The sequence below is a fragment of the Psychrobacter sp. SWN149 genome (genome assembly GCF_015864565.1).
In the GTDB taxonomy this organism is placed as follows: Bacteria; Pseudomonadota; Gammaproteobacteria; order Pseudomonadales; family Moraxellaceae; genus Psychrobacter.
Genome location: NZ_JADYWX010000008.1, coordinates 1 through 115343 on the forward strand (window position 1 = coordinate 1; position 115343 = coordinate 115343).

Annotated in this window: 88 protein-coding genes, 1 tRNA gene and 1 pseudogene (1 of these 90 running past the window's edge); 50 read left to right on the forward strand and 40 right to left on the reverse strand. The window is 43.7% G+C overall.

The window, feature by feature from the left end; genetic code table 11:
* The 5 genes from I6E86_RS12305 to I6E86_RS12325 all read left to right on the forward strand — a co-directional run.
* The coding region (locus tag I6E86_RS12305; RefSeq protein WP_197177703.1) for a VCBS domain-containing protein at positions 1-1655 on the forward strand (1655 nt) is incomplete at its 5' end.
* Between the two features lie 186 nt (positions 1656-1841).
* Positions 1842-6764, forward strand: coding sequence for a CapA family protein (locus I6E86_RS12310; RefSeq protein WP_197177704.1), 4923 nt, complete (start codon positions 1842-1844; stop codon positions 6762-6764).
* Positions 6765-7129: 365 nt separating this feature from the next.
* Entirely contained in the window at positions 7130-8674 is a 1545-nt protein-coding gene (locus tag I6E86_RS12315) for a TolC family protein (protein WP_197177705.1), read from the forward strand.
* A gap of 74 nt (positions 8675-8748) precedes the next feature.
* Complete coding sequence (locus tag I6E86_RS12320) at positions 8749-11076, forward strand: type I secretion system permease/ATPase (RefSeq protein WP_197177706.1); 2328 nt, start codon at positions 8749-8751, stop codon at positions 11074-11076.
* Positions 11077-11078: 2 nt separating this feature from the next.
* Positions 11079-12248, forward strand: coding sequence for an HlyD family efflux transporter periplasmic adaptor subunit (locus tag I6E86_RS12325; protein WP_197177707.1), 1170 nt, complete (start codon positions 11079-11081; stop codon positions 12246-12248).
* Between the two features lie 140 nt (positions 12249-12388).
* On the opposite strand, the gene I6E86_RS12330 is transcribed toward I6E86_RS12325, so the two are convergent.
* The 6 genes from I6E86_RS12330 to I6E86_RS12355 form a co-directional block, all read right to left on the reverse strand.
* The gene (locus I6E86_RS12330; protein ID WP_197177708.1) at positions 12389-13132 is read right to left on the reverse strand and encodes a hypothetical protein; all 744 of its coding nucleotides are present in this window, start codon (positions 13130-13132) and stop codon (positions 12389-12391) included.
* Positions 13133-13247: 115 nt separating this feature from the next.
* Entirely contained in the window at positions 13248-14222 is a 975-nt protein-coding gene (locus I6E86_RS12335) for an acyltransferase (protein WP_197177709.1), read from the reverse strand.
* 345 nt (positions 14223-14567) lie between these two features.
* The gene (locus I6E86_RS12340; RefSeq protein WP_194364191.1) at positions 14568-15110 is read right to left on the reverse strand and encodes a peroxiredoxin-like family protein; all 543 of its coding nucleotides are present in this window, start codon (positions 15108-15110) and stop codon (positions 14568-14570) included.
* Between the two features lie 178 nt (positions 15111-15288).
* Positions 15289-16164 (reverse strand): glutathione-dependent disulfide-bond oxidoreductase, encoded by an 876-nt coding sequence (gene yghU, locus I6E86_RS12345; protein WP_197177710.1) that lies wholly within the window; start codon positions 16162-16164, stop codon positions 15289-15291.
* An 85-nt stretch (positions 16165-16249) separates the two neighbouring features.
* Positions 16250-16903, reverse strand: a complete 654-nt coding sequence (locus tag I6E86_RS12350; RefSeq protein ID WP_197177711.1) for a DsbA family protein — start codon at positions 16901-16903, stop codon at positions 16250-16252.
* Between the two features lie 126 nt (positions 16904-17029).
* A complete protein-coding gene (locus I6E86_RS12355) occupies positions 17030-17584 on the reverse strand; it encodes a carboxymuconolactone decarboxylase family protein (protein WP_197177712.1) in 555 nt (184 codons plus the stop codon).
* A gap of 652 nt (positions 17585-18236) precedes the next feature.
* On the opposite strand from I6E86_RS12355, the gene I6E86_RS12360 reads away from it, so the two are divergent.
* Both I6E86_RS12360 and I6E86_RS12365 read left to right on the forward strand, forming a co-directional pair.
* Positions 18237-18917, forward strand: coding sequence for a glutathione S-transferase family protein (locus I6E86_RS12360; protein WP_197177713.1), 681 nt, complete (start codon positions 18237-18239; stop codon positions 18915-18917).
* A 134-nt stretch (positions 18918-19051) separates the two neighbouring features.
* Entirely contained in the window at positions 19052-19636 is a 585-nt protein-coding gene (locus tag I6E86_RS12365; protein WP_197177714.1) for a TetR/AcrR family transcriptional regulator, read from the forward strand.
* A gap of 168 nt (positions 19637-19804) precedes the next feature.
* On the opposite strand, the gene I6E86_RS12370 is transcribed toward I6E86_RS12365, so the two are convergent.
* From I6E86_RS12370 to I6E86_RS12380, 3 genes are all read right to left on the reverse strand, one after another.
* Positions 19805-20716, reverse strand: coding sequence for a haloalkane dehalogenase (locus I6E86_RS12370; RefSeq protein ID WP_197177715.1), 912 nt, complete (start codon positions 20714-20716; stop codon positions 19805-19807).
* A 402-nt stretch (positions 20717-21118) separates the two neighbouring features.
* Entirely contained in the window at positions 21119-21820 is a 702-nt protein-coding gene (locus I6E86_RS12375; protein WP_197177716.1) for a DUF1003 domain-containing protein, read from the reverse strand.
* 34 nt (positions 21821-21854) lie between these two features.
* Positions 21855-22550 carry a VIT family protein gene (locus tag I6E86_RS12380; protein WP_197177717.1) on the reverse strand — a complete coding sequence of 232 codons (696 nt, stop codon included), beginning with the start codon at positions 22548-22550 and terminating at the stop codon, positions 21855-21857.
* Between the two features lie 858 nt (positions 22551-23408).
* Here I6E86_RS12380 and I6E86_RS12385 point away from each other — a divergent pair.
* Positions 23409-25091 (forward strand): NAD-dependent malic enzyme, encoded by a 1683-nt coding sequence (locus tag I6E86_RS12385; RefSeq protein WP_010199744.1) that lies wholly within the window; start codon positions 23409-23411, stop codon positions 25089-25091.
* Between the two features lie 159 nt (positions 25092-25250).
* Here the strand turns inward: I6E86_RS12385 and I6E86_RS12390 are convergent.
* The 7 genes from I6E86_RS12390 to I6E86_RS12420 all read right to left on the reverse strand — a co-directional run bounded on the left by I6E86_RS12390 (position 25251) and on the right by I6E86_RS12420 (position 34594).
* A tRNA-Ile gene (locus I6E86_RS12390) sits at positions 25251-25327 on the reverse strand.
* A gap of 94 nt (positions 25328-25421) precedes the next feature.
* Positions 25422-26234, reverse strand: coding sequence for a pteridine reductase (locus I6E86_RS12395; protein WP_197177718.1), 813 nt, complete (start codon positions 26232-26234; stop codon positions 25422-25424).
* 31 nt (positions 26235-26265) lie between these two features.
* Positions 26266-27453: a tRNA nucleotidyltransferase gene (locus I6E86_RS12400; protein ID WP_197177719.1), complete on the reverse strand. Its 1188-nt coding sequence runs from the start codon at positions 27451-27453 to the stop codon at positions 26266-26268.
* A 315-nt stretch (positions 27454-27768) separates the two neighbouring features.
* Positions 27769-30090 (reverse strand): NADP-dependent malic enzyme, encoded by a 2322-nt coding sequence (locus tag I6E86_RS12405; protein WP_197177720.1) that lies wholly within the window; start codon positions 30088-30090, stop codon positions 27769-27771.
* Positions 30091-30423: 333 nt separating this feature from the next.
* The gene (locus I6E86_RS12410; protein ID WP_197177721.1) at positions 30424-31890 is read right to left on the reverse strand and encodes a protein adenylyltransferase SelO; all 1467 of its coding nucleotides are present in this window, start codon (positions 31888-31890) and stop codon (positions 30424-30426) included.
* 324 nt (positions 31891-32214) lie between these two features.
* A complete protein-coding gene (locus I6E86_RS12415; RefSeq protein WP_194364516.1) occupies positions 32215-33393 on the reverse strand; it encodes an acyl-CoA desaturase in 1179 nt (392 codons plus the stop codon).
* Positions 33394-33865: 472 nt separating this feature from the next.
* Positions 33866-34594: a glycerophosphodiester phosphodiesterase gene (locus I6E86_RS12420; RefSeq protein WP_197177722.1), complete on the reverse strand. Its 729-nt coding sequence runs from the start codon at positions 34592-34594 to the stop codon at positions 33866-33868.
* A 342-nt stretch (positions 34595-34936) separates the two neighbouring features.
* Here I6E86_RS12420 and I6E86_RS12425 point away from each other — a divergent pair, with 342 nt between their 5' ends.
* Complete coding sequence (locus tag I6E86_RS12425) at positions 34937-35887, forward strand: hypothetical protein (RefSeq protein WP_197177723.1); 951 nt, start codon at positions 34937-34939, stop codon at positions 35885-35887.
* A 140-nt stretch (positions 35888-36027) separates the two neighbouring features.
* Here I6E86_RS12425 and I6E86_RS12430 read toward each other — a convergent pair whose 3' ends face one another.
* Positions 36028-36624 (reverse strand): cob(I)yrinic acid a,c-diamide adenosyltransferase, encoded by a 597-nt coding sequence (locus I6E86_RS12430; protein WP_197177724.1) that lies wholly within the window; start codon positions 36622-36624, stop codon positions 36028-36030.
* Between the two features lie 207 nt (positions 36625-36831).
* Between I6E86_RS12430 and cysS the strand changes: the two genes are divergently transcribed.
* The 5 genes from cysS (at position 36832) to pdxH (ending at position 44667) form a co-directional block, all read left to right on the forward strand.
* A complete protein-coding gene (gene cysS / locus I6E86_RS12435) occupies positions 36832-38292 on the forward strand; it encodes a cysteine--tRNA ligase (RefSeq protein ID WP_197177725.1) in 1461 nt (486 codons plus the stop codon).
* Positions 38293-38557: 265 nt separating this feature from the next.
* Positions 38558-40549: a mechanosensitive ion channel family protein gene (locus I6E86_RS12440; protein ID WP_227680649.1), complete on the forward strand. Its 1992-nt coding sequence runs from the start codon at positions 38558-38560 to the stop codon at positions 40547-40549.
* A 335-nt stretch (positions 40550-40884) separates the two neighbouring features.
* Positions 40885-42357 carry an IMP dehydrogenase gene (gene guaB / locus I6E86_RS12445; protein ID WP_194364210.1) on the forward strand — a complete coding sequence of 491 codons (1473 nt, stop codon included), beginning with the start codon at positions 40885-40887 and terminating at the stop codon, positions 42355-42357.
* Between the two features lie 215 nt (positions 42358-42572).
* A complete protein-coding gene (glmM, locus tag I6E86_RS12450) occupies positions 42573-43943 on the forward strand; it encodes a phosphoglucosamine mutase (protein ID WP_197177726.1) in 1371 nt (456 codons plus the stop codon).
* A gap of 52 nt (positions 43944-43995) precedes the next feature.
* Entirely contained in the window at positions 43996-44667 is a 672-nt protein-coding gene (pdxH, locus tag I6E86_RS12455; RefSeq protein WP_197177790.1) for a pyridoxamine 5'-phosphate oxidase, read from the forward strand.
* A gap of 135 nt (positions 44668-44802) precedes the next feature.
* Here the strand turns inward: pdxH and I6E86_RS12460 are convergent, their stop codons facing one another.
* The 7 genes from I6E86_RS12460 to I6E86_RS12490 all read right to left on the reverse strand — a co-directional run bounded on the left by I6E86_RS12460 (position 44803) and on the right by I6E86_RS12490 (position 53464).
* Positions 44803-46071, reverse strand: a complete 1269-nt coding sequence (locus I6E86_RS12460; protein WP_197177727.1) for an HlyD family secretion protein — start codon at positions 46069-46071, stop codon at positions 44803-44805.
* 89 nt (positions 46072-46160) lie between these two features.
* The gene (locus I6E86_RS12465) at positions 46161-47849 is read right to left on the reverse strand and encodes an MFS transporter (protein WP_197177728.1); all 1689 of its coding nucleotides are present in this window, start codon (positions 47847-47849) and stop codon (positions 46161-46163) included.
* Positions 47850-48258: 409 nt separating this feature from the next.
* The gene (locus I6E86_RS12470) at positions 48259-48888 is read right to left on the reverse strand and encodes a glutathione S-transferase family protein (protein WP_194364214.1); all 630 of its coding nucleotides are present in this window, start codon (positions 48886-48888) and stop codon (positions 48259-48261) included.
* Between the two features lie 44 nt (positions 48889-48932).
* The gene (locus tag I6E86_RS12475; RefSeq protein WP_197177729.1) at positions 48933-49610 is read right to left on the reverse strand and encodes a type 1 glutamine amidotransferase domain-containing protein; all 678 of its coding nucleotides are present in this window, start codon (positions 49608-49610) and stop codon (positions 48933-48935) included.
* A gap of 246 nt (positions 49611-49856) precedes the next feature.
* Entirely contained in the window at positions 49857-50906 is a 1050-nt protein-coding gene (locus I6E86_RS12480; protein ID WP_197177730.1) for an NADP-dependent oxidoreductase, read from the reverse strand.
* A gap of 159 nt (positions 50907-51065) precedes the next feature.
* On the reverse strand, positions 51066-52277 hold the full coding sequence (locus I6E86_RS12485; protein WP_197177731.1) for an iron-containing alcohol dehydrogenase: 1212 nt from the start codon (positions 52275-52277) through the stop codon (positions 51066-51068).
* 587 nt (positions 52278-52864) lie between these two features.
* On the reverse strand, positions 52865-53464 hold the full coding sequence (locus tag I6E86_RS12490; RefSeq protein ID WP_197177732.1) for a TetR/AcrR family transcriptional regulator: 600 nt from the start codon (positions 53462-53464) through the stop codon (positions 52865-52867).
* A 352-nt stretch (positions 53465-53816) separates the two neighbouring features.
* Here I6E86_RS12490 and I6E86_RS12495 point away from each other — a divergent pair, with 352 nt between their 5' ends.
* Positions 53817-55301, forward strand: coding sequence for an aldehyde dehydrogenase family protein (locus I6E86_RS12495; protein ID WP_197177733.1), 1485 nt, complete (start codon positions 53817-53819; stop codon positions 55299-55301).
* A 109-nt stretch (positions 55302-55410) separates the two neighbouring features.
* Here I6E86_RS12495 and I6E86_RS12500 read toward each other — a convergent pair whose 3' ends face one another.
* Entirely contained in the window at positions 55411-55659 is a 249-nt protein-coding gene (locus tag I6E86_RS12500) for a hypothetical protein (protein ID WP_010201084.1), read from the reverse strand.
* Positions 55660-55876: 217 nt separating this feature from the next.
* On the opposite strand from I6E86_RS12500, the gene I6E86_RS12505 reads away from it, so the two are divergent.
* The 4 genes from I6E86_RS12505 to I6E86_RS12520 all read left to right on the forward strand — a co-directional run bounded on the left by I6E86_RS12505 (position 55877) and on the right by I6E86_RS12520 (position 59856).
* Positions 55877-57259 carry a DASH family cryptochrome gene (locus tag I6E86_RS12505; RefSeq protein WP_197177734.1) on the forward strand — a complete coding sequence of 461 codons (1383 nt, stop codon included), beginning with the start codon at positions 55877-55879 and terminating at the stop codon, positions 57257-57259.
* 69 nt (positions 57260-57328) lie between these two features.
* Entirely contained in the window at positions 57329-57766 is a 438-nt protein-coding gene (locus I6E86_RS12510) for a DUF3429 domain-containing protein (protein ID WP_197177735.1), read from the forward strand.
* Positions 57767-57987: 221 nt separating this feature from the next.
* Positions 57988-59241 (forward strand): NnrS family protein, encoded by a 1254-nt coding sequence (locus tag I6E86_RS12515; RefSeq protein ID WP_197177736.1) that lies wholly within the window; start codon positions 57988-57990, stop codon positions 59239-59241.
* Positions 59242-59340: 99 nt separating this feature from the next.
* The gene (locus I6E86_RS12520) at positions 59341-59856 is read left to right on the forward strand and encodes an Rrf2 family transcriptional regulator (protein WP_197177737.1); all 516 of its coding nucleotides are present in this window, start codon (positions 59341-59343) and stop codon (positions 59854-59856) included.
* Positions 59857-59969: 113 nt separating this feature from the next.
* Here I6E86_RS12520 and I6E86_RS12525 read toward each other — a convergent pair whose 3' ends face one another.
* Both I6E86_RS12525 and I6E86_RS12530 read right to left on the reverse strand, forming a co-directional pair.
* On the reverse strand, positions 59970-60716 hold the full coding sequence (locus I6E86_RS12525; RefSeq protein ID WP_197177738.1) for a hypothetical protein: 747 nt from the start codon (positions 60714-60716) through the stop codon (positions 59970-59972).
* A 106-nt stretch (positions 60717-60822) separates the two neighbouring features.
* A complete protein-coding gene (locus tag I6E86_RS12530; RefSeq protein WP_197177739.1) occupies positions 60823-61575 on the reverse strand; it encodes a hypothetical protein in 753 nt (250 codons plus the stop codon).
* 693 nt (positions 61576-62268) lie between these two features.
* Here I6E86_RS12530 and I6E86_RS12535 point away from each other — a divergent pair.
* From I6E86_RS12535 to mmsB, 8 genes are all read left to right on the forward strand, one after another.
* Positions 62269-63393 carry an MFS transporter gene (locus I6E86_RS12535; protein ID WP_197177740.1) on the forward strand — a complete coding sequence of 375 codons (1125 nt, stop codon included), beginning with the start codon at positions 62269-62271 and terminating at the stop codon, positions 63391-63393.
* 216 nt (positions 63394-63609) lie between these two features.
* Entirely contained in the window at positions 63610-65280 is a 1671-nt protein-coding gene (locus I6E86_RS12540) for a fatty acid--CoA ligase (protein WP_194364226.1), read from the forward strand.
* A 320-nt stretch (positions 65281-65600) separates the two neighbouring features.
* Positions 65601-67622 (forward strand): propionate--CoA ligase, encoded by a 2022-nt coding sequence (locus tag I6E86_RS12545; protein WP_197177741.1) that lies wholly within the window; start codon positions 65601-65603, stop codon positions 67620-67622.
* Between the two features lie 348 nt (positions 67623-67970).
* Positions 67971-69455: a CoA-acylating methylmalonate-semialdehyde dehydrogenase gene (locus tag I6E86_RS12550; RefSeq protein ID WP_197177742.1), complete on the forward strand. Its 1485-nt coding sequence runs from the start codon at positions 67971-67973 to the stop codon at positions 69453-69455.
* Between the two features lie 225 nt (positions 69456-69680).
* Complete coding sequence (locus I6E86_RS12555) at positions 69681-70841, forward strand: acyl-CoA dehydrogenase family protein (RefSeq protein WP_197177743.1); 1161 nt, start codon at positions 69681-69683, stop codon at positions 70839-70841.
* 32 nt (positions 70842-70873) lie between these two features.
* A complete protein-coding gene (locus I6E86_RS12560; RefSeq protein WP_197177744.1) occupies positions 70874-71656 on the forward strand; it encodes an enoyl-CoA hydratase in 783 nt (260 codons plus the stop codon).
* A gap of 55 nt (positions 71657-71711) precedes the next feature.
* Entirely contained in the window at positions 71712-72977 is a 1266-nt protein-coding gene (locus I6E86_RS12565) for an enoyl-CoA hydratase/isomerase family protein (protein ID WP_197177745.1), read from the forward strand.
* 107 nt (positions 72978-73084) lie between these two features.
* Positions 73085-74029 (forward strand): 3-hydroxyisobutyrate dehydrogenase, encoded by a 945-nt coding sequence (mmsB, locus tag I6E86_RS12570; protein WP_197177746.1) that lies wholly within the window; start codon positions 73085-73087, stop codon positions 74027-74029.
* A 156-nt stretch (positions 74030-74185) separates the two neighbouring features.
* Here the strand turns inward: mmsB and I6E86_RS12575 are convergent, their stop codons facing one another.
* Positions 74186-74944 (reverse strand): IclR family transcriptional regulator, encoded by a 759-nt coding sequence (locus I6E86_RS12575; protein ID WP_194364233.1) that lies wholly within the window; start codon positions 74942-74944, stop codon positions 74186-74188.
* Between the two features lie 595 nt (positions 74945-75539).
* On the opposite strand from I6E86_RS12575, the gene I6E86_RS12580 reads away from it, so the two are divergent.
* Entirely contained in the window at positions 75540-76454 is a 915-nt protein-coding gene (locus I6E86_RS12580) for a hypothetical protein (protein WP_194364234.1), read from the forward strand.
* 121 nt (positions 76455-76575) lie between these two features.
* Here the strand turns inward: I6E86_RS12580 and I6E86_RS12585 are convergent, their stop codons facing one another.
* The 3 genes from I6E86_RS12585 to I6E86_RS12595 all read right to left on the reverse strand — a co-directional run bounded on the left by I6E86_RS12585 (position 76576) and on the right by I6E86_RS12595 (position 78876).
* Positions 76576-77418: a 4'-phosphopantetheinyl transferase superfamily protein gene (locus I6E86_RS12585; protein ID WP_197177747.1), complete on the reverse strand. Its 843-nt coding sequence runs from the start codon at positions 77416-77418 to the stop codon at positions 76576-76578.
* A 185-nt stretch (positions 77419-77603) separates the two neighbouring features.
* Positions 77604-78122, reverse strand: a complete 519-nt coding sequence (gene pal / locus I6E86_RS12590; RefSeq protein WP_197177748.1) for a peptidoglycan-associated lipoprotein Pal — start codon at positions 78120-78122, stop codon at positions 77604-77606.
* Between the two features lie 151 nt (positions 78123-78273).
* On the reverse strand, positions 78274-78876 hold the full coding sequence (locus I6E86_RS12595) for a DUF6231 family protein (protein WP_197177749.1): 603 nt from the start codon (positions 78874-78876) through the stop codon (positions 78274-78276).
* 500 nt (positions 78877-79376) lie between these two features.
* Here I6E86_RS12595 and pepN point away from each other — a divergent pair, with 500 nt between their 5' ends.
* Positions 79377-81977, forward strand: a complete 2601-nt coding sequence (pepN, locus tag I6E86_RS12600) for an aminopeptidase N (protein ID WP_227680654.1) — start codon at positions 79377-79379, stop codon at positions 81975-81977.
* A 131-nt stretch (positions 81978-82108) separates the two neighbouring features.
* Here the strand turns inward: pepN and I6E86_RS12605 are convergent, their stop codons facing one another.
* A complete protein-coding gene (locus tag I6E86_RS12605) occupies positions 82109-83191 on the reverse strand; it encodes a 3-deoxy-7-phosphoheptulonate synthase (protein WP_194364239.1) in 1083 nt (360 codons plus the stop codon).
* Positions 83192-83676: 485 nt separating this feature from the next.
* Between I6E86_RS12605 and lpxB the strand changes: the two genes are divergently transcribed.
* The 3 genes from lpxB (at position 83677) to I6E86_RS12620 (ending at position 87370) form a co-directional block, all read left to right on the forward strand.
* Positions 83677-84924: a lipid-A-disaccharide synthase gene (lpxB, locus tag I6E86_RS12610; protein ID WP_227680655.1), complete on the forward strand. Its 1248-nt coding sequence runs from the start codon at positions 83677-83679 to the stop codon at positions 84922-84924.
* Between the two features lie 51 nt (positions 84925-84975).
* Positions 84976-85878: a ribonuclease HII gene (locus I6E86_RS12615; RefSeq protein WP_197177752.1), complete on the forward strand. Its 903-nt coding sequence runs from the start codon at positions 84976-84978 to the stop codon at positions 85876-85878.
* 247 nt (positions 85879-86125) lie between these two features.
* Positions 86126-87370 carry a CAP domain-containing protein gene (locus I6E86_RS12620; protein WP_197177753.1) on the forward strand — a complete coding sequence of 415 codons (1245 nt, stop codon included), beginning with the start codon at positions 86126-86128 and terminating at the stop codon, positions 87368-87370.
* Between the two features lie 118 nt (positions 87371-87488).
* On the opposite strand, the gene I6E86_RS12625 is transcribed toward I6E86_RS12620, so the two are convergent.
* A complete protein-coding gene (locus I6E86_RS12625) occupies positions 87489-88154 on the reverse strand; it encodes a DUF924 family protein (protein ID WP_197177754.1) in 666 nt (221 codons plus the stop codon).
* Between the two features lie 99 nt (positions 88155-88253).
* Here I6E86_RS12625 and I6E86_RS12630 point away from each other — a divergent pair, with 99 nt between their 5' ends.
* On the forward strand, positions 88254-89495 hold the full coding sequence (locus tag I6E86_RS12630; protein WP_197177755.1) for a carboxynorspermidine decarboxylase: 1242 nt from the start codon (positions 88254-88256) through the stop codon (positions 89493-89495).
* A 311-nt stretch (positions 89496-89806) separates the two neighbouring features.
* Positions 89807-91081 carry a saccharopine dehydrogenase family protein gene (locus I6E86_RS12635; protein ID WP_197177756.1) on the forward strand — a complete coding sequence of 425 codons (1275 nt, stop codon included), beginning with the start codon at positions 89807-89809 and terminating at the stop codon, positions 91079-91081.
* Positions 91082-91433: 352 nt separating this feature from the next.
* Here the strand turns inward: I6E86_RS12635 and htpX are convergent, their stop codons facing one another.
* Positions 91434-92348, reverse strand: a complete 915-nt coding sequence (htpX, locus tag I6E86_RS12640) for a protease HtpX (RefSeq protein ID WP_197177757.1) — start codon at positions 92346-92348, stop codon at positions 91434-91436.
* Between the two features lie 217 nt (positions 92349-92565).
* On the opposite strand from htpX, the gene I6E86_RS12645 reads away from it, so the two are divergent.
* Positions 92566-92898, forward strand: a complete 333-nt coding sequence (locus I6E86_RS12645; protein ID WP_197177758.1) for a YnfA family protein — start codon at positions 92566-92568, stop codon at positions 92896-92898.
* A 271-nt stretch (positions 92899-93169) separates the two neighbouring features.
* On the opposite strand, the gene I6E86_RS13810 is transcribed toward I6E86_RS12645, so the two are convergent.
* Positions 93170-93292 carry a hypothetical protein gene (locus I6E86_RS13810; RefSeq protein WP_265087577.1) on the reverse strand — a complete coding sequence of 41 codons (123 nt, stop codon included), beginning with the start codon at positions 93290-93292 and terminating at the stop codon, positions 93170-93172.
* Between the two features lie 427 nt (positions 93293-93719).
* Between I6E86_RS13810 and I6E86_RS12650 the strand changes: the two genes are divergently transcribed.
* From I6E86_RS12650 to radA, 11 genes are all read left to right on the forward strand, one after another.
* Complete coding sequence (locus I6E86_RS12650) at positions 93720-94340, forward strand: 6-pyruvoyl trahydropterin synthase family protein (RefSeq protein WP_197177759.1); 621 nt, start codon at positions 93720-93722, stop codon at positions 94338-94340.
* Complete coding sequence (gene tsaE, locus I6E86_RS12655; RefSeq protein WP_197177760.1) at positions 94340-94885, forward strand: tRNA (adenosine(37)-N6)-threonylcarbamoyltransferase complex ATPase subunit type 1 TsaE; 546 nt, start codon at positions 94340-94342, stop codon at positions 94883-94885. The genes I6E86_RS12650 and tsaE overlap by 1 nt, the downstream gene beginning before the upstream one ends.
* Before the next feature lie 50 nt (positions 94886-94935).
* A complete protein-coding gene (gene mutL / locus I6E86_RS12660) occupies positions 94936-96711 on the forward strand; it encodes a DNA mismatch repair endonuclease MutL (protein WP_197177761.1) in 1776 nt (591 codons plus the stop codon).
* A 158-nt stretch (positions 96712-96869) separates the two neighbouring features.
* A complete protein-coding gene (miaA, locus tag I6E86_RS12665) occupies positions 96870-98027 on the forward strand; it encodes a tRNA (adenosine(37)-N6)-dimethylallyltransferase MiaA (RefSeq protein WP_197177762.1) in 1158 nt (385 codons plus the stop codon).
* Positions 98028-98453: 426 nt separating this feature from the next.
* Positions 98454-98996, forward strand: coding sequence for an RNA chaperone Hfq (gene hfq / locus I6E86_RS12670; protein ID WP_194364254.1), 543 nt, complete (start codon positions 98454-98456; stop codon positions 98994-98996).
* Positions 98997-99242: 246 nt separating this feature from the next.
* Entirely contained in the window at positions 99243-100235 is a 993-nt protein-coding gene (locus I6E86_RS12675; RefSeq protein WP_194364255.1) for a KpsF/GutQ family sugar-phosphate isomerase, read from the forward strand.
* 120 nt (positions 100236-100355) lie between these two features.
* Positions 100356-100907 (forward strand): KdsC family phosphatase, encoded by a 552-nt coding sequence (locus tag I6E86_RS12680; RefSeq protein WP_194364256.1) that lies wholly within the window; start codon positions 100356-100358, stop codon positions 100905-100907.
* A gap of 11 nt (positions 100908-100918) precedes the next feature.
* Positions 100919-101503 (forward strand): LPS export ABC transporter periplasmic protein LptC, encoded by a 585-nt coding sequence (gene lptC / locus I6E86_RS12685; protein WP_197177763.1) that lies wholly within the window; start codon positions 100919-100921, stop codon positions 101501-101503.
* Between the two features lie 106 nt (positions 101504-101609).
* Positions 101610-102188 (forward strand): lipopolysaccharide transport periplasmic protein LptA, encoded by a 579-nt coding sequence (lptA, locus tag I6E86_RS12690; RefSeq protein WP_197177764.1) that lies wholly within the window; start codon positions 101610-101612, stop codon positions 102186-102188.
* Positions 102189-102262: 74 nt separating this feature from the next.
* Positions 102263-103042: an LPS export ABC transporter ATP-binding protein gene (lptB, locus tag I6E86_RS12695; protein WP_197177765.1), complete on the forward strand. Its 780-nt coding sequence runs from the start codon at positions 102263-102265 to the stop codon at positions 103040-103042.
* Between the two features lie 238 nt (positions 103043-103280).
* Positions 103281-104720: a DNA repair protein RadA gene (gene radA, locus I6E86_RS12700; RefSeq protein ID WP_197177766.1), complete on the forward strand. Its 1440-nt coding sequence runs from the start codon at positions 103281-103283 to the stop codon at positions 104718-104720.
* Between the two features lie 308 nt (positions 104721-105028).
* On the opposite strand, the pseudogene I6E86_RS13900 reads toward radA, so the two are convergent.
* Both I6E86_RS13900 and rodA read right to left on the reverse strand, forming a co-directional pair.
* A pseudogene (locus tag I6E86_RS13900) lies at positions 105029-105370 on the reverse strand (septal ring lytic transglycosylase RlpA family protein); the annotation flags it as partial.
* A 1128-nt stretch (positions 105371-106498) separates the two neighbouring features.
* A complete protein-coding gene (gene rodA, locus I6E86_RS12710; RefSeq protein ID WP_194364262.1) occupies positions 106499-107641 on the reverse strand; it encodes a rod shape-determining protein RodA in 1143 nt (380 codons plus the stop codon).
* A gap of 300 nt (positions 107642-107941) precedes the next feature.
* Here rodA and I6E86_RS12715 point away from each other — a divergent pair, with 300 nt between their 5' ends.
* Together I6E86_RS12715 and I6E86_RS12720 are read left to right on the forward strand one after the other, a co-directional pair.
* Positions 107942-108901 carry a D-Ala-D-Ala carboxypeptidase family metallohydrolase gene (locus tag I6E86_RS12715; RefSeq protein WP_197177768.1) on the forward strand — a complete coding sequence of 320 codons (960 nt, stop codon included), beginning with the start codon at positions 107942-107944 and terminating at the stop codon, positions 108899-108901.
* A 430-nt stretch (positions 108902-109331) separates the two neighbouring features.
* Positions 109332-109811: a hypothetical protein gene (locus I6E86_RS12720; protein WP_197177769.1), complete on the forward strand. Its 480-nt coding sequence runs from the start codon at positions 109332-109334 to the stop codon at positions 109809-109811.
* Positions 109812-109996: 185 nt separating this feature from the next.
* Here the strand turns inward: I6E86_RS12720 and I6E86_RS12725 are convergent, their stop codons facing one another.
* The 3 genes from I6E86_RS12725 to I6E86_RS12735 form a co-directional block, all read right to left on the reverse strand.
* On the reverse strand, positions 109997-111574 hold the full coding sequence (locus I6E86_RS12725; protein WP_197177770.1) for a M16 family metallopeptidase: 1578 nt from the start codon (positions 111572-111574) through the stop codon (positions 109997-109999).
* Between the two features lie 67 nt (positions 111575-111641).
* Positions 111642-113144: a M16 family metallopeptidase gene (locus I6E86_RS12730; protein ID WP_197177771.1), complete on the reverse strand. Its 1503-nt coding sequence runs from the start codon at positions 113142-113144 to the stop codon at positions 111642-111644.
* A 58-nt stretch (positions 113145-113202) separates the two neighbouring features.
* Positions 113203-113355 carry a hypothetical protein gene (locus I6E86_RS12735; RefSeq protein ID WP_197177772.1) on the reverse strand — a complete coding sequence of 51 codons (153 nt, stop codon included), beginning with the start codon at positions 113353-113355 and terminating at the stop codon, positions 113203-113205.
* Between the two features lie 912 nt (positions 113356-114267).
* Here I6E86_RS12735 and ftsY point away from each other — a divergent pair.
* Positions 114268-115179: a signal recognition particle-docking protein FtsY gene (ftsY, locus tag I6E86_RS12740; RefSeq protein ID WP_320159125.1), complete on the forward strand. Its 912-nt coding sequence runs from the start codon at positions 114268-114270 to the stop codon at positions 115177-115179.
* 54 nt (positions 115180-115233) lie between these two features.
* Positions 115234-115343, forward strand: the 5' end (the start) of a protein-coding gene (locus tag I6E86_RS12745; RefSeq protein WP_197177773.1) for a methylated-DNA--[protein]-cysteine S-methyltransferase. 457 nt of this gene lie beyond the right edge of the window; 110 of the gene's 567 nt are visible here — the first part of the coding sequence; its start codon is at positions 115234-115236; its stop codon lies off the right edge, out of view.

Sequence of the window (115343 nt, forward strand, 5' to 3'; positions counted from 1 at the left end):
CCGATGACGTTACCGCCATGGGTGAAGGGGATGAAACCTTAACAGCCACTGCCACGGATGCCGCTGGCAACTTACCAAGCGCCAGCAGCACGGTCGATATCGTGGTGGACACCATTGCACCTATCATTGCTCGAGATGATACTGATAATCTTGAGTTGGAATTGCGAGTAGAGACTACTGTACCAATAGATCAAGAGAACTTTACATTACTTGGAGCACTTGGTGGAAGTGATGGTACGGACAGCAATCTTGGCTTTAAAGTGGGTGAAAGCACCAACGGTACTGTGAATATTGAAGTTAAACAGACCGCTTTATTGCAAGTAGCTGATGCGATTAGTCTAGAGATCTACGATAACAATAATCAGCTTCTTTACATCGCTGCTAACGAGAATAATCCACTCTTAGGTAATGTTCTTGGCTTAGAGGTTTTAGGTTTGACAAATAATGCTGGCAGCTTGACAGCAACCATATCTGGTTTAGAGCCAGGTGACTATAAAATAGTAGTCCGTAAAGATGAAAGCCTATTAACAGAGCTAGTCAATGATCTTACGTTGGCAGAATTAGGACAAGAAGGTGTTCTATTAGGGCCTGACAATCAAGCAGCTGTTTTAAATGCAGTTGAAGATGCATTAGGGCCTTTAGGAGGGCTAACTTTTTCAGTTCTTAGACCTATCCTTACCCCATTGCTAGCTGCACCTGGAGGGTTAGGGATTGATGGTCTAATAACTACTCTGGGAGGTTTCCTGTCAGAGGCACAAATTGACGCAGTACTTGATGATTTAGTTGCTCCTTTGCTTAGTAATACCCTGACACTACTCAAAACGACCGATGTCACAGCCACATTGACTGAGTATAGTTTCGCTAACGATACTGTAGTGACAGGCAATGTTATTGACCCTGATCCTTCAGCAACTAATGAGTCAGGCGAAGATACTGTTAATCCAATTACCACACTTGATATGATAGCCAGCAGTAATAACTCAAACTCGGTACCAACTGCTACTGAACTAAACGGTGTTGACGCACTCTTTATCGATGGTGAATATGGTGTGCTCATTATTAATGAAAATGGTGATTATACCTATACAGCTAATGGTGATTATGAATCGTCAGGTCAGTCAGATACATTTACATATACTATTTCCGATGGTACCAATAGTGTTACGGCAGATTTAGTGATTGATCTCGGCTTCACAGTTGATATGGAAGGTGGTGATGATGTTGTTAATATTACAAATAATATTGTTCAATCATCTCTAGTTGAATTAGATGGGTTAGATGATAGTGCAAACACGATCAATCTCGACTCGGCTCTAAACGTCAGTATTATAGGTGGTGATGGAGTAGATACTATCAATCTAACTGGATCAGGCCAAACGCTAAGTCTATCTGATATCTTCCAAACGGAAGTGCTCGATATTAGCGGTACTGGCGCCAATACACTGTTAGTTCAAACAGCAGATATTGCCAATTCAGGGGTATCTAGTCCTATCTATGTCAAAGGTGATAGTGATGATACGGTCGATCTAGAAGGCGATAGTTGGTCTAATGTGGGACAGACTGCCTCAGAAGGTGAGACTTATAATGTGTGGCAAGCAGGTAGTGATATCTCTACACAGATCTATATTGATACTGATATCACCAATATTATCTAATGCCAACTAGTCTAATTTCAATTTTAAAACGCTTCCGAAATGGAGGCGTTTTTTACACGATATAACCAATTTTTTGAAATATAGTAAATGAGCTCCATAGCTGCCTAAGATAGTGGACAGATACAATTCGCTTAACTCTGCAACCAATAATTTTAAAAAATAGCAAATAATAAAGGATGATAAAAAATGGGCGAAAATATCAGTAAGGATGACTTGATTACTCACCTAAGAAATAATTTATCAGCTATTTATGAATATTGGGTACAAACACATATTACCCAAGTAAATAATGAAGATAGTGCTGGAGATTTCAAAGATACTGCCGTAGATACGCTGCCTTGCACTTTCATTTTGTCAGTCTCTGATGGCCATAAAAAAGCCAAAGTAGTAACCTTTGCTATTGATGAATTAATGAAATTAGAGGAAGCCGACAGCATTAGTAACTTCTCTAATTTTGAAAAGATATTACCTATAATAACGGCAAAGATTGATAAGTTATCAGAGAAGTTTGATGCTCCTATTTCTTGGTTAAGGCTTGAATGGCTTAATCAAGCATCACTAATCACTTGGTCGGATTTTCAGCAAAGTCTAAAGGGCTTTAAGCGTAATTATTATCGCTCAGGCATTGCATTTACAGGTGTACGTGAGCTGTGGTTATTACTAACTGAGATGGAGTTGAATGCCAATGCTTGCCTTTATATGGGTAATGCTGTTTCTCATGCAGGGGTCAATGCTAACAACTTGAACGTGTATCTGAAGGCGCGTCATGGCAGCAGCCAAATCCCCAACTTTCACGATGATCTACCTGTTGTTAGCTTTAATACCGCTGGTGTGTTTATAAATATAGAGACAGGTGAGTACCACACTCTCGAAACCAAATCTCGTCATAAGGGCCATCGTAAATTACGACCCTTGTCGGCAAGCAGGACCCAACCCATTATTGAGCAGGCCACGCATTACCTCGCAAAGCAGGTCACGCCATCAGGCAAATATGTATATGGCTATTTCCCTTGTTTTGACCGTACCATTGATACGTACAATAGCCTGCGCCATGCCAGTAGTACTTATGCATTGATAGAAGGCTATGAAGCCTGTCGTGGTTTTTATACCGCCCGTAACGATGATACGACAACTGCTTTGACTGATATGCGGAACAATATTGATAATGCGATGGGCTATTTGATTGATGAGCTTATTCAAATTTATGATGACAAAGCATATGTGATAGATACAGGCGGAGAGATTAAGCTAGGTGCCAATGCGGTTGCGATACTGGCACTGGTGAAGTATTTACAAGTATTTGAGGATACGCCTTTCGCAGGTAAATATCATGAGCTAGCAACCAAGTTAGCGTTAGGTATTATCGCGATGCAACAAGAGGACGGTAGCTTCGTCCATGTATTGCACAGTAAGGATTTATCACTCAAAGCCAAAAACCGCATCATCTATTATGATGGGGAGGCGGCATTTGCATTAATGCGTCTATATGGACTGACTAAAGATGAACGCTGGGTTAATTGCGTCACTCGCGCTTTTGATTATTTCATTGCTGCCAAGCATCGTCAAGCACATGACCATTGGTTGTCTTACTGTTCAAACGAGTTGATCATTTATAAGCCTGAAAAAAAGTATTTTCAGTTTGCAGTAGATAATATTAAAGGCTATACCGATTTTATCAAAAACCGTATCACTACTTTTCCGACCTTGCTTGAGCTGTCTATGGCGTTTCACAAAATGCTTTTGAAACTAGATGAGCATCCTGAATTTCAAGATGTATTAGCAGGTTTTGATGTTGAAGAGTTTTATAAAGCGCTACATGCGCGTGCCAATCATTTGATGAATGGTTTTTTCTTTCCAGAGATGGCGATGTTTTTTAAAGCGCCACAAACCATTTTGCATGGGTTTTTTATCCGTCATCACTCGTTCAGAGTACGAATTGATGATGTAGAGCATTATTTATCAGGGCTAGTGGCATATCAACAGCTGCTTGATAATAATACTTATCCCAATATTCTCTCGACCATAAATCGTGTCACTGAGCAACCACTTGTCCCAGTAATCGCAAAAGAGTCAAATAAATCTACGATAGCATGGGGTGGTGATGTAAATTTAGGGCGACGACAGCATTTTTTAACCAAGCGTTATGGTATAGACAGTGTATTGGATATAGCCGCCTTAAAAGAGTCAGATTTTACCATTGTGAACTTAGAGTGCGTGATTTCGGTACTGGGTAATCAAGGCAGAGCGAAAGGCAGGGGTGGTCATTACTATTATCGTGCGCGTCCCGAAATGGTCGAGATACTGCGTACTGCTGGCATAAATGCAGTGACTTGCGCAAACAATCATAGCGGTGACTACCGGGCAGTAGCACTGTTACAGCAGCAAGAGATATTAGCAGCAGCAGGCATTGACTCTATTGGTACTGGCAAAAATAAAGAAACCGCTTTCGCCCCTTTGTACCATCAGTTACCCAACGGCATTCGTGTGGCCCTCTTTTCGGTAGATGCCACCATTGCGTATTTTGCGGCGACTGAAGAGACTGCGGGTGCAGCGTATATTGATCCTAAAGATCATTCGCTATGGGCAGACACTTACACGCCTTTGTTTAAATTAGCCAAAGAGCAATCAGACTTGGTTTTGGTTGCGATCCATTGGGGTGCCAATCGAGTGGAACGACCTGATTTAGATGAAATAGAAATTGGGCATCGATTAATAGATGCAGGCGCCGATGCTGTATTAGGTGCATCCGCTCATCAGTTACAAGGAATAGAGGTTTATAAGTCTAAGCCGATTATACATGATGCGGGCGACCTACTGTTTGATGCTATGGTTTCTACACCTAAAGCTGGCGGTGTTTTTCAGCTAGAGATTGGCCTAAGCGGTATTGAGCGTATCAGGTTTTATCCGATACACGTGGGATACGGTCAAACGCAACCTGCAACGGGTGAACAAGCTGTGGCTATCAGTCGTGACTTTGCTTCTATGTGTGCGGCAATGGGTAGTCAGTCGTCATTGCATGAAGATGGTAGCTTGTCGCTGGTGATTGAGCCAAGCTTAAAAAAAGAAAGAAGCACCGCGTCTATCAACCCAAAAGCGAACATCCCTCCTTTGAAAAAGCCGCGTATCAATTATGCTCAGTGGTCAGCACAAGAGCGTAGCGCTTTAGTCTTTGATGACGTACCGGCAGATGCTCGCATTGAGCCGATTCATTTTGGTGCGTTGCAATTGGTAGGTGTAAGGGCCAGTCCAAGATTTTTTAACCGCCGCCGTATGTTATGGATAGAGAGTTTTTGGCGAACCAGTGAAGTATTATCAGAGGATATTCGAATACATTTTAGGGCAAAACCTACCTTTGCCACTGAAAAAATGCGTCCGTGGGGTGTTGGGTCTGATCACGATCCTTGTGATTGGCTCATCCCAACCTCACACTGGCGTACTGATAAGGTATATCGTGACTTTTATGGATTACGTCCACCTTTTATGGCCGCATGGGAGGATGGTGTTCTACAGTTAGAAGTGGGTATTGTAGACAATAAAAAGCAGCATGCCTTTGTGGCATTGCCATTTCATTTTGTATTGTCGGCTGATAAGGTCAAGTATTCTGATCAGCTGGCCAAGCACATGCATTACCGTCAAGCTTTTACTGATAAAGTCTATGACAATCATACCAACGGTACGTGGAATGCAGAACAACTGGCGTTAATTACGCATGGAAAATGGCTGGTTGCACCGCCTGCTGATTGGTATGTGGATTCTATCGTCGCTGGTTGGAGTCATGTAGGTCTGGCCTCCGGTAAAGTCATGTTTGTTGCTAACAATAATGACAACCGAGCCGCTCATGAAAACAGCATAAAAAAACCAAAACCATTTGATAGACATGATTTTCTGTTAAAGCTTCAAGACAGTTTGGCAGGTGCTATTGTTGATCATCCTGTAAAAAATTTGCATCCTGATTTTCCTATATTACAGATAGATGACCCAATAAAAGCTTGGATGGAAATAGGCATTGCTGCTCGTACTCGATTTGCCAAACCGATTGTAGCAGTCACAGGTACAGTGGGTAAGTCTAGTACTTGCCATATGATACGAACCATGATGGGTGACGACCAGCATGTGTTGACCTCATTAGCGAACTATAACTCTCGTGTGGGTGTGCTTGGCATGCTCGCAAGCTTATCACCAAATCATGATGCAGCTATCATAGAGGTGGCTCAAAGCGCCCTATGGATGAACCGAGGACCCGTCACGCGTTTCTTGCGTCCTAACGTGGCACTCATAACAGAAATTGGCATCTCACAAATTGAGATGGTCAAAACATTAGAGCGGGCAGTACGTTTTAAATGTATGGTGTTTGATGGTCTGGTGGGTGATGCTATTGCAGTCGTTGGGGCTCATTTACCGCACTTTGATCAGGTGCTAGGCTATGCCCGTAAGCACGCTAAAAGCGTCCTTATATATGGCGACCATGTAGATAGTGACATACGTATACAAAACATAGAAAGCACCTATTTTGGCAGTCAGGTGGCACTTGATACCAATCGCGGAAGCTATTCATTTTCTATACCAATGCCAACAGCAGGTATGGCAAAAAGTGCCATCGCAGCGTTTGCAGTGATGTATGCGCTAGGTGAAGACTTGGACAAGGCTTGTCAGAATATTGGTCAATACCAATCTATCGAAGGAAGGCTGTTAACACACGAGGTTGCAGTAACTGGCGGTAAGGTGAGTATTCTCGATGACAATTGGAATGCCCTGTACGAGTCTATGGTCAACGCGCTGTCATTGTTTGGTGCACAAAAAGATGCTAGTAAGCGCTTTATCTTTGTATTGGGACGCTTGGTTGATTTGGGTGAAAAAACCAAAGAGATGCACCAAAGCTTGTCAGTGCCTATACTAGAGAGTAAACCTGACCTTGTTATCACTCATGGTGAAGAAATGAAGTATCTACGCGAGGTACTACCTAAAGACATGCTAGGCGAACATTTTGACAACGTTGCTGATTTGGCTAATTATATAAAAAGTCTATGGCAACCGAATGACGTTATTTTGATCAAAGGCTCGCGCACCGGTAGTGATTTTGTGGGGTTATCTCCATTATTACAAGGCTGATATCAGAGAAGATTTTGTCAGATGCTATCGCTGGTACCTTTTATGTTAGCGCCTTGGATATTGATACCCTTGATATGGCGTATGATTTCATTATTACGATAATTCTAACAGTATCAGAGTCAATATTTTTTCTATCATTTATTGAGTATGGCTTTATCTTTTTTCGCAAAATTATTAAGTGAAAGAAGGTTTTAGTATATTTATATCAAAAATCCATCACGTTTATTTTATGATGAATAATATAGCGAACATCGTTTGATTGATTCTCTCGTTGCCTTATCAAGTCAAATTTAGTAAGGTTTGTTGCATAAACACTAAACATCTCGTTAAAAGCACCTTCACAAGGCCAACCACTGAAACTTCATATGAAAAAATTGTTAAATAAAAAGCAGCTATTTTGTAGCCTATCAGTGCGTCATCATATCGCGATTATGGTGGCTGGTATGTGCTTTACGATGACAGCGCAAGCGGCAGTACAAGATTTGCAGATCAACAGTCTGGTTGCTCAAGCGGTTCAAATGCACCCTTTAGTCGGATCGGCCAGAGCGAGCCAACAAGCGACCACCGAAGGAATCAATGCCGCCAAATTGAATCTTTTACCGACGCCAAGCGTGAGCTCAGGTTACGATAGAGACAATGACTTTGTCTCAGAGGTAACCATTCGTCAGCCATTATGGACAGGGGGGAAGCTCACCGCAGATGTCAATCAAGCCATATTTGATGACAAAGCTGCGGTAGAGTATGTTTATGAGCAACAAAACCTCGTGGCCAAAACGACGATTGAGGCTTGGCAAAGCTATATTCAAGCCGTCAACAAGCAACAAGTGCATATCGATAATTTAAAAGAGCTTGATGATTTTGAGGCCATGATGCAGCGCCGCGTGGGTCAAGGCGTATCGGCTCGTATCGAGTTGGATCTGGTGACCAATCGCATCTTACAAGAGCAAACGTCTTATCAGGCGGCAGTCGAGCAGCAACGAATTGCCGCTGCTAGGCTTGAGCAAATCATCGGTCAACCATTGTCCCAATTGAGCTCAACAAGTGTGCCAAACATCAAAGTATTGGTGAGTGAGGCCAAGAGACAGGCCGTTGATTTTGAGAAAATGGCGTTTGATCGGGTGGGGTTTTATAACCCTACTGTCGTAAAAGAGCACTTTCAAATCGAATCTGCTAAACAAGGTGTCGAATCGCAGCAAGCGTCTCGATACCCGACCGTCTATGCTCAGTATGAACATGCTTACTATCACGAAAATAAAGAAAACGATGGTCAGTTTTCATTGGGGCTAAGCTATGCACCAGGGGCAGGATTTTCTAATTTTGCGCTCGCCCGTGCCTCACAAGCAGAAGTCAATAGCTTGATACAATCTCAAGAAGCAGCTCGCCGTAATGTCATAGAGGAAATTCAAGTACAGTACCAGCAATTTGTGAGCGCCAAGGATCGAGAGACATCGCTGGTGGCTGCGGTTGCAGGGGCACAGATTGTGGTAAATTCCTATCGCAGACAGTTCATTGCAGGACGTAAGTCATGGCTTGAGGTACTCAATGCGGTGCGTGAGCATAATGATTATCAAGTGCAACTGGTACAGACTCGTGCGGAGATACTCGGTGCTTTTTATCGGTTACAAGTAGATTTTGGTCTGATGCCGTGGCAACAGTTCTCTCATAATCGTAAGCCTGTAACCTTATTTAGCCCGACAGCCTCTGTCAAAGAATGGTTGCAGAAGCAAGACAAGCGCGCGGCTGCGGCTAGTGAAAACTTTGGTTATGGTAAAAACACAGCAGAAGAGTATGTTGAGATTAACTTACCTGAGACGGCAGAGCAAAGTTTGAATAATGGCGAATACCTCATGTTAAATGATGACTATAGTATTACACCGATAACCGACCAAGGCGATATGGCAAACAACTAAATAAAAACGTCATATCAGATCGTCTACAGTATCTTGGATACGCAATTATCTCAAATATCAAATAAGTGATTCATATGAGTGCACCTTTACAAACGACATCCTCTCAATCTGTGAGTCATCATGACGCATTGCCACAGTCAAGTGAGCCGAATTTTACCGAGACGCTGACAGATGCTATTAAACATTTGCTTGGGCAGCAAGGTTATCCTGTCGATAACATACGGCTTCATGATGTTGTTAAGCGCCATAGTGAGCTATCGGATAGACAAGGACAAAGCATTCATGAGTTGGGCGGTGTCATTGCAGTACTCAAAGGTATTGGTATCACAGACACGCCTGAAATATTAGAGCAGCCTGATGCCGCGTTTCTGCCTTTATTGGCTTATCGCTCAGATATCGGTTGGGGCGTGATCGACAGCCAAACCCCGCAAAAAATCTGGAATTTTAGACAAGCAGATAAGCAAGTGCATACGCGTGTCGATGAGCTGTCATTGGTATTACGTATTCGTCTACAAGACGACCATGTTAAGCAGCGAAAAGCCTCATTCTCTGATTTGCTCAAGTCTGATTTAGGCAACTATAAAGGCATCCTTGTCGAAGCAGTTATTGCAACATTTTTGATCAATATGCTCGCGCTGGCTGTGTCGCTATTCTCGATGCAGGTTTATGACCGTGTGATACCGACACGTAGCGAATACACACTTATTATTTTGGCAAGTGGCGTGTTCTTGGTCATTATATTCGAAGCGTTCATGAAATTCTCACGCTCACGCATCATGGATAAAGTGGTCGTCGGGCTCGATCAGTATCTGTCTCGAGAAGTGTTTCAACGTCTACTTAAAGTCCGTATCGATCAGATGCCAGGGTCAGTGGGTTCAATGGCAGCGCAGCTCCGCGGTTATGAGCAAGTACGCAGCTTTTTTACGGCCAGTACATTGTTCGGATTGGTCGATTTGCCCATGACCATTATTTTTATCAGTTTGATCGCTTTTATCGGCTCTCCTTTAGTTGCAGTCGTACCGGTGATTGCTGCGGTCATCGCTATCACGATGGGATTGATCGCACGCAAACGTATTGATGCGATTGCAGCAGAAGGTGCCAAGGCTTCTTATTACAAAACAGGCTTGCTCGTCGAGGCTGTGGAAGGGGTTGAAACCATAAAAGCAGGCGCGGGTAGTTGGAAGTTTCTGTCGCGCTGGCTCAATGTGATGGATGTCACGATCAAAAATGATCTGGACATGAAGCATGCCAACGACAATCTGACGTATTTTACGCAGATGCTACAGCAAACCAGTTATGTCGGTATTGTGATCGTCGGGTCGTTTGTCGTGATGCAAGGCGATATGACCATGGGTGGATTGATTGCCTGCTCGATACTCGGTGGTAGGGTGCTCGCACCAGTGATGGCCATACCAGGTCTGTTGGTACAATATGCACATGCTAAGGCGGCCAAATCAAATATCGAGAGTTTATTTGCCTTAGAGCAAGACAATCAAGGCGTTGCCTACCCATTGTCGCCCACACATATTAAAGGTGCCTATCAGTGTGATGGCATGACATTCAACTACCAAGGCAATGATCGACCAGCCATCAATGTGCCAAAATTAGTGATCAAACCAGGGGAGCGTATAGCGATACTTGGGCCGATTGGCTCAGGCAAGTCTACCTTACTCAAAGTGCTGGCAGGTCTGTATGCGCCTACAGAAGGTCGAGTGTTATTGGATGGGTTGGATATTCATCAAATCAGCCGTGATACGCTGAGCGAACGTTTGGGATATTTGCAGCAAGACCATCGATTGTTTCAAGGAACCCTGCGTGAGAACCTATTGATTGGTATGGCTGCACCCGACGATGATATCCTACAAGATACGTTGAATAGAACGGGGCTGATTAACTTGGTGTCTAGCCACTCAAGCGGTCTTGATTTACCAATCAGTGAAGGTGGTAAAGGTCTATCAGGTGGACAAAAGCAATTGGTGGCATTCACCCGATTACTATTGACCAAACCTGATGTATTCTTGTTAGATGAGCCCACCGCTTCTATGGATAATCGCCAAGAGCAGCGCTGCCTACAAGTGCTGCGTCAGGAGTTGACGAAGGGACAGACATTCATCGTGTCTACCCACAAAACCGCATTACTAGATTTGGTTGACCGTCTTATTATCATGGACAATCAGCGTATTATCATCGATGGTCCAAAACAGGCGGTACTCGATGAACTCCGAAAAAATGATCAATTAAAAAATAAGACGACCATACAGCAAAAAGACAAAATCGTTGATAAGACCAAACAACCGTCAAAAGAGGGTGCTGATGACTCAACGCCTATTAGATCTAGAGTGCAAAGCATCAGTGTAAAACCCATCAGTGCTAAAAAACCAACAGACGATCAAGGGAAGTAGGCATGTCAGAGTATAAGTACACACCCACCAAGCCCAAAGTTGATCGTTCAAGATTGAGTATCTGGATCGCTTTGATTGGTATCATTGCTTTGATTGTTTGGGCATCGTTTGCCAAAATCGATCAAGTCACCCGCGCACAAGCAACCGTCATTGCCAGCGCTCGCACGCAAGAGATTCAAGCATCAGAGGGCGGCGTATTGACTAAGCTTGCGGTCTCAGAAGGCCAAGAGGTCAAAGCGGGGCAGCTACTGGTCGTCTTAGAAGAAGAACGTGCCAAAGCTGCTGTTGATAATTCAGCGTCTAAAACAGCGGCGTTGACCGCGAAATTGGCGAGATTAAATGCTGAAATTTTTGAAAAGCCATTGGTGTTTCCTAAAGGGGTACAGCAATATCCTGAATATGTACAAAACCAAAGAGCGCTCTACAATCGACGCCGTCAGGCCATCAATGAAGAGGTGTCTTCTCTTGAAAAAATGCTAGTGCTCGCTCGACAAGAGCTGAGCATGAATGAGCCATTACTCAAGTATGGCGATGTCAGTCAGGCTGATGTCATCAAGCTGAGCCGCCAAGTGGCTGATATCGAAGCGCAGATTAATAACAAGCGCAACAAGTACTTTGAAGAAGCACAGGCTGAGATGACCAAAGCTCAGGAGGAACTAGATACTGAGCTTGAACAATTACGAGACCGCGCGCAAGTGCTAGAAGAAAAGCGTTTGATGTCGCCCACAGATGGGAAAATTAAGAATATCAATGTCACTACTATCGGCGGTGTGGTCAAGCCAGGTGAGGTCATTATGCAGATTTTACCGACCAGTAGTGATTTGGTTATCGATGCCAAGGTCAGCCCTGCTGACATTGCTTATGTTAGAGAAGGGCAAGATGCGACGGTCAAGCTTGATGCCTACGACTATTCTATTTTTGGGGCGATGAGGGGCACGGTCAACTATATCAGTCCAGACACACTGATGGAGCAAACGCCAAAAGGAGAAGAGCCTTACTATCGCGTGCTGATCGTAATTAATGGTGCTGAGTTTAAAGGTCGCGGTGATGAAATCATCATCAAGCCTGGTATGACGGCATCAGTGGATATCAAAGCGATGGAACGGACTGTGTTGTCTTACCTGACTAAGCCGATTACTAAGACCTTATCAGAGGGTCTGGGTGAGCGATAGTACAAGGATAAGTGCTTAATTGCTGACTCTACAAAGGCTGATAGCATAACAAAACCCCAGTCAATGACTGGGGTTTTGTGTTATATAGGCTAGCATCGTATATAAACTGAATGATAGTCCTATATTTGAAACTGAGAATTTCATTCAGAACTTTCTATCGAGTTTTGACCACTTTGAATGATTGTCTCATCTCGTAATGCTTGCCTGTTATCAATTTTTTGCTGATTGCGCTTTTTGACTTCATTGATGGCTGAGCTTAATTGATTGTTGATTTCCTCTACTTCAGATTTTGCGGATAAATAGTCTTTATCTAGTTTGACATTACTTTGGCGTGTGGGAACATCGATATCCAACAGTCCTGCATTATTTCTGAACGTCTCTAAGGTTTCAGTAGAATTTGTCACTAACGATTGAGTGTTTTCGTTCAATTGGTTTTCTAGAAGCTTGTTATTTTGACGTGCATTTTTTTGAGTAGGGACATCATTTTCTTGAGCAGTTTTTTTAGCAGTAGACCCTAGTTTTTGAGCGTTATCTTCAATACTGCTTGGCGTGTTAGCAGACGTTTCTTTGCTACTGCTCGTCAGTTCGGTACGGCTGGATGTGTCAGTACCTGTACGATCAGCAGCATCAACATCACTATCACCACTGTCAGAGTCTGTACTGTCAGATGCTGTCGTACTTTCGAGCGTTGTGGTGTAGATTTTGTCTGTAACAGACGAGTCTTGACTGTTAATAGCCAAAGGTTCGTCTTTATTTATACTGCTGCTAGCAACGTCTAACGAGTCTGTCTTATTCATGTTCATATAAAAAATGAAAAAAACAGCTACATGTACCAATACAGCCAGACATAATGCCCAAAACCATTTTTCACGGAACTTTATCATTGTATGGCGTCACCTTGTTTAAGCTAGGGCTTGTCATTATTTAACCCACAGAGAGACAGACAAGCAGCATATTATAAGGTTATCAAACAATAAAGTAGATGGCCATCAGTATCTGCTAGGCGCTTTTGGCTGCATCCTTAGTCTCATCTGTGGTTTCAAATTCGGCAAGCATGTCCGTGATAAGTTGATCCTTTTGCTGCCATATCTGTTCGACCCATTCAAACATCTGCGCTTTTATGCTCTCGTCTGCTTCATAGCCACCTTCTTTTATAGCCGTAAATAGCGCTGGAGGTATCTCGATATGTCGCACATCGACGCCCAGACGTTTGATGTTGCCTTTCCACAGGTCACTATAAGTAGGCACGCCATCAGGATAGACAATCGTCATATCCAAAATACCATCAATTTCTTCGCCCAATGCACTGATAGCAAGTGACAATCCGCCCGCACGTGGCTTGAGTAAGTGGGTATAAGGTGAGTTCTGTTGTTTACTTTTAGAAGGAGTGAAGCGTGTGCCCTCTAAATAATTCAATAGCGTGAATGGTTTGTCTTTTAGCAATGCACAGGCACGTTTTGCCTCTTCGATATCCTTGCCTTTTAATGCAGGATTTTTGGCAACAGCTTCTTTAGAATGTCTGCGCATCATTGGAAAATCAAGAAAGTAAAAAGCTTGACCAATGACTGGAATATAGATGAGCTCAAACTTGGTAAAAAACCGCGTCAATGGCAAACGTTTTTCGCTGATATATTGCACGATGCTGGTATCGACCCATGACTGATGGTTACTCATCAGTAAATACTTACCATTTATATGCACGTCATCAGGCAAACTGATGCGCCAGTCTTTTTTTGGCAATACGTTATCGATCAGCGCATTATTGCTATTGATCCAATAATTGGTCACATCGATGACTGCTTTATCCGCAATGGCAGCACCAGTGATGGCTTTGGTTGTACCCATCACCCAGATAGGCAGTCCAGCCAGCATGCTGTTAAAGGTGATAACGCTGGTGGCAGTGGTAAGCGAGGCAGCTTTGCCCAACATAGGCGCACGTTCATGTAGTTTTTGAACGATCGATTTCAATCGCATATTAAATCCTTTTTGCTCATACTTCTGATGAGGTGTTGAGAATATCACGGTATGATTTTAGCAGAAATAAATCTCAGTGTACGACTGTTGACAACAAATAATACACAACAGATTATCTTAGATAATAGATATCTTATAGTCCATCTAGAATAAAATAGATAGGTTGTCCAATGATAAGCCCTAGATAAGAAAAGAATAGCGAAAAAACAGGCAAAAATAAGGGCGTACTGAGAATTCTCCTCAATACGCCCTTATCGTTTTTTACTTACTTATTTGTGCATTAGCCAAACAGTCAAAGATAACAAGGTGCTATGTCTGACCATTTAGCTATCAAGCTAATAGTACTTATTGATGCATACCGCGAATTGGGTAGTTGTTTTCTGGCTTTCTAACAAAAACCAAGCCGTTTGCCAATGCTTCAAGATCAGGTCTTGCAAAAGGCGCATTTGAGATATCAACGATTTGAATTTTACCATCACCATTGATAACAAAGACAGCAGGCTCTGCAAATGGATGATCTGTCTCTTTTTCTGAACGTGGATCAGAGACATATAGACCTAGCGTGTTCATTTGCTCGACAGTGAGACCATAAGCAATAGGGAAGCTGATGTCTAAATCATTCAAATGGCCTTCTAGTTGCTCTTTGCTGTCACCAGAGACGGCAATCACGTCAACACCGTTGTCATAAAATGAAGGCAGGACAGTCTCTAACGTATTCAGATATTTGGTGCAAATTGGGCAATGTTTGCCGCGATAGACCACGACCAGTTTCCAATCATGACCATTTTTAGGCTGACCTAACTGAGTCATTTCTCCGTTCAGCACTTGCACTTCCATTTCGGGGAAAGTAGCGCCAGCTTGAATTTTTTGTGCATAATCGTTTGACATAATATTATCCTTTTTAGTGGCGTTTTTATCATTTTTACATCCATACCTTAACAGTCATAAATGTAAAAGTATTGAATGTTTACAGTAGTCCAAAGTAGTCATGGAAAACGTTAACATTGGTTATAAAACCACCTAATAAATCTATTTAAACTAGGTGGCTATTGCTTGATATAAAATATTATTTATCTGTTTGAGTGTCTATCTTGTCTTGGGTTTTTAACTCAAAGTCTGACGCATCGTGACGTTCATGTAACTGCTCGGATGGTTCGCCCCACGTACGATTTACTTTGCGGCCGCGCTGTACAGCAGGACGTTCAAGAATCTCGGTTGCCCAGCGGCGCACGTTTTTATAGCTTTCAACTTGCAAGAATTCGGCTGCATTATATGCCTCACCTAGTATCAGATTGCCATACCAAGGCCAAGTGGCGATATCAGCAATCGTATACTCATCTCCGCCCAAATAGCGGTTCTCTGCCAACTCTCGATCCAATACGTCTAATTGGCGTTTGACTTCCATCGTGAATCGATTGATAGGGTACTCAAACTTTTCTGGCGCATAAAAGTAAAAGTGTCCGAAACCGCCACCTAGATAAGGCGCAGACCCTTGCAGCCAAAACAGCCAATTCATTACTTCGGTACGGGCGGCGGCATCTTTGGGCAGCATTTTTCCGAATTTTTCGGCCAAATAAAACAAGATGGCGCCACTCTCAAATACACGGCTACCGGTATCAGTATCGAACAAGGCAGGTATTTTTGAGTTTGGATTGACATCCACAAATCCTGATGAGAACTGATCTCCCTCACCAATTTGGATAAGGTGCGCATCATATTCAGCTTCTGTGACGCCTAACGCTAGCAACTCTTCCGCCATGATGGTCACTTTTTGACCATTAGGTGTCCCTATTGAATAGATCTGCAAAGGATGTTTGCCACGAGGCAAAGCTGCCTCATGCGTTGGGCCAGCGATAGGGCGATTGACACTGGCCCATTTACCGCCGCTTTCTGCATCCCACGTCCAAATGCTGGGCGGCTCGTAATGAGTAGAATTTGACATAGTTATGATACCTTTTTAAGTGATAGGTGCAGCGTGAGACAATTGCTAATAGGTGGTTTTAGCTTTGGCTTTTTGAATGCCAACGCTAGTCGGGCATGTCTGCCAATTGCTTTAGAATATTTTTATAATTTTCGACCCCTTGGGCACCGCTTACCAAATGACGACCATTAAAGATAACGGATGGTACGCTTTGAATGCCTTGCTGCTTGGAGTGTTGTACCGACTGACGTATGTCTTCAGCAAAGCGCTGATCTTCGATAACAGCGAGCGCTTCAGTACGATCGAGTCCAATACTGGCGGCAACATCGGCAAGCACAGTGCTGTCACCCACATTATGATTATCAACGAAATGTGCGATGAACAATGCTTGTTTTAGGTCATGCATGCGCCCTTGTTGATCTGCCCAATGTAGCAACTGATGGGTGTTGAATGTATTGTAGGTATGAAAGTCATCGGTAAATTGGAAGTTGAAACCGACTTCTGCACCTGCTGCTGTCATTCTATCTCGGTTCTCTTGAACGTCTTCAGCAGTGTTGCCGTACTTTTCCATGATGTGCTCACGATAGTTGCGTCCTTTAGCTGGCGTGTTAGGATTTAGCTCAAAAGGATGCCAGTGTATCTCAAAAGGCGTATTGGTTTGCTTTAATGCTTCATCCAATTGGCTATAACCGATCGCACACCAAGGGCATACAACGTCTGACACAATATCTATTTGTAATGGTTTTTCTGAATGCTGCATATGATCCCTCATTAGCGATAGGTTAAAACGAAAAAACTGCTGCCCGAAGATGTTTCGAACAACAGTATGAAAACATCAAATAAACTATATTACCGTAAATTGAGCTATCGTAAACGGCTAAATAGATTAGTCAGCTTTGTGCCATTCGAATTTTTGGAATGGTTTGTCGATTGGGGTATTGGCCAGATGGTTTGTGTAGTTACTCATGACTTTTTGAGCAGCCCCTAGGATAATTTCTAGAATCTGACGTTTGGTGTAGCCAGCATCCAAGAACGCTTGCACTGCGCTATCATCAACGTTACCACGACCACGAACCACAGAAAGTGTGAAATCGCGAAGGGCTTCTAGGCGTGCTGTTGGTAGTGGTGTCTCATCACGTAGTGCATCAGTGATAGCGTCATCTACTTTCATGCTTTTGGCAATACCAGTATGGGCAGGAACACAGTAATGGCAAGCATGTTCAACGTTGATGGTTTGCCATACGACAGTGGTTTCTTCATCGTCAAAGCTGCTGTTTAAAAACAATTCATGCAGACGTTGATAGCCTTCTAGCAAACCTGGCGCTTCAGCCATGACTGCATGTAGGTTTGGCACCATACCAAAAGCGTTGATAGATACGTCAAGTAGTGCTTTGCTTTCTTGTGGGGCGCTGTCTTTATCGTGAAGGGTAAAGTCGGTCATAATATTATTCCTAATAATAGGTGTAAGATTTGGTTTGTTTTAGAGTTTTCATGCCAGCTTTAAAGCAGTTGCCGATTTCAATTTAGTAATTGGCTTGAGTGATTACTCAAAATCAGCGACTTTTTTGCTTAGTAAGCGAGTCAATAGAGATTACTATAAAGTATATTGAGCAATCGCTCAATAATTATTTGAGTAATCATTTAATTAAATTGTAATGGTATGATTACATTTCCTTGGGTTATTGAATTTATCTATTTAATATCAGTATCTTAATCACGTAACACTGTGTAATTAGCGATGAGAATATTTAGTGGGCATGTGCAAGCATTGGTGTTTTTTACCTTTGATTGTTGGTGTAAGAGCTATATGGATTATAAGAACATCTCTATAAATACGGCATGAGTGACTGAAGCAGTATTGTATTTGTGCCACCAATACATAACAGTACTTGAACGAGTGTTCATTTATAGCTATAGTACTTATCAGACAATAAAGAAAGTATTTATCTAAAAGTCATGATCTATAAGTCGCTATCTATCAGCAGCTACTTAGAAGGACTGATCCTGAATTATTTATGATGTATATTTTCTTATGGTCTCTCTACAACCTTTACAGGCAACAGATTACTCTGTACACACAATAGGATAAAATCATGCTTAAGTTTTATTTTCACCAAACCCCAAACCCAATGAAAGTAGCACTGTTTCTTGAAGAGACTGGGCTGCCTTATGAGCTTGTGGCAGTAGACACGCTAAAAGGGGAGCAGCATACGCCTGAGTACCGTGCTATTAACCCAAACGCCAAAACACCAGCCCTAGAAGATGATGGCAAGCGTGTGTTTGACTCTACCGCTATCTTAATGTACTTGTCTGAAAAGACAGGATTGCTGGCAGGACAGCCAGAAGATCGTAGCGAGATGCTGTCATGGCTGCTGTTTGTCGCATCGGGTTTGGGTCCTTTTTCTGGTCAATCAGTTCACTTTCAACACAAAGCACCTGAGAAAATCCCTTATGCCATCAACCGCTATTTGCGTGAAGCACAGCGTCACTATGAAGTGCTAGACGCACATTTGGAAGGCCGTGAGTATATGGTCGGCGATAGCTATTCGATCGTTGATATCTCTACTTGGGGCTGGGTTGATAAGGCGGCGTTTGTGCTAGGTGAGGGCGGCTTGGATAATTACCCAAATCTAAAGCGCTGGTTTGCCAGCATTGATGCGCGTCCTGCTGTACAAAAAGCCCGTGATATCCCTAAAGGTATCGACTTCAAGACAGACTTCGATGACGTAGCAGCACGCGCGCTGTATCCGCAAAATTTTGACAAAAATAGCTAATCACAGCAAAAAGGCTAAATAAGTCTTACAATGTAAAAAGTGATTAAAACCAGTGATTAGGGCATGCCCTAAGGTTGATTCTACAAACTTTGCCTTAACATAGATGTTAAGGCAAAGATATTAAGGTGAAAATTATGAGTGCTCCGATAAAGTTCAATCGCGATGAAGTGATCGAAAAAGCAAAAAATCTCTACTGGGAAAAAGGCTATCACGCAACCTCAATGCGCAATTTGCAAGACGTGGTAAACATGCATCCAGGTAGTATTTATGCCGCTTTCGGTAGTAAAGACAAGTTATTTAAAGAATCGCTCAATCGTTACGCTGTTGAAGGTGCCAAGCGTTTGGCGGACTGTGTGGCGCAAAAAGACACGGTACTGGACGGCTTAAAGCATTTTATTCATACAGTGATTGTCTGTAATAGAGCCACTGCGCCAAGCGGTATGTGCATGATTGTAAAAACAGTCGCCGAGCTTACGCAAAATGACAGTCCAGAATTGTTGGCTCATGCCACAAGCATCCTAGAAGGTATTGAAGCATCATTTGCCACGCTGTTTGCACAAGCTGTCGACAGCGGTGAGATTGGCAAAGACAAAGACCCGATCGAGTTGGCACGTTATCTTCAGATTCAAATCATCGGTCTACGTACTTATGCCCAAGTAACGAGTGATCAGCAGGCAGTAGAAAGATATATTGACGGTATTTTTAAGAACATGTTGTAAGAAATTTACTAATATATCGACCACAAATTTGCTTTTCTCATCAATATAATTCTTTCTCTTACAAAAGTAGTTATATGCCTCATAAAAAACCGCACGCTAAACAGCGTGCGGTTTTTTGATGCTATGTTTAACCTATTAATATATCAAGACAGTGATGAATAAGATGTATTAAGCTGGATTATCTTCGATAAATTTCAGCAACAGCTCAGCCAACTTTTCGCCTTGGTCTTCTTGCAGAAAATGACCGCCGTTGACAATGGTCGTATGGTTTTGACCTTTGGTACCCGGAATGAGCTTTTGCATGATCCGATCACCGCCACCTGTCACTGGGTCAGAATCACTAAACAGTGTGATAAAAGGCTTTGTCCACTTGCTCAGCTCAACCCAAGCGGCACGGTTGTTTGCTGAAGCGGGATCATCTGGTGTAGTAGGCACAAGCAACGGAAACTGTCTGGCGCCTTCTTTATAAGACTCATCAGGGAATGGCGCATCGTAAGCATCCAGTACGGCTTGTGACAGCGTCGTTGTGGTACCACTTTTGATAGTCGCTCCTGCATTGAATTGAGGCGTGTCTTGCGAGAACTGCTGCCATTTACGAAACCCTTCGCCAGGATCATGATCACCAGTAGGGAGCATGGTATTACCAGCCGCTACCCGAGCAAACTTGTCAGGATGTGCTGCGACTAGGCGCAAACCAATTAAGCCGCCCCAATCCTGACAAAACAACGTGATGTTTTCTAAATTTAATTGATCGAGCACCGATTGCATCCAGTCGACATGGCGCTGATACGTATAGTCAGTACGAGAGGCGGGCTTGTCTGAGCGTCCAAAACCAGGAAGGTCTGGTACAATCACACGGTGTCCTGCTGCTGTTAATATCGGAATGACTTTGCGATACAGATAAGACCAAGAAGGCTCACCGTGTAATAGCAAGATAGGGTCAGCATCACGTGGACCTTCATCGAGGTAATGCACCCGCAGCTCACCGCCTTCAGTATCATCGACCATCAGATAGTTCGGTTCAAAATCGTAATCTTGCAAGTTAGCAAAACACGAATCAGGTGTCCTAAGTGCTTTCATATATCGTCCTTGAGTGGGATAAATAACGGTGCGTTCTCGCACGGATGTCAAAAATTGGTTGAAGAATGGATGCTGGTACGCTCATGTTTGTAGGTACACAGCACTGACAGAGTAGCGATTAGGATATAAAAAGCTATTTGTATAGTATGCCAGTCACTGCCTATCAGATACCATCAATGAAGACTATAGCGTATTAACCTTGGCCACTGCAAACCATTAGCATGTGGACGGCCTATTCTTTGGTTTTAGGGATGTACGTTTTGCTTCAGTTATTTTTAATCGTCTGGATATTGTGCGACGTCTTTAAGATTAGTGCTCTTGCCAAGTCATCGTTAAACATTGAAGCTTTTACTTACTTGACATGGATTCAGCGTTATCTCAAATAGTAGGGTGCGCATTATCCTAATCTTTTTTGCCCATCTCAGATAATAAATCGAGTTGTATTTCTTGTATTTCAGCCAGCCTTTCCCATTGATGAATCAAAAGGTGATCCAATTTTTCATGTAAATGCTGAATTTCGAGTTCGGCTTTGAGGTTAATTTGATAATCATTTTCTGAGCGCAATCTATCTTTTGATTCTTGTCTATTTTGGCTCATCATAATGACCGGCGCCTGAATAGCCGCAATACACGATAGTATTAGATTTAACAGAATAAAGGGATAAGGATCAGCTGGACGTGTCACCATAACCATCGTATTAAAAGTAATCCAAACCGTTATAAAAACAGCAAAGCAAATGAGAAAAGACCAACTACCACCAAACGTTGCAATTTTATCTGCCAATCGTTCACCCAAAGTCCAGTTTTGATCTAGCGTGCTGTCAGTATTTTTGGTGATTAAATCATGCTCTTGCATGCTTTTGATCAATTCGTACTCAAGATCAGTCACTTCTCCTTTCTCAGATTTTAATAACGAGTGGACATATTGCATGCGATATTTGCTTAAATCTGTCTGACAAATATAGTTGTTTGATGAGCATTCTGGAAAGTCATGTGAAATCTCTGCCATAACCACTTTTCGTACGGTGCCTATAGGTATAAGGCTGTCTATCGGATAGTTTAGTTTGCATATAATACATTGATGCAACTCATTGTTTTCGCTCATAGCTACACTCTTTATCATAATTATCAATATATGTTTATGCCACGCCAAATAAGTGTCCGATCAACGATGTGGCTAGCATGGCAAGCACACCCCAAACTACGACTCGAGTAGTAGCAGGAATAATAGGCGCGCCGCCCAAGCGTGCTGACACTATACCTAGTAATATCAATCCCAATAAAGTTATAGACGCTAACGACCAGACTAGTGATTGCGCTGGCAATATCAAAATACCAAGAATAGGTAGTATAGCGCCTGCGATGAATGACAAGCCTGACGCAATTGAGGCATGAATCGGCTTTGCTTGGCTAAGATCGGTCAAACCTATCTCATCACGAGCATGAGCCTCAAGCGCATCGTGCTCAGTTAAGGCGATGGCAACTTGATGTGCTAGGGCATGATCAAGTCCACGAGCCTCATAAATTTTCGTCAGCTCAAGCATCTCTCGTTCAGCATTATGAGTCAGCTCGTAAAGCTCTTTCTCTAAATCAGCCTTTTCAGTATCCGCTTGTGAGGACACTGAAATATACTCGCCAGCAGCCATCGATAGCGCACCTGCGGTTAGTGCTGCCATCCCTGTCAGTAATAACGTCTGACTGCTTGGGTTTGCCGCTGCAACACCAACCAATAAACTGGCAGTTGAGATCAGTCCATCATTTGCACCCAGTACCGCTGCGCGCAGCCAATGATTACGATTACTTAGGTGCACCTCATCATGAATAGAGTGATTCATAAATACCCTTAAATATTAATATATGGATTTCAGCATTATTCAAATTCTTTAACACACATTCTGCATACAGAGGTCTAAGAGAATACTGAACCGCCCCGACTTTATCGGAGGCTGATTAACGTGAGGCAAGCAGCAACGCCTGACAGGGTTAAATGATCATCATAGCGCTTTTCAAACTCAAAAGGTGACACATAAACAACCGTACTATGTAGACGAGTCTTATTGAAGCAGTCTACCCATTCAAGAACTGCAACATCGTTAACGCTATTGCAGTTCTCTTTTAAGTAATGAATTACTTCAGTCTAATAAAGGTCATTGACCATTTTAGTCAATGCATTGAAGCAATAATGCCAGAGTCAGTCATACTAGAAGGGTAGCGAATGGACAGATACTGACCATCTCTATCGCTATGGTAAATCACATCTTTGAGGTTGTTTCTGTCTGTTATCGCTTGATTTAATCGATGTGTGATTTACTTGATTGCTTCAAGAATTGTCATAACTCCAGTATAATAGGGTGCTGCGGTGACAAGCGTGCTTTGACAGGCTTTATTTTGCCAATGAGATGATGCTTCAGTCGCTACTTCTGGCTACCGAAGATTTGTACTTAAGTGCGCATTATTGGTTGCTGTCTTGTTGATTGATTCGACTTTGAATTTCGTATTAGCGCTCTGTACTTTCTTGCTCGTGATACACTTGCTGTCAAGTGGTGGGTTGATCAATCCATTGTACTGCCACGATTGTTTTAGCATCGCTCAATCAACTTGAATAATGACTGTGAGTTCGATGAAATAGTCAAACCATTCAAATCATTAAATTTTATTCATATACCTTCAATAATTAATAAGAAGATTTTATTATGCAAACCAAACGTCCGTTATATATCCCTTTTGCTGGACCAGCATTGTTAGAAACCCCTTTATTAAATAAGGGCAGTGCTTTTTCATCAGAAGAACGTGATAGCTTTAATTTAACGGGTTTATTGCCTCATAATATTGAGACGATTGAAGAGCAGTCATTACGTGCTTATCATCAACTTCGCTCATTCACTAATGATATGGATAAGCATATTTACTTGCGTAACATCCAAGATACCAATGAGACCTTATTTCATCATCTGATTGAACAGCATATCGAAGAGGTCATGCCGCTCATATACACACCAACGGTTGGGCAAGCGTGTGAAAAATTCTCTCAGATTTATCGCCGCAAACGTGGTTTGTTTGTCTCGTATCCTGAGCGTCACAAAATCGATGACATGCTGCAAAATGCCACCAAACAAAACGTGAAAGTAATCGTTGTCACCGATGGTGAACGTATATTAGGCCTAGGCGACCAAGGCATTGGCGGTATGGGTATTCCCATTGGTAAATTGTCGTTATATACGGCTTGTGGTGGTATCAGCCCCGCTTATTGCCTACCAATTTTGTTAGATGTCGGCACCAACAACCAACAGTTGCTTGACGATCCTATGTACATGGGTTGGAGAAATCCACGCATCTCGGGTGATGAATATAATGAGTTTGTAGATTTGTTTATTCAAGCCGTTAAGCGCCGCTGGCCTGAGGCATTATTACAATTTGAAGATTTTGCCCAAGAGAATGCGACACCATTATTGAATAAATATCGTGACCAATTATGCTGCTTTAATGATGATATTCAGGGCACTGCTGCTGTTTCAGTCGGTACCTTGATTGCCGCGTGCTTGAATAAAGGTCAAAAGCTTAGCCAACAGAATATCGCGTTTTTAGGCGCAGGATCTGCTGGTTGCGGTATTGCTGAGCATATTATTCGCCAAATGCAGCGTGAAGGGTTGACTGAAGAGCAAGCTCGCAGCCAAGTCTTTATGGTTGATCGTTATGGCTTGCTTACTGATGGCATGACAGAGCTACAAAAATTCCAAGAGCCGTTAGTGCAAAAAGAATCCGCTATTGCAAGCTGGGATAGAAGTAAGAAACTTGGTTTAGCGCAAGTGGTTAAACAAGCAAAAATAACCGTATTATTCGGCGTCAGTGGACAAAAAGGTCTATTCACCCAAGAAGTGATCGAAACGCTATGTGCTAATACGGAACATCCGATTGTATTACCGCTGTCAAACCCAACGTCTCGTGTGGAAGCAACGCCGCAAGAAGTGACTAATTGGAGCAAAGGTAAGGCAATTATTGCAACTGGTAGCCCCTTTCCTCATACCACTTATGAGGGTCAGACTTTTGAGGTGTCGCAGTGTAATAACAGCTATATTTTCCCCGGTATTGGTTTGGGTGTTTTAGCAGCACGTGCGACGGGCATTAGCGATAATATGTTGATGGCGGCAAGCCAAGCACTTGCAGATATATCTATGGAACACGAAAAAGCACCAGGTGCCATCTTACCGCCAATTAGAGTTATTAGAGAGATCAGTGAAAAAATAGCCTATGCAGTCGCACAACAAGCGATTGAAGATAAATTGGCACTACCTGTCACTGCAGAGAATTTAGAGCGTCAATTAAAAGCCAATTTTTGGTTACCGACATACCGTAATTATCGCCGTACCTCTTTCTAATTTTATAAAGTACACACAAAAAGCCAAATGTTACCGTTAGAGGTAGCATTTGGCTTTTTTATTATAGGGTGTCATGAATATATTATATCGTTCAAAACCCATAAAAAAAGGCTTGCCGCATCGCTGCGAACAAGCCTGATTTTTTTTGCACTATAAATTTGGTGGGCCCAGTAGGACTTGAACCTACGACCAAAGGATTATGAGTCCTCTGCTCTAACCAACTGAGCTATGGGCCCTAACGCTAGACGGACAATGATACCTTATTTTTTGAATTTTTCAAGCAAAAAATGGGCCATTATCAAGATATTTTTTATAAAATGCTATTTTTTATCAAACCTGACCACCAGCCAATGTCAGGCTGCGACCCCCATCAACAGTAATCATTTCACCAGTGACATAATTGGCTTGCACCAAATACAGCACAGAATGAGCAATATCATTAGGTGTACCGACGCGCTGCATAGGAATAGAGGCGATGATATTTTGCTGCTGCGCCTCAGCAATCGCTTGATCGCTATTAGCATCAGGAAGAATATTCACCCCTGGTGCGACGCCATTTACACGTACATCTGGTGCCATCTCTAATGCTAACGACTGTACCATCATACGGTGAGCCGCTTTTGCCATATTATAGACAGCATAATTGCTAAAGGGTCTGTCTTGCGCATGAATATCTAATAAGCTGACAATACAACCTCGTTGCTGTTTAAGATAGGGTAGTAGTGCTTGGCTCAACAGTAAAGGCGCTTTGGCATTGGTCAACATCAGCTCGTCCCACTGTGCATGGGTAATTTGACCAAGCGGGCTGGGATAAAATCGCGATGCATTGTGTATCAGTACATCGAGCTGGCCAAAGGCGTCCATAATATTTTGAACAAACAGATCCAAGGCGCTGTCGTCATTGACGATACTTAAGTCAGCAACAACGATTAAAGCACTATTAGCACGACATGCATTGAGTTGGTCAGCCAAGATAGTAGCGTCCTCTATGCTACGGTGACAATGGATAATGACGCGGTAACCTTTGCTATGAGCAGCTGTAATGATAGCGGCACCAATACGTTTGGCACTCCCTGTGACAAGCATGACGGGTGCACTAGCGTCAGTACGCTCTGATGAACACCCATTTAAATCTTGGCTCATGATGACATTCCTACCTACTTTTTAAGCTTTTTTAATATAAGTGCTGCGCTTGCAAATGCTCAATTCTAGATTGGCGCAGCGCTGCACCAATCGCTGGGCCGCGCAGATCTGGCTCAATATCAGCCATATTAACTGCATGAAAACTGTTTAGCGCTATCATCATTTGATGGTGTTGTAAGGCCAGTTGTAATACATGACTACACACGAGTAATTGAGACAATTTATCAGGCTCTTTATGAGCCCCGCAAGTTTGTATCAGGTCGATTTTTTCAGCAGCGCTCAGGCTATTTATCTTGCTGAGATTTTCGGCTTGTTTTACAAACAAATTGGCAAATTGGGTGTGTGCTTTTGGTACCTTGGTCATGTTGCCTATATCGTTGATGCCTTTTATATTGGCTGCTTTGTTCGCGTTTTTGTTTATAGGCTCTGAGGTAAATAGAGATGGATTAAGGCTACTCATTAGCAGTGCCCAACGCTGTGACAAGTTCAATTTCATTTGCCCTGCGAAATATAGCGCAGTATGTACGGTCTCTCGTATTGAAGTATCAGCCCAAGCCTGATGCAATGGTGCAAAATACTCTGTCAGTGCATCGATTTCGAACAGCTGCTGCCAGTAGACTTGGGGCGATAATTGCATAGTCGCACGGCTGGACTCTTGCCAAATGCGTTCGCTACTGAGATGTGTCAGCTCACCTGAATCGACCAGTTGGCGCATTAGCGTCAAGGTATCCTCTGCGATACTGAACCCTAAATCATAGTAACGACTATAGAAACGAGCTGTTCGGAGCACGCGTAATGGGTCTTCGCTAAATGCACTTGATACATGGCGCAAAGTTTTGCTTTCTAAATCAACCAGTCCACCATAATAGTCAATGACGTCACCATTGATAGGGGTGTCATCATTTAGGCTAGTGACTTCTATTGCCATGGCATTGATGGTCAAGTCACGGCGTTGTAAGTCGTCTTCTAAACTCACATCAGGGCTGGCATGTATGCTAAAGCCTTTGTAGCCTGAGCCTTGCTTGCGTTCTGTGCGAGCTAGGGCATATTCTTCGTGACTGGTCGGGTGCAAAAACACCGGAAAATCGGCACCGACTTGATGAAACCCTGCTTCAAGCATCTGTGCCACGGTAGCACCAACGACGACGAAATCTTTATCTTTGATCGGACGTCTCAGGAGTCGATCACGTACCGCACCACCCACAAGGTAAATCTGCATAAAAGCCTCTGTTTGTTTAGCCAAATATTGCTGTACTTATCACCGCTATGCTTATCAACGTATCATTAGCTGAATTTTTATATAGTCAAAGAAATCTAAAATTACTACAAGGCAGCCGACTGCAGATTGTATAAGTAGTACATCTAGAGAGGCTAACACCGTAGCAGTTTAGTAGTTTTCTAACTATACATCAAAAAAAACAGCCAATGCTTTATAGGTCGCATTGACTGTTTTTAGTATAGCAGACGGGCTTTGTGAATAGATAACAGCACCCGTCTTAATCACGCATTCTTATTGAATGCGAGGTTTCACTGACTACTGGGCTTCGCTTTCGAAATCTTGAGCTTCAGTCACAGTAAGTGCAGTCATGTTGACGATACCACGGGCAGTTGCTGATGGCGTCAAAATATGTACTGGCTTGCTAGTACCTAACAGGATAGGACCAATAGAGGCACTACCAGTGGCTGTCTTCAACAAGTTGAAAGCGATGTTTGATGAATCAAGCGTTGGCAAAATAAGCAAGTTCGCTGCGCCTTTTAATGGGCTTGATGGCATATCGTTTAAACGGATATGTTCATTCAAAGCGGCATCACCTTGCATCTCGCCGTCAAACTCAAAGTCTACATTCATATCAGTCAGTAGCTGATGTACTTTGCGCATTTTAATCGCACTGGTACGGTTTGAGGCGCCAAAGTTTGAATGAGAAACGAGCGCGACGCGTGGCGTGATACCGAAGCGGCGTAACTGATCCGCAGCCAATACAGTCATTTCAGCCAACTGCTCAGCGGTTGGGTCTTCGTGGATATAAGTATCCGCGATAAAGATATTGCGATCTTGCATCAACACGGCATTCATCGCATAAAAGTCATTAACGCCTGCTTTTTTGCCAATGACGCTTTGTACGTATTCTAAGTGCAATTGATAATGGCTGAACGTACCACATACCATGCCATCAGCATCGCCGTTATCGACCAGTAATGAACCGATCAACGTGGTCTTGCGACGAACATCACGGCGCGCAAGCTCAATGCTGACGCCGCGGCGCTTGTTCTTCTCGTAATAGCCCTGCCAGTAGTCTTTATAACGAGGATCGTCGTCTTGGTTAACGATCGTAATGTTCACACCGTCTTTTAAACGTAAGCCCAGTTTTTCGATATTGGCTTCAATCACAGCAGGACGACCAACCAAGATAGGTTTCGCTAGCTTCTCGTCAACGACCACTTGCACTGCTAGCAAGATGTTGTTGTCTTCACCTTCACAGTAGACGATGCGTTTTGGATCAGATTTGGCACGAGCAAAGATTGGCTTCATCACAAATGCTGAGTTGTAAACGAACTCAGACAGACGTTGACGATACGCCTGCATATCATCAATAGGCAAGGTTGCAACGCCTGAATCCATTGCTGCTTTAGCCACTGCTGAGGCAATCTCGATGATTAGGTTTGGCTCTAGAGGACCAGGAATCAAGTACTCGCGACCAAAGCTCTGCATTTTTTCAATGTTACGAACACTAGCAGTTGGTGTTGCTTCAACATGAGCCATGGCAGCGATTGCTTTTACGCAAGCCACTTTCATCTCTTCGTTGACAGTTGTTGCACCAACATCCAATGCACCGCGGAAGATGTACGGGAAGCACAAGGCGTTGTTTACTTGGTTTGGATAATCTGAGCGACCAGTTGCCATGATCACATCTGGACGTACAGCATGTGCCAATTCTGGCATGATTTCAGGCGTTGGATTGGCCAGTGCAAAGACGATAGGGTCTTTTGCCATCCGGCGAACCATGTCTTCAGACAATGTGCCAGGCATAGATAAGCCTAGGAACATATCGACGTCATCCATCACTTCGTTGATGGTCGTTGCTGTTGTCTCACGAGCATAGCGCTGTTTGGTTTCATCAAGGTTTTCACGGCTGGTACTGATGATACCGCGAGAGTCTGAAACAATGATGTTGTCCTTATTCACACCAAGGGCGCAAATAATATCTAAACAAGAAATAGCAGCGGCGCCAGCACCTGAACAGACCACTTTAATATCTTCGATTTTTTTGCCAGTAATCAATAGCGCGTTTAGCATCGCTGCAGCAACGATGATTGACGTACCATGTTGGTCATCATGGAACACAGGGATGTTCATACGTGCGCGAAGTTCACGCTCGATTTTGAAACATTCTGGTGCTTTGATGTCTTCTAAGTTGATACCACCGAAAGTTGGCTCAAGAGAGGCAACTGCTTCGATGAATTTATCAGGATCGTTTTGGGCGATTTCAATATCAAATACATCGATACCTGCAAACTTTTTGAATAGTACGCCTTTACCTTCCATGACAGGTTTTGATGCCAATGGGCCAATGTTACCCAAACCCAGTACCGCAGTACCGTTAGTGATGACGCCGACCAAGTTACTACGTGCCGTATATTTGGCTGCCAATGTTGGGTCTCTTTCAATTTCGAGACAAGGCACAGCAACACCTGGAGAGTAGGCGAGTGCTAGATCACGTTGGTTAGCAAGCTGTTTGGTCGGTGTGACTGAGATTTTACCTGGACGTGGGAACTCATGGTAATGCAGGGCAGCTTGTTCAAACTGCTCTTGTGCGGTACTAAGCTTATCCGTATTCGAATTGGTATCGTCATTCATAATAATTGCCATGGTTGGAATAAATTAAATGGTGATAAAAATAATGACTCGCCCTTAAACATTATTAAATGATAATAATCAAAGGGTAAGGTAACATTGGGTGTTAATGACCAAAAACATCACGATGGGTTAGGGATTGGGTCAAAAAACAGGCTAGAAAAGACAGTTATTCTAGCACTATTGGCAAATCACTGCCTAGTCAGCAGCAGTGATTTGTAAGAATAATATAATGAAATGATATTCATTATTTATCTGATTAATAATGCCAAAGAATAAGGGTAAATATCAACCTTAATTTGAATATATTTCAAAATGTTACAGAATATAGAGAAGTTAAGACGAGCAGCTAATAGGCATTTGCGCAACATCAGGTGCAGGCGCGGCACTATCAAGCTCAGTAGCAATATCTTGAACAGTATAAGGATGAGATAGCAAACGGAACACCCGATCCACTTCTTCAAACTGACCTTGTTCTGCAGCAGTGATAGCACGCTGCGCCATGCTATTACGCAAGACATAAACAGGATTGCTGGTTTGCATGGATAAGATAGCTTCCTCGCGGGGTTGCTGCTCAATCTGTGCCAAATAACGGGTTGACCACTCTTGCCAGACTAGGCTTGCCTCTGTATTTAATTCAGTGGTCAGGACAGACAGTAGTTTTTTCTCATAAGGATGGTCATCTGGCGCGACTAGGCCGAGTAGGGCGCGAAAGCTATTGGTATAGTCGAGCACGTTATCTTCTAACAAAGTCAACCATTCAAAAGCTAGACGCAAACTTTCAGATTCGTGCGGCAAGCCAAGTTTGCGGCACAGTCCTTGTTGATAGTGCTGCATAAAGGTCGCTTCATAAGGCGCCAAGCACTCAGCGAGGGTCTCACGAGTGACACCTGGTAGGCGCATGAAATGCGGTAGCCAAACGTTAAGGTTCCAGTGACCGATAGCAGGCTGGTTTTGGTAAGCATAGCGCCCAGTATGATCAGAGTGGTTATTGATCCAAGCAGGATTAAAGCGCTCCATAAAGCCAAAAGGCCCGAAGTCCAACGTACTACCTGTAATCGACAAGTTATCCGTATTCATAACCCCATGCGCGAAACCAATCAGTTGCCAGTCGGCAATCATCCGCGCAGTGTGCTCAACCACTGAGGTTAAAAATGCCAATACTGGCGTCTCACTATCACGGCACTCTGGATAATAAGTATCGATCATATAGTCGGTAAACTCACCCAATACGTCAGGCGCAAAGCTGGCAATCCACTCAACATGACCCAAGCGAATGTGACTGTCAGCCACGCGCATTAGCGCTGCACCTGCCTCAATACGCTCACGGCGTACCCTCGTATCAGAGACCACAAAGCCCAATGCGTTAGAGGAGGCGATGCCAAGCTGCGTCAATGCATGACCACATAAATACTCACGAATGGTACTACGCAATACTGCCCGTCCATCTCCCATCCGCGAGTAAGGCGTCAGGCCAGCACCCTTAAGATGCAAATCTTTTGGTTGATTGTCTTGATCGAGTACTTGTGCCATGAGCAAGCCGCGCCCATCACCCAATTGTCCTGCCCACTGTCCAAATTGATGACCTGCATACGCCATTGCCAGTGGTTTAAAGTCAGCTGGCACGTATTGACCAGCCAAAATCTCAACCCAGTTGGACATCAGATCGTCATCATCTGACCAGCCTAATTGCTGTGCAACGTATGTATTGAAATGACCAGCGCGTGGGTTGTCTAGTGACGTGGGTGGCTGCTCATGATAAAGGCGTGTGTCTAGGTTGACATAGGTATTTTTATAACGCATACAGGCCGTGTCCATTAATATATAAGAGAGAGTGTTCACTATAACATAGCTCTCATCATCCATCATTTCGCTCTGTCCATCTCTTGTAATATCCAGTCAAAAAATAGTCGCTATCAGGACGATATTAGGCCTATGTTAGTCTCAAAATAGAATAATAAAATGCATCCTGATGATACATTTATGACCATATATTTTTTATGAAAAAAGCGACTTACAACAGCATATGCTATAAATAACGCAAAAAAATCCCCTCTATCTCTAAAGATAAAGGGGAGGAGAAACGTTACGATTAAGACGATGATTCAATATGAATCAGGGAATGACTTAAGCAGCTTTTTGATTTGCGCCGATAGAACGGAACGCTGTCTTAAGATTACTATTATGCTCAAGGATTTTTTCTTCAATCTTTGCATAATCATGCTTTAGCTTGTCATCAACTTCATGCAAGCGATCTGCATACTCAGTCTTTTTCAGCTCGATAGTTTTCGCTTTAAGCGCTTGCCATTCTTCAACCGTTTGCATGAAGGCATCATATTCAAACTTGATACGATCTTGAAAGCTTTTCATCGCATGAGGCAAGTCAATGCCGCCAACTGTTGCTGTATCAATTTGCTGCTGTGCTGCTTTGAACTGCATTTGCACTTCAGCATGCTTGATGGTGGTGTCATCAACAGTACGCAGCTCACTGGTCAAACCAATTTTTGATAGACCTGCGATCAACCATTTGGTTGGATCATACTGCCACCATTTTACGCCATTACGATAATCGTATTGGAAGAAGTGATGGTAATTATGGTAACCCTCACCCCATGTAAATATGGCTAAGAAGAAGTTATCACGGGCTGTATTAGTGTCCGTATAAGGACGGCTACCAAACATGTGGCATAGCGAGTTGATAAAGAACGTAAAGTGATGCGTCAATACCAAACGTAGCAAACCAGCTATAACCAGTGTACCCCAGACATCACCCAGTAACCAACCAATAGCAGCGACCATACCAACGTTCAAGGCAACGACCCATAGACCGTAGTACTTATGCTGAATCTGTAATGTTCTGTCTTTGGTCAAGTCAGGAATATTTTTGTAGTCAAACTTGCCGCTAGGGTAGTTGCGTAGCATCCAACCAATATGGCTGAACCAAAAGCCGCGTTTTGCTGAATATGGATCATCTAAACGGTCATCCACATGACGATGATGAGTACGGTGACCTGATACCCAATCAAACGCTGAACCCTGTACCGCTAAAGTAGAACCCAGCAATAGAAAGTTTTTGACAATTGGATGCGCTTTATAAGCACGATGTGCCAATAGGCGATGGTAACCGGTTGTGATACTCATGCCAGTCCATACCATAAAGGCACCAAACACGCCCCACACAGGTGCACTCACGTCATGAGTGAACAGATACCATGGCGTAATAATCGCGGCAGCAATAGGCGTCGCAACCAAAATAGTCGCTGGAATCCAGTTAATCGGTGCTTTTGTAAACTCAAACTCACGCATATCAATGCTTTGCTCTTTTGTGAGAGCATCAGTTTGCTCAGGAGCGTTGGCATAGTTGCGTTTTGCTATAGGTTGCTCATCAAAAGCAGCTTGCGCCTTTTTTTCATCAAAACGGGTTTTGAAACGCGTTACTTGATTATTGGCAGTTTTTATCAACGCATCGCCAGATTTGATAGCGAAACGTACGCCTTTAAGCGGCAAGCCAAGTGCTTTTTTTGCAATCATATAATATCCTTAACGGTATTAATTTAAGTCCCCATAGTACCTGAAAAACTGTATAAAGTGAACACTTATACACTATAAAAATATTGCTAAATAACAATAACTTGTATGAATTATAGACTGTATTGGTCAAAATAATGGCTGACTTATCAGGCATGACGTGAATATGTAAGTAACATGATAGATATGTAGGGGACTTGAAGGACGCTCAGTCAAATTACTGAGCGACATTAAAACATCTATCAGTCGTTTAAGGCAACAATAAGGGCGTTGGAAAATCAGTGATAATAACATCTGTTTTCCATTTAATAAGCTGATCTATAGTAGCGATATCATTGACTGTCCAAGCGCTTACCGGTAAGTCATATCGATGACTGTGCTCAATCACTGATTGGCTCAACAGTGGATAATGAATGCCCAATTGAATACAGCCAAGTTGCAAAGCTGTATTTGTCGCTCTCGCTAAGGCTTCTGGCGTACGAATCAGCAAGCCTCGTGGTATGCGAGACAGTAGTTTGTGGCGTTGTAGTCGAATATGCAGCTCTGTATCAAAGCTGGTCAACACCACAGGCAAGCTGGCAATAGGTGTATTGATGACCTCGCGAGCCAGTGCCTCGATTAACACTGCATAGTTGGTGCGATCATGCGTTTTAATCTCGAGCTCAATTACCTTAAACCCTGCCAGCAAGGGCACGATACTCGCTAGAGTCATGATGGGTTGTCCAAACTGCAAACGGCATTGCACCTCATTTAGACACAGCTGATCGATACGTGACTGCTGACCGCACATCCGCTCTAAATTATCATCATGAAAAACGATCAGATGACCATCAGCATTCAGCTGTACGTCGAACTCAACGCCTGCCAAACCCTTCAATTTTAGGTTTTGAGAGTGCTCAAAGCCTGAAAAGGTGTTCTCTAAGGCTTCCCCGCGTGCACCGCGATGCCCCAATAACTGCGTGTCTCTAAAATTTATCATATCAAATGACTATCGATCGGTTTTGTACGTCATCATATAGGGTCATATTCTCAGCGTCTAATGAAATTTGTGACACTAATACTCAGATTTGAGTGTCATTTTCCAAAAAAATATTTTTCGATGTTTGTTATGTTTTTGCAACAAAACCACTGTTTTTCATAGAATGAGGGACGCTATTTGTACATCCATGAGCTACACTAATGACCATTTCATCCAAACACCGTATAATAGTATGGTTTTCAAATTCGTCGTGTAAAGCGCTTGTGATGCTAAGCGACAGTTGAATGTCAAACACTGTCAGTCAGTGACGGTACGAATCAGAACATCGGGAGTAGAGTAAGTATGAGCGTAGCAAATATAAGTTTAAGCAAGTGGCATAAAGTTGCTGGAATCGGGTTGGTATGTAGTTTGGTGCTTGCAGGCTGTAATCGCTCAGATAAAGAAGAGTCTACTGAGGCAGCAGAGCTGACAGAGCAGGACGCTGCAGAGTCTGAAACCGCTGTTGCTCCTGCCGTTAGCTGTGATGACCCAATGGTACAAGATCGCTTAAAGGCAGCACTACGAAACACCCTGAATCAACAAGCACAGTCATCGGCTGCCAACTATGCCAATGAGGCAGAGATCAGTCTAGACAGTGGCACTATTACCGAAAAAACCAATGGTATCGTCATTGATGTGCAGAATGCAGCTATCTTACAGCAAGCCAATGACAACGGCATGACCACTTGTCAAGCAAGTGTCAGTATGACGCTGCCAAGCGAAGATCTGTATCAAGCCAGCCAAGTACAAGCGGCTAATAATCAGCCAAGCTTACAGTCACGTTTGGCACAAGATAACATCCGTATCAATAACAATATGCTCGTTGATGATGCCTTTACTTATGTCGTTGGTACTCAGGGCGGTCAAGTACGTACACGTATTGCTGGACAGCCAGCTCTGATGACAGTTGTGGCAGATGTGGTGGCCGGTTCTGTACTCAAAGGTGCAATGGATGCACAGCGTGCACAACGCGCCGCTGAGCGTCCTGCGCCTACGCAAAATAATAGAACCCAACCAGCACCAGTTCGCCAGCCTAAGATAGTCACGCCAACTGAGCCGACGCCTCCTGCTCAGCCTGCAACGCCACCGACTATTAACAAACCGACCAGTAGTCAAAGCAGCTCAGCAGACAATAGCCAAGCGGCTACCAGTACTGAGCCTAAAAAACCAGCAACGCCTGCTGTCCCTAAGATGGTGCCAAAAGATGACAGCATCGATATGGTGATTATTGAAGATGACAGCGCTACTTATTAATTTTTATCCCCTTAGTAGCATTTAATTATTGGCTAGTAACCTTAATCACTATGCTAAATAACAAAAATCCCGCAACAAGCAATGTCGCGGGATTTTTTATGCGTTTAAGAGTATCAATAGCCGCTATCTAGTCTTTGTCATTAGCCGTTTTTAGCGAATGACTGCAATGCTTGACTGTCCCACAACACCTCAGAGACTTGTTCGGGATCAGTACAAAAGCGCGCGGCGACAAACAACCAATCAGATAAACGGTTGATAAAGCTTACCGCAGTCAGGCGAATGGCGTCTGGACGTTGCTGCTGCAATAGTACAGCTTGGCGCTCAGCACGGCGACAGACACTACGTGCGACATGCAGCTGACTCACCAATACTGACCCTGTTGGTAGAATAAAGTCTTTTAGCGGTGGCAGGGTGGTATTCATTGCATCAATTTGCTGCTCTACCCATTCAATATGAGTGGCATTCACGCCTTCGTATTCTGGCATCGCAAGTTCACCGCCTATATTGAACAATAAGTGCTGAATGATAACTAAGGCTTCAGAAAACTCCTTTTCGATAGATTGCCCTTTATTTCTTTTTAGTTGCGCCCGTACTAGACCAATGTGTGAGTTGAGCTCATCGATATCACCCATGACGTTGAATAGATTGTCCGCTTTGCTGACGCGGCTACCATCAGCCATACCAGTGCTGCCATCATCTCCAGTACGCGTATATATTTTGCTCAAGCGATTGCCCATGTCTATATCCTTAACGGTTTTTACCATTGAATGGTGTTAGTTGCGTGCTCATTGTAGTATTTTACAGCGCTTTTCGCTAAGATAATGGGTTACGTTTTATGATGATTATCACAGTTGTCCCTCTCGATGATTGATTGAGTGCTGCTCATATCATTACTTTCGTTTATCTATTTTTATTTTATCTATTGTTAAAAAGGCTTTTTTACTATGACCACACCACTTGCCGATGCGATGTCTCAGCTTGCCATTCATGACTCACTCACTGGTGGCAAACGTCAGTTTGTACCACTCAAAGCAGGACAAGTCAGTATGTATGTGTGCGGTATGACCGTTTATGATTATTGTCATATTGGGCATGCACGTGTGATGGTTGGGTTCGATATGGCAGTACGCTGGCTGACGCAGTTGGGCTATAACGTCAATTACGTTCGTAATATCACCGATATCGATGACAAGATTATTGCGCGTGCTTCTGAAAATGGCGAAGAGATTGGTACGTTGACGCAGCGTTTTATTGAAGCCATGCACGCAGACGCGACCGCCCTTGGCTGCGAGATGCCAAATGCTGAGCCGCGCGCGACCGATCATATCGATGATATGCAAGATATGATTGAGACGCTAGTCACCGGCGACTATGCCTATGCAGGCGACAATGGCGATGTCTATTATGCGGTCGACAGTTTTGCTGATTATGGCAAATTATCCAAGCGTAATCTTGATGAGATGCAGGCAGGCTCGCGCGTCGATGTCGAAAACGACAAACGTAATCCATTCGACTTTGTACTATGGAAAGCGGCAAAGCCTGATGAGCCGCAGTGGGCATCACCATGGGGACAAGGTCGTCCAGGCTGGCATATTGAATGCTCTGCCATGTCAACCAAGTGCCTAGGCAGTACGTTTGATATTCATGGCGGTGGTCATGACTTGCAGTTCCCGCATCATGAGAATGAGATTGCCCAGTCAGAGGCAGCAACGGGCTGTGAGTATGCCCGTAATTGGATGCATGTCGGCTTTATCAATGTCGATGGTGAGAAGATGTCTAAATCGCTAGGTAACTTTTTTACCATTCGCGACGTGATGGCAAAATACCTGCCAGAAACGGTACGTTTTTTCTTATTATCGAGTCACTATCGTAGCCAAGTCAATTTCTCTGATAGCGCATTGGATGAAGCACACAATGGCCTAAGCAGACTATATAACGTTCTAAAATTGGCTGAACAGCTAAAGGGTGAGACGCTAATAATCGACGAAGCGCTGACTACTGAAGCCTATAGTAGTGCAGCTGGGCAAGATTTTATCAAAGCAATGAATGATGACTTTAATAGCTCAACCGCGATCAGTGTCTTGTTTGGGCTGGCACGAGATATTACTAAAGCCATCAAAGCTGAAGAAATAGATACCGCATGGCAGTCGGCACAGCAACTAAAGGCATTGGCGCAAGTGCTCAATATCTTGCAGCAGCCTGTGAATCAGTTTTTGCAAGCCGTGATTGGGGAACAGGCAGAAGACGGTTTGAGTGATGCGGCCATTGATGGACTAATCACCCAGCGTGCAGAAGCTAAAGCTAACAAAAACTTTGCGCGTGCTGATGAGGTGCGTGAGCAGCTAAAAGAAGCTGGGATTGAGCTTGAAGACAGTCGTGCTGGTACGACATGGCGCCGCGCCTAAAACATGGCTGACTGAAAAAGGCAATCATTGACGGTGATTGATATCGTTTTGTCTAAAGTGCTATTTCTAACGTTTCTTCCTTAAATGCGCAAATGTGAGTGATAAAATATATATGCGCTTTACCTTTATCTTAATGAATCAAGTCAGCGTTGCGCTGGCTTTTTTTTGCGTAATAGTTGAATATGAAATAGACCTTAAATTAAGTTAAGCTTTATTCAGTGCAGCTTTGTCCCATCATTTCTCGCAAACCAGTGATTGATAAAATATGAAAACTTTTAAAAATAGCCCTATTGATTGTCATAGAACGACCACGAGTTCTGACCACAATCATGACCTAAATAAAGAGCCACGTCATATTTTCTACCATGCTTGGCAATTACTGCTCGGATATATGGTGGTTGCTATGATGGCGATTGGTATGCCCGTCAATGCTGCAAGCAATAACGATGAGATAAGTAGCAATGAACAAGCGACATCCTCATCCTCGGACAAACCTGACAGTTTAACGGAATATGCCGCCCAACAGGTGGACACGCTAAAAAACACAAATATCAGTCTCTCTGCTGTGGCGGAAGAGATTTTTGATCCTACTGAGCGCAGTGCAGTGGAGCAGGCAGGCACGCTACAGGGTGACTCTGCACTGACCGGAGAGTTTAATGAGGGCTACTATTTACTCGACACGCTCAATAGAGGGCTGCCACCACTGGTTGAGCCACCAAACCTAGAGACACCACTTGCCGCTTTAGAGTTTTTTCAATCAGCAGTTATGAAGCAGCAATACGATTTGGCTTCTTATGCACTGAACATGAATTTGATTGATGAGACTACCCAACGTAGCCGTGCGATTGATTTAACGAAACGGCTGGATTTTTTATTGTCTGAAAAAGAGCTGTATGTTTTCGATGATATGCCAGATCGTCCTGACGGCCTCATCGAGCCACCGCTTGGCAATAGCAGCAGTATCATGGGGATTGCGAGACGTTCTATTCAATTGGGTTATATCGATTACCGAGAGCGCCGCGTGCCTATTTATTTGCAGCGAGTACGAGTAGGGGACGGGGCACCTATTTGGGTATTTTCTGCGCAGACGGTAGGCAATATTGACAACCTGTATGAGCAATATCATCCAGCAGAATTCGAGCGTTATTTACCTACATGGCTTAAGCTCAAATTTTTTGGGATTGCGCTATGGGAGTTTGCCTCGTTATTGCTGTTTTTCTTATTGACCATGGGTGTGGGCTGGCTACTCAGTAAAGGCACGGAAAAGCTCATCAGCCGTTATATTGATGATGAAAAATACACCATGTACGTCGGCAGTACCAACGGCATAGCAGATTTGGTCAGTAAGCTGACGGTACCGCTGACATTTACCATCAGTTTTTCACTGGTTTTTACCTTGGTTTCGGGCGGATTTCCTTATTTGGATGCGGTTGCCTCGTCGACTCGTCCGCTTATCTGGATTGGCTTGGTGTTTAGCACCATGTGGTTTGGCATACGTGCGATCAACTTTTTTGCCAATCGCTATCAAGACATGCAGATTGAAAATCTAGGAGAGGAGCACTTTGATAAAGTGCGACAACGCCGTACTTATGTTTCGATATTTCGCCGAGTTTTCATCTTTGTCATGATATTGGGCAGTATCTGGATAGGTCTGAGTGAGTTTGCCAACATGGAAGGTCTTGGCAAAACGTTACTTACATCGGCTGGGATCGCGGGCGTGGTTATTGGTATCGCAGCTCAACCGATACTGGGTAATATCATTGCTGGAGTACAAGTGGCAGTGACGCAGCCTGTTAGGATTGGTGACAGTGTGATCATGGACGGTAACTTTAGTACGGTTGAAGACCTGCGTTATACCTATGCGGTCCTAAAAACATGGGATGAGCGCCGACTAATCGTACCGATGCGCCAATTGATTACTGATACGGTTGAGAACTGGTCACATACAGAAGTACACCAGACTTGTCCGGTGTTTTTGTATATCGATTATGGGGCAGATATTGATGCCATTCGTGAGCAGTTTGTATCGGTGACCAAGGATAACAAGCTCTGGGATGAGAAGACCGAGCCTGCGATTTTTGTGGTAGAAGTGACTGAAAGAACCATTCAACTGCGTGGTGCCGTGTCAGCGGTAGGCCCCATAGAGGCTTGGACATTGGCCTGTGAAGTACGTGAGCAGATGCTGGGCTACTTGCATCAGCAGCAGAATAAGTATTTACCGACAGAACGTTATATATTAAAGGACAATGATGAGTGATTCATCAGGATGCAATAAGGTACTGCTTTTGAGTAGAGGACTTTTTAATTGCCTTTATATTTAGGTTTGTAAAATAATCTGACAAATATAGCATGTGATTTGTGCGCTTATTTGTTACAATGTGGCGTTATTTTTAAGGGATAAATGAGTCATTAAGCGTGAAGCGATACTATATTTGTTTCGACATTATATTTTATCCACTAACGACCCATCAATCAATTGCGATATTAAAGCGTTTAGTGTCACCCGCTTTTGATCAATGATTTGTATCAGCAATGTTGATTGTCTTAATGCAAAAATCCCACCCATCAAAATAACCACCACTAGGGGTCTGTATGTTGCGAATTGTCGATGAAGCCTTAACCTTTGATGACGTTTTATTGTTGCCAGCCTATTCTGAAGTCTTGCCAAAAACTGCCGATCTGACGACCCGTTTGACCAAAAACATCACACTGAATCTACCGCTGATTTCTGCGGCTATGGATACAGTGACTGAGTCTGAAATGGCCATCACCATGGCACAGCTAGGCGGCATGGGTATCCTGCACAAGAGCATGGATATTGCTAAGCAAGCTACGCAAGTACGCCGTGTCAAAAAGTTTGAAGCGGGTACGGTAGTCGATCCAATCACAGTACATCCAGAGATGACGATTGGTGAGTTGTTGCGATTGACTCAAGACAATAACATCTCAGGCGTCCCTGTGGTAGAGAGAGGCACTGATAATGTGGTGGGTATTGTGACTCACCGAGATTGGCGTTTTGAGACCAATCTGTCACTACCAGTCAGCCAAATCATGACACCAAAAGATCAGCTAGTCACCGTACACGAAGGTGAGAGCAACGAAAATATCAAACGCTTGCTACACGAACACCGTATCGAAAAAGTCATTGTCATTGACGATCAATTTCGTTTGCGCGGTTTGATTACGGTTAATGATTTTGCTAAAGCTGAAAACAACCCAAATGCTTGTAAAGATGAGCAAGGTCGCCTACGTGTTGGCGCGGCAGTTGGTACTGGTGCAGATACGCAAGCGCGCGTTGAAGCGTTAATTGCAGCTGATGTCGATATCATCGTGGTGGATACTGCACATGGCCACTCAAAAGGTGTGATCGATAAAGTTGCTTGGATCAAAAAGCACTATCCAAATGTACAAGTAATCGGTGGCAACATTGCCACAGGTGATGCGGCACTGGCATTACGTGATGCAGGCGCCGATGCAGTAAAAGTGGGTATTGGCCCTGGTTCTATCTGTACCACGCGTATCATAGCCGGTATCGGTGTACCGCAAATTTCAGCAATTGATAACGTTGCTAGTGCATTAAAAGACAGTATTCCATTGATTGCTGATGGCGGTATCCGCTATTCAGGTGACATGGCAAAAGCCATTGCCGCTGGTGCATCATGCATCATGGTCGGGTCATTGATGGCAGGTACAGAAGAAGCGCCAGGTGAGGTTGAGCTGTTCCAAGGTCGTTACTACAAAGCTTATCGCGGTATGGGTAGCTTAGGTGCGATGTCAGGATCAAATGGTTCATCAGACCGTTACTTCCAAGATGCCAAAGATGGCGTCGAAAAACTGGTACCAGAAGGTATCGAAGGCCGCGTCCCTTATAAAGGTCCAGTCGCTGGTATTGTTAACCAGTTGGTTGGTGGCTTACGTTCATCAATGGGCTATACAGGTTCTGCCACTATCGAAGACATGCGTACCAATCCGCAATTTATCAAAGTAACGTCAGCGGGCATGAAAGAGTCGCATGTGCATGATGTACAAATCACCAAAGAAGCACCTAACTACCGAGTAGATTAGACTGTGTTTGATCGCTCTGTATTGCGTTAATGATAGCTGGTTTGTAGAGCTGCATTGACTTTAAGATAGAAACAGCCAACAATGCTTTGCTATTGTTGGCTGTTTTTTTGTAAAATATAGAAATAAATTATTATAATGACCGTATTGCCTGAGTATATATCGGGCCTTTTACTTTTTGATATATCACGAATTTTAAAACTTGGAGAGCAGACATAATGAGCTACTTTGGTACTGATGGTATTCGCGGAAAATTTGGTGAGCTACCCATTACCCCGGATTTTATTTTAAAATTGGGCTATGTTACTGGACAGGTGCTGGTAGAAAGAAATGATAATCCTGCACGTAGGCCAAGTGTGGTGATTGGGAAGGACACGCGCCTGTCCGGTTATGTGATTGAAGGCGCATTACAGGCAGGATTCAACGCAGCAGGCGTCGATGTGCATATGCTCGGCCCACTGCCAACCCCAGCCATCGCGCATCTGACGCGCAGTTTTAATGCCGATGCTGGCGTGGTTATCTCAGCGTCGCATAACCCTTACTATGACAACGGCATCAAGTTGTTTTCAGGTGATGGCAAAAAGCTGACTGATGAGATGCAAAATGCCATCAATGATAAGCTAAAAACCATCATGAATATTGATAGCAGTGACAGCAGTTTGATGATGCCAATTTTAGACCCAGCACAACTGGGGAAAAACAATCGAATCGATGATGCAAAAGGCCGCTACATTGAGTTTTGCAAAGGCAGCTTCCCTTATCAGTACGATCTCAGTCATCTAACCATTGTGGTCGACTGTGCCAATGGTGCAGGCTATAGTGTTGCACCCAGAGTCATGCGTGAATTGGGCGCTAAAGTGATTGCTATTCACAATACACCTGATGGTATCAACATCAATGCTGATTGCGGTTCTACTCATCCTGAGAGTCTACAAAAAGCAGTGGTTGAGCACGAAGCCGATGTCGGTATCGCATTGGATGGTGATGGCGATCGTATTGTGATGGTTGATGAGACCGGTAAGCTTGTTGATGGTGATGGTATTTTGTATGTACTCGCAACCAAGGGTCTAAACAGAGCTGCAGGTGTTGTTGGAACACTCATGAGTAACATGGGATTAGAGCTAGCGCTGAAAGAAGCAGACATTGAGTTCACCCGTGCAAAAGTAGGTGATCGCTACGTGATGCATGAGCTTGAAGCAAATGGTTGGATATTAGGCGGCGAGCCATCAGGACATATCTTGTGCTTAGATAAGAGCCGTACTGGGGATGCGATCATCGCAAGCTTGCAAGTGCTGGCAGTGATGCAAGCGCAAGGACGTGCCTTAAGTGAGCTTGTCGAAGGTTTTGAGGTATTGCCACAGAAGCTGGTCAATGTACGCTTGTCTAAGATGCAAGACCCATTTGAGCATGAAGAGCTGGTTGCAGCTTTTGATAAAGCTCAGGCAACCTTAGAAGGCCGTGGTCGTCTGCTGATACGTCAGTCAGGCACAGAGCCGATGATTCGAGTAATGGTCGAGTCAGATGACGAAATAGAATGCGATGTGATGGCAAATGATCTGGCTAATCATATAAAATCGGTACTAGGCTAAGATCAGTTCATATAATAAGGCAACAACGTTAAAATAAGGAATGATCATGAGTATGGACTTTACCGATCAACGCCTCTCCTATGAGAAAGGTGAGCTAGATCAGCAATCAATACCAACGTCACCATTTGAGCTTTTTAAAGCTTGGATGAACGAGGCGTTAGTACGAAAGGTGCAAGAGCCTTACGCCATGAGTCTAGCAACATGCGGTGCAGACAATAAACCCAGCGTCCGTATCGTCTTGCTACGCGAAATTACGGATACAGGTATTGTCTTTTATACCAACTATGAAAGTGCGAAAGGGCATGATATCGAAGAGAACCCCAATGCCGAAGCATTGTTCTTTTGGCATGAGCTTGAGCGTCAAGTTCGTATCAGCGGTAGTATTGCTAAGATCGCTGCCGATAAATCTGCAGCCTACTTCCAAAAGCGTCCACACGATAGCCAAGTAGGTGCTTGGGTCAGTCAGCCGCAAAGTGGTGAAGTGGCCAATCGTGCTGTCATGGAGCATACGTTTGAACAGCTTCAAGCAGCACATCCAGACAATAGCACTGTGCCAACGCCAGCATTTTGGGGTGGGTATGAGATTACCATTGAAAAGATTGAGTTTTGGCAAGGTCGGGCCAATCGCATGCATGACCGAATTGTGTATACGCAGAGTAGCGGCGACAACAGTGAAGGTAATGAAGACAGCGTCAGTTGGACAACCAAGCGTCTGTTACCATAGTATTTGTCTTATTTTGAAATCCTAGAGTATTTGAAAGTATAAAAAAGCCACTCTATATCCAGTTTTTCTGGTTTTAGAGTGGCTTTTTTTATGTCATTCATTTGCTTTATTTGACACTGTTTTCTATTTAACTTTTTACTTAATCTCGGTATCGACATCCACTGAGACTGACATACCAGGGCGTAAGCGTGCCAGTTCAGGCTGGTTTTGATCTAAATCGATGCGTACAGGGATGCGTTGAGCGATTTTTATGTAGTTACCTGTCGCAGGATTGGCTGCCCCTGCACTAAACTCACTGCCAGTCGCTGGTGAGATATTACTGACGCGACCAGTAAATTTAGCACCGCCCAGCGCATCTACATGAATGGTGGCGGGCTCGCCGACGGCCATACTGGCTATTTGGGTTTCTTTAAAGTTTGCAATAATCCAGATGCCTTTTGGTACGATATACATGAGCTGTGTGCCAGCACTAACATACTGACCTTCTTTGACGCTGACTTGGCTCAACTGCCCTGATTCAGGTGCTGTGATGATAGTATTGTCCAGATTGATTTGCGCCTGCTTAACCCCTGCCTCAGCGTTTTTAATATTTGCATCTAGGGATGAGCGACTGCCACTGGTTTTTTCACGGTTCTCTTGAGCAGCTTGTAGGTTGGCTTCTGCTTGTTGCACGCCTGCCTGTGCTTGAGCAAGTTGTGCCTTGATGTGAGCCACTTCTGCTTTTGATACAGCGCCGATAGCGTCTAAGCCTTGATAGCGGTTTACATCTTCACGAGCACTCTCTACATTGATTTTGGCACTATAGAGGTCAGCCTTGCGTGCTTCGATTTGTGCTTGACTAGATTGGGTGTCTTGATCATTGCTAGAGCGGTTGGTGACAGCCACTTCGGTATTGGCCTGTGCTTGTTCGAGCTGCTGTTGAAAGGTTCGATCGTCTATTTTTATCAATAGGTCACCGGCTCTGACATTGGCAAAATCTTGTACTGCTACCTCGGTGACATAGCCAGAAACTTGCGGGCTGATGATGGTCGTCTGGCCTTTGACAAAGGCGTTATTGGTTTGCTGTACCGTCGGGGTAAACGGTGGGAGCTTCCATGCATACAAAATCAATGCCACACCAATGACAATCATGACCACCAATAATCCTAAATTCAGATAGGATTTTTTCTTTGGCGACCAGCCAGTAGCCGCTGCGATAGGTTCTTTTGGTGGCATAGGCGTCTCATCACGTGAGCCTTTTTGTATGTCAGTAGCTGGATTTGCCTCAGAGGTATCCGTTTGCTCTATTGTAGGATTTTCGGCCTGATTGGTATCGGTATTTGACGCAATACGTGCGTCTGTTATGGGAGCATCAGTTGACGTCTGAGGTGTTTGATTCAGCTCACTAGGTTTCTCTTGGCTCATGACGCGCTCCTAAATGTTTAATTAGCAAATACTTAAATGGTATGGCGATAAATCAATAGAGTGAAAAATCACTCATGCAATAAAAGGCGTTATTTTGGTTCACGCATTTTTGCAATAACAGCAAGCTCTTTGGCCAGAGGATTGCGTTTGTGATAACGATAGTAAAAATAATTGAGTAATAACATAGCAGTAGCCACAGTTGATAAAATGGCCATGATAAAAAACAAATCACCATAAGCGGAGACCGTTGCTTGGCGCTGAATACCTTGTAATACTTGGCTCATTGCAGCTACATTCGCTTGCGCTGCGTCCGTCGTTTGGTTTGACAATACACTACGAGTACCGGCAATTTGAGCGCTGAACGTAGGATCCCCCAAATTCAGTGAGCTGACCATATCGGCATAATGCACTTGCGTACGAATGGTTGTAAATGCCTGAATTGCCGCCGCACCTGCCAAGCCGCCCACCGTTTGTGAAATACCAAAAATAACAGAAAAACTAATAATATAGGCAGGACCACTGGCAATCGCACGCAAAAATCCTTCAAAAACCAGCGGCCCCATAAAATATACCGCGGCAAATGCAATCAGAAACTGGCTGAGATAAAACATGTAGGGTGCAGAGTTAACAGACACGCCAACGTCCATCCAAGAACCCACGGCAATCAATGCCACAGCAAAAATAACAGGTCGACGTAAATCCATCGGATTGGTGCTAAAAATACTAATCACCAAAGCCAACACACTGGCAGCCAATATGACCGCATAAAAAGTAATGAGCTGATCATTACCATAGCCTAAGTTGGCAAGTAATCCTGCCGCACCGACATTTTGCTCAGATAGCAAAATTCGCATGACAGCGCCCGTAATCATAAAAGCGATGATATTGCGGCTACGCATCCAGCGAACTTGTAGCATTGGGTTTTTGCGATGCGTTTCAATCCATAAGGCGATGCTGATTCCAACAATGGCAATCATCAGTGGATAGACAAGCCAAGGCGTCGTCCACCATAAAATCCTACCTTGCACCAAAATGACCGCTAATGCAGCCAGACCGCTCGCAAAAAAACCAAAGCTGAGAAAATCGAGTTTCTCAAACACTTTTTCTGTATTACCTGGTGGTAGCTCTAAGATATTAATCAGTCCAAAGCAAATCAGCGCCAAACCAAATTGGAATAAAAACAAGTTTTCAAGCTGACCATCGATGGTGAGGTGGGGCGAGATGATGCGTGATAGTGGAATACCGAACTGTACCAAGCCAAAGCCCAATATGAGGCCACTAGTACGTTTGACGGTTGGCATACCTTGCAAGCAATAAAATAAGCCCAATATGGTCATGCCACTGGCCACCATACCGCTCAGTCCCCTTGCGACAATCTCTAGGTAATAGGGCTCGATGCCAATGTTGGGCGTATCTAATAAGTGACTACTGATCAGCCACTGTAGACTCGTGGCGGCTAACAGAAAAAATAGGGTGATTTTACTAAACAGTGACATGCCAAATTGTTGGCGAATTTTGTACAGTAGAACGGTGATACAGGCATTGGTCATATTGTAGCTGACAGATATCCAACCCCCTTCAGCGGGCGTTAATCCGAGTTGACCTTGAATTTGAGTGAGATTTGCGACAAGTAGACCATTTTGGAAGCTGGCTGTGAGACCAACGAAAATTCCAATCAGCAAATAAAACACTTTACGGCGTGCAGGATGGTCAGGGTTGGCTGGAGAGCCCACCATCATTGGTTGTTCGTGAGGCTTAAACTGGTATTCGTTACTCATGGGCGTACCACAATCTGTATAAGAAAATAAAGTGACATAGGACAGATTTCAGATAAGAGGTCAGGTCATTGCAATTGATATCTATAGTGTTAAAAATCTGTCGATCCACTGATGGAATGTGAGAGATAACCCAAGAAATACAGGAGCAATTTTATCATAACTTTTATGGTGCTATTGTCATCCACACGTAAATCATAGGCCACGTGCAGTAATTTTACTCACTCATTCATTGTTTACTTGTGCTAGATTTTTATTGTCTCATACGATCTGGTTGCTATTAGTGCAAGTGTAAAATAGAGCACGCATAAAAAACAGCTCTATAGAGAGCTGTTTCTGTCTATCAAACAATTGATGGGTCAGTTAATAGATAGCATTTCAATTAATACATAGTACTAGTTAATATTAAATCCTAAATTGATTCGTCATATTTTGCTTCTAACTGCATCGCACGCTGATAGCTTTCAAGGCTAGCTAACTTATCCGCATATTGCTTAATATGTGGATAAGCATCGAGCTTTTGACGCTTAGCAAGAATGATCAAGTCAAATGACAGCATAAAATCAGCACCACTGAGCGTATCACCTACGATAAAAGACTTACCCTCAACAGAGGTATCCAGATATTTAAATAATCTGGTTTTTTCTGTCTCGATATACCCGTTCAAAAATGCATTATCATTGATGCCTGCTTTGTTGGTAAATAGCTCTAGCATTAGTGGCAACATGAGCGAGCTTTCGGCAAAATCAATCCACTCTAGATAATGGCCGTAGTCTGAGCTACCCGTTGCAGGTCGCAGACGCTCAGGCGCAAATCGTTCAATCAATAACTCAGTAATGGCCCCTGACTCAGCATATATTTGTCCATCCATCTCGATAACCGGAGATTTACCGAGTGGATGTACCGCTTTTAGAGAGTCTGGTGCTAAATGAGTCTTGGCATCGCGCTGATGACTGACAACTTCATAAGGCACACCTAGCTCTTCTAAGAGCCATAAAGTGCGTAATGAGCGTGATTGATTGAGATGATGTAAGCGAACCATGGTATCGACCTTATTGCTTGGTGTGATTTGTTAACTGTTTAGTCTTAACCTTTGAGCTTTGCGATTAGACGCGTAGCCGCTTCTTCTGATGATGCTGGGTTTTGACCTGTAATCAATAACCCATCTTCAACCACAAAGGATTCCCAGTCAGCCGCTTTTTCATAGTTACCGCCATTGGCTTTAAGTGCATCTTCTACTAAAAATGGTACGACGTCTGTTAGGCCAACTGCATCTTCTTCTGAGTTGGTAAAACCAGTCACAGTTTTGCCTTTTACCAAATATTCGCCATCAATTTTGACGTTTTTAAGCGCCGCAGGAGAGTGACAAACAAAAGCAACAGGTTTGTCTTGCTTGACGAAAGTCTCGATCAATTCGATAGAGTTTTTATCTACTGCTAAATCCCATAATGGACCGTGGCCACCTGGATAAAATACTGAATCAAAATCTTCAGCTTTCATGTCAGCAAGCTTTTTGGTATTGGCCAAATGCTCTTGAGCGTCTTTGTCTTCTTTGAAGCGCGTGGTGTCTTTAGTTTGCGTGTCTTCAGTATCACTACTAGGATCTAGTGGTGGCTGGCCGCCAGCTGGAGAGGCTAGGGTTACATTAACGCCAGCATCAAGAAAAGCATAGTAAGGTGCAGCGAATTCTTCTAGCCAAAAGCCTGTTTTTTTACCAGTATCGCCTAATTTATCGTGTGAAGTTAGTACCATTAAAATATTCATAGTTATCCTTGTTTATTATTTATATAAGAGTGAAGCAAGTGATTAGCAGCCACATTTCTTTATCTGCATAAATATAGATGCTATTTAAGAGGCTAATCCATATTCATGCAACCGATGACTGCTAACATTATTCCTGCTTCGAACGTAATGTTCAATAGTGATCTTAGCAAGTTGTGTTGTTAAGTGGTTATTAACAACGGTCATTGTATAGCGTTAATTTCTTAACCTGAGCTACATAGCCATGAGCTATATAACGTCAGATACTTTAACCACGGTTTTACCAAAGTTATCACCGTTTAGCATACCTACAAAGGCATCTGGGGCATTGTCTAGACCGTCAGCGATGTATTCTTTGGTTTTGACGTCACCTGACTCTACCCATTTGCTCATGGTTGCTAAGAACTCTGGGAAATGGTCGCCATACTCTTCAAAGATGATAAAGCCTCTGACTGTTAGGCGTTGGCTTAAGATTAGGCCCATTAGCATACCGAGGCGATCTTTACCATCAGGCAAGTCAGTTGCGTTGTACTGCGATACTAAGCCACAGACTGGGATACGTGCATGGTCATTTAATAATGGCAAGACTGCGTCTAATACTTTACCACCAACGCTTTCGTAATAGATGTCGATACCATCTGGGCACGCGGCTTTTAATTGTTCGGCGAAGTCGTCAGCTCTATGATCGATACAGACATCAAAGCCAAGCTCATTGACGGCGAAATCGCATTTTTCTTTACCGCCTGCCACACCGATGGTGCGTAGACCATATTGATTACCTACCTGACCGACTGTTGCGCCAACAGGACCAGTGGCCGCTGCGACAACTAAGGTTTCGCCTTTTTGCGGTTTACCGATATCGGTCAAACCCATGTAACCAGTAAAGCCTGGCATACCTAACACGCCTAAACCATAAGACGGGTTTGACATATTTTTATCAAGCTTAAGGATACCTTCACCATCACTGACGCTGTAGTCCTGCCAGCCTGAGTTTGATACGACCAAATCACCGACAGCAAATCCATCGATATTGGACTCGACAACTTGAGCGACTGTGCCGCCCATGATGACGTCACCGATGGCTAATGGGTCAGCGTAACTTTTGGCATCGCTCATACGGCCACGCATATAGGGATCTAATGACAGATATACGGTACGCAGCAGCATCTCATTCGCATTTGGCGTTGGGATGTCGCTGGTTGCCATGTCAAAATTGTCAGCGGTTGGTTCACCGTTAGGGCGGCTGGCAAGTTTGATTTGACGGTTTACTTGTTGATTCTGTTGTTTGTCGAAGCTCATGGTAGGACTCCTTTATATTTATTCATTGTGATTATTATAGAAGTATTAGATGTAGTAGCTACTCGGCACTCAGCTGAGTAACTACTATAGATAGCATAACGATATGTAGTTATTGTTACTGTTTTGATTTTTCTTAAGGTTGTTTTTGCGCAGTTCTTATTAAGACGCTTTGCTGGTCACAGCACGCTGCAAGATACGACGTGATACTTCTAAGTCGTTTGCGCCGTGTTCACCAAGTTTGACCATGTTATGTACTTCAAGCTGTTTGATGATTGGATCAATGGCTGATTCAGTCAAATCGACGTCTTCTAGGCTAACTGGCAAGCCAAGCTCGCGGAAGAAGTTTTCAGTATGAACAATGGCCGTTTCGATAATGGCATCGTCGTCTTGATCAGTGTCGGTAAGGTTCCAGACGTTACGAGCATACTGAAGCAGTTTTTCTTTTTTACTTTCTTTTAGCTCACGCATTACTGATGGTAAAACGATGGTTAGCGTACGTGCATGGTCAATAGCATGTAGCGATGTGAGCTCATGACCAACCATATGCGTTGTCCAATCTTGTGGTACACCAGTACCGATCAGACCGTTCAATGCCATGGTCGCTGTCCACATAATGTTTTTACGTGTTTCTAGGTTTTCTGGATCTTGCTTAACAATTCGGCCTTCATCGATAAGGATTTTAAGCAAGCTTTCAGCAAAGGCGTCTTGAACTTTCGCATTTACTGGATAAGTCAAATACTGTTCCATCACATGGACGAATGCATCAGCAACACCATTCATGACCTGACGTTCAGGTAAGGTAAGTGTTTTGATTGGATCTAGAATAGAGAATTTAGGGAAGGCAAGTGGATTACCAAATGGTAGTTTTGCTTGGCGTTCGCTGTAGTTGATAACGCCGCCTGAATTCATCTCAGAACCCGTTGCTGGAATGGTCAATACAGCACCTAAGTCCACAGCAGAGTCGATGTTTTTGCAATAGCCAGTTAGGGCATCCCAAGCCTTATCACGTGAGACAGTGCCGTCTTCTTCAGTTAATGAAGAGACGAGTGCGACGAATTTACTGCCGTCAATCACAGAACCGCCGCCAACAGCTAGTAAGAAGTCGATGTTGTGCTCATTCACCATGTCAGCGGCTTTAAGTAGCGTGGTGAATTCTGGGTTGGCTTCGATACCACCAAATTCAAATACGGTACGATTACCGCTCGCCGCTAATGCTGTTTTTACTTCGTCTAACGTACCAGTGCGCTGTGCTGAACCACCACCATACGTGATAAGAACGCGAGCATCGGTAGGGACTAGGTCTGATAATTGCTCGATTTGACCTTCACCAAAAACGATGCGGACTGGGTTGTAATATTGAAAGTTATTCATAAAATTCCTAATGTTAATAAAAATGGTTCTATCAAATTTTTTGACGTTGAACAATGGATGATGAGCAATGTTTATTTTGCATTTGCTCTAAAGCTTGATGCGCATTGTACACCAATTAGACCAGTCGTCTAGTGATATTTACAAAACTATCGTACAAAACCTTTTTTGCGATTATTGATAAGACTGGTTTAAATGCGGATGTCGAATGGCAAGCTATGATATAGCGCGGCGGTTGAGAACTTAGCCACCGCGCTATTCATATTAGGGCGTGTTGAACATTCAAATGTGTTGCTGGCAGTCACTATTTTTTAGACAATATGCAGTGAAATTTTTGATGCCTAGTCATTCTAGGTTAAACAATTTCGCCATATATTGGCAAAAAAGAGTACTGCCCTGAAAGGCTGATGCTAAAATCACCCCAAACGTTGTTGCAAGCCTAGCTAAGGTCTCGACATTATCGTCGGCTTGCGCCTAGTTTGGTGCAATTTTAACAATCAGCAGCCCTAATATTTGAATGTTCAACACGCCCTAACGAAGATTCCCTTGCTTAGAAATAATTGGCTTGAGGCTAGCTTGCTTAAAAAGAGTTAACGTCCCATCTGGGTGGTCGTCATATGCCAAATTTCTGCTAAAGGCGTGTTGGTTTGACTGATCTTAGCCATTAGACTGGCACCGAGCCAGGCAAAGTACCAGCGCTTGGCCATACTCTCAGCTGAAATATTGTCGAGACGGGGTACCGACCCGTCTGCCCAGCCCGCCTTAATCTGCTCAGCAAGCCACATGGTGGTTTGCTGATAACCAGCATCCAGTGCTTTACGCATGGTCTCTGACATATCCGCCACCTCTGCACTGAGCTTAACAACCAAGCATTTCTCATGGTCACAGCCATTCTGCTGAGTGTCGTACCAGTTCTGAAAATAATCATATAGCTTTTGCTGGGCATTGACGTCTTGTGCATCGATGACATCTAAACGCGTCTTATATAATCCAAAGTAGTGATTAATGATCGATTCACCAAAAGCTTCTTTAGAAGAAAAATAATGGTAAAAAGAGCCTTTGGGCACACCTGCGGTATCTAGAATCTGCTTGAGCCCAACAGCGGTAAAGCCTTTTTTGGCTATTAATTGATAACCAGTCGCAAGTAAGTGCGTTTTGGTGTCTGATGTAGTAGCGTCTGTATTAGACATAAATAGGATTGTCTCCCTTGATGGTTCTGTGTATTAAGTAGTCAGTCGAAACAGTTAGCGTTCACTTGAACGTCATGTTGATGGCGTATTGTAATAGGATATAGTTGTATGTGTTACGTTTTATCAACAATATTCACTGACAAAGTAGTCTTGTTTTATTAATAGCTATGGTAGCATTAGACCAGTCGTCTAGCAAGGTAGGTTTTATTCTCATCAGTCACTGGTTAGATATTTATTTTATCTCATAGCTTAATAAAGACTTTAAACCTACTACTTACAAGATAGCTTTAACCACTCTATTTAGATTATTAACAATAAGTCCGTCAAACAACAAAGCAAAATAAGGATGATTATGTCAACCAACGATAGTAACAACAGTGCCTACAATGATTTTCACTTGCAGTTCATCGCAGGCGAATGGCAAAAAGGTAAAGATGATAGCACTAATACCAATACCAATCCTTACAATGGCGATACGCTCGTAGAGATTCAGCAAGCGACCAAAGATCAGCTTAATGAAGCCTATGATGCTGCTACCCAAGCTCAAGAAGCGTGGGCGAAGCAAACGCCTGCAACACGTGCTGCTGTATTATACAAAGTGGTCAACATACTCGATCAGCGCCAAGAAGAAATCGTTGATTGGCTGATTAAAGAGTCTGGCAGTACACGTATTAAAGCAATGGTTGAGTTTGGTGCAACGCGCGCGATTACGCTTGAAGCAGCGACATTCCCTAATCGTGTCCATGGTGAGATTCGCCCATCGAATACCCCTGGTAAAGAGAACTTCATCTACCGTGAGCCTATCGGTGTGGTAGCAGTCATTAGCCCATGGAACTTTCCACTACATTTAACCCAGCGCTCTATCGCACCAGCTCTAGCACTTGGTAACGCCGTAGTACTAAAACCTGCTAGCGATACGCCAGTGACCGGTGGTCTACTGCTAGCAAAAGTGTTTGAAGAAGCGGGTCTACCAAAAGGTCTATTAAACGTCGTAGTCGGCTCAGGTAGCGAGATAGGCGATGCAATCGTTGAACACAAAGCGCCAAGTCTAGTGTCGTTCACAGGTTCGACTTCAGTAGGCAAACATATCGGTGAGTTAGCGAACGGCGGCGAATACATTAAACAAGTGGCACTTGAGCTAGGCGGCAACAGTCCATTTGTTGTACTAAAAGATGCTGACATTGAGCAAGCGGTAAAAGCAGCTGCCTTTGGTAAATTCTTGCATCAAGGCCAAATCTGTATCGCGATTAACAGAGTCATCGTAGAAGATGAGATATATGATGATTTCGTGGAGCGTTTCTTAGCACACGTCAAAACATTAAACGTCGGTGATCCTAATAAGCAAGACACCGCTGTTGGTCCAATCATCAATGAAAAACAAGTCAAATCACTCAAAGAAAAAATCGCTAAAGCGCAGGAAGAGGGCGCAAAAATGATATTAAGTGGCGAGATTGAAGGCCAAGTCGTACCACCGCATATCTTTACTGAAGTGACTCGCGAAATGGACCTATCACGTAATGAAGTGTTTGGACCACTGGTCGGTATCATCCGTGCCAAAGACGAAGTCGATGCGCTATCGATCGCCAATGATTCTATGTATGGTCTGTCTAGTGCCGTGTTCACTGCTGATATGCAAAAAGGTCTGCGCTTCGCTCGCGGTATCAGAGCTGGCATGACCCACATCAATGACATCTCAGTCAATGATGAAAGCAACACGCCGTTTGGTGGTGAGAAAAACTCAGGCATCGGCCGCTTCAACGGTGAATGGGTACTAGAAGAATTCACTAGAACACATTGGATCTCAATGCAAAATGAGCCACGCGAATATCCATTCTAATTGTCTTAAATCTAGCTGATAGCTAATAGAAAAGACCGCTTTGATAGCGGTCTTTTTTTGTGTGTCATTTGGCAACTTACTGAGAATGACGTATCTGAAAGTCAATCATTTATCTGGCATGAAAACCAAGCAACCCTTCAATCTCTTCAATAGTCATCCGTCTTACCAGTGCTTGCTCTTCTACCGACAGGCGATTGGTGTGTTCCTTTATCATCGTATGAATACTCCGCGATATCTCAGAGGTGGTCGCGTAATACATTTGAGGCTGCTCTTTTGTCAGTCTCATCAAAAATCGATTGATAAGTTTACGCTTTTCATCTGATTTATTTTCTTCAGTCGTAGTATTATTTTGAGTCATGGTGTTCTCCTAGAGGTAAGCCATTTAAGCAGTCAGACATATGATAGTCAATGCTTATAAGTGGTTTCTGGGGCTGAGCGCATTGCCTTACAAGTATTAGGCTCGCATCATGGTTGAATGTTCAATACGCCCTAAGTATGTTTTACATCGTATATGATATTTTGAGATTAAAGTTTAAAAGTAATAAATAAGCGCTAAACAGCCAGAAGGATAGGGTATGTCAAATCAAGCAGTGAACAGCTCAGAGAACAATAATGTCACATTGGTACTATTTCATAATGACTTGAGAGTGGCGGACAATGCCACTTTATTGAAAGCATCTAAGATATCCATTAATGGAAAACTGCTATTGGTTTATGCGTCATCGTTGACAGATGTACTGAATGATAAAGAGCATTACGATGCCTATCGTTATGAGGCTATAGGGCAAGCTCGCCAGCAGTTTTTGCATGAGAGCCTAGCTGATTTAAATGCGTCATTGATACAGCGTGGTAATAGATTGCTGTATTTACAGAAAGGTGATGAAGCATTGGACGTCTTTACTCAGTTGAATGATCTAATTGCGCAGCAACAAGTGACGGATATTTGCATCAGTCAAACGGCAGATTATAATCAAAACAAAGTATATGGCCTTCTACAGGCGAAATATCCCGAGATACAGTGGCATATTCAAACAACGGCAACTTTATTTGATGAGTTACCGCTAGAGAGCTTAACCAAAAGCTTTACGCAATTTCGTAAACAAATCGAAAGTGACTATGATTTGCTGCATGCAGAAAAAGATATAGTTATTTATCCAACGCCAGAATCACTTGCTCCATTGCCTGAAAATATGCAGAGTAGGGACGAGTACTTTTTTGAATCGCAGTTGGCTAATCAGGCAGAGCGTGATAAACCTTCACAGCAGTTATCCAGCTTTAGAGGTGGTGAGTCAAACGGTCTGAATCACTTAGATACCTATTTCGATTCCGATGCGCCCAGCACTTATAAAACAACCCGAAACGCGCTAGATGACTGGACACATTCTACGAAGTTTTCCGCATGGCTGGCAAACGGAACACTATCTGTAAACACAGTATTAAATCGTCTACGTCGCTATGAGCGCGATATTATCGCAAATGACTCTACTTACTGGATATGGTTTGAGCTGCTGTGGCGTGAGTATTTCTATTGGTATGCTGTCACCCATCAGCAAAAGTTATTTTGGTTTAAAGGCATTGCTCAGCACGCGCCTTCAACTCAATTGGACGAAAATCTGTTAGCGCAATGGAAGAGTGGTACAACACAATATCCTATCGTCAACGCTTGCATGAATCAATTGAGTACGACAGGCTATATGTCGAATCGCGGGCGACAACTGGTTGCTAGCTGCTTTATCCATGAGCTAGGGCTTGATTGGCGTTACGGGGCAGCTTACTTTGAGCAACATCTTGTTGATTACGATGTCGGCAGTAATTGGGGTAATTGGCAATATTTGGCAGGCGTCGGCGCTGATCCAAGAGGATGCAGACAGTTTAATCTCGACAAGCAAACCCAGCAATACGATCCAAACGGTGAATTTATCCGTCAGTGGCAAGGCAACACTCAAAAGAGTGATTAATGTATGTTGAAAACTTCCACTCAACAGGTGACAACTATTATTAGACTAATCATAAGATAGGTTTAAACAATGAAAAAACCCAGTCCTTATCTAACTTTTGCAGGTGCTATTCCGTTTGTCGCCTGTGCATTTTTATTGATGGTAGACGTTGTTACCGTGCCTATGCTTGGCTCGGTAGTCGATATACTAAGTGCTTATGGCCTAATGATTGGCTCGTTTATGGCAGGCGCACATTGGGGCAATCATCTGAGCTTGACAGAGGACAATGAGTGGGGGGTTAAGCTGCCTATATATAGCAATGTCATTGCGCTTGGCCTTTGGCTTGGTTTTTTGACCTTGTCAGCCAGTAGCTTTATTTGGCTATTAGTGATTGGGTTTATAAGTCTGTTGGTTATCGATTATAGTCTGCATCGAGCGCAGATTATCAGTTACATATATTTTAAAGTTAGGCAGTATGTCACGGCGATAGTGGTCGTATCGTTAGTCATCGCGGCATTACAGTTGTAAGTGGTGTTGACTAAGTCATGGCTAAATAATAGCTAAATAATAGCTAAAGAACAGCCATTCTGCTTTCTTGGTTTTTATAATTGAGATGTTGATCTCAGAGATTCCCGTAGGCGCCGCACTTCGGTGAGTAAAGTATTTGATAGTTAGACTAAAGATTAATAAAGTTCATTCAAAATGAATGTTATAATTAAAGCCATCTATACTCCTCTAAGAAGATGGCTATGCAATCTATCAAGTTACCTAGCAAACCACCAAGCTCTCCGCATCCTATCCTTAATTTAAGCTTTCGCATATTTTTTAGTGCTGCTGCGCTATTTGCCGTAGTAACGATGCTGCTATGGGCGTTTGTGTTCACTGGTCACACGGATATCGATGCACAGGTTTTGAACCCGTTATACTGGCACGGCCATGAAATGGTGTATGGTTATGCCCTAGCAGTGGTAGCCGGATTTTTGCTAACCGCGGTCAAGACATGGACAGGGGTTATGCCGCCGCATGGCTATAAGTTGCTAGGTATCTTTGTCTGTTGGTTGCTGGCACGTCTGAGCTGGTTGGGTTTTGGGCTTGGCATAACGCTCATAGGTGATAGTATATCGTGGCTATATATAGCAGCCATTTTTGATGTAGTATTTGTCGCCTCGATGGCATATGTGATATGTCGAGCAGTATGGCAAGTTAAGCAATACAAGCAAATGGGTATCTTGGCAAAACTGGCACTGCTGACCTTTGGCAACGGACTCTGCTATTGGGGCATTATTAATGCTGATATGAATACAACTAAGATAGGTATTTATCTTGGGTTCTATTTGATTATTGGGCTGGTGCTAACGATTGGCCGCCGCGTGGTGCCGTTTTTTATTGAACGTGGTCTTAACATGGGTATAGATATGGAAACGTCAGAACCCATTAAACTACGTAATAGTAAGACACAAGATATCGCAAGCTTAGTGTTTTTCTTGGCCTTTTTTATTAGTGATATATTTTATCCAAATAAGTATTTGCTGACGGTGACCGCACTTGGCGTGGCAGTGATTAATATCGTTCGTCTGATAGGGTGGTATCATCACGGTATTTGGCAAAAACCATTACTTTGGTCGTTGCATATTGCATTTTTAGGTATGTGTTTGAGTTTCTTATTGTATGCACTACAGCCTTGGCTCGGTTATCCGCACAGCATTGCTATGCATGGACTGGCGATTGCTGGTGTTGGTATGATGACGTTAGCAATGATGACTAGAGTGTCTCTGGGACATACGGGTCGCAGTATTCATCAACCGCCAAAAACGGTAAGCGTTATGTACGGTTTGATGGTCTTAGTATTTATTAGCCGCGTACTATTACCGCTAGTAGATATGAATCATTACCTAATGTGGATTATGATGGCGCAAAGTGCTTGGATTGCTTGTTTTATGCTATTTTGCATCAGTTATCTGCCCATGCTGGCACGTCCTCGGCCAGATGGTTTATTTGGTTAAAGCGGGCTAACGATACTGTTTTCAAATGCAATTACCAAAAATGCGACTTACTTTGTTTGGCTTAATATATAAAATTTATAAAAATAGGAGCGCAAGTACATGCGACTGACCAACTATAGTGACTACGCGCTACGATCATTGATTTATTTAGCCGTGAGACCAGATCCATCACTATTGGCTAATATTAGCGATATTGCTGATAGTTATGGTATTTCCAAAAGTCATTTGACCAAGATTATTCATCAGCTGGGCCAGCTCGGTTATATAGAGAGTGTGCGTGGCAAAAATGGTGGCATACGATTGGCACGTGCGCCTAAGGATATCAATTTGGGCGTATTGATCAAACAGATAGAGCCTGATTTCAATTTGGTTGAGTGCTTTGCCGTACCAGCGCCTCATAATGATAGTGAGCAGGGCGCTCATCAGGCAGATTTACCAGTGACATTCATTGAGGAAGAAAAGAATAAATCTCTAGGCTGTGTAATCAGTCCAGCCTGTCAGCTTAAAAGCGTGTTCTTTGAAGCGCTCACCGCATTTATTAATGTGCTCGAGCGTTATACATTGGCAGATATTCTGAACAATGAAGATGAGCTGGCGACATTGCTGTTTCGATAATCGCATGTTTTATAAAGTCATTGGCTTAAAAAACGGGTCGCTACATTAGTAAATACAGTAATAGCGACCCGTTTTTATGTTTATCAAAGACGTCTGTCAGAATACGCTAAAAACTAAACTGCTTCTAACTTTGGACGTGCTTTCTTAATGGCTTTCACCAGTGCTTTCTCAAACCCACCTTCTTTGAACTGAACAAGATAAGAATGCGCTGCGCAAAAATTGCGAACGTCACGCCACTCATGAGCCAAATTGGTCGCCCAGTCGCAGTATTGCGCGCCAGCGTTTGGTTCCTTTTTCAGTGCTTTTTTGGTCGTGGGATGCAATATCAGCTCAGGCAATACAGCTTCTAACAACTTAATTGGTGGACTCATAAAAGTATCATCTACGTGCAAGCTTTGGCTGGCAGGGTGATAGGCCAATAGAGAGCCTGCATGAATCATCTCATTGGGCGAGATATAGTAAATGCCCTCTGATATTGAGAACTTGAGCTCAGGATAGCGTGCAGCGACTGCGTCACTTTCGACCAAGTCATCTGCCCAATCGATTTCTGGTATTTTTTTATGATGACGACTGCTGCCATAGAATGTTGCTTGCGGAAAGTCCTTTGCCATTTGGGCACAGTGTACCGTATGGAAGGGATGAACATTGAGCACGGCTTCGACATCCTGACCATTATTGGTCAGCGCCATGATTTTGTCTCGAACCTCACCTGTTAAAGTATAACTATCCAAAAAGATAAATTTTCCTGAGGATAGTTTAACCAATGAGCAGTGAGTACCAATGTTTAGCACACCGCCAATGCGGAATGATCCGCGTATGTTCCAAAATCCTGCCCCTAAATCATGAATTTGATCTGACATCTATCGTTTTCCTTATAGTAAGTATTGAGTGGTATGCGTCAAAAAATGACGATGCTTTATGGTTCTTTGTTTTATTTTTTAACCTATACGCTTAACATAGTAGCTTTTAAAGTGCTGTTGCCTCAAGCTCATTACGAGCGCTATCAATGACTGACAAGAGTGCTGCCTCAAATTTACCTTCCTCAAACACCACTAAGCCTGAATGTGCGCCGCAAAAATGACGGCCACTGCGCCACTCATGTGCCAGCTCTATTGCCCAATCACAATACTCTTTACCAGCATTAGCGTCATCTTTGAGCGCTTTTTTGGTGGTTGGATGTAAGCCTAGGTTAGGCTGTACGGCATTGAATCGCTTGGAAGGTGGTATCTCAAAAGTATCATCGACATAAATGCTTTGGCTAGCAGGGTGGTAGACTAACAGCGAGCTGGCATGAACCGTTTCATCCGGTGAGATGTAATGGATGCCTTGAGGCAAGGAAAATTTAAGTTCAGGGTAGCGCGCAGCAACGGAATCGCTTTCGACTAAGTCATCTGCCCAATTGACTTCAGGCACTTGTTCTGGATGTCGGCTACTGCCATAAAATGTCGCTTGCGGAAAGTCTTTCGCCATTTGAGCACAGTGTACCGTATGGAACGGATGAACATTAAGCACGGCTTCAACATCTTGACCATCATTGGTCAATGCCATTACTTGCTGACGAACGTCATCCTTTAACGTATAGCTATCTAAGAATATAAATTGTCCTGATGGTAGTTTTATGAGGGCACATTGGACACCGATATCAAGTATGCCGTTCTTTATAAATGAGCCTCGAATACTCCAAAACCCTGCCCCTAGATCATAAATTTCATCAGTCATCAACATTACTCCTTAATTGTTCATTTATTCAATCGTTTTACTTGTTTGTAGCACTCTATAGTCAGTTCAATATGATTTGGATACAAGGAAGGCGAGTGAAAGTACTACAAATAGTAGACTAAGCGAGCCTGACACCGAATCCAATTTATAGAGGATTGACTATATGATTATTGATTTTTATGGCAGTAATGTCTGTAAGAAAAAAGATAGAAGCAATGTAGATGTGTAAAAATAAAAAAGAGTTGTTATTCAAATGTCACTATGAGCAATGATGGCCATGCGTCTACTTATAAAAAGCTATGTATCCTGAACATAGCATAGGCATCAAACGTATGAGAAAAAAGTGTTTATAGTTCTGCCAAATGTTCTTGTGCAGCTAGCGCCTTTTGTCCATCATTAATAACACATTGACACCTGAGTATTTCAGTCGATGTGCTAACATGATTTTTTGTCATTATGCTGCGCATCTATCAGTCGATAACGGTGTTTTTATTTTATAAATGTAGCATGATTTGACGTTATATATCTCTATCATCCACGCCAGTGACCTCCTACCGTCATGGTATAACCAATATAGTCAGATCCCCTGTGAATCATTCTACCGCTCAAACTCAAAATCTAGTATCAAAACCATCACACACTCCTCACCAGTCGATCTCATGGATCTTAAAGCTCACGATTGGGCTGATAGGCATGTTTGCTTTTTTACAGGTGTATTCTATCCAAGCCGTCTTGCCTGTTTTAATGATGGACTTTTCAGCGACCGAAGTCCAAGCCGGTATGATCGTTGGGGCGACGATAATGGCGATTGCTATTATGTCACCGTTTTTGGGTATGCTCTCTGATGCAGTAGGGCGCAAACCTTTTATCGTTGGGGCATTATTGTTTTTGGCGATACCCACGGCTTTAATCGCTCAGAGTCCGAGTATTGGCTGGCTAGGACTATGGCGTTTTATGCAGGGTTTGTCGGTACCTGGTATTACGGTCGTGACGATTGCTTATATCGGTGAGGAGTTTGAAGGGCGAGCGGTGACCGATCTGATGTCGTTCTACGTGTCGGGCTGCGTCCTCGGTGGTTTCCTTGGTCGGTTTTTGCTTGGGCATTTACATGAGATCGTCGGCTGGCGTGCAGGGTATTATGTGATGGCAGCCATGACCCTTATAGGTGCAATATGGGTTTGGAAAATGCTACCCGCATCGCGGCAATTTTCTGCCAATCCGGACTTTCGCGCTGCGATACAGACGCTTGGTGAGCACTTGGTCAATCGTTACGTCGTGACGGCCTGTCTGCTTGGTGCTTGCGTATTGTTTTCACTGGTGGGGTGTTTTACCTTTATCAATCTACATCTGGCCAATACGCCTTATGAGCTGAGTACCGGCGCGCTGGCTAATATTTTTGCCGTCTACTTAATAGGCGTTGTCATTACGCCGCTATCTACGACATTGCTACGTCGATTTGGATCGGCGCGTACGGTACGAGTGGCTATTTTTATCTCTATGATAGGGGTTTTAATAACACTCGTGACGCCATTGTGGGGCGTGGTGGTAGGGCTGGCTATTATGTCCTCTGGTGTGTTTGTGACTCAAGCGGCGACCATCAGTTATATCGCTGTCAATGTCAAAAAAGGACGCTCACTGGCATCGGGGTTGTATTATCTGGGATATTACACAGGTGGGACGCTAGGAGCATGGTTGTGCGGTATTGCCTATGCAAAAGGGCAATGGTCGCTGACGGTATGGCTGCTTTTATTTGTGCAGATATTGGCATTGCTCGTTGCCAGTTTTGGTATGGTTAAAACAAAATTACGTGCTGCTTGATCGTTAGACTTGCGTATAGTTTTTCTAGTGACTAACTTGTGCTACTTAATGTAAGGCGGCTTTACATGGCACTGATTTTTTCTTACTATCAATAACGATGTTATTACTATAAAAAGTAAAATAATGAAATGGTTTGATTTTGCATCGATATTTTTCACTGCTACTTATCATGACTATTTATAACTTATAAGCACGACCAACAAGGACGTCAGATCTATGTCAAATATTTACCACAGTGCCCCTTCGGCCTATGATTATCCACTACTTGTAAAGCAATTATTGAGCCGTGCCAAAACAGTGTCGCAAGACCAAGAGATTGTTTATGCGGACAAAAAACGTCTGACTTATAAAGATTTGTTTGAGCGTATCAATCGCTTGGCCAATGTATTGGCCAGTCTGAATCTTGACGCAGGTGATGTGGTGGCAGTGATGGATTGGGACAGTCATCGCTACCTTGAGTCGTACTTTGCCGTACCAATGTCAGAGTACGTTTTACAAACCGTCAATATCCGACTATCACCAGAAAAAATCCTCTATACCATCAATCATGCTAAGCCCAAAGTGCTGATGCTCAATTCTGAGTTTGCGCCACTGGTCAAAGACTATCAGTTTGAAAACTCAAGCATTGAACATATTATCTGGCTTGATGACAACGGTGTCACTGCTGAAGGTATCTTTGGTAGTAATCAAAGCCGTGTCACAGGCGAGTATGAAGCCTTACTAGAGTCAGCTGGTAGTGATTTTGATTTCCCAGATTTTGATGAAAATACCATCGCTACGACTTTTTATACGTCAGGTACGACAGGGGATCCAAAAGGCGTGTTCTTTAGTCACCGCCAGTTGGTATTACACACTTTAGCAGAGGCGGCGACCCTAGGTATGCTGCCTGATAAGCAGGGCGTCAGCTATGGCGATGTCTATATGCCGATGACGCCGATGTTCCATGTGCATGCATGGGGTTTTCCATTTACGGCGACGATGGTCGGTCTAAAGCAAGTCTATCCAGGACGTTATGCGCCCGATACGTTGATGGATTTGATCATCAATGAAAAGGTCAGTATCACCCACTGTGTACCAACGATTTTGCAAATGGTGCTCAAAGAAGCCAAAGATCGTGACGCCAGTTTTAATGGGCTAAAGATGATTATTGGTGGCTCACGATTGACGGAAGGTCTAGCCAAAACGGCAATGGCACAAGGTATCGAAGTCTATACAGGTTATGGCATGTCAGAGACTGCACCGCTCATCAGTTTGACCCACTTTAGCTTAGATGAGCCAGAAATGACGGAAGAAGAGGACATCGAACGTCGCTGCATGACGGGTCAACCAGTATTGATGGTCGATGCTCAAGTATGGGGCGAGGGCAACAAATCCGTAGGTACAGGACCAGACAATACAGGTGAGCTGGTACTACGAGCACCTTGGTTGACCCAAAGCTATCTCAAAAACGACGATGCTGGCAAGGAGCTGTGGGAAAACGGCTATATGCATACCCAAGATATTGCTTATATACGTCCTGATGGCTATATTAAAATAACGGATCGCCTAAAAGACGTGATTAAATCGGGCGGTGAATGGATATCGTCGCTCGAGATTGAGACGATCTTGTCATTGCATCCATCCGTAGCCGACGTATCCGTGATTGGGGTACGTGATAAGCAGTGGGGCGAACGTCCACTCGCACTGGTAGTGTTAAAGCCTGATGCTAAGGACACCAGTGCTGACGATATCAAAGCACTGGCAGAGAAAGCAGTAGAGCGAGGTATTATTCCTAAATATGGCGTGCCAAGTCAGTTTAAGTTCGTAGATGAGTTGCCAAAGACCTCTGTTGGCAAGCATGACAAAAAAGCCATGCGTAAAATCTATGCTGATCAGACTGAAATATAAAACAGTTCGTATTATTGATGATCACAGGACTTTTACTTAAAAATGGGCATCTCATAGCGCATTGCTCGCTTAAGAGTTGACCTTTACCGTTGGCTCTGCTACATTTTAAACCGATACGTTATGTATCGGTTTTTGACTTCTGGCAAGGATGACCAGTATTTATAAAGGCACTGTCTACTACCATAAAATCAGTGTAGAGTTAGTAGTGGTAATCGCACACGGATAACGTATAAAGCGAGGCCAATACCTTACCAGCTTATAAATATCTCGATTATAAAATAACATTGCCCCATTTCTCGTTTATGCTAAGGACAGCTACTATGAGTGACCATTCCAAATCCCCAGTTTCTACCCAAACGACAGACACACCCACATTTGCTGATATCTATCATGCGTCGATTACTGACCGAGAGCAGTTTTGGGCTGAGCAAGCGAAACGCATCTATTGGCATAAAGCCCCTGAAAAAATCCTTGATGACAGTAACTTGCCCTTTACGCAGTGGTTTGTTGGCGGTGAAACCAATCTTTGCTACAACTGCGTCGATCGTCATTTGGCAGACCGCGCAGAGCAAGATGCGTTTGTGTGGGTGTCATCAGAGATTAACCAAGAGCTGATAGAGACTTTTCCAGGCGTCACAAATGCATTTACAGACTTGGGCAATAACGTCGAGTTTTATACAGACTATGCCAAGCGTCGTCTGACTTATAATGACCTATATAAAGAAGTGAATTATTTTGCGGATGTGCTACAACGTCATGGCATCCAAACCGGTGATCGTGTGGTTATCTATATGCCGATGATTTTAGAAGCAGCATATGCGATGCTGGCGTGTGCGCGTATCGGTGCGGTACATTCTGTCGTCTTTGGTGGATTTGCTGCCCACAACTTAGCCATTCGTATGGATGATGCCGAGGCAAAAATGGTCATCACAGTCGATGCAGGATTACGCGGCGGCAAAGTCGTCAATTATAAAAACTTGGTCAACCAAGGCGTTGAGCAAGCCACCATAAAACCTGAGCACGTACTGGTCATCAATCGCGGCATTTTACCGTTTGAGGCACAAGCAATCGATGTTGATTATGCCACTGAACGCCGACTCAGCTGTGAGGCACATGCAATAGTGGAGCCCGTTTGGCTTGAGTCCAATACACCCTCGTATCTGCTGTATACCTCGGGTACAACTGGCACACCAAAAGGAGTGCAACGTGATACCGGTGGCCATGCGGTGGCCCTGACGACATCGATTGACTATGTCTATGACGGCAAAGCGGGCGAGACATTTTGGGCGATATCAGACATTGGCTGGGCAGTTGGCCACTCTTACACTATCTATGCGCCATTACTGGCTGGCATGACCAGTGTTATGTATGAAGGATTGCCGCACTCACCAAACCCAGGCATCTGGTGGCGTATTGTTGAGGCCAATAAAGTCAATATCTTGTTTACGGCTCCGACAGGTGTGCGTATGCTCAAAAAACAAGATGAGAGCTGGATGACGCGCTACGATGTCTCTAGCGTTAAGTCGTTCTTTTTGGCAGGTGAGCCGTTAGATGAGTCAACGGCCAGTTGGCTGACCCAGCATCTAGGCGTGCCAATTTTGGATCACTATTGGCAAACTGAGTCTGGCTGGCCCATCCTCAGTCATACGCCAAAATTCAATCATAAACCGCACAAGCAAGGATCGCCTGGCTATCCCATGTATGGCTATGAGGCTCATGTCATCAATGAAGAGACAGGTGAACCTTGCAAGGCGGGTGAAAAAGGGTTACTTGCGATCAAAGCACCACTGCCGCCTGGTTGTCTCACCACAGTGTGGCGTAATGATGAGCGTTTTGTCAGCAGTTATTTTGGTTTGTTTGATGGTCAGCAGTACTCAACTTCAGACTATGCAGTGACCGATGAAGAGGGGTATTTTTATATCTTAGGGCGTACTGATGACGTGATAAACGTCGCAGGTCATCGAATAGGCACGCAAGAGATTGAAGAGGCCATCAGTATGCATCCAGAGATGGCAGAGTGTGCTGTGGTAGGGATTCAAGACGAGCTAAAAGGCGAGCTGCCTATTGCATTCTGCGTCCTAAAGGATCAGACGAAAATTGAAACCACTGAAAACCGTTTTCGTATCGAGCAACAAGTCATCGGCGCTGTTGTCAAATCTTTGGGCGGTATTGCTCGACCTGCTGCTATTTATTTCCCTCAGGCATTGCCAAAGACACGCTCGGGTAAAATCCTACGTCGCTCAATTCGTGCGCTAGCGGAAGACCAGCCAACAGGAGACATGTCAACGCTTGATAATCCCTCGGCCATCGATGCGATCAAGCAAGCAATGAAGGACTATTGATTGGCGCAATGTATCGATCTATAAGCCAATCATCTATAAGTCAGCAATGATAGTCATTTCACATAACAAATAGATTTATTTTATGAAAGCTCATGAGTAATCATGGGCTTTTTTAATTTTATGAGTCAACCAAAATAGGGTTTATAAGAACACGTTTATATAAAAGTTTGATAAAGCGCTTGACCGTAAAAATGATTTATTGTTATAGTCAATAACGATACAAAATAAATCATTTTAAAATTCAATTTTTAATAATGTTTTATAGACAAACACTCATCGCTTTTATTTTTCCAATAAATATCTAGGTGCCGTCACACGGTAGTCTTGCAAAAAAGATAAGGATATCTTATGCACCATGTTCAACAGCTCATCAATGGCCAATTCACTCAATCAAGCACCGACGAATGGATTGATATCACCGATCCTGCGACGCAAGAAGTCATTGCTAAAGTCCCGCAAACCACTAATGATGAGATCAACCAAGCAGTCGCAGCTGCACAGACTGCGTTTGAGACATGGCGCAAAACGCCAATCACCACGCGTGCTCGTATCTTTTTAAAGTATCAGTCTCTAATTCGTGATCATATGGATGAGCTGGCAGAAATCTTGACCGCAGAGCAAGGCAAGACGATTGCTGATGCGCGCGGTGATGTGTTCCGCGGTCTAGAAGTGGTCGAACATGCCGCTGGTATCGCCAATCTGCAAATCGGCGACTTTGTAGAAAACGTTGCCTCAGGTGTCGATACTTATAGCATTTGGCAGCCACTCGGCGTTTGCGCTGGTATCACACCCTTTAACTTCCCAGCGATGATTCCGCTATGGATGTTCCCAATGGCGATTGCTACAGGCAACACATTTATCCTAAAACCGTCTGAACAGGATCCGATGGTGACTATGCGCTTGGTAGAGCTAGCGATTGAAGCGGGCGTACCAGAAGGCGTGCTGAACGTGGTACATGGTGGCAAAGCAACCGTTGATGCAATTTGTGACCATCCAGATATCAAAGCCGTCTCCTTTGTGGGCTCTACTCATGTAGGCAAACACGTCTATGAGCGTGCCAGCCAATCAGGTAAGCGTGCACAGTGTATGATGGGCGCGAAAAACCATGGCGTTATCCTGCCAGATGCCAATAAAGAGCAAACGCTAAATCAGCTAGCAGGCGCAGCATTTGGTGCAGCTGGTCAACGCTGTATGGCGCTGTCGGTCGTCGTACTAGTAGGCGCAGCAGGTGAGTGGATTGATGAGATTAAAGCCAAAGCAGAAAGCTTAGTGGTCTCAGCTGGCAAAAATGACAAGGATTTGGGCCCATTGATTTCGCCTGCGGCAAAAGCCCGTGTCGAGCACTTGATTGGGACTGGGGTAGAAGAGGGTGCGAGCTTGATTTTAGATGGTCGCGGCATTACCGTCGAAGGGTTCGAGAAAGGTAACTTCGTTGGCCCAACTATCTTTGATAACGTCACAAGCGACATGCAAATCTACCAACAAGAAATCTTTGGCCCAGTACTGTGTATCATGCGTGCTGCGAGCTTAGATGAAGCGATTGCACTACTCAATGCCAACCCACATGGCAATGGCACCGCGATATTTACCCAGTCAGGCGCAGCCGCACATAAGTTCCAGCAAGACATTCAAGTCGGTCAAATTGGTATTAACTTGCCAATCCCTGTGCCACTACCTATGTTCTCATTCTCAGGGTCACGTGGCAGTAAACTTGGTGACCTAGGTCCTTATGGCAAGCAAGCGGTGCAGTTCTATACTCAGACAAAGACTGTGACGGCACGTTGGTTTGATGATGAAGCGAGCCGCGGTGTTAATACGACGATTTCAATTTAATCGTCAGCTCACTGTATTTTCGGTATGATGCGTTGTGCTTACGCTGACGGCATAACGTTAACGTGAGTTGCGGTACCACTAAACGCACTTTATTATCGTTATGCCGCTATTATATGGCACTCTTGTCTCATAAAATTACTTACCAATACTCTTATGAGCGCTTGTATTAAAGCTTCTCTGAAAGACAAGACCCTCTATTTGATCTAAAAGAACAAGGATGACCCGATGGATTTTTCATTGACCGATGACCAAGTCGCCTTTCGCCAAACGGCCCGTCAGTTTGCGCAAAAAGAGCTCAAGCCAAACACTGCTGAATGGGATCGCAACTCGCACTTCCCAGTAGATGTGATCAAAAAATCTGGTGAGCTTGGATTTTTAGGGCTGTATGCCAATCCAGAATATGACGGCTTAGGCTTACCAAGACTCGACTCAGCAATGGTATTTGAAGAGCTGGCATGGGGCGATACGGCTGTGGCCGCTTATATGAGTATTCATAATATGGCGGCATGGATGATTGGTGAGTATGGTAGCGATACCTTATGTAAAAAGTATTTGTCTAATATGGTTAGCGGTGAGTGGCTGGGCAGTTACTGTCTCACAGAACCGAATGCAGGATCAGATGCCGCATCATTACGCACCAAGGCGGATAAGCAAGGCGATTATTATGTGCTGAATGGTGAAAAAACCTTTATTTCAGGCGCAGGCTCAACCGATGTATTGGTGGTCATGGCGCGTACTGGCGCTGCAGGGCCAAAAGGCGTATCCGCGTTCGTCGTAGACGCTAATAGTGCTGGCATAGAATATGGCAAAAACGAGCACAAAATGGGCTGGAAAGCACAGCCAACACGGACAATCAGTTTTAAAGATGTCAAAGTACCAGTAGAAAATCTGATAGGTGAGGAAGGTCAAGGCTTTCGTATCGCTATGAAAGGACTCGATGGTGGCCGTATTAATATCGGTATTTGTGCGGTAGGAACGGCACAATCTGCATTAGAGACGGCAACCAGTTACGTACAAGAGCGCAGCCAGTTTGGTAGCCCAATTGCTAGCTTGCAGTCGGTACAGTTTAAGCTTGCTGATATGTTGACTCAGACTATTGCCGCGCGCCAAATGCTGTATCTAGCAGCTGATAAAGTCGACAACAATGATGGACAAGCGTCTACCTACTGCGCAATGGCAAAACGTCTATCTACGGATCTTTGTTTCGATGTTGCCAATGAAGCCCTGCAATTACACGGCGGCTATGGTTATCTAAACGAGTATCCACTTGAGCGCCATGTGCGAGACTTACGTGTGCATCAAATCTTGGAAGGCACCAATGAGATCATGCGAGTGATTATTTCACGTCAGGTTTTACAGGATGAAGGGTTAAGCCAGCTGCGCTAATTTATCTTGATTTACTGAAACAAGGATGTTTTATGACAGATTATACCAATCTAAAGCTATCAACTGACGGCCATACCGCAACATTAACGTTGAATAACCCACCTGCGCATACGTGGACGATGGACAGTTTGCATGCGCTTAAGCAGCTCATCACAGACCTCAATGCCAATGACGATATCTATGCGTTAATCGTGCATGGAGATGGCGAAAAATTCTTTTCAGCCGGTGCAGATTTAAACAACTTTTCAGACGGTGATAAAGGCCGCGCAATAAGCATGGCGATTGCATTTGGTGAGGCATTCGAAGCGCTATCGGCCTATCGCGGTGTCAGTATCGCTGTCATCAACGGCTATGCGATGGGTGGCGGACTAGAGTGTGCGCTCGCCTGTGATATCCGTATTGCGGAAGATCACGCACAGATGGCACTGCCAGAGACAGGCGTTGGGTTACTGCCATGTGCTGGCGGCACACAGAACCTAGCTATGTTAGTAGGAGAGGGTTGGGCCAAGCGCATGATACTGTGCGGTGAGCGGGTCGATGCAGAAACGGCGTTACGCATCGGTCTGGTTGAAGAGGTCGCGGCAAAAGGTGAAGGGTTGCAAGTCGCTCAGGCCTTAGCAGAGAAAGTCGCTAAGCAATCACCCGTTGCGGTCAGTTATTCTAAAAAGCTTATCCAAGCGGCTAGACACACCCCGCCTGCACAAAATCTCATATATGAGCGTGAGGCCTTCGTGAAATTGTTTGGCACGATGGATCAGCGCGAAGGGGTACAAGCCTTTTTAGAAAAGCGTAAACCCAATTGGCAAAACAAATAAGCCGCGGTAAAAACGCTTGAGCCATCTTTATTATTTAATTTTGTAGGTCACTTTTATGACAGCAGCGACGAACGATACTAACTCCCAAACGTCAGTACATAATGCAGCCCAAGAAGCGTCTGTATTGTTCAATACTGAGCCGACAGATTGCGGACACTTGATTGGGGTCATGACACTCAATACACCCAAATCGCTCAACGCGCTTAGCGTCGATATGTGCCAATTGCTCTCAGCGCAGCTAGAGCAGTGGCAAGATGATAATCAAGTGGTGGCGCTTGTATTAAAAGGTGCAGGCGACAAAGCGTTCTGTGCAGGCGGCGATATTCGTAAGCTCTATGACAGTATGTCTACCAGTGCACCCATGCCAAACCCTTATGCTACTGAGTTTTTTAGTCATGAGTATCGTCTCTATCGTCAAATGCATTTTTATCCGAAACCGTTAATACTTTGGGGCGATGGCATCATTATGGGCGGCGGTATGGGGCTGATGGCAGGATGTAGTCATCGTCTGGTCACTGAGCGCACACGTTTTGCCATGCCTGAGGTCACAATTGGACTGTTCCCTGATGCCTCAGGCAGTTGGTTTTTACAGCGTATGCCTGCCAAAACGGGTCTGTTTTTAGGACTAACGGGAGCGATGTGCAATGGTAACGATGCGCTACTCGCCAATCTGGCAGAGTATGCAGTAGCTAGTACTGATTATGATACCGTCATGCAGCGCCTCAGACAGAGCAACTGGCAGGCAGTCGATAACACGAGCAGTTCAAATAAATGCCATGACAATAGTGCGCATAGTATTGTTAGCCGTGCACTTGCTGTACTACCTGTTGCTGTACTACCTGATAGTAAGCTCGCGACGTATTGGCACCCTATTCAGCAGTTGATGAACAGTGGCGGTTTGGCTGATATCGATGAACTGCTACAAAGCGATGAAGCGCTAGCACAGATTAGCAAAGATTTTTCAGAAGACAGTTGGACACAGCGAGCAGTCGCCACTTATCGTCATGGTTGCCCAGTGACGGCAGCATTGACCTACGCGCTCTATTATAAAGTCGCTGACCTATCGATCGAGCAAGTGCTGTATTTAGAAACCAATGTAGCAGTACATTGTGCAGCCAATCCAGATTTCAAAGAAGGCGTGCGGGCGCTATTGATTGACAAGGATAGAAGCCCGCAGTGGTCGCGCTCATTAGTAGATTGTCTAAGTGTAGAAGGGCAGGCGTATATCGACCAGCATTTTGTCAATCCTTATCCAAAAGGTGAGCATCCTTTGGGCGATTGGCTGGGTAAAGATGCCTTGGGTAGTCAGTATGTCCGCTAGCTGTTTAAAAGCAATTTATAAAGTAGGACGCAAGCAAGATTCACTAATAAATACTGTTAAATAGTATGTAGCAATAGCTACATTATAAATCATCAAGGAGTGATGAGATGGGTACAAAGGATACAAGTACGATGGATAATAATAACTCTAAACCAAATATCGCCTTCATTGGGCTTGGTAATATGGGTGCACCAATGGCAGAGAACTTATTAAAGGCAGGTTACACGCTATCTGTCTTTGATCTGTCTGAGGTTGCAACCCAGCGCTTAGCACAAGCAGGGGCCAGCGTCGCAGAAAGTCCTAAAGATGCTGCAAGTAATGCTCAAGTTGTGATTAGTATGTTGCCTGCAGGTCAGCACGTGCATTCGGTGTACTTGGGTGATAGCGGATCTAATGGTCTGCTAGCAGAACTGCCAAAAGGAACGCTTGTGATTGATAGTAGTACGATTGCGGCGGCTGATGCAAGGACAGTGGCAGAGGCGGCAAGTAAAGCAGGGGTCGACTTTTTGGATGCACCAGTTTCTGGTGGTACAGGCGGAGCAATTGCGGGTAGTTTGACTTTTATTGTTGGCGGTAGCGTTGAAGCTTTTGCCAAGGCTGAGCCTATTCTCGCTGTCATGGGGAAAAACATCTTCCATGCAGGCGAGCATGGTGCAGGACAAGTAGCGAAAATCTGCAACAACATGCTGCTAGGTATCCTAATGGCAGGCACGGCAGAGGCGATTAATCTAGGAGTCAAGAACGGTCTAGATCCCAAAGTGCTATCAGATATCATGCTACAGAGCTCAGGACGCAACTGGACATTAGAAGTTTATAACCCTTATCCAAAAGTCATGGAAAATGTGCCATCTAGCAATGGCTACCAAGGCGGATTTATGAGTAAGCTGATGCAAAAAGATTTGAACTTGGCAATGCAAACGGCTCAAGATACGCAGGTGGATACACCGATGGGGGCAAAAGCGACGGAGCTATATGCATCACATACGATAGAGAATGGTGATAAAGACTTCTCTAGTATCATAGGACGTCATGATGTCTCGTTATTGTCTTAGCGCTATCGTTAAATCCATATAAAATTGCTAGTGATAAGTGTTATCTAAACATCCTTTATGTCAAAAATGTTCTATAAGCATAAAATTAGATAATAACAAAAAGGTCTGCGTTCTCATCAGAGCGCAGACCTTTTTTGTGACTTGTCTATTAAAACATTAGCTTTGTAGATCATATACGAGACTCTGAACATCTTGTGCTGCTTCTTGCAGTCTTGGTACGTGCGTCAGCAAATCATCTAATGAGACACGTATGGTGGGCGCATGTAAGTAGAGTGAGGCCAGATAGCGTTGCTTTTTATCCAAGATAGGTACAGCGACTGCCACCATCTCAGATATAAATTCCTCATTATCAATACCGACGCCAGTGGCAGCGATATGATCCAGCTCGATATTCAATGCATCGATATCAGTGATGGTGTTTTTGGTGAACTTATCTAATGGCAAACCCTGTAGTATTTTCATACGGCTGCTCTTAGACAGTTGGCTTAAATAAAGCTTACCTGTCGCGGTACACCACATTGGAGATTTTGCACCTACAGGAAGATATATTTGTAGCGGTAACGTCGTCTGTGCTCGGTTGGTGTAGATCATATTCATATGATAAGGAATACCAATACCACAAGTTTCTTTGAGCTCATCGACAAGTTTTTGCAAAATCATCTGTCGCTCATTAAAAAACAGACGCTGCTGCCAGAGCTCAACGCTTAGGTTACGTACTCGCTTACCAGGAATAATGCCGCCACCAATATCAACGGTTAAGAACCCATCATCGACTAAATTTTGAATCAATCTATGGATGGTCGGCTTTGGGATATCCAGCTCTTGTGATAGCTCAAGGGGAGAGAGTGGTTTTGCGGCATAAGATACGGCTTCTATAATCTCCAGCACACGGGTAATCGACGATACTTTAGGCATATATATGGCTCAGTAGTGGTAAGAAAGGCACATCACAATGTGTTCATAAATAAGACAAACAGTCATAAACCTGAAGCCTTATGACAAGTTCGTTGTTATCTCTCAGTTATCTCTAATTTAGCACAATATGCAGCTGAGACAAGGCTTAGTGTGCCTTTATAAGCACATTTATTTGATTTAACCAATAACCCCTGATTTTTCGCAAAAGTAACATTAGATACACCCATTCACAGAATGCAACACTCTGTAGTAATAAGCTATATAAGTGTCATTGAGTCTCATCGTAGTTTTGGTCACTATACAGACATATTTTGTAATACCCTCACATGAACGTTAAGCAGCTTGATGTTCATGTTTACACTGTTCGGTTACTTTGAGAGCGTTGTGTAACTCAAACACAGAGTTTTGCAGATTGGTGTAGCAATTATTACAGTATCTATGCAATCTTTACATAATGGCAAATAAAAAGAGCATCACTAGGGGTGACTTTTGATGCCAAAATTGTTTTAATTCGCTCAACAAAATGATGGTCTAAAAAAAGCAGAATTATCATTTTTTACGGGCGGGTTTTATTTCACACTTTAGGAGCGTAACTATGAAATTTATTAAATTAACAGCAATCTCTGCTGCAGTTTTGGCATCAACTGCTGCATTAGCAGCTGAGCCAGTTATCGTTGTTGATAACAATGACGCAGTTGTATACGAAGCTGAGCCAGTTGCGGTAGCTTATCAAGCTGAACCAGTTGCAGTTGCTTATGAAGCAGAAGAAACTAATACTGGCATCATCGGTAAAACGACAGGTGCAGTTCGTAACACTACTGGTGCTATCTTTGGTGGTACTAAGACTTTGTTCCAAACAGCTATTAACCCAGCATCTGTTAGCGCTGAAGCGGGTACTTTAGGTTATGGTGCTAACATCGGTTGGTCAATCAATGACAAAACTGAATTGCAAGCTGGTTGGGCAGGTGGCGATGTTGCTGACCTTTTCGGTGGTGATTTTGATGCAAACGACATCAACTATGATGTAGATTCAGACTTCAGCAACCCGTACCTAGGCGTACAAGTACGTCCTATGGCTAACTGGTTCACAGTGGGTGCTGGTATCATCGTTCCTGATAACGATATCGATGTACGTGCTAACTCAGAAGGTCCGAACTTCAGAATCAATGATGTTGATTATAACGCTTCAGAGACTGGTACGTTATCAGGTACGATCGAGCATCGTAACAAGCTAGCACCTTACGGAACTATCGGTTTCCGCCCTAACATCACTAATAACTTCGGTGTATTTGGTGAAATTGGTGCCGCTTACATGGGTAAAACAGACGCTACTGTTACCTCAAGCAACCCAGATGGTGTAGTTACAGCTGTATCTGGAAACAGTGACAATACTTCTACTACTGTTGTTACAGGTAAAGACGTTGCTAAAGCTGCAGAGCAAGAGCTTGAAGATAAAGATTACCTAGAATGGTTCCCAATCGTTAAAGTTGGTGCAACTTACCGTTTCTAATCTAATCACAGTTTAAGTACTGTTGTTAGAAGGAAAGTAAGCATAAAAAAACGACCCTAAACGGGTCGTTTTTTTATGTCTAAAAAATACCGATGGCTGTATAAGAGTGTTTAAAGACATATTAAAATACAATGACGGTTTGCTGGGATAATAATACGGAAATCCGGTAAGGGGTTTGATGCTCTGTACTATCTATTGTATAAAGGTGCTCTATAGCATGCTGGTGGTTATTGGATCTAAATAAATCAAGCGCAGGCAAGTTAGTGCTCGATAGGCTGGGAATAAGATAGGCGTAATCCTTACCTAAACCTTGAGCCAAGGTATATTGATGTATTTTGATAAAGCTTTCTTTTATCTGCCAAAGAAATTTGGCCGTCATATCTCGCTGACTCGTTGGCATTGCTTGTAAAAGGGCAATTTCATTGTTTGAATAGAAGCGGGTCACTACATGCCACGCAATATTGCTGGTCTCCACATCGATCCCAGCAGGACGATGACGGCTGATAACCACTGCTACTTGATTGTATGAAAATTTGCCGGTTTTTTTATCTAATGATTCATCAGTATTGTTTTTATGACTGGCAGCTGTATGGCTGAAACAAACGTAATATCTGCTGTTAGTCAATCGATAAGGAAAGCTCGATTCATCCAAAGTGTCATCAATCTCTAGCTTATGTAGCAGCATTTCTAGTAACTTTCGCACCCCTTGGCGCTGCTGTTGACGCTGAGCATGGGCGATACGGCGCGCGGATGGGAGTGTTTGCCGTCTATGAAAATGCCAGTCAACATTATCAAGCCTGATGGTATCTATAGATACCGTATTAAAGAAGCATGCCCATGATAGATGATTCCATATATCTATACTGTCTATAGAAAAAGATGGCGCGCTAATGCGTGCGGTCATACACCATGTCGTCGGGTTGAGCTGGGTATGCTGGATATGAGTTAACGGTATCGTTGGCATTGTTGGTTCTGTTTATTATAGGTTTTAGGAGTAGAGCTTTGTTAGCATTAAGCCAATAGCTAGATCACAATTGAAGTATATTGATATAAGAAACACGTTCCTTATCTGAACAAATAATACAGAAAAGCCCAGTAATTTACTATTACTGGGCTTTTTGTGTTTAATGCGTGTCTTAGAAGGATACCTTAGTAAGACAATTCAGCACGGCGGTTCTGTGCATAAGCATCTTCAGCATTGCCAGCGGCAGCAGGACGTTCTTCACCGTAGCTAATAACACGGATGTTATTGGCAGCAACGCCTTGTGCGGCAAGGTAGTCACGTGCTGCTTGTGCACGGCGCTCGCCTAGGGCCATGTTGTACTCTCGGCTACCGCGCTCATCGGTATGGCCTGCAACAACGACGCCAGCTGATGGGTTTGAGTTTAGCAAACTTACGTGCTGGTTAAGGACGCTCGCTGCTTGTGCAGTGATTTCGCTGCTATCAAAAGCAAAGTAAACCACGGCTTGTATGTTCTCAGCACCAGTGATAACAGCGTTTGAGTTACCAACCATCACAGCACCATTGTAGCCAGCTTGTCCACCTGGGATACCTAGTGGGGCAACAACGACTTCAGAAGTGGCGCGCTTGGTAGCACAACCTGTGGTGATAGCCACAGCACTTGATAATACAGCAAGAACAGCGATCTTAGAAAAACTGATTGACATGACGAGCTCCTAAAATTTTAATTACATTTGTTTTTTTAAACTGCTCACGATAAAAATTAGGCAATTGCTGTCTATAATATACTAGATGTTACTTTATGTAATTAGTTTTACTGTAAATTATCTTAGAATTTACATATAGATATACTGCAAATTACCAACGGCTCTTGCCCCAGTTTTCAGGATTGGCCCAGTAATCCGCATTGAGCCAGTTTGGCAATTGCTTATAATCATATAGGTTAAACTGCCAGAGCGCCGCTGATGTGGTGGACGAGGTAATCGCGGCCATAGCCTCTATATTTAAAGAGGGCTCACTTAGGATATCAAATGGCGTAAAGCCATAAGGTTGTAAGTTGATAGAATCGTCCAGTGCGACAAGTAGATGCGCTGCATACAGATCACGATAGCGCATGAGTAATGGCACATATTGCTGTATTTGCTCTTGTGATAGAGCGGGTAGCCAAAAACAAACCAGCTCATAACGCTTGAGTGAGGGTTGCTTGATAAGTGATGACAGTATTGAGATATCCCATGTTCCAGCTGTCGCAGAATCTGCCGAGGCTATCTTATGTTTTAACTGTATTTGTAGTGCTGATAATGCTGCTTTATCCTGCGCCACCCATAGCACTTCAGTGGTATCATTGGTTGACTCTGCGGTCTGCGGCACTTGGATATCTAGTGAAGGCAGCAGTGCATCGATATACTCTATCAATAGCGGTAAAGTAATCTTTGAGTGTTTGGTCGTAGGTGTTGTCATAGAATAGGCCGTCGGTTCAATAGGAAGCATTGGTATGACTATTAAATCATGTTCGATGAAATAGTCAATCTATGATAAAGGGTAAACAGCAGTGCCATGGCGCAATGTCTAAATACCACGTAGATTATAAACGCAATTATCTGCATTGGAACACTTGAAATTTTGCGATTTAGGTCAATTTAGTTATAACAATTCGCTTACTAATATCACAATCATGATTGTCAGCTTAACGTAAGATCGATATCTTAAGACATGTCCTAAAGCATGTTTGACCCTTTGATAGGTATCCGTCTTAAAGTAGCGTTGACGCTATAGTCAATCAATGTTAAAAATGATACAAGGCAGACGAGCGCAAGTACTACAGTAGTAGGCTAAGCGAGTCTAACGCCGTAACACTTTAAGAGTGATTCGACTATATCAACCATACCTCTATATCACCAATAATAATAGGAAGTCTTATGTCTACTGCTGAAACGGATGCTCAAATTATCAATCCTGACATGCCTGATGTACCGCCACATTCGCCAAGCAAAATTAATCTGAAAGACTATAAAAAGCCCAGTTTTGATGTTGATATTGTCCACTTAGACATTAAGCTGTTTGATGATCATGCGCAGGTTAATAGTACGCTTGAAATGACGCGTCAGACAGCGGGTGATGTTGTCCTATTTGGCGAAGATTTAGAGCTACTGTCTATTACCATGAATGGTGACAAACTAGCAGCTGAGCATTACCGCCAAGAAGCGGGTAAGCTTACGATTCATGATGCCCCTGATAAAGTTACCTTCGATATTCAAGTACGTATTTGTCCGCAGACCAATACCGCACTTGAGGGTCTATACATGGCAGGTAGTGGCGCTGATACGATGTTTGTGACGCAGTGTGAGCCAGAAGGTTTCCGCAAGATTACATTTTATCCTGATCGCCCTGATGTACTGGCGATATTTACCACGCGTCTAGAAGCAGATAAGCGTTACCCAACGCTGCTTGCCAATGGGAACTTAGTTGAAGCAGGTGAGGTGGCCGATGCACCAAATCGTCACTACGCGATTTGGCATGATCCAACCAATAAGCCAAGCTATCTGTTTGCCTGTGTCGTCGCTGATTTGGATGTGTTGACGGATACTTATACGACCAGTGAAGGTCGAGAGGTTTTGCTTGAAATATATGCAAAATCTGCTGATATCGATAAATGTGATGTTGGCATGCAAGCGCTAAAAGACGCCATGAGATGGGATGAGGTCAATTATGGCCGAGCCTATGACTTAGATCGTTATATGATCGTTGCGGTCAGTCAGTTCAACATGGGTGCGATGGAAAATAAAGGCCTCAATATCTTCAATACAGCTTGCGTGTTGTCTAGTCCTGCGACGACCACCGATGCGCGTAGCTTTAGCGTCAAAGCCATCATCGCTCATGAGTACTTTCATAACTGGACAGGCAATCGCATCACCTGCCGTGATTGGTTCCAGCTGTGCCTAAAAGAAGGCTTTACCGTCTACCGCGACCAATCATTCTCAGCGGATCAGCAATCGAGTGCGGTACAGCGTATTGATGATGTGGCAACGTTACGTGCCCATCAGTTTGCCGAGGATGCAGGCCCACTGGCACATCCAGTACGCCCAGAGAGCTTTGTTGAGATTAATAACTTTTATACGACCACCGTCTACGAGAAAGGCGCTGAAATTGTGCGGATGATTGCCAATACTTTAGGGCCAGATGACTTCCGTAAAGGAACAGACGAGTATTTCCGCCGTTACGATGGACAAGCAGTGACGGTTGAGGATTTTTTGTCAGCACTCAGTATCACTGATGACAAAATCGAGGATTTCATTGATTGGTATCGTCAGCCTGGGACACCAGTGGTATCGGGTCATCAAAACTATGACAGCGCTGCAAAAACACTGACTATCAGCTTAAGTCAGCAGACTCGCCATGTTAGTGGTTTTGACGCGCCAAAACCGTTGCCGATACCGGTGGCGACTGCGCTGTTTGATAAAGAGTCTGGCGATATTGTCGCTGAGCGTATGCTACTGCTCGATCAAGCTGCCCAAACCTTTGTGTTTGAGAATGTCGCAAGTGAGCCTGTTGTATCATTGCTACGTGCTTTTAGTGCGCCGGTACAGCTCAACTACGATTATCAAGACGCGGATTTGGCATTTTTGCTCAAGCATGAGACCAATGGCTTCAATCGCTGGCAAGTGACTCAGATGCTGGTGAATCGTATTTTGCTGCAAGGTCAAGGTGCGAAAAGCAGCCCTGATGTATATTTAGAAGCATTGGCACAGACATTGCCCGTCTTGGCGGCTGATGACGCGATGCTGGCCGCAAGGTTGCTTGATATTCCTTCCGCGCAAGAGCTGGCTTCTGCCATTCACAAAGACTACGATCCCGCATTGGTTAAAAACGAACGCAATAGCCTATACAAGCAAGTCGCGGACACCCTAAAAGATCAGTGGGCCGCCTTATATGCCACTCTGCCAATGCAGTCTTATGAAGACAATGCTGAGGCTCGCGGGACTCGTGCTTTGCGTAATGTGATACTTGATATGGCATTGACTGCCGATGTGGATGGAGCAGCCGATTGGGCGCAGCAGCAATATGACAATGCCAGCTGTATGACAGAACGTTTTGGCGCACTAAAAGCAATGGTCAACCATCAATTGGATCTAGCTGACGACTACTTGGCGGACTTCTATGAGCGGTTTCAAGCCAATGATTTGGTGATTGACTTGTGGTTCAGCGTACAAGCTGCCGCTGACGATGTAACCCCTGATAAAGTAACATCATTGCTTAAGCATGCAGATTTTGACTGGAATACACCAAACCGTGTCCGTTCAGTGATCAGCGCCTTTAGCTCACAGCCAACGGTATTATGGACAGCAGAGGGTCTAAAAATATATACCGATGTGATCAAAAAACTGGATGATGCCAATCCAGTATTAGCCTCGCGTCTGGTTCAAGTGCTGGCACGCTGGAATACCTTGGCGGAGCCGCACCGTCAAATAGCACAGGATCAGCTGATAGATTTACAGCAGAACGTGACGTCTAAACATGTCATTGAAAGCTTAGACAGCGTATTAGGTGCTGCAGATAGTTAATTAAAGAGACACGAACAAAAAAAGCCCGTTTGGCACTTTATAACTAGTGCCAAACGGGCTTTTTGTTATTTGCTGATATGACTGTGTTCTAAAATGCAAAGTTCTAAAACGCAAACAATCGGCAATCGATATTAACGATTTGGCAGTACATCTTTTACCATAGCATGTAAGCTACGCATGGCTACGACGGTGCTATCCCAGTCTAGGCAACCATCAGTGATAGATTTACCATACTCAAGCTGGCTTAGATCAGCCGTCAGCTTTTGATTGCCGCCTTTTAGATGACTCTCGATCATCATGCCAATAATTGATTTATTGCCATTTTGAATTTGTTCTGCAACGTTTTGGATGACCATCGGTTGTAGATACGGGTCTTTTCCTGAGTTGGCATGGCTTGAGTCAATCATGATTTTACTATTGGTTTTGCCTTTTGCCAGCTCGTTTTCGACTTGAGCAACCGCAGTTTCATCGTAATTCGGTTTGCCGTTACCACCGCGTAGTACCACGTGTGCGTAAGGGTTGCCTTTAGATTTGATGATTGATACTTTACCATCTGAAGATAGACCTAAGAAGCTATGGCCTTCTTTAACCGCTTGCATCGCATTGACTGCGACCGTCATACCACCATCAGTACCGTTTTTGAACCCAACTGGGCAAGATAGGCCTGAGCTCATTTCACGATGCGTTTGGCTCTCAGTGGTACGAGCGCCAATTGCTGACCAGCTGATCAAATCCTGCATGTACTGCGGGGTATTTGGATCCAGTGCTTCAGTCGCACAGGGTAGACCTTTTTCATTCAGATCAAGAAGTAGTTTACGAGCAGTACGCAAGCCTTTTTCGATATCGAAACTGTCATTCATATCGGGGTCGTTGATCATGCCTTTCCAGCCAACAGTGGTACGCGGCTTTTCAAAATAAACACGCATCACAACAAACACGCTGTCTTCGATCTCTTTTGCCAATACGGCCAAGCGATCAGCATATTCATGAGCGGCTTTAATATCATGAATAGAGCAAGGTCCGATGACCACAAATAGACGCTTGTCTTTACCATCCAAGATGTTTTGAATGGTTTTTCGACCGTTTAGTACAGTTTTATAAGCTTCGTCTGATAGAGGTAGCTCGGTTTTTAGCTCATCGGGAGTAATCAAAGGAATAAATTTTTCAATATTCACGTCGTCAATATCTACATTATGGGTAACTGATGTTGTCATGGTTATATATCGTCTAGCTGATTTATAGGAACAATCATTATGCGGACAAAAGTGTTGGTTGACAAGGGTAGTCGAGCAGTTAATTGACTGATAACTGGAATGAGGAAACCAAAACTTAGTTATACTTATAAGTACTTGGCATGATATTTAGTGTCTTAAATGCCGCTTTAGCATTTGGTTTTTCTATTTAACTATAAGGTTTGGTGACACATGGACGCCGTCAATGCTTAGATTTTATAGACGAATTTAGCTATTTTTATCATGGTCACGTATGATAGCAACATTAAGACACACCCTAACAGTAGACCGCTAAAATAATAAAGGCGCAAAACGTTTATTATTCATAGGATGCTATCGCCGATTGATTGTGTTGTATTTCACAACAACGGCTTTTTATTTTATTTGTACGTTTTTAATATTGAGAGCTTATCATGACAGATTCTGCGATGTCTCATCAACAAGCTGAGCTGATTTACCAGACCCAGATGAATGCCCAAGCGGCCAAAACAGATGTCAAGCCGCTAGTGATCGCCATTGTCGCAGGGGAGGTGTCAGGCGATAGCTTGGGCGCAGATTTTATGCAGCAGATGAATAACCTACGCGATGACATCGTCTGGGTAGGTGTGGGCGGCGCAAAGATGCAGGCGCAAGGGTTACAGAGTATCTTTCCATTGGAGCGTCTGGCTGTGATGGGTCTGGTCGAGGTCATGTCGCAGTTGCCTGATTTGCTCAAAGCGCGCCGAGAGCTACTGAGTGCCTTTAAGGCCGCTAGTATCGATTGGTTTATCGGTATTGATGCGCCTGATTTTAATCTGCGAGTGGCCAAAAAGCTCAAGCCTCAAGGTATATATTGTGTACAGTATGTCAGCCCTTCTGTGTGGGCGTGGCGTGAGTCGCGTATCCATAATATTAAAGCGGCGACCCATTTAGTGTTGTGTTTGTTTCCATTTGAGCTGTCGGTCTATGAGCGTCACAATCATCCAGCAATCTGTGTGGGTCATCCGTTGCTACGAACCATCGATCAGGCGCTGATAGAGGTACCGATTAATCAGCGCCGCAGTGAGCTCGTTTGGCACAATGACGGTCTACAGCAGTTTTTTATCGAGCGCTTCGATGATGTGAGTCAGCTCATTTGTGTGATGCCAGGCTCACGCCGCGGCGAAATCACAGCGATTTTGCCATTGATGCTTGATGGGATTCAAAAGCTCATACTGTTAGACCCAAAACTGTGCTTTATCATTCCAACGGTCGATCAAAACCATCAATACATTGTCCAAGACGTCATTGATCGGTGCTCAGAGCAACTGCGTGCAGCCATTGTCGTCGTCTATGATGATACACAGCCAGAATTTAGCCAGCACGCGATGGCCGCGTCAGATATCGTCATGCTCGCGTCTGGCACCGCCACACTAGAGGCGCTGCTGCTCGAACGACCAATGGTGGTGGTATATCAGCTGAACCAGCTGACCTATCAGATTGCCAAACGATTGGTAAAAGTCCCTTATGTGGCACTGCCCAATATTTTGGCAAGTGCGGCTATTGTTCCTGAACTCATACAAGAGCAGGCGAGTGGAGATAATATTTGCCGTACGGTGATGCGTTTATTGCAGCCACGCGCTTATGCTGAGCAGCTAAAAGACCTTATCACCACCAAGCAAGCCTTGCAGCAGCAGAGCAATCACGAGCCTGCCAATAGCGTGATTGATCAGTTCTTTGTTCAAACGCAGGATTAACACAGCCAACGACTCTTCATTTATTATCAATAAGACAGACAGCAAAGCGCTATGAATACTCAGTCCAAAATAGAAAATGTTACCAAGCTAGAAAACACCATTAAGACAATTGGTGCGAATATCGAAAAAATTGATATTAAAGGCCAGTATATCGAGTTGGCCACGCCCATTCGCTTGTTTGGACAATTAAACGTATCCCAACTGCAGGCTCAGTATCCAATGCAGAGTAAGCAAGGTTCAACGCCGTCAGTCTTACAGATTGGGGTAGATGAAGCCGGACGTGGCCCGCTACTGGGTAGCGTCAATGTGGCCGCCGCGATATTACCAGCCACTTGGTCGGGATTGATTGAAGCGCAGCTGCTTAAAGAAACGCCGTTATCAATACTGACAGATTCCAAAAAATTGAGTGAAAAGAAGCGAGATCTGCTCTATCCATTGGTTCAACAGCATGCAGTGGGTTATATCATTGCGGAGATACCGGCAGCAGTTATTGATCAAGTCAATATTCTACAGGCAACGATGCTCGGTATGAGGCTATGCACAGAAGTGCTGCTAGAAACAGTTATCAAGACACTGGCCTTGCAAGCTATAGATAAACAGCCAAGTCAGTTACAGACGCAGGTATTGTTTGATGGCAACCGCTGTCCTGATCTGAACCAGTCGATATTTGATACACTGGGTATAGAGACCAGCGCTATTGATTGCCAAGCGTGGGTAAAGGGCGATGCCCGTCATACCAGTATCGCTGCCGCCAGTATATTGGCAAAGGTGAGCCGTGACAAAGCCATGTATACACTCGATGCCGAGCATCCAGAGTATGGCATTGCCAAACATAAAGGCTATCCGACGCGTGCGCATATGGAGGCGATTGAAAAACATGGTGTCTTGTCTGAACATAGACGCAGTTTTGCACCAGTGAAAAGAGCACTCGAGCATGCATCAGCAAGTGAATGAATAAATTAAATAGCCTAAGCAAAATACAGCTATTATCTGGAATAAAAAACCTGCTACTTATCAATAACGAGTAGCAGGTTTTTATTTGTAAGTTAGAAAGCAAAAGCCTGTGGTTTATAATACAATAAAGATTGTATCGAAATAGCAAAAGGTGAACCGACTCCCAATACTCATATAAAGGATTTCTATTTTCATCGCAATTTATATAGGTTGTTTTTTATAAGTTATTTTTTAAGGATAAGAGATAATGGCCAACACTTCCCAAAAAAATCTAGCGGCACTGCTGTTTTTGACAGTGTTGCTAACGGCTTGTGGTGGCAGCGGCGAAGACTCTGATAGTACGCCTGTATCCAATGACCCATCACCAGCTACTCAAGCAGAGAGCACTCCTAAACCAACAACCTCAGAACCCATACTATCAGCACCAATCATCGAAACACCTGATAATGATGGAAATAACCCGAGCGTACCAGTTGATAAGGATAATAATCCAGATAATAACGCACAGGCAGCGCTCAGTGCCAACAATCAATTCAGTATTGCCAGAACGAGCTGCGGCCTAAAAGGTCTGTCTGTTGATACGGATCTCGATGACATTGCGATTCAGCATGCCAACTATATCAAGCACGTGTTTGCAAACAGTACACCGACCAGCTTTAACTCCCATTTTGAAAATGAAATTGCCGATATCGCAAATGTGACAGGTGCCAATAATCCTTTTTTTAATGGATTAGATCTAGCAGATCGTTTAATCAACGCAAACTATCTCAATTCACAATATGGTGTCACCGAAAACATCGCGCAATCTGTGTATTATAGTTCAGCAGGCGATTTTTTAAGCTCAGAGATGGTGGCAGGCTCGATGGCAAAATCGTTGCTATCAGCGCCTTATCACCTGCGTTCGCTCATGATGCCAGCCTCTGTTTTAGTGGGGACGGGGATGCTCACTTATAACCCCAATGGTAAAAACGCTGCTAACAATCGGGGCTATGTACTGGTGAGCAATGCGTCAGCGACAAAAGCGTCAGCAGACAATACGTTCTCAGGAGTGTTTACGTACCCATGTCAGAATGTGACAGGTACAGTGACTGCACTATATAATGAGACACCAAATCCAGTGAAAGGTACTGGGCGCAATTTACGTACTGACCCTATCGGGCAGCCTATTTATATCAGTATGCCAACTGCTAAGAGCATCAAGGTCAGCAATGTCAAATTTCGAGATTTGCAACGGGCGACAGATGTACCGAGTCAGCTCATTGATGTCGACAATGATCCTTATCTCAATACCAACTATGCACTACCTGCGAATGAAGCATTTATTTTACCGATGACCGATGCCCTCAAAAGCTGTGAGGTAGGTAGCAAAAAAGGCGGGAATTGCGGACTCTATGGCAATACTCAATATCAAGTAAGTTTTGATATATTAGTTGACAATAAAATGTTAAAGCAGCAATCATTTACCTTTACCACAGGTAATGTCAATTACTAGGGAAAGTTGCTATTTAGATTGTATCGCTGAAGTCACACAAAAAATGGCTGAATCAAATCACTGGTTCAGCCATTTTTTTGAGTCATTTTAGAGGATTATCAACTGGAATGGGAATCCTTTAGAATGATGAATTTGGTTGTTTGAGGAAGTTTTTCTCATCCTCTGTTGACTCGCGATGCAGTGTGTCATTACGATGCGGATAACGACCAAATTGATCAATAATTGCTTTGTGACGATGTTCAAAATCTAAGGTGTTGGCGTCGTCTAACTGCTCGAACAATGGCAAGTAACGTGTATGGATCAGCGCTGATTCAGAGTGCATAAATGGGATAAGAATGAATCTGCGCCACTGCATTGGTAACGTATTAAAATAGGGCTGCTGAATGGCTTCTTGGGCCAGTACCAATGCCATACTGTCTTGGGCAAAGGCACTGGCTTGTCCGCGGCATAGGTTACGTGAAAACTGATCCAATACGATAATCTCGGCCAGTCGTCCTGCCAACGCGGTGATTGAGCTATTGCCATCCAATGAGGACATCGCCGTACGCCACGTGACGCATTCTCCTTGTATCGCTGCCTGCCAGATACCACCAAACTTATCCTTTATCTGCTGATCAAAGCGATCATCTTGTACAAACCAATAAGGCTCACTGTCTTTATCGAACCAAAAATCCAAGACAGCACATGCGTCAGCGTTAAGATGCGTCAGATTTATACTTTTTGAATCGAGCTGCGGTGAATGAGATCGACTAGCAGGAGTAGAATAATCCGTTGATAATGACATAAAATATTCTAATTATGATGAGTTTAGTCTACTATAGCGCAAATATTTATGTCTGTCTGTCAAGATACCAACAGCAGAGTTTCTATTAGGTAATCTATTATGAATGCAAAAAATTTAGAACAATCCGTCGGCGTATCATTGCTACCAACGCCTTACTATGTATTGGATGAAGCCGCGATCGTGGCCAACATGAAAATCATCGCACGGCTCTGTGAGTTGTCTGGTGCTAAGGCGTTATTGGCACTAAAATGCTTCGCTACGTGGGGCGTGTTTGATGTCATGCAGCCGTATCTGCATGGTACAACCTCATCATCACTCAATGAAGTCAGACTGGGGTATGAAACTTTTGGCAACAATGACGATGCTAATAGCCAAGGCAAAAAAGAGACTCATGCCTATAGCGTGGCCTATAGTGCCGATGAGATGCCTGAAGTATTAAAATACGCTGATAAGATCATTTTTAACTCAATCTCGCAGCTCAATGCTTTTAGTGCGCAAGCACGTTCGAAAAACATTCCTGTAGGACTACGACTTAACCCGAAAACCAGCAATTCATCTTTTATCATTGCGGATCCTGCGCGCCCATTTAGTCGTTTGGGCGAGCATGATAAAGACAAAATTGCAGCGGTGCTTGGCGACATTACGGGCGTTATGATTCACAACAACTGTGAGAACGACAGTTTTGAGGATTTTAGCGAAAGTTTGGCTGATATCGAAGTACGATTCGGTGATATTTTGCAGCAGCTTGAGTGGGTCAGTTTGGGCGGCGGTATTCATTTCATCGCTCCTAACTATCCGCTAGAGAAGCTGGCCGAACGCTTAAAATCGTTTAGCGAAACCTATGGTGTGCAAGTCTACCTTGAGCCAGGTGAGGCGAGCATTCATGGCGCTGGCACATTGGTGACCACCGTCTTAGACACCATGCACAATGAAAAAAACCTTGCCGTGGTTGATTCCTCTATCGAGGCGCATATGCTTGATTTACTGATTTATCGTGAGTCAGCACCCATTGCCGCTATCAACAATACAGCGGTGGATATCGCTCCTATTGGCCATTCAGTGATTGAGACGTCAGAACCGACGCTCGAAACCGGTACAGACAGTACGCTTATTTATGGCCGTTCTTGCCTAGCAGGAGATATCTTTGGTGAGTATGATTTGCCAAGTGATTTACAGATAGGCGATCAGATTGCCTTTGGTAATGCCGCAGGTTATACGATGGTTAAGAAAAACTGGTTCAATGGTGTCAACATGCCTGCCATTGTGATTCGTCGCCTTGATGGATCGATTGATGTGCAGCGCGAGTTTGACTATCAGGATTACAAAGCCAGCCTATCTTAATGCTTAACACTAGTGCTTGATCTTTATTACCATGCTATTGTCGAGTTTTTATATTTTTAAGTAATTAAAAACAAAGGCTTAGCTTATATTGTTGAATATTTTAGCATCTGTGTTTTTTATACATTTTTTTTACCGATGATGTTATAAAAATTGTTATAATCGCGTCGGGCAAATACTAGAGTGGTATTTGCCCGACGGGTGCGTGGGTTTTCCTCGGTCTTCCTTTTTAATTCACGCATATCATTCACTCGTTTCTGTTTTGCATAGCCACAATCAATGGTATCGACAGGGACACAAAGGAGGATTGTTCATTGAACACAAACCAACCAGTTAAGCCCAACAAAAAAGACGTACTCATCATCGGAGCAGGCGGTGTCGCTCAAGTGGTCGCGCATAAATGTGCGATGCATAATGATGTGCTTGGTGAGATTCATATCGCCTCACGTACCAAAGACAAATGCGATGATATCGCGCAAAGCGTAAAAGAAAAAGACAGCTTTAAGCAAGCTGCGGTCTTGCACACGCATCAAGTCGATGCGATGGACAGCCAAGCGCTGGTGCAATTGATCAAAGAAATAGAGATTCAGATCGTCATTAATGTCGGCTCGGCATTTATCAATATGACGGTATTAGAAGCCTGTATCGAGACAGGTGTTGCTTACATTGACACGGCGATACATGAAGATCCACGCAAGATATGTGAGACGCCGCCGTGGTACAACAACTATGAATGGCAACGTAAAGAGCGCTGTGCAGACAACAATGTCACTGCCATTTTAGGTGCAGGGTTCGATCCTGGTATGGTCAATGCTTATGCGCGTCTTGGCTATGACATGATGGATGCAGGTTCAGTTACCGATATCGATATCATTGATATCAATGCGGGCAGCCATGGCAAATACTTTGCGACCAACTTTGACCCAGAGATTAACTTCCGTGAGTTCACCGGTACCGTTTACTCTTGGCAAGACAGCAAGTGGCAGTCTAACAAAATGTTTGAAGTCAAACGTACAGACGATTTGCCAGTGGTGGGCGTGCAAAACAGTTACCTGAGTGGCCATGATGAAGTGCATTCGTTGTCAGCCAATCTAGATGTGCCAAACATTCGCTTTTGGATGGGCTTTGGTGAGCATTACATCAATGTCTTCACCGTCCTACAGAGCTTAGGATTGCTATCTGAGCAGCCAGTGATGACTGCTGAAGGTCAAGAAGTTGTCCCACTTAAAGTGGTCAAAGCAGTACTACCAGACCCAAGCTCGCTGGCACCGAACTATACAGGCAAGACCTGCATTGGTGACAAGGTCAAAGGTAAAAAAGACGGTGTAGATAGCGAAGTGTTTATCTATAATGTCTCAGATCACAAAGACGCTTATAACGAAGTTGGGAGCCAAGGTATTTCTTATACCGCAGGCGTACCACCTGTTGCTGCTGCGATACTAGTCGCGACTGGCGAATGGGATGCAGGCAAGATGGTCAACGTCGAAGAGCTAGATGCCAAGCCATTTATCAATCTACTAAACAAGATTGGTTTGCCAACGCGTATTAAAGACGAGAATGGTGATAGAGCACTAGAGTTTGATATTTAAATAACGAGTTTAATTTAGAAAAGCCTGTCTACTAAAGACAGGCTTTTTTGTGTCTGATTGTATTGTAAAAAAGAGAAGCTTGATTCACTATTTTTATTGGGGGTGATTAGATACTACTAACGAGGATCAAGAGCTGAGTATTTTCAAGGTTAATATATAACGAATCAGGTTTGTGAAAGCTCTCTGGTATTTGAGAAATAGGATTAAATATGGACGAGGTTTTAGCTAGACTGGTTTGATGCTGCTTGTCGAGGTTGAATAAGTTTTCAATTTCATACAACAGCAAAATTTATAGACTATTAAATCGAACTATAAATTATGCCCAGAACTCATCATAGAACAGTAATCTAAGTTAGCCTTGATTAGGGTTATAATTTTTTAACGCCGCAATACGGTCATCCAGCGTTGGGTGTGAGCGGAATAGGTTTGCAATACTAAATCCTTGAGTTTGTCCTGATGAGATCGCAAACGCTTTCATGCTCTCAGGCATTTGGTCGGGTCGCTGTGCAGAAGGGCGAAGTGCATCAAGCGCACTGATCATTTTTTCGCGGCTGGCAAGTTTTGCCCCCATTTGATCCGCACGGAATTCACGTAAGCGTGAAAACCACATCACGATGGCAGACGCCAAAAACCCAAGCAAGATATCCATCACGATACTGGTAATAAAGTAACCGATACCTGGGCGATCACTGGTGTTTTTGAACACAGTACGGTCAACGAAGCTACCGACAATGCGTGCAAAGAACATCACAAAAGCATTGACCACGCCTTGAATAAGGGCAAGGGTTACCATATCACCATTGGCTACATGACCAATCTCATGCGCCAATACCGCTTCAACTTCATCGGCTGTCATATTCTGCAATAGACCAGACGATACCGCCACCAGCGCCTTGTTCTTATTCCAACCAGTCGCAAAAGCATTTGGCTGCGAATTATTAAAAATACCAACCTCTGGCATACCGATATTTACTGCTCGCGCTTGTTTGGCTACTGTATCGACTAGCCATTGCTCAGTCGAGTTACGAGGGGATTCTATTACCACTGTACCCGTTGATCTTTTAGCCATCCACTTTGATATAAATAGCGACACCATCGAGCCAACCATACCGTAGATACCACACATAACGGCAAGACTGACATAATTAAGACCACCTGCACTGTGCACACCGCCAATCCCGAAAAATCTGGATAGTATGCCAAATACAATGCTAAACACCACAATCACGGCTAAATTGGTCAACAAAAACAAGCCAATACGCATCATTACGTTAAATCCCTATTCAATAGATCGGTATGACCTCGATAGACGGTTATCTAAGAGGTTTGCTATGATAGATTTTACTGTGATTTTGACTGTAATGTCAGACAAAATAGTCTTTTATAAGAGGTGATGGAGATAGAGTGATTATTTTGGGAAATACCGTACAATACCTGACTGGTTTTGTTAGATTAGAAGAGTAGTAGGTGAGGAGTAGGTAAGTTTGACAGAATTAAAGACGGTTGGCCTGTTTGCGCTGACAGCATTGGCTGAGATTGCAGGGTGTTATTTGCCTTATTTATGGCTGCGAGAAGGTAAGTCGATTTGGTTGCTGATTCCCGGTGCACTTAGCTTAGCAGCGTTTGTCTGGTTATTGTCACTACATCCGACTGCTGCAGGTAGAGTCTATGCAGCCTACGGCGGCGTCTATATTTGCATGGCGATTTTTTGGTTATGGACGGTCAATGGTGTTCGCCCAACCGTCTGGGATATAGTAGGTTCAGTAGTTGCACTGCTAGGCATGGCGATTATCATGTTTGCACCGCGCAGTGGCTAAGGCGTGTCCTCAATTCAATCAATAGTCATCTAAATGGGTTAAAAACGACTAAATCTTGCCAAACGGCGTCAAATAGCTGACTAATATCTCGATATTATCTGCGCTGTTTTCCTTGTTTGACTGCAATTTATCTCATTTTTATCACCATTTTTAAAATGAGGACACGTCCTAGTCAAAAAAACGGCTCATCAAATCTAATGATGAGCCGTTCTATGAGATTAATATTTATTGACCTAATAGCTATTTGCTTAATATTTATATACGTAAAATATTAGTGATTACCTAAAATACTGCTGTTGCCATCTTTCTTTGATTGTTTGGCGGCTTTTTTCTCTTTCGCGGTCAAAAGTGGCTTCTTTTTGACATTCTTTTTACTGTCTTGACCTTTACTCATGGTGGTTTCCTCTTTAGACAACGCATATGATTCTCTAAGCCAAACTAAGCTGGCTTGAGGAGATATGGTTACGACTAACATAGTCGTTTACTGAGTTGAGTATAGGCTTAAGCATTAATAATAGATAGCACTCGCACAATTTACCTACGATTCAATCGTCTAGGTTGTTGGTTAAGTCGTATGAATAAGTGGCTTGGGCTAAGTGATTTCAGCTAAGTGGTCTTTGATCAAAATAACGTGGCTTATATAAATGGACGTAGCGATGAAGGATCAATAGATTCGTTCAATCAATCATCGTATTAATAAGTGCTTACTTACGGATACCTGACGATTTGCTATAATGAATGATAAACCGATGAATAAACGCGGCAAACCCTTACTTATTCACATCTAGCACTATGCTGCTCACTGTTTTGGTCAAACTATTATGCGTATTCGTAAACTATTCAAATTTGAAAATGCTCACATCGTTCGTAACTGCAGCTCTGAGCGCTGCAAGCACTCCATTCATGGTCACAGCTACCAGATTGAGCTGATTTTAGAGGCCAATCGTTTAGACCATGGACAAATGGTCTATGATTTTGGCTTGCTCAAATCCTCTATCAAAGACATCATTGACAGCTTCGATCACGCCATTTGTTTTTGGAACAAAGATGATCCAGAGTATGTTGCAGCTTGTAAGAAATTTAGTGCACGTTGGATAAGCTTACCAGTGTCACCATCAGCCGAGCAATTTTCACGAGTGATATTCTTTTGGGCACAAGAGATATTGCGCCAAACACAAATGCAAAACGGTGAAGCTGATGTCAGTGTTTATTCAGTGATTGCCCATGAGACAGCAACAGGTTACGCGCAGTGTTTCGCTGAAGATGTTGCCAATGACCAAATGGGGAAGCTGGTTTTAGAAGACTTTAAATTTAGCGAACAAGTTAGCGCTGAATGGAGTGACTCGGATCTATACGCCAAGCTAATCCGCGGTGAGATTTTTACCAATCCAGTGGTGACCATGCAGGTACAGACAGAGCAAGTACAAGCAGGTTCAGTCTGATGTGTGATGATCAATCTATAGAAAATGGCAAATACCTAAAGACTCTGGTATTAAACTCTGAGCAAGACACTCAATCATTGGCTGAGCAATTAGCGACATTGCCACTTACAGGCAGCGTTTGGTTAGCAGGTGATTTGGGTGCAGGTAAGACCACATTGACACGCTACTGGCTACAAGCACTGGGTCACACAGGCGCGGTAAAAAGCCCTACTTATACCTTGGTCGAGCCCTATAGTATCGAGCAAAATGACGGTTTGATTAAACCAGTCTATCATGCAGATTTATATCGTCTGCAAGATCCAGAAGAGTTGTCTTTCATCGGCTTTGATGAGTATCTAGACGAGCCTAATGCATTGGTCATCATCGAATGGGCCAGTCGCGCAGATGGCTATTTACCCTTGCCTACATTATTCATCGATATGACGCAAAATGAGCGCGATGATGCAGAGACCAGTGGTACAAGTAATGAATCTCGTCAAGTGGTGCTGCGACTATCGACAGCAGGACAAGCACAAGGTATAGATTTATCAAGCCTCACCCTCTGAATAGGGTCAACTACTAACTTCCAAACCAGCTAAAAATATGACAGTCATCCATGCCAGATAATCACACCCATACCCGTATCAAAAAACTATCGCCGCTGCTTATTAATCAATTAGCAGCAGGTGAGGTCGTGACACGTCCAGCAGCCGTGGTCAAGGAGCTGCTCGAAAATGCGATCGATGCTGGTGCGACCAATATTGAAGTGCGCATCACCCAAGGCGGCATGGGCATGATCGAAGTGATCGATGATGGTATGGGAATTTATCCTGATGATATGGTCATGGCAATTACCCGTCATGCGACCAGTAAAGTCGCTGATGTTGCCAATTTACATGGCATCACGACGTTGGGTTTTCGCGGTGAAGCATTGGCCGCGATGGCAGCGGTCTCTCGTCTGACGCTGACCAGCAGTCATGATGATAGCGGTGTGGGTCGTCAGTTACAGGTTGCTGGCGTATTGGATGACACACCAAAACTGACACCAGTGGTGCATGGTCGTGGCACCACGATTATGGTGAAAGACTTATATTTTAATGTGCCAGCACGCCGTGGTAATTTGAAGTCTATCGCCACTGAGTTCGGTCATATCGAAGCCATCGTTCGTGATGTGGCGCTTGCACGAGCCGATGTTGCCCTTACGCTGTTTCATGATAATAAAAAACGCTTGTCATTATCTGCCAGCACTACAAGTAATAGTCATGATACTGTCAACCGTTTGCCATTGCCGCGTCTAGAACAAGCCACTGGAATACCATTAACGGATAGTGCATTGGAGATCTCGATAGATTTATCGAGTCTGATACAGCAGTCTATAGAGTATGATAATGACAGTGTTATTAGACAGGCAGCGATTAGCGGTTGGTTATGGCCCATGCACGATGAGCAAACGGCACTACCAAAACTGATTTATGTCAATGGTAGGCTCGTGAAAGAGCTCTTAATTAGTAATCAACTGCGTCAACTGGCACAAAGTGCAGAGCTAGTAGGGATGGGTTACGCCCTTTATTTTGATTTACCAACGCAGTGGTTGAACATCAATGTACATCCATCCAAACAGCGCATCAAGATCAGTCCGCTAAACAATGTCATGGCGCACTTAAATCATGCGATTCGTTCACAGTTAAAAATGCTCAATTCAAATACAGTAAAAGTGACTGGTTCCGACATTTTAGACACATCAAAAGAGGATGGTTCTGTAAGCACGCTGTCAGACACGCATTTAGCAAATACTTTGGTTATAGACCATTCAAGACAAAATCAGCAAGTACAAGCCCCTAGTCAGTCCTATCAAACGGCTTCAAGCAAGCCATTTTTAGGAAAATCCTCATTCCAACAGTCGATAAACTCTAGTGCTGAAGAGATTTTGGATGATAAAAGCACGCTTCTAAATACTCTTGTTCTAAATAACGCGCCTAAAGCCACGACACCTTTACCAATATGCTTAGATGTTATCAGCAGTTTAAATGCTAATACAATGGGCGTTGTGATTGATCAAAATCTCGATGATAAAATGCTGCCTTGGCTACTGTTTTATCATCAGGGGCAGTGCATACTAATTGCTGAAAATGACTGGTATAAAAAGGTAGGCCAACTTTTTGAGTCACAGGTTTTTAGTCGTGACGTGCTAGGTAAAGCCAAAGCGCCAAGCAACGCTAATGATATTAATCAACAGCTCGCGATAGTCAATGCGCAAATGTCTGACCAAGACTCGGTGGTTTTTACTACAGATATGACAGCATTGCTGACAAAACATGCCATCAAAGTAATAGATAGTGAGCGTTTGGTGATGTCAATGCTCTCATCTACGTCCGAACACTTTATAAACTAACCTATACTTTAAAGGTTATAATCAATCCTCTATAAAAGAGCTATGGCGTTAACCTCACTTGAAGTATCCCATATACATCTGCACTCGGTTGCCTTGTATCTCTTTTAAACTGAATCAACTATAGTCACTTTTTATAAACAATGATTAAAGGCAATCCTATGGGACAGTCGTCTGAGGGTTTATCTCATAAGCTAACAGATAATAGTGTGGTGTGCTTGATGGCACCCACGGCCAGCGGAAAAACAGCACTGGTATATGAGCTATATGATACAGGGCGCTATGAGCTGATTTCGGTAGATTCAGCACTGGTATATCGTGATATGAATATAGGTACCGCCAAACCAACAGTAACAGAATTGTCACGTTATCCGCACCATCTGGTCGATATCATTGATCCTATGCAAAGCTATAGCGTGGCTGAGTTTGTCAATGATGTGGCGCGCCTGATTGATGAGTGTCATCAAAACGGGAAAATTCCATTGCTAGTCGGTGGGACCATGATGTATTACATGGCGCTGCTTGATGGACTATCGCCTGTGCCCGATAGTGATGATAGCGTACGCGCGCGCGTAGAGCAGTGGCGACAAGATAAAGGCATCAATGCCTTGTATGATTATTTGGGTAGCATTGATCCAGTTAGCCATCAGCGTTTGAATGCGACAGATACTCAGCGTATCACGCGAGCGGTTGAAGTGTATCTGCAAACAGACATACCGATAAGTGACTGGCAGCGTCAGCCAAAGCAGGCGCTAGCACACAATCCAAATCAGCAATGGCATGCATTGGCAGTCATGCCGGATCGCCCGTGGCTGCATCAGCGTATCGAGCAACGTTTAGATATTATGTGGCATGAAGGGCTAATTACTGAGGTAATTGAGCTGCTTGAGCAATACCCATTGACCCCTAACTTGGCGTCTATGCGCTGTGTTGGCTACCGTCAGGTATTAGAATATCTTGTGCATATTGCGCACCCCGTATTTGAGCTGCCGCATTTAGATAAAGCACAGTTTTATGACGCTTTTGCAGTGAGTCAAGATGCAGGCGATGAGCGAGAAAACCCAATCAGTGACTTTCAACGATCAGCGGTGCCTGATAATGAGACCAAGGCGCTTGCTTGTCAGCAAATGCAAAATAAGGCATTATATGCGACAAGACAGTTGGCAAAGCGCCAGTATACTTGGCTACGCAAAGTTGTGCAGCTTCCTAGCGTATCAACAGATAGCATTGCTGGATCTGAACATATTGATAATGACACGGCAAATCTGACGATTAAAACCTTTACTACGATGCAACAGGCCAGAGATTATCTGTCGTAAAGTGTCATAAAAATTTCTGTCATAAGTGCTTTGTAGATACCTATAGAAGGTCTGAAAACAGTAATCACAATTAGTTTCAAAATATCGCATAGATAACTGCTATAATTTAAAACTGCTGAAATAGTAGGCTTAATACTGCAAGAGCGTATCTATATAGAATAGATAGACATTGATATAGTGATTTTCTCAACAAGTATTGATTTATTTTGTTAAATAACAATCAATGAAACAAGTAGTTACTTAATTATTTACAATAATAATGTATTCGCGATAAAGTGGAATTACTTAACATCAGCGAATATCCGTTTAGATACGTTTTATAAATAAAACATATTATTGTATCTACCTTTTAGCCATTATAATTAAATTAACACGTAAAATAATTGGCACTTAAAACATAATTATATAATATTTAGGAGAGATTTCATGTCGAAAGGACAAACTTTACAAGATCCGTTCTTGAACTCGCTGCGCAAAGATCGCATTCCTGTCTCTATTTTCTTGGTCAATGGTATTAAATTACAAGGCCAAATTGAATCATTTGATCAGTATGTGGTACTTCTCAAAAACACCGTTAGTCAAATGGTTTACAAACATGCCATCTCAACTGTAGTACCAGCCCGTAACCCACGTAGTAGCACAACAGCGACTGGCAGTACGCCTCAATCTCAAAGCACTCCGCCAACTGGTTACCAAGGTGGCGGTTTTGAACGTGGTGGCAACCCAGCAGCTGCTGGCGGGTTTGAAGAACGTGGTTTTGCCTCTAATCGTAGTGGCTTCAATCGCGGCGGCTTTAGCCAAGGTCAAGAGCGTCAAGAGCGCGGATTTGAACGTGGTAGCTTTGGCCAAGGTCAAGATCGTGGTTTTGAGCGTGGTGGTTTCGGTCAAGATCGTGGTTTTGATATGCCAGCAGATGGAGCGGGTTTCGAAGCTAAGCCAAATGATGGGTCTAATGACGGTGACAACTAGATAATGGCATGTGGCAACTGTATTGTCTAAGATGATAGCATTGATATATTTGATTAAGACCTACTGATACAGTGGGTTTTTTTGTATAGATTCATATATATTGTCAGCAATAAGCGTATCAAACAACAATCAAAATATGGCAGTAGAAAGCATGGCTGTAGATGGTTGTTTATATGAAACAATATAAAATAATATGAAGCATAGTATAGTAAAATACTGGATTCATTATAAAAATAGAGCACATTCATGAGTGATACTAAAAACAACCTAACCCATGAGCAATTTATTACCACCGCTATAGAGGCCATTAATACTGAAATATCTGCATTGGCATTATTGACTGAGCAGATAGATGATCGGTTTGCGCAGGCCTGCGATATTATTTTGGCTTGCAAGGGTCGAGTGGTCGTCACTGGTATGGGTAAATCAGGATTAATCGGACGCAAGATAGCAGCGACTTTTGCATCGACTGGTACGCCAGCTTTCTTTATGCATCCAGGTGAGGCTGGGCATGGCGATTTGGGCATGCTAGTGAAAGGCGACGTACTACTTGCGATCTCAAACTCTGGTGAGTCGGATGAGATTAAGATGCTGTTACCAGTGGTCAAGCATCTGCAAATTCCACTGATCAGTATCAGTCGTGATAAGCGTGGCATGTTGCCACGGGCCGCAGATATCGTGTTGACGCTTGGTCAGTCACAAGAAGCTTGCCCGCTCAATCTTGCACCCACGTCAAGCACGACGGCGACCTTGGCACTTGGCGATGCGTTGGCAGTTGCGCTTGTGCATGCACGCAACTTCACCTCTGAAGACTTTGCACTCTCACATCCGGCCGGTGCATTAGGGCGTCAGCTACTCACTCGTGTCGAAGATCTCATGCACACCCAATCAGATGATCTGCCTTTAATTCATCAGCAAGCGCCCCTGCAACAAGCTTTGTTTACCATGTCTGCTGGGCGCCTAGGTATGACGGTAGTGACCGACGATACTGATAAAGTGGTTGGCGTGTTTACCGATGGTGATTTGCGCCGTGGCTTAGAAAAAGGGATCGATCTGCAGACAACGATGGGTGAGGTCATGGTCAGAAATCCACGCAGTATCAGTAAAACCATGCGCGCCTCAGATGCGCTAAGTGTGATGAATGAAAATGGTATCAGTCAGCTATTGATTATTGATAATGAAGATCGTCTAGAAGCCATTATTACGGTTCATGATTTGCTACAAGCTGGCGTAAAATAGCGTCTGCTTGAGATTACTAAATGTTCAATACGCTCTAACCGTTAGAGTATTATTCATGGTTGAATGATAAATTACGAGCAGATACCACTCAGACTACCAGCCTATAATAAGAGATAACTCATGCAAGATTTGATAAAAAAAGCAGGACAAGTAAAGCTATTGGTTATGGATGTCGATGGTATTTTATCCAATGGTCAAATCATTTATGATGCCAACGGTATTGAGACCAAAGCATTTTCGGTACATGATGGCGTGGGTGTCAAATCACTGGCTCGTTATGGTATTTTGACCGCGATTATTACTGGTCGTAGCAGTGCTATGGTAGATAAACGTGCCCTCGAGATGGGTGTTAACTATGTAGTACAAGGACGTGATGATAAGCTTGTCGCATTGAATGAGCTATTATCCTCTCTTGATCCGGCGCTCAATATTAGCGCTGCTGATTGTGCGTATATGGGTGACGATTTACCAGATATTAAAGCGATGCAAACAGTGGGGTTTGCGGCCACAGTGCCTAATGCTCATGCAGAAGTGATCAAGCGCAGCCATATGGTGACCACTCGTGCAGGTGGCACTGGCGCGGTACGTGAGGTATGTGACCTTATCTTAAAAGGTCACGGAGAATATCAAGACTTTATCTCGCACTATACACTGGATGAGACCCCAAACTAGGATAAACTATCGTGAACACACGTGTTTTAATTGTACTCGCATTAATCATTGCAGGGATTGCTGGTTGGTTCTTTCAGCAGCAAGGAGACGTGACACCGCCAGTCAATATCGAGAGTACTGATGTTGATTATGAGGCCACGGACATAAAAGCCGTTCAAACAAACGATCAAGGCGAAACTGAGTATGAGCTAACGGCGGATTCTTTGACGCACAATCCTGAGACCAATGAGGATGAAATGTCAGGCATTACTATGAATTGGGAGCCTTCACCAGAACAGCGCTACCGTATTCAGGCCGGTAGTGCTGCTATCAGTCAGGAGACAGGAGAGCTCAGTTTGTCGGGAGGTTTTACGCTCGTCAGTGAAGGCAATAAAGACAAGCCTGATGTGGAACCAATAAAAGTAACTGGTAGCGCTCTGAAAGGCAATACAAAGTCAGGTAAAGTATATAGTGAAGCACCTGTGAAGATTGAGCAAGGGATGAACCGGTTCGAAGCCTCTAGCATGACTGCCAATCTTGAGACAGGAGAGTATGAGTTTGGTCAAGTTGCCGTCGATTTTATGCCTGCTGATCGTCAAGACAAAGCATTGTTTTAACCAAAAACTAGGATTAACCAAGATCTCTTTTATCTGTTATATGACATAACCACCATTAGCATGAAGTTTGCAAATCCTATCACCAATTATGAAACGAGTCATTTATATGAAACCTAAATTTTTGCCTACTTTGCGCTCATTAGCAGTACGTTTGGGTCAAGCCGCACCGAGCTTAACCACATTACGTGCTTTGCCAGTGGGTCTGCTAATCGCATTGCCATTGTATAGTCATGCATTACCGTCAGATGCCAATCAACAAATAAAATTGCTAGCGGACAAGGCCACTTACAGCGAGCGTACAGGTATCACAAGTTACTCAGGTGGTGTTGTTATTACTCAGGGTACCTTTAAAATGACGGCCGACAATATCACGGTCAATCTATCGCAGCAGCGTAGTATCAATTCTGCTGTAGCGACAGGTCGTCCAGCTACCATGCAGCAAATCGTGACTCAAGAAAAAGGCTTAGCAAAAGGCCAAGCCAATAAAATTGATTACAATGCAGTATCTGGCATCATTACTTTAACAGGAAACGCCAAGCTGGTTCAAAACGGTGCAAGCTTTGCGGGTAATGTGATTCGCTATAGCCTAAAAGCAGGTGATGTAGAAGCCACTGCTGGTGGTAATCAGCGAGTAGAGTTGGTATTTCCGCCTAGTAGCAGCAACAGCCAGAGTGGTGTGCGCTAATCTAGTCATCAGTCTATAGTAGAGGCGTGTGTTTTTTTAATAGTGCCTAAATTTTGTGAAAGTAAGAGTAAGTTATGAGCGATAATCAAAACATAGATCCATTGGTGTCAAGTGCTAACACAGCGCCTGTCGCTCGACTGACAATGCAAAATTTGGGCAAGCGCTATGGTAAGCGTTGGGTGGTCAAAGACGTTTCGTTCTCTGTTGACCAAGGGCAAGTCGTTGGATTGCTAGGCCCTAATGGTGCGGGTAAGACGACCAGTTTTTATATGGTAGTTGGTCTAGTCAATATGGACAAAGGCCGTGTCACGCTAGGAAAAATGGACTTGTCCAAATATGCCATGCATGAGCGTGCTCGTGCAGGTATTGGGTATTTGCCGCAAGAAGCATCGATTTTTCGTAAGTTGTCTATCGAAGATAATATTTTAGCTATTTTGCAGACCCGTACAGAATTGAGCAAAGCTGAACAGCAGCAAGAGCTTGAAAAATTGATCGGTGAGTTCCATTTAGAACATGTACGCCGCTCACTTGGTATGAGTGTCTCGGGCGGTGAGCGTCGTCGCTGTGAAATCGCACGTGCGTTAGCAGCCGACCCTAAATTTATATTGTTAGATGAGCCTTTTGCTGGGGTTGATCCCATCTCTGTTGGCGATATCAAAGATGTTATCTTGACGCTAAAAAACCGCGGTATTGGGGTGTTGATCACTGACCATAATGTTCGTGACACTTTGGCTATCTGTGAAAAAGCCTATATCGTCTCAGAAGGCGCTATCATTGCTGAAGGCACCTCATCTGAAGTCTTGGAAAATGATTTGGTAAAATCTGTCTACTTAGGTAAAGATTTCCAAGTATAATCCAGAAATACTGTTGAATTTTTCTCATATATATACTGACTGCTGGCTTTATAGTTGCGATAAATGCATAAAGCCAGTCAGAATATACTCCTTTATCTAAAAGATAGCCTGTCATACTAATGGCTGACTGCTCATCATCAGCACTCTTACATTCGCTCTCATATCAATTTGCTCTCACAAAAATAATCATATTCTATTCATTATTCTCGACTGATCATCTGAATAAGGCTCATAAGTCATGGCAAAAAATAAAAGCAGTTATGTCTGTCAGCATTGCGGCGCGCATTTTGGTAAATGGGCAGGGCAGTGTACAGATTGCGGTGAATGGAACAGTTTGGTCGAAGCCCCCAACGTCAGTATGCCGCATCATAACAAAACCGCTTCTAAGCCCGCCGCAAATCGAGCAGCACCTCGCGCATCAGGTGGCACGCCAGCTGGTAACTATGCAGGTACACATAGTGCGGTTATGCCGCTCAATGCGGTCAGCATAGGATTGGACACGCGCTTGCCAACAGGCATTGGTGAGTTTGACCGTGTGCTTGGTGGCGGTTTAGTGGCCGGGTCTGTGGTGTTGATCGGTGGTGACCCGGGTATTGGTAAATCGACTATTCTATTGCAGACAGCGACTAACATGGCACGGGCAGACTCGCTGGCAGGGAGTGCTCTGTATGTAACTGGTGAGGAATCGCTTGCACAGGTGGCGATGCGAGCTAAGCGCTTAGATTTGCCTGCTGATAGGCTCAGGGTGCTAGCTGAGACCAATGTGGAAACCATCTGTGCGGCATTGACTCAAGAGCAGCCAGCCATTGCCATTATTGACTCTATTCAAACTATCTACACCGATGCTATCAATTCTGCACCGGGCGGTGTCAGCCAGATCAGAGAATCAGCGGCGATTTTGACGCGTTACGCGAAGCAAACCGGCACCGCTCTGTTTTTGGTCGGTCATGTGACCAAAGAAGGTACCTTAGCAGGGCCCCGCGTGCTTGAGCATATGGTTGACACGGTACTGTATTTTGAAGGCCAGTCAGACTCTAAATTTCGAATGATTCGAGCAGTCAAAAACCGCTTTGGGGCGGTCAATGAGTTGGGAATTTTTGGCATGACCGATATGGGTCTAAAGGAAGTTGCCAATCCATCAGCGATATTTTTGAGTCGTTATGATAAGCCTGTTGCAGGATCTGTGGTGATGGTCAGTCGTGAAGGGACGCGTCCCTTATTGGTCGAAGTGCAGGCTTTGGTTGATGACTCTCAAGGCTCGCCCAGACGTATGGCATTGGGCCTCGACTTTCAGCGCTTGTCGATGCTATTGGCAGTCATGCACCGTCATGGCGGTATTCATACCAGTGGGCAGGACGTCTATGTCAATGTGGTCGGCGGTGTAAAAGTCATAGAAACTGGATCTGACTTGGCCGTGCTATTGGCGTGCGCGTCAAGTATTAAGGAGCGAGCACTGCCCTCATCATTGGCTGTGTTTGGCGAAGTGGGTTTATCTGGTGAAATTCGTCCAGTACCTAATGGTCAAGAGCGCCTAAAAGAAGCAATGAAGCATGGGTTCAAACACGCGATTATTCCAAAGGCCAATGCACCTGCTAAGGATGCACCTCAGTTTAAGGGAATCAATGTAATCGCGGTCGAGCGTCTTGATGAGGCGATTGAAAGTGCGTTTGAGCTATAGTTGATTCAGTTTAAAAGAGGTACGTTAGAAATAGCGTTCTGCTAGGATAAATTTTACTCTCTTGCTGTGCGCTTTACACTCCAGAGGCTTCGTAAAATTTATCCCAAAAGCATGGTATTGTTTTTAAATTGAATGATTGATTCTGTAATGTTTTTCCTTAATGCACAATAAATGTAGCTATACTGAGCAGCATTAAATTCAGCCAAAAAAAGCGCCTAACTACCAGTGAGTTAGGCGCTTTTTATGGTGTCATATTTATTTTACTCTAGCGAGGTGGCGCTCTGAGTATTTATATATTAAGCCTAGGATTAAGGTCCTGAAACACGCTCAATCGCGACGTTGCCAACACCTTTGCTTGTGATGCCCAAACGTTTAGCAGCACCGTAAGACAAGTCTAATACACGGTTACCATGGAATGGACCACGATCATTTACTTTTACCACGACACTCTTACCATTGGTCTTATTGGTTACTTTTACATAGCAGTTCAACGGTAGTGAGCGATGCGCTGCTGTCAAACCGTTCATATCAAAGGTTTCACCACTGGCTGTTTTACGACCATGGAATTTACGACCATACCAAGAGGCAAGACCTGTCTGCTTAAACTTGCTCACTGAATTAGAAGCGACTGCTGTTAGGCGTTCTAATACATCTTCATCATTACTCACTTGTGAGGTATCACTAGCGAGCAAAGAGCTATTAAGTGCAAGAGATGTCGGTTGACGAGCTGATTTAACCAAGCTAGATGCACCGTCATGTTGACGGCTAAGCTCACCCAGTACACGGTCGATATGGGAAGCGTTGTCTTGCGACATGATCGCAAGGGAGGTTTTTGCTTCTACAGCGTTTGCATTTGTAACAACTGCAGAGCCAGCAAACAAAACTGCTGACATTGTAAGTAAACCAGATAAACGCTTATTCATAAATACCTCTATAACTTATACATCAAAACCTAATGCTAAAACTTCAGATAGAATGTGACAATATTGGATCAATCCAGTAGTGGCACAGACTTTAGAGCATTTATATTAATCTTTTATTTTTTTGGGGATTAATACAAAGGTCTCTATAGGTTTCAATCTATGATAGTGTTCATTTTATTATCACAAGCAATAGGCATAACGGCCAAAATTACTGGTGATACCCTCAAATGATCGTTAGCGACATTCATCTAATATTTTGCTTTAGAATAAAAATCGAGTACCAGTGTCACTGTACGATTTACTGAATATGTTGTATTTATCAAGTATTCAATAAACCCGCTATCTACACTATGTAATTAATCGTCTAAAGTAATGCTTTGTTATTAAACCGTTAATTAAGTAGTGAATTTGAAAGCGTGAAATCTACAAGATGCTAACTATACGGCCAAGCTACAACCAAAATATAATTAAGTGCAAAGTTTATTAGTGACTGTGTACGGGTTGTGTATCAATGTACAGTTAAAAGAGGTTAACGCAATTTTTTGTAAAAAACAAGGAATAAAATATTTCAGCTAGGATTGACAATCACTAAAGGATAAGTAGTTTATCTTCGATAAAATTGAGACATAAGCAATTAAATAACAATTACTTATGTCAGCTTTGTGACTACAATGAGAGTGATGCGTAAGGCAGATTATGTAGTATTTGTTAAAAGTAACAAGATATGAATGAGATGAATGTGGTTCAAATTCTATTCTGACTCAGAATTTTCACAGGCTATTTTAGGGCACATAAGGAACAATATTGGAGCAAAGTTCTTGCTCAGGGTGGCTTTATAATGTGCCCTATATAGGGTCAGCCCGATTTATGGGTGTGAATAGACATGAGCAAACCAAACCCTGCCATGAGCGTCACGATAGCAGTACCACCATAGCTAATGAACGGTAATGGAACACCAACCACAGGCAAAATACCACCAACCATCCCAACATTGACAAAGATGTAAACAAAGAAAGACATAGAAATTGCACCAGCCAATAACCTGCTATAAATATCAGGATGTGTGATCGCAATATATAATGCACGTGTCAACAGACAAGAATAAATAAACATGAGAAGCATCACGCCAAATAGACCGAACTCTTCGGAAAAAGCGGCAATGATAAAATCGGTATGACCTTCTGGTAAAAAATGCAGATGTGACTGTGTGCCTTCCAAATATCCTTTACCCGTCAGGCCACCTGATCCAATGGCCGTTTTTGACTGAATGATATTCCATCCAGCACCTTGTATGTCAGCCTCGGGGTTGAGTAGGGTAAGAACACGCGTACGCTGATAGTCATGCAATAAAAAATTCCATGCAAAAGCGACAAAAGGTATTGCTAAAATGACAGCAGCAGAAATCAAACGCCAAGACAGTCCTGCCAAAAATAAGACGAACATGCCGCTCGCAGCAACCAGTAATGAGGTACCAAGATCTGGTTCTTTGGCAATCAATAATACGGGTACGACAATCAATGCCAAAGTGATCGCGATACTAGAGGCTGATGGCGGCAAATCACGTTTTGACAAAAACCAAGCACACATCATGGGCATACCAAGCTTCATAAATTCTGAAGGCTGGACGCTACCGAATCCAGGTAAGTTAATCCAACGCTGAGCCCCCATACGCACTTCACCAATGATGTCGACCAATATTAACAGGATAAGTCCTAGCACATAAAATATGGGCGTAAAGCTACGATACAGGCTTGGCGGTATCTGTGCCATGATAAACATAACGACAAATGCCACACCATAGCTGACCATCTGACGTATGACCATACCAATATCTTGACTAGCGGCACTGTATAGAATAGTCAAACCAATGCAACAAACGGTCAGCAGGAGTAGGGTCAACCATGGATCAATATGGATACGTTGCCAAAGTGTTGGCGCATGACCTTGGCCTAAGTGATGGCTTTGGCGTGAAAAACGATATTGCGGGTTAGATGACATAGGCAGAGTTTGGCTGGCAGTTGGTGTAAGAGAAGCGCGCGATCTGAAAATGCGGTATCAATGAGCGTTGTCATGCAAATACCATCAGAAATTAGAAGGCTACAATGAGTCAAATAAAAGTGCATAGACAATAAAATAAGCAGATGGTTCACGCTCAGGTAATAAAGTCACATGATTATAACCATAATGAGGATAAGTGTTAATTACGAATATTAGGCCTCTGATTATAGGCGATAGTTTAGCCTGCTTGATAAAAATTTGATAGTATCGATAAAACGTTTTTAGCGGTAGTCTCTTGCAATGATAAAGTCAAAAATCCATGCCCGTAGGTACATCACTCAGCCTATTATCACATTCGTTGTGTGCGCGAGCAGTATCTCTGCTCATGCTGATCTCATCAGTGACCATACTGAACGCCGTATTCAAATACGTCAAGGCAGTAATGCTTATATTAGCTTACCCAGTAACTCCTCAAATCCGCGCGCGGCGACCACTACACTGAGCGACACAAATACTGCTAGTGGCGATAGTATGCAAAGCTTAATTGTGCAAAAACAGCGCGATTTTGAGATTGATGCTCGTTTGTCCATCGAAGAGAATAAGCGTGTCAACATCGTGAGACGAGCACCTACTTATAATACGGTTTATAGTAATAATGGCAGCTACAGTACGCCAAATAATACCTATAACCGTACTCAGAGCGATGCTATGGATATGAACTTTACCGCATGGTTGAACAGTAATAGCTACCGTGCTCAACAAGTCTCAGAATATCAACGTTATCTCGGATCACGAATTGGGGTACAGAACGTACCACCGCTGGAGCAATTATTGAGCACTGCGCGCAGTTGGGATAAGTGTGGTTACGAGCCCTATCAGTTACCACCGCAAGAGCTGTGGCAGAATGTTGTACCCACTTTACGCTTGTATAGCGAACTCAAAAACCAAGGAATTTTGCCACTGAGCAGTGAGATACGCTCAGTATATCGCAGTCCTGGACTCAATCAATGTGCAGGCGGCGCTGATAGTAGTAAACATATGAATGCAAGTGCCATCGATATTTGGGTGCCAGAGTACGAAGACAACTCATGGCGTCTGAGCACGATGCAAGACGGTCTATGTCAATTTTGGCAATATCAAGGACAGCCTTATAATTTTGGCCTAGGTCTATATGCGACGGGTGCCATTCATCTAGACACAGACGGCTATCGTAAATGGGGTTTTAATCATGCCAGTAGCAGCTCTTCTTGCCGCTACTAAACCGACTATCGTCAATCAATCTGAGTAGCACGTAGGCAGTAGCTTAGCAAGCGAGTAGATACTTGGTAAATGAAAATAATTTGATCAAAATCAAGGTGGTAACAGCTAAGTAGTAGGCATTCATATAAATGCCATATTTTGAATATAATATACCTACCTACTTGATAATGGTTAAAAAAAAGGTAAAATACAGAGTTGAACACACAAGTTCACTGAAAATTTGTTTAGAATTAGAGAAAGTGTGCTTTAATAGCCTAAGATCATTCTTTACCTTTGTATCCTTGACGTACGTAAAGGAATATGTCCACGTTTATGGTAAGCGAAATCTATGAAAAATTATCATCCGGTCCGATACAGCAAGCGAGATAAAATCCCCCAACATGTGCCGCGTTCACATGTCATAAACAGTGCTTTGTTAGGAGCGGCGTTTTTGTCTATGCTATCTATGAGTGGCTGTAGCTCAGAGGCATCTACTGATAACAGCGCGCTAGTCACAGATCCTTCCATTCAACATTTAGACGCAAACATACAGAGCTCTGCCAATATAGAAGAAAGCATCAAAAATTCTTATGCTCGTTTGGCCTCAAAACGCTCTGATGTCTGTCCAAAATTGCTACAAGATGAGCAAAGAAGTCAAACGATTGAGCGTATCTCTGAAGTCATGGTAAATGATTACTGTGATTATTTTTTATATCCAGAAGAGGGTCAAGAGCTTTCTGTCAAAGTTGATAATAGTCAAATAGAAACCTTACTCATCGTGCCGGCGCTGCATAATTTTGCCAATGGCAATTATCAGGTAACGTCATATGATAAGCATGTCGTTCGACTGAGCTACAACGGTGCAACGCACAAGCCTGAATCACTTACCTATGATGTTGCCATCAAGTTATCTGATAAACAGTATTTATAATAGTAGCCATTGTCTTTAGTGGTCAACTAAAAGACAGTGACTTGAAAACGCCTGATAGCCTATGACTGACAAATATCGTAATGTATCAAGTTTGCTAATGATGATTAGTGTCAACATGAACAGCATGACCTACTGACACTTATCCTGCATCGAGTTGGTTTGCGATACCCATTATTAGTGATTTATTATTTGTTTGAATTTTTTGCCGACGTCTTTTTTGTCCAAGGATCTTCTTGACCCACGGTCACAATCAAAAAATTATCAGGCTGTAGCGTACTGCGCAGGGTATTATTAACCCCTGTAAGCGTGACTTGATCGATACGATCAGTATAATCTGCCAGATAGCTGGTAGGTAGCTGATAAAAATTCATCATTGCCAGTAGCCCATTGATTCCTGCATTACTCGAAAATCCCATCGGAAAGCTATTTTTAAGATTGTCTGTCGTCAGGCGCATCTCATCTTTGGTGATACCAGTTGCTAACGTTTTATTGATGACGTCCAAGCTGGCATCGATGGCGGCACGCGCTTTATCATTACGTGTCGAGAACCCAATTTGATAAGGGCCTCGCGCCAACATCGGGCTCATCGAACCTGAAATCCCATAGGTATATCCCAAGTTCTGTCTAATTTCAGTCATTAATCGAGCATTGAAGTCACCACCCGCCATCACTTCATTACCCACCGCAAAGTTGGTCTGCTGCTGCTGAGCGATTGGATCAGTCGCTCGCTGACTGCCCAGTTGTCCCATCAGTACAGTAGTCTGAGTGCTTGGAAATGGGATATGGATATGTTTTGCTTGGGTTAATGGTGCAGGCTCAGGTAATTTGGCAGCTATTTGACCCGCAGGCAGTTGATCGGTGATGTCTTCAGCCATTTTTTTTGCTTGCTGCAATGTCAGATTACCAGTCATAGAGAGTGAAGCATTGGCTGCAACCAAATAGCGATTCTTAAAATCTATCAGGTGTTGCTGCTCAATAGTAGGGACGCTCTCTAGTGTACCGACGGATGGATGCGCATAAGGATGGCTACCATATAAAGCATTATCAAAAGCAATGCTGGCAAGGCTGTTAGGGTCTTGTTTTTGCTGCTGTAAGCCGACCAGTAACCTTGCTTTATTACGGGCTAGCACCTCTTTGTTGAATGCAGGTTCATTCACCATTTGGGTCATTAAATCAATAGCAGGTAATAGATGTTTGTCATCAGACAGACTGCGTAAGGAGACGATAAACATGTCTTTGTACGCGCTACTGCTTAGGTTGATGCCTAATGTTTCAACGGCACGAGTGAATGCATTTTCATCTAGGCTCTTTGAGCCTTGTTCAAGCATGGTCGCGGTCATATTGGCAATACCAAAACCGTCTTTTCTAATGCTGTCGTCGCGCGCGCTACCAGCATTAAAGCGTAGGTCAATATCAACGATTGGCAGCGCCGTGGTCTGTACAAAAAGTACAGTGACGCCAGCTTTGGTTTCAAAGGATTGAATGTTTGGTACCGTGACTTTTAGAGGCTTGCTATCATCAATGCTGGTCAGTGTAGATAAAGCAGCAATGGGCGCACTCGTATCGACGATGGAAGGCGCACGAGCGTCTTCAGCACTAGCAATGTCTGCTTGAGCCGTATTCATCGATAAACTCAAGGCAAAAAAGACACCAGTACTAAGAACAGATAACTTTTTAAAGGAGATAGTGCTGTTTTTTTGGGTCAGTCGGGCAACATTTGAAGCGGCTGATCTTGTTTTCACACCATAATGATTCTGAGTCATGATTTTCTTCTTATTGAGAATGCGGTTTTATCGTCATTTTTATTAGACGTCTGATAATAGATGACAGCTATTTTACTTTTGCTGTGTTTTCTTTGGGTGGCACGATATGCATTACCGTCAAGTTATCCTTAACCAAGTATTTTTTGCTAGCAGATTGAATGTCAGCCACACTGATATCATCGAGTTTGGTCGGTAGCGTAGCAAGTAGCCTATCATCTAGACCGATAGACTGTAATGAGCCAATCATGCGGGCTTGTCCTTCCATGCTGTCCTGCGCATAGACCAGACCCGTGACCGCGTTGGTTTTCGCACGGCTGATTTCGTCTGCGGCAATAGGATCTGTTTTAAGTTTCTCTATCTCTAATGTGATGGCTTGTTGTGCTTGTTCTAAGCTGACACCTTCGCGCGGTGTTGCTTGAATCAAAAACAGCCCATCGCCACGATCAAGCAAGTCATAAGAAGTACCAACGGTCGTTAGTAGGCCTTGCTCACGTATCAGGCGACTCTCTAAACGTGCAGATAGACCGCCATCGAGTACGTCTTGCGCCAACGACAAGGCATACGCTTGTTTCGTATCATTGGCTCCCGCCGTGATAAGGCTCGGTACGTTGTAACCCATAAGTAGAACAGGCACCTGTACCGCTTGTTCCGAGTCTACTTTTTGATAACCGCGAAAGCCTTTTTGACTGACAGCGGCACGTTTGGGTAGGTTACTTGGCGCAAGCTCACCAAAGTATCGTTTGACTTGAGTCAATACTTCTTCAGGTTGTACATCACCCACGATCACCAAGGTGGCATTGTTTGGCGCATACCATGTTTTGTACCAGTCCTTTAAGTCTGGCAACGTGATGGATTGCAGCTCGTTCATAGGTCCGATGACAGACTCACCTTTTGGACTGTTAGGCAGTGCGAGTAATCGAAATGACTCATAGGCTTTGGCGAGAGGGTTATCGTCTGTACGTTGACGACGTTCCTCCATAACGACTTGGTGTTCTTTGGCAAATTCTTTATCATTAAAAGTGAGGTTTTTCATGCGATCTGCCTCAAGCTCTAGCGCTAGAGGCATTCGATTGGCTGGGAAGAGCTCGTAGTAACCAGTATAGTCATAACTGGTAAACGCGTTGTTTACTCCGCCAAATTTAGCAATGAGCCGCTCATAATCATCACTTGATACATTCGTTGTACCCTTGAACATCATATGCTCGAGCAAGTGAGAGATACCGCCCTTATCAAGTGGCTCATCTGCTGAACCTACCCGATACCAGATCTGGGTCATGGCGACTGGGGCACGGTGATCTTCTTTTATGACGATTTTTAGACCATTTTCTAACTGATATTCATGTCGACCCGACATGTCCATTGCCAATGATGATGGCTGAGCCTCTGCGCTTGTGCTGCGTTCATTCGAAACACTTTTAGCTGGTGCCTCTGCTACTGTGCTTTTAGCTGCCGTAGCAGAATGAGATTGTTTCGTGGTCGTCGTGGTCTGACAGGCGCTAAGAGTGGTGGCTAATGCTAAGGCATAGGCAATGCGTAAAGGAGTAGCATAGAGTGGTAGGGACAATGACATGGTATGGTCTGCTTATATAAACAATGACTTAAAATATTGATGATAGCAATAAAAGGTATTACAAAGAGGTTTGCGCGCCAACCAAGACACTAGCGGTCGGTCTAAACTCTTGCGTGGTACTGCAACCGGTTGTAAACAGCACAATCGCTGTCATTAGCATAGGCATACTAATCGCGGTAAGTCTTTTGCTATGGCTTGATAATACTTTCATGAGTGATTCCTAATAATTTCTATAAATATAGCTTCATAGATTAAGTTAAGTTCAGTCTATTGCGGGTCAGATTTTTGTGTCCAAACCTTAAGCAAGACTTTCTCAAATCATTTAGCAATTTTTTGAGCGGACAAATTTTGATGCTAGGGCATGTCCTCAATTCAATCGATGGTCATCTAAATGGATTAAAAATGGCTAAATCTTGCCAAACAGCATCAAATAGCTGACTAATATCTGCGCTATTTTCCTTGTTTGACTGCCATTTATCTCATTTTTATCACCATTTTTAAAATGAGGACGCGCCCTAGTCTATAATGGTAGGGGCTGAGCACGACTTGAATTATGCTAAAATGGGCTAAAACGAATTGTCATGTCACCGGCAAGCTCATGACAATCTACAAATCCATTGATAATAAACAAATAATTGATAGTGATAATTTTTAGGGCAAACTTATGAATAACCAAAACAATAGCAATCGTGTGGTCATCAACCTAGATGATGGTCTTGATGACTTAGATGACGACGATATTACCTTACCCAGTCTACCGGTGCAATCTGTGCCCATCATTGATGATGCTGAGAATGTCGCGCCACAAAAAGACAGTACGGTAAATCAAGACGTCTCAAGCAATGATGCAGCAGAGAATATTGCTTTGGCGACGCCGATTGTCATGACAGAAGAACATAACGTACCTAAAGGTAACTCCGAAAGTTTCTCAAACGCCAAAGAAGCAGACGCTACGAGCAAAGCCAATACTGCGCCGACCATGCCACTGCAAGCGCAATTAGGGGATACGCCAAGCGTGAGTCCAGTTGCGAGCAATGATGCGCAAACGGCTACTCCAAAAGAGCCGGCAGTAGAGTCACAAGAGACTCAAGAAAATAAAAAGAAGGGTAGCTGGTTTAACCGTATGAAGACAGGGCTAAGTAAGTCACGTAAGAACTTAGCCGAAGGTATGGTCAGCATTCTTATCGGTGGTAAAGAGATCGATGATGAGCTATTAGAAGAAGTCGAAGATCAGCTATTGGTGGCTGATATTGGTGTCAACGCGACCAATCGTATTATTAAGAGCCTCACCGAGCAGACCGCCCGTGGTGATTTGATTTATGCACACTCACTATATAAAGCATTGCAAAGTGAGCTGGTTGATATCCTCACACCAAAAGTTGCGCCTCTGGTGATTGACACCAGCAAAAAACCATTTGTTATATTAGTCGTAGGCGTCAATGGTGTGGGCAAAACCACAACGATTGGTAAGCTTGCCAAACGCCTGCAAGGTGAAGGCAAATCAGTCATGCTAGCTGCTGGCGATACGTTCCGTGCGGCAGCTACCGAGCAGCTACAGATCTGGGGTGAGCGTAATCATATCCCAGTGGTGGCGCAAGGTCATGGCTCTGATAGTGCGTCTGTCATTTTTGATGCCATGCAGTCTGCTAAAGCAAAAAACATCGATGTACTCATCGCTGATACTGCAGGTCGCCTACAAAACAAAACACATCTGATGGCAGAGTTAGAGAAAGTCGTCCGTGTGATGCGCAAAGCTGATCCGAGCGCGCCGCATGAAGGTATGATTGTGCTTGATGCTGGCACAGGTCAAAACGCTATCAATCAAGTTGAGCTGTTTAATAAGGTTGTGCCGCTGACAGGTATTACTATTACAAAGCTAGACGGTACGGCTAAAGGTGGTGTGGTATTTAATATCGCTGAAACGACTGACGTGCCTATTCGCTATATTGGTGTGGGTGAATCGATTGATGACTTACGATCTTTCAGTCCGAAGCAGTTTGTCGCCGCCTTATTTGAGACCGATGATAAAGAATAAGATAGCCAGTTTCAGCTGGTAAATCATTTTTAAGATAATTTGGAAGTAGAAGCCATGATAGTTACCACAGCAGCCTTTGGATCACATCGATTAACGCTAATCGCCCGTGTCGATGAGCATGGTCACCCTAGGCTCGTTGAAGCCAATTGGCTGCTGGCAGGTAA

Bases quoted from the DNA above. Each gene is read 5' to 3' on its own strand.
- I6E86_RS12310 (WP_197177704.1), top strand. From the start codon at position 1,842: ATGGGCGAAAATATCAGTAAGGATGACTTGATTACTCACCTAAGAAAT.
- I6E86_RS12315 (WP_197177705.1), top strand. From the start codon at position 7,130: ATGAAAAAATTGTTAAATAAAAAGCAGCTATTTTGTAGCCTATCAGTG.
- I6E86_RS12320 (WP_197177706.1), top strand. From the start codon at position 8,749: ATGAGTGCACCTTTACAAACGACATCCTCTCAATCTGTGAGTCATCAT.
- I6E86_RS12325 (WP_197177707.1), top strand. From the start codon at position 11,079: ATGTCAGAGTATAAGTACACACCCACCAAGCCCAAAGTTGATCGTTCA.
- I6E86_RS12330 (WP_197177708.1), bottom strand. From the start codon at position 13,132: ATGATAAAGTTCCGTGAAAAATGGTTTTGGGCATTATGTCTGGCTGTA.
- I6E86_RS12335 (WP_197177709.1), bottom strand. From the start codon at position 14,222: ATGCGATTGAAATCGATCGTTCAAAAACTACATGAACGTGCGCCTATG.
- I6E86_RS12340 (WP_194364191.1), bottom strand. From the start codon at position 15,110: ATGTCAAACGATTATGCACAAAAAATTCAAGCTGGCGCTACTTTCCCC.
- yghU (WP_197177710.1), bottom strand. From the start codon at position 16,164: ATGTCAAATTCTACTCATTACGAGCCGCCCAGCATTTGGACGTGGGAT.
- I6E86_RS12350 (WP_197177711.1), bottom strand. From the start codon at position 16,903: ATGCAGCATTCAGAAAAACCATTACAAATAGATATTGTGTCAGACGTT.
- I6E86_RS12355 (WP_197177712.1), bottom strand. From the start codon at position 17,584: ATGACCGACTTTACCCTTCACGATAAAGACAGCGCCCCACAAGAAAGC.
- I6E86_RS12360 (WP_197177713.1), top strand. From the start codon at position 18,237: ATGCTTAAGTTTTATTTTCACCAAACCCCAAACCCAATGAAAGTAGCA.
- I6E86_RS12365 (WP_197177714.1), top strand. From the start codon at position 19,052: ATGAGTGCTCCGATAAAGTTCAATCGCGATGAAGTGATCGAAAAAGCA.
- I6E86_RS12370 (WP_197177715.1), bottom strand. From the start codon at position 20,716: ATGAAAGCACTTAGGACACCTGATTCGTGTTTTGCTAACTTGCAAGAT.
- I6E86_RS12375 (WP_197177716.1), bottom strand. From the start codon at position 21,820: ATGAGCGAAAACAATGAGTTGCATCAATGTATTATATGCAAACTAAAC.
- I6E86_RS12380 (WP_197177717.1), bottom strand. From the start codon at position 22,550: ATGAATCACTCTATTCATGATGAGGTGCACCTAAGTAATCGTAATCAT.
- I6E86_RS12385 (WP_010199744.1), top strand. From the start codon at position 23,409: ATGCAAACCAAACGTCCGTTATATATCCCTTTTGCTGGACCAGCATTG.
- I6E86_RS12395 (WP_197177718.1), bottom strand. From the start codon at position 26,234: ATGAGCCAAGATTTAAATGGGTGTTCATCAGAGCGTACTGACGCTAGT.
- I6E86_RS12400 (WP_197177719.1), bottom strand. From the start codon at position 27,453: ATGCAGATTTACCTTGTGGGTGGTGCGGTACGTGATCGACTCCTGAGA.
- I6E86_RS12405 (WP_197177720.1), bottom strand. From the start codon at position 30,090: ATGAATGACGATACCAATTCGAATACGGATAAGCTTAGTACCGCACAA.
- I6E86_RS12410 (WP_197177721.1), bottom strand. From the start codon at position 31,890: ATGCGTTATAAAAATACCTATGTCAACCTAGACACACGCCTTTATCAT.
- I6E86_RS12415 (WP_194364516.1), bottom strand. From the start codon at position 33,393: ATGCGTGAGTTTGAGTTTACAAAAGCACCGATTAACTGGATTCCAGCG.
- I6E86_RS12420 (WP_197177722.1), bottom strand. From the start codon at position 34,594: ATGATAAATTTTAGAGACACGCAGTTATTGGGGCATCGCGGTGCACGC.
- I6E86_RS12425 (WP_197177723.1), top strand. From the start codon at position 34,937: ATGAGCGTAGCAAATATAAGTTTAAGCAAGTGGCATAAAGTTGCTGGA.
- I6E86_RS12430 (WP_197177724.1), bottom strand. From the start codon at position 36,624: ATGGGCAATCGCTTGAGCAAAATATATACGCGTACTGGAGATGATGGC.
- cysS (WP_197177725.1), top strand. From the start codon at position 36,832: ATGACCACACCACTTGCCGATGCGATGTCTCAGCTTGCCATTCATGAC.
- I6E86_RS12440 (WP_227680649.1), top strand. From the start codon at position 38,558: ATGAAAACTTTTAAAAATAGCCCTATTGATTGTCATAGAACGACCACG.
- guaB (WP_194364210.1), top strand. From the start codon at position 40,885: ATGTTGCGAATTGTCGATGAAGCCTTAACCTTTGATGACGTTTTATTG.
- glmM (WP_197177726.1), top strand. From the start codon at position 42,573: ATGAGCTACTTTGGTACTGATGGTATTCGCGGAAAATTTGGTGAGCTA.
- pdxH (WP_197177790.1), top strand. From the start codon at position 43,996: ATGGACTTTACCGATCAACGCCTCTCCTATGAGAAAGGTGAGCTAGAT.
- I6E86_RS12460 (WP_197177727.1), bottom strand. From the start codon at position 46,071: ATGAGCCAAGAGAAACCTAGTGAGCTGAATCAAACACCTCAGACGTCA.
- I6E86_RS12465 (WP_197177728.1), bottom strand. From the start codon at position 47,849: ATGAGTAACGAATACCAGTTTAAGCCTCACGAACAACCAATGATGGTG.
- I6E86_RS12470 (WP_194364214.1), bottom strand. From the start codon at position 48,888: ATGGTTCGCTTACATCATCTCAATCAATCACGCTCATTACGCACTTTA.
- I6E86_RS12475 (WP_197177729.1), bottom strand. From the start codon at position 49,610: ATGAATATTTTAATGGTACTAACTTCACACGATAAATTAGGCGATACT.
- I6E86_RS12480 (WP_197177730.1), bottom strand. From the start codon at position 50,906: ATGAGCTTCGACAAACAACAGAATCAACAAGTAAACCGTCAAATCAAA.
- I6E86_RS12485 (WP_197177731.1), bottom strand. From the start codon at position 52,277: ATGAATAACTTTCAATATTACAACCCAGTCCGCATCGTTTTTGGTGAA.
- I6E86_RS12490 (WP_197177732.1), bottom strand. From the start codon at position 53,464: ATGTCTAATACAGACGCTACTACATCAGACACCAAAACGCACTTACTT.
- I6E86_RS12495 (WP_197177733.1), top strand. From the start codon at position 53,817: ATGTCAACCAACGATAGTAACAACAGTGCCTACAATGATTTTCACTTG.
- I6E86_RS12500 (WP_010201084.1), bottom strand. From the start codon at position 55,659: ATGACTCAAAATAATACTACGACTGAAGAAAATAAATCAGATGAAAAG.
- I6E86_RS12505 (WP_197177734.1), top strand. From the start codon at position 55,877: ATGTCAAATCAAGCAGTGAACAGCTCAGAGAACAATAATGTCACATTG.
- I6E86_RS12510 (WP_197177735.1), top strand. From the start codon at position 57,329: ATGAAAAAACCCAGTCCTTATCTAACTTTTGCAGGTGCTATTCCGTTT.
- I6E86_RS12515 (WP_197177736.1), top strand. From the start codon at position 57,988: ATGCAATCTATCAAGTTACCTAGCAAACCACCAAGCTCTCCGCATCCT.
- I6E86_RS12520 (WP_197177737.1), top strand. From the start codon at position 59,341: ATGCGACTGACCAACTATAGTGACTACGCGCTACGATCATTGATTTAT.
- I6E86_RS12525 (WP_197177738.1), bottom strand. From the start codon at position 60,716: ATGTCAGATCAAATTCATGATTTAGGGGCAGGATTTTGGAACATACGC.
- I6E86_RS12530 (WP_197177739.1), bottom strand. From the start codon at position 61,575: ATGACTGATGAAATTTATGATCTAGGGGCAGGGTTTTGGAGTATTCGA.
- I6E86_RS12535 (WP_197177740.1), top strand. From the start codon at position 62,269: ATGTTTGCTTTTTTACAGGTGTATTCTATCCAAGCCGTCTTGCCTGTT.
- I6E86_RS12540 (WP_194364226.1), top strand. From the start codon at position 63,610: ATGTCAAATATTTACCACAGTGCCCCTTCGGCCTATGATTATCCACTA.
- I6E86_RS12545 (WP_197177741.1), top strand. From the start codon at position 65,601: ATGAGTGACCATTCCAAATCCCCAGTTTCTACCCAAACGACAGACACA.
- I6E86_RS12550 (WP_197177742.1), top strand. From the start codon at position 67,971: ATGCACCATGTTCAACAGCTCATCAATGGCCAATTCACTCAATCAAGC.
- I6E86_RS12555 (WP_197177743.1), top strand. From the start codon at position 69,681: ATGGATTTTTCATTGACCGATGACCAAGTCGCCTTTCGCCAAACGGCC.
- I6E86_RS12560 (WP_197177744.1), top strand. From the start codon at position 70,874: ATGACAGATTATACCAATCTAAAGCTATCAACTGACGGCCATACCGCA.
- I6E86_RS12565 (WP_197177745.1), top strand. From the start codon at position 71,712: ATGACAGCAGCGACGAACGATACTAACTCCCAAACGTCAGTACATAAT.
- mmsB (WP_197177746.1), top strand. From the start codon at position 73,085: ATGGGTACAAAGGATACAAGTACGATGGATAATAATAACTCTAAACCA.
- I6E86_RS12575 (WP_194364233.1), bottom strand. From the start codon at position 74,944: ATGCCTAAAGTATCGTCGATTACCCGTGTGCTGGAGATTATAGAAGCC.
- I6E86_RS12580 (WP_194364234.1), top strand. From the start codon at position 75,540: ATGAAATTTATTAAATTAACAGCAATCTCTGCTGCAGTTTTGGCATCA.
- I6E86_RS12585 (WP_197177747.1), bottom strand. From the start codon at position 77,418: ATGCCAACGATACCGTTAACTCATATCCAGCATACCCAGCTCAACCCG.
- pal (WP_197177748.1), bottom strand. From the start codon at position 78,122: ATGTCAATCAGTTTTTCTAAGATCGCTGTTCTTGCTGTATTATCAAGT.
- I6E86_RS12595 (WP_197177749.1), bottom strand. From the start codon at position 78,876: ATGACAACACCTACGACCAAACACTCAAAGATTACTTTACCGCTATTG.
- pepN (WP_227680654.1), top strand. From the start codon at position 79,377: ATGCCTGATGTACCGCCACATTCGCCAAGCAAAATTAATCTGAAAGAC.
- I6E86_RS12605 (WP_194364239.1), bottom strand. From the start codon at position 83,191: ATGACAACATCAGTTACCCATAATGTAGATATTGACGACGTGAATATT.
- lpxB (WP_227680655.1), top strand. From the start codon at position 83,677: ATGAATGCCCAAGCGGCCAAAACAGATGTCAAGCCGCTAGTGATCGCC.
- I6E86_RS12615 (WP_197177752.1), top strand. From the start codon at position 84,976: ATGAATACTCAGTCCAAAATAGAAAATGTTACCAAGCTAGAAAACACC.
- I6E86_RS12620 (WP_197177753.1), top strand. From the start codon at position 86,126: ATGGCCAACACTTCCCAAAAAAATCTAGCGGCACTGCTGTTTTTGACA.
- I6E86_RS12625 (WP_197177754.1), bottom strand. From the start codon at position 88,154: ATGTCATTATCAACGGATTATTCTACTCCTGCTAGTCGATCTCATTCA.
- I6E86_RS12630 (WP_197177755.1), top strand. From the start codon at position 88,254: ATGAATGCAAAAAATTTAGAACAATCCGTCGGCGTATCATTGCTACCA.
- htpX (WP_197177757.1), bottom strand. From the start codon at position 92,348: ATGATGCGTATTGGCTTGTTTTTGTTGACCAATTTAGCCGTGATTGTG.
- I6E86_RS13810 (WP_265087577.1), bottom strand. From the start codon at position 93,292: ATGAGTAAAGGTCAAGACAGTAAAAAGAATGTCAAAAAGAAGCCACTT.
- I6E86_RS12650 (WP_197177759.1), top strand. From the start codon at position 93,720: ATGCGTATTCGTAAACTATTCAAATTTGAAAATGCTCACATCGTTCGT.
- tsaE (WP_197177760.1), top strand. From the start codon at position 94,340: ATGTGTGATGATCAATCTATAGAAAATGGCAAATACCTAAAGACTCTG.
- mutL (WP_197177761.1), top strand. From the start codon at position 94,936: ATGCCAGATAATCACACCCATACCCGTATCAAAAAACTATCGCCGCTG.
- miaA (WP_197177762.1), top strand. From the start codon at position 96,870: ATGGGACAGTCGTCTGAGGGTTTATCTCATAAGCTAACAGATAATAGT.
- hfq (WP_194364254.1), top strand. From the start codon at position 98,454: ATGTCGAAAGGACAAACTTTACAAGATCCGTTCTTGAACTCGCTGCGC.
- I6E86_RS12675 (WP_194364255.1), top strand. From the start codon at position 99,243: ATGAGTGATACTAAAAACAACCTAACCCATGAGCAATTTATTACCACC.
- I6E86_RS12680 (WP_194364256.1), top strand. From the start codon at position 100,356: ATGCAAGATTTGATAAAAAAAGCAGGACAAGTAAAGCTATTGGTTATG.
- lptA (WP_197177764.1), top strand. From the start codon at position 101,610: ATGAAACCTAAATTTTTGCCTACTTTGCGCTCATTAGCAGTACGTTTG.
- lptB (WP_197177765.1), top strand. From the start codon at position 102,263: ATGAGCGATAATCAAAACATAGATCCATTGGTGTCAAGTGCTAACACA.
- radA (WP_197177766.1), top strand. From the start codon at position 103,281: ATGGCAAAAAATAAAAGCAGTTATGTCTGTCAGCATTGCGGCGCGCAT.
- rodA (WP_194364262.1), bottom strand. From the start codon at position 107,641: ATGTCATCTAACCCGCAATATCGTTTTTCACGCCAAAGCCATCACTTA.
- I6E86_RS12715 (WP_197177768.1), top strand. From the start codon at position 107,942: ATGATAAAGTCAAAAATCCATGCCCGTAGGTACATCACTCAGCCTATT.
- I6E86_RS12725 (WP_197177770.1), bottom strand. From the start codon at position 111,574: ATGACTCAGAATCATTATGGTGTGAAAACAAGATCAGCCGCTTCAAAT.
- I6E86_RS12730 (WP_197177771.1), bottom strand. From the start codon at position 113,144: ATGTCATTGTCCCTACCACTCTATGCTACTCCTTTACGCATTGCCTAT.
- I6E86_RS12735 (WP_197177772.1), bottom strand. From the start codon at position 113,355: ATGAAAGTATTATCAAGCCATAGCAAAAGACTTACCGCGATTAGTATG.
- ftsY (WP_320159125.1), top strand. From the start codon at position 114,268: ATGAAGACAGGGCTAAGTAAGTCACGTAAGAACTTAGCCGAAGGTATG.